The organism is Burkholderia stabilis (assembly GCF_001742165.1).
GTDB lineage: Bacteria > Pseudomonadota > Gammaproteobacteria > Burkholderiales > Burkholderiaceae > Burkholderia > Burkholderia stabilis.
In genome coordinates this window covers 1,487,736-1,603,078 of the sequence record NZ_CP016443.1, presented here as the reverse complement: position 1 = coordinate 1,603,078, position 115,343 = coordinate 1,487,736, and the positions used below count along the sequence as shown (strand labels likewise).

Annotated in this window: 93 protein-coding genes, 1 tRNA gene and 1 pseudogene (2 of these 95 cut by a window edge); 63 read left to right on the top strand and 32 right to left on the bottom strand. The window is 65.8% G+C overall.

Annotated elements, in window-relative coordinates:
- The 5 genes from BBJ41_RS25050 to BBJ41_RS40630 form a co-directional block, all read left to right on the top strand.
- Positions 1-1,235: the 3' portion of a xanthine dehydrogenase family protein molybdopterin-binding subunit gene (locus BBJ41_RS25050; protein WP_069748937.1), read on the top strand. Its footprint begins 1,012 nt before the window's first position; only the last 1,235 of its 2,247 coding nucleotides appear in the window; the start codon falls outside the window, past its left edge; the stop codon is at positions 1,233-1,235.
- Between the two features lie 463 nt (positions 1,236-1,698).
- The gene (locus tag BBJ41_RS25045; protein ID WP_069748936.1) at positions 1,699-3,405 is read left to right on the top strand and encodes a ShlB/FhaC/HecB family hemolysin secretion/activation protein; all 1,707 of its coding nucleotides are present in this window, start codon (positions 1,699-1,701) and stop codon (positions 3,403-3,405) included.
- Positions 3,406-3,484: 79 nt separating this feature from the next.
- A complete protein-coding gene (locus tag BBJ41_RS25040) occupies positions 3,485-4,360 on the top strand; it encodes a hypothetical protein (RefSeq protein ID WP_069748935.1) in 876 nt (291 codons plus the stop codon).
- 66 nt (positions 4,361-4,426) lie between these two features.
- On the top strand, positions 4,427-13,639 hold the full coding sequence (locus BBJ41_RS25035) for a two-partner secretion domain-containing protein (RefSeq protein ID WP_156814865.1): 9,213 nt from the start codon (positions 4,427-4,429) through the stop codon (positions 13,637-13,639).
- On the top strand, positions 13,615-14,004 hold the full coding sequence (locus BBJ41_RS40630; protein WP_167362214.1) for a polymorphic toxin type 22 domain-containing protein: 390 nt from the start codon (positions 13,615-13,617) through the stop codon (positions 14,002-14,004). The genes BBJ41_RS25035 and BBJ41_RS40630 overlap by 25 nt, the downstream gene beginning before the upstream one ends.
- Before the next feature lie 168 nt (positions 14,005-14,172).
- Here BBJ41_RS40630 and BBJ41_RS40625 read toward each other — a convergent pair whose 3' ends face one another.
- On the bottom strand, positions 14,173-14,568 hold the full coding sequence (locus BBJ41_RS40625; RefSeq protein ID WP_156814863.1) for a hypothetical protein: 396 nt from the start codon (positions 14,566-14,568) through the stop codon (positions 14,173-14,175).
- Here BBJ41_RS40625 and BBJ41_RS25030 point away from each other — a divergent pair.
- The 14 genes from BBJ41_RS25030 (at position 14,567) to BBJ41_RS40600 (ending at position 27,900) form a co-directional block, all read left to right on the top strand.
- A complete protein-coding gene (locus BBJ41_RS25030; RefSeq protein WP_069748934.1) occupies positions 14,567-14,824 on the top strand; it encodes a hypothetical protein in 258 nt (85 codons plus the stop codon). The two genes, BBJ41_RS40625 and BBJ41_RS25030, sit on opposite strands and share 2 nt — an antisense overlap.
- Positions 14,825-15,439: 615 nt before the next feature.
- A complete protein-coding gene (locus tag BBJ41_RS25025) occupies positions 15,440-15,736 on the top strand; it encodes a hypothetical protein (protein WP_069748933.1) in 297 nt (98 codons plus the stop codon).
- A 10-nt stretch (positions 15,737-15,746) separates the two neighbouring features.
- Positions 15,747-16,205, top strand: a complete 459-nt coding sequence (locus tag BBJ41_RS40620) for a hypothetical protein (protein ID WP_156814862.1) — start codon at positions 15,747-15,749, stop codon at positions 16,203-16,205.
- A gap of 24 nt (positions 16,206-16,229) precedes the next feature.
- Complete coding sequence (locus BBJ41_RS25020; RefSeq protein ID WP_069748932.1) at positions 16,230-16,958, top strand: hypothetical protein; 729 nt, start codon at positions 16,230-16,232, stop codon at positions 16,956-16,958.
- A gap of 184 nt (positions 16,959-17,142) precedes the next feature.
- On the top strand, positions 17,143-17,406 hold the full coding sequence (locus BBJ41_RS40615; protein WP_156814861.1) for a hypothetical protein: 264 nt from the start codon (positions 17,143-17,145) through the stop codon (positions 17,404-17,406).
- Between the two features lie 160 nt (positions 17,407-17,566).
- A complete protein-coding gene (locus tag BBJ41_RS25015) occupies positions 17,567-17,734 on the top strand; it encodes a hypothetical protein (protein ID WP_156814860.1) in 168 nt (55 codons plus the stop codon).
- Between the two features lie 324 nt (positions 17,735-18,058).
- Positions 18,059-18,769, top strand: a complete 711-nt coding sequence (gene yfiR, locus BBJ41_RS25010; RefSeq protein ID WP_069748930.1) for a regulatory sequestration protein YfiR — start codon at positions 18,059-18,061, stop codon at positions 18,767-18,769.
- The gene (dgcN, locus tag BBJ41_RS25005; protein WP_069748929.1) at positions 18,766-20,034 is read left to right on the top strand and encodes a diguanylate cyclase DgcN/YfiN; all 1,269 of its coding nucleotides are present in this window, start codon (positions 18,766-18,768) and stop codon (positions 20,032-20,034) included. The genes yfiR and dgcN overlap by 4 nt, the downstream gene beginning before the upstream one ends.
- Positions 20,035-20,118: 84 nt before the next feature.
- On the top strand, positions 20,119-20,628 hold the full coding sequence (gene yfiB, locus BBJ41_RS25000) for an outer membrane lipoprotein YfiB (RefSeq protein WP_069750366.1): 510 nt from the start codon (positions 20,119-20,121) through the stop codon (positions 20,626-20,628).
- A gap of 328 nt (positions 20,629-20,956) precedes the next feature.
- Positions 20,957-22,627, top strand: a complete 1,671-nt coding sequence (locus BBJ41_RS40610) for an NACHT domain-containing protein (protein WP_156814859.1) — start codon at positions 20,957-20,959, stop codon at positions 22,625-22,627.
- Between the two features lie 75 nt (positions 22,628-22,702).
- Positions 22,703-23,695, top strand: a complete 993-nt coding sequence (locus BBJ41_RS24990) for an IS5-like element ISBmu2 family transposase (RefSeq protein ID WP_006412423.1) — start codon at positions 22,703-22,705, stop codon at positions 23,693-23,695.
- Between the two features lie 218 nt (positions 23,696-23,913).
- Positions 23,914-26,526 carry a hypothetical protein gene (locus tag BBJ41_RS40605; protein WP_156814858.1) on the top strand — a complete coding sequence of 871 codons (2,613 nt, stop codon included), beginning with the start codon at positions 23,914-23,916 and terminating at the stop codon, positions 26,524-26,526.
- Positions 26,527-26,716: 190 nt separating this feature from the next.
- Positions 26,717-27,226: a hypothetical protein gene (locus BBJ41_RS39570; RefSeq protein WP_197680903.1), complete on the top strand. Its 510-nt coding sequence runs from the start codon at positions 26,717-26,719 to the stop codon at positions 27,224-27,226.
- A 452-nt stretch (positions 27,227-27,678) separates the two neighbouring features.
- Complete coding sequence (locus BBJ41_RS40600) at positions 27,679-27,900, top strand: SymE family type I addiction module toxin (protein WP_069748925.1); 222 nt, start codon at positions 27,679-27,681, stop codon at positions 27,898-27,900.
- Between the two features lie 85 nt (positions 27,901-27,985).
- Here the strand turns inward: BBJ41_RS40600 and BBJ41_RS39565 are convergent, their stop codons facing one another.
- Positions 27,986-28,606, bottom strand: coding sequence for a hypothetical protein (locus BBJ41_RS39565; protein WP_083281963.1), 621 nt, complete (start codon positions 28,604-28,606; stop codon positions 27,986-27,988).
- An 814-nt stretch (positions 28,607-29,420) separates the two neighbouring features.
- Here BBJ41_RS39565 and BBJ41_RS24970 point away from each other — a divergent pair.
- The 8 genes from BBJ41_RS24970 to BBJ41_RS24935 all read left to right on the top strand — a co-directional run bounded on the left by BBJ41_RS24970 (position 29,421) and on the right by BBJ41_RS24935 (position 36,041).
- Complete coding sequence (locus tag BBJ41_RS24970; RefSeq protein WP_069748924.1) at positions 29,421-30,539, top strand: branched-chain amino acid ABC transporter substrate-binding protein; 1,119 nt, start codon at positions 29,421-29,423, stop codon at positions 30,537-30,539.
- Between the two features lie 183 nt (positions 30,540-30,722).
- Entirely contained in the window at positions 30,723-31,649 is a 927-nt protein-coding gene (livH, locus tag BBJ41_RS24965; protein ID WP_069748923.1) for a high-affinity branched-chain amino acid ABC transporter permease LivH, read from the top strand.
- Between the two features lie 11 nt (positions 31,650-31,660).
- Complete coding sequence (locus BBJ41_RS24960) at positions 31,661-32,932, top strand: high-affinity branched-chain amino acid ABC transporter permease LivM (RefSeq protein ID WP_069748922.1); 1,272 nt, start codon at positions 31,661-31,663, stop codon at positions 32,930-32,932.
- Positions 32,929-33,702, top strand: a complete 774-nt coding sequence (livG, locus tag BBJ41_RS24955) for a high-affinity branched-chain amino acid ABC transporter ATP-binding protein LivG (RefSeq protein WP_069748921.1) — start codon at positions 32,929-32,931, stop codon at positions 33,700-33,702. Before BBJ41_RS24960 ends, livG begins: the two co-directional genes overlap by 4 nt.
- Positions 33,702-34,403, top strand: a complete 702-nt coding sequence (locus BBJ41_RS24950; RefSeq protein WP_069748920.1) for an ABC transporter ATP-binding protein — start codon at positions 33,702-33,704, stop codon at positions 34,401-34,403. Before livG ends, BBJ41_RS24950 begins: the two co-directional genes overlap by 1 nt.
- Before the next feature lie 178 nt (positions 34,404-34,581).
- A complete protein-coding gene (locus BBJ41_RS24945; protein WP_069748919.1) occupies positions 34,582-35,181 on the top strand; it encodes a nucleotidyltransferase domain-containing protein in 600 nt (199 codons plus the stop codon).
- Positions 35,182-35,432: 251 nt separating this feature from the next.
- Complete coding sequence (locus BBJ41_RS41680) at positions 35,433-35,600, top strand: hypothetical protein (protein WP_236872144.1); 168 nt, start codon at positions 35,433-35,435, stop codon at positions 35,598-35,600.
- Between the two features lie 90 nt (positions 35,601-35,690).
- Complete coding sequence (locus BBJ41_RS24935) at positions 35,691-36,041, top strand: VOC family protein (RefSeq protein ID WP_069748918.1); 351 nt, start codon at positions 35,691-35,693, stop codon at positions 36,039-36,041.
- Positions 36,042-36,071: 30 nt separating this feature from the next.
- On the opposite strand, the gene BBJ41_RS24930 is transcribed toward BBJ41_RS24935, so the two are convergent.
- The 3 genes from BBJ41_RS24930 to BBJ41_RS24920 all read right to left on the bottom strand — a co-directional run bounded on the left by BBJ41_RS24930 (position 36,072) and on the right by BBJ41_RS24920 (position 38,432).
- Positions 36,072-36,479, bottom strand: coding sequence for a DUF2000 domain-containing protein (locus BBJ41_RS24930; protein ID WP_069748917.1), 408 nt, complete (start codon positions 36,477-36,479; stop codon positions 36,072-36,074).
- Between the two features lie 44 nt (positions 36,480-36,523).
- Positions 36,524-37,381 (bottom strand): AraC family transcriptional regulator, encoded by an 858-nt coding sequence (locus tag BBJ41_RS24925; RefSeq protein WP_069748916.1) that lies wholly within the window; start codon positions 37,379-37,381, stop codon positions 36,524-36,526.
- A gap of 73 nt (positions 37,382-37,454) precedes the next feature.
- Positions 37,455-38,432 (bottom strand): AraC family transcriptional regulator, encoded by a 978-nt coding sequence (locus BBJ41_RS24920; RefSeq protein WP_069748915.1) that lies wholly within the window; start codon positions 38,430-38,432, stop codon positions 37,455-37,457.
- Between the two features lie 41 nt (positions 38,433-38,473).
- Here BBJ41_RS24920 and BBJ41_RS24915 point away from each other — a divergent pair, with 41 nt between their 5' ends.
- Positions 38,474-39,223, top strand: coding sequence for an SDR family oxidoreductase (locus BBJ41_RS24915; RefSeq protein ID WP_069748914.1), 750 nt, complete (start codon positions 38,474-38,476; stop codon positions 39,221-39,223).
- Between the two features lie 75 nt (positions 39,224-39,298).
- Here BBJ41_RS24915 and BBJ41_RS24910 read toward each other — a convergent pair whose 3' ends face one another.
- Positions 39,299-40,600: an aspartate aminotransferase family protein gene (locus BBJ41_RS24910; RefSeq protein WP_069748913.1), complete on the bottom strand. Its 1,302-nt coding sequence runs from the start codon at positions 40,598-40,600 to the stop codon at positions 39,299-39,301.
- 78 nt (positions 40,601-40,678) lie between these two features.
- Here BBJ41_RS24910 and BBJ41_RS24905 point away from each other — a divergent pair, with 78 nt between their 5' ends.
- Complete coding sequence (locus BBJ41_RS24905; protein ID WP_069748912.1) at positions 40,679-41,560, top strand: LysR family transcriptional regulator; 882 nt, start codon at positions 40,679-40,681, stop codon at positions 41,558-41,560.
- 28 nt (positions 41,561-41,588) lie between these two features.
- Here the strand turns inward: BBJ41_RS24905 and BBJ41_RS24900 are convergent, their stop codons facing one another.
- The 4 genes from BBJ41_RS24900 to BBJ41_RS24885 are packed head-to-tail and all read right to left on the bottom strand — an operon-like array spanning position 41,589 to position 45,737.
- A complete protein-coding gene (locus BBJ41_RS24900) occupies positions 41,589-43,016 on the bottom strand; it encodes an isochorismate synthase (RefSeq protein WP_069748911.1) in 1,428 nt (475 codons plus the stop codon).
- A complete protein-coding gene (locus BBJ41_RS24895) occupies positions 43,013-43,318 on the bottom strand; it encodes an isochorismate lyase (RefSeq protein ID WP_069748910.1) in 306 nt (101 codons plus the stop codon). The genes BBJ41_RS24900 and BBJ41_RS24895 overlap by 4 nt, the downstream gene beginning before the upstream one ends.
- On the bottom strand, positions 43,315-44,088 hold the full coding sequence (locus tag BBJ41_RS24890) for a thioesterase II family protein (RefSeq protein ID WP_069748909.1): 774 nt from the start codon (positions 44,086-44,088) through the stop codon (positions 43,315-43,317). The genes BBJ41_RS24895 and BBJ41_RS24890 overlap by 4 nt, the downstream gene beginning before the upstream one ends.
- Entirely contained in the window at positions 44,085-45,737 is a 1,653-nt protein-coding gene (locus tag BBJ41_RS24885; protein WP_069748908.1) for a (2,3-dihydroxybenzoyl)adenylate synthase, read from the bottom strand. Before BBJ41_RS24885 ends, BBJ41_RS24890 begins: the two co-directional genes overlap by 4 nt.
- Positions 45,738-45,953: 216 nt before the next feature.
- Between BBJ41_RS24885 and BBJ41_RS24880 the strand changes: the two genes are divergently transcribed.
- The 11 genes from BBJ41_RS24880 to BBJ41_RS24830 all read left to right on the top strand — a co-directional run bounded on the left by BBJ41_RS24880 (position 45,954) and on the right by BBJ41_RS24830 (position 68,042).
- Positions 45,954-46,895: a helix-turn-helix transcriptional regulator gene (locus BBJ41_RS24880; RefSeq protein ID WP_069748907.1), complete on the top strand. Its 942-nt coding sequence runs from the start codon at positions 45,954-45,956 to the stop codon at positions 46,893-46,895.
- A 122-nt stretch (positions 46,896-47,017) separates the two neighbouring features.
- Complete coding sequence (locus tag BBJ41_RS24875; RefSeq protein WP_069748906.1) at positions 47,018-51,412, top strand: non-ribosomal peptide synthetase; 4,395 nt, start codon at positions 47,018-47,020, stop codon at positions 51,410-51,412.
- Positions 51,409-56,880 carry a non-ribosomal peptide synthetase gene (locus BBJ41_RS24870; RefSeq protein WP_069748905.1) on the top strand — a complete coding sequence of 1,824 codons (5,472 nt, stop codon included), beginning with the start codon at positions 51,409-51,411 and terminating at the stop codon, positions 56,878-56,880. The genes BBJ41_RS24875 and BBJ41_RS24870 overlap by 4 nt, the downstream gene beginning before the upstream one ends.
- Positions 56,877-57,929, top strand: a complete 1,053-nt coding sequence (locus BBJ41_RS24865) for a Gfo/Idh/MocA family oxidoreductase (RefSeq protein ID WP_069748904.1) — start codon at positions 56,877-56,879, stop codon at positions 57,927-57,929. Before BBJ41_RS24870 ends, BBJ41_RS24865 begins: the two co-directional genes overlap by 4 nt.
- Complete coding sequence (locus BBJ41_RS24860) at positions 57,926-59,650, top strand: ABC transporter ATP-binding protein (protein WP_069748903.1); 1,725 nt, start codon at positions 57,926-57,928, stop codon at positions 59,648-59,650. The genes BBJ41_RS24865 and BBJ41_RS24860 overlap by 4 nt, the downstream gene beginning before the upstream one ends.
- On the top strand, positions 59,647-61,410 hold the full coding sequence (locus tag BBJ41_RS24855; protein ID WP_069748902.1) for an ABC transporter ATP-binding protein: 1,764 nt from the start codon (positions 59,647-59,649) through the stop codon (positions 61,408-61,410). Before BBJ41_RS24860 ends, BBJ41_RS24855 begins: the two co-directional genes overlap by 4 nt.
- A 120-nt stretch (positions 61,411-61,530) precedes the next feature.
- A complete protein-coding gene (locus BBJ41_RS24850) occupies positions 61,531-63,759 on the top strand; it encodes a TonB-dependent siderophore receptor (RefSeq protein WP_069748901.1) in 2,229 nt (742 codons plus the stop codon).
- On the top strand, positions 63,759-64,022 hold the full coding sequence (locus tag BBJ41_RS24845) for a hypothetical protein (RefSeq protein ID WP_069748900.1): 264 nt from the start codon (positions 63,759-63,761) through the stop codon (positions 64,020-64,022). The genes BBJ41_RS24850 and BBJ41_RS24845 overlap by 1 nt, the downstream gene beginning before the upstream one ends.
- Before the next feature lies 1 nt (position 64,023).
- On the top strand, positions 64,024-65,535 hold the full coding sequence (locus BBJ41_RS24840; RefSeq protein WP_069748899.1) for a PepSY-associated TM helix domain-containing protein: 1,512 nt from the start codon (positions 64,024-64,026) through the stop codon (positions 65,533-65,535).
- 22 nt (positions 65,536-65,557) lie between these two features.
- Positions 65,558-66,802 (top strand): RhtX/FptX family siderophore transporter, encoded by a 1,245-nt coding sequence (locus BBJ41_RS24835; protein WP_069750365.1) that lies wholly within the window; start codon positions 65,558-65,560, stop codon positions 66,800-66,802.
- Positions 66,803-66,968: 166 nt separating this feature from the next.
- Positions 66,969-68,042: a helix-turn-helix transcriptional regulator gene (locus tag BBJ41_RS24830; protein WP_069748898.1), complete on the top strand. Its 1,074-nt coding sequence runs from the start codon at positions 66,969-66,971 to the stop codon at positions 68,040-68,042.
- Between the two features lie 15 nt (positions 68,043-68,057).
- On the opposite strand, the gene BBJ41_RS24825 is transcribed toward BBJ41_RS24830, so the two are convergent.
- Positions 68,058-69,242 (bottom strand): alpha/beta hydrolase, encoded by a 1,185-nt coding sequence (locus tag BBJ41_RS24825; protein WP_069748897.1) that lies wholly within the window; start codon positions 69,240-69,242, stop codon positions 68,058-68,060.
- A 350-nt stretch (positions 69,243-69,592) separates the two neighbouring features.
- On the opposite strand from BBJ41_RS24825, the gene BBJ41_RS24820 reads away from it, so the two are divergent.
- From BBJ41_RS24820 to BBJ41_RS24780, 8 genes are all read left to right on the top strand, one after another.
- The gene (locus tag BBJ41_RS24820) at positions 69,593-71,038 is read left to right on the top strand and encodes a serine hydrolase domain-containing protein (protein ID WP_069748896.1); all 1,446 of its coding nucleotides are present in this window, start codon (positions 69,593-69,595) and stop codon (positions 71,036-71,038) included.
- 189 nt (positions 71,039-71,227) lie between these two features.
- On the top strand, positions 71,228-72,703 hold the full coding sequence (locus BBJ41_RS24815; protein WP_069748895.1) for a M81 family metallopeptidase: 1,476 nt from the start codon (positions 71,228-71,230) through the stop codon (positions 72,701-72,703).
- A 143-nt stretch (positions 72,704-72,846) separates the two neighbouring features.
- Entirely contained in the window at positions 72,847-74,169 is a 1,323-nt protein-coding gene (locus BBJ41_RS24810) for an MFS transporter (RefSeq protein WP_156814857.1), read from the top strand.
- Between the two features lie 820 nt (positions 74,170-74,989).
- The gene (locus BBJ41_RS24800; protein ID WP_069748892.1) at positions 74,990-77,311 is read left to right on the top strand and encodes a TonB-dependent receptor; all 2,322 of its coding nucleotides are present in this window, start codon (positions 74,990-74,992) and stop codon (positions 77,309-77,311) included.
- 25 nt (positions 77,312-77,336) lie between these two features.
- Positions 77,337-78,023 (top strand): energy transducer TonB, encoded by a 687-nt coding sequence (locus BBJ41_RS24795; RefSeq protein WP_069748891.1) that lies wholly within the window; start codon positions 77,337-77,339, stop codon positions 78,021-78,023.
- A 69-nt stretch (positions 78,024-78,092) separates the two neighbouring features.
- Positions 78,093-78,992, top strand: a complete 900-nt coding sequence (locus BBJ41_RS24790; protein WP_069748890.1) for a MotA/TolQ/ExbB proton channel family protein — start codon at positions 78,093-78,095, stop codon at positions 78,990-78,992.
- Positions 78,993-79,004: 12 nt separating this feature from the next.
- The gene (locus BBJ41_RS24785) at positions 79,005-79,427 is read left to right on the top strand and encodes an ExbD/TolR family protein (protein WP_069748889.1); all 423 of its coding nucleotides are present in this window, start codon (positions 79,005-79,007) and stop codon (positions 79,425-79,427) included.
- A 9-nt stretch (positions 79,428-79,436) separates the two neighbouring features.
- Complete coding sequence (locus BBJ41_RS24780; protein WP_069748888.1) at positions 79,437-79,862, top strand: ExbD/TolR family protein; 426 nt, start codon at positions 79,437-79,439, stop codon at positions 79,860-79,862.
- Between the two features lie 176 nt (positions 79,863-80,038).
- Here the strand turns inward: BBJ41_RS24780 and BBJ41_RS24775 are convergent, their stop codons facing one another.
- Positions 80,039-81,280: an MFS transporter gene (locus BBJ41_RS24775; RefSeq protein ID WP_069748887.1), complete on the bottom strand. Its 1,242-nt coding sequence runs from the start codon at positions 81,278-81,280 to the stop codon at positions 80,039-80,041.
- Positions 81,281-81,418: 138 nt separating this feature from the next.
- On the opposite strand from BBJ41_RS24775, the pseudogene BBJ41_RS24770 reads away from it, so the two are divergent.
- Positions 81,419-82,308, top strand: a pseudogene (locus BBJ41_RS24770) (LysR family transcriptional regulator).
- Positions 82,309-82,389: 81 nt separating this feature from the next.
- Here BBJ41_RS24770 and BBJ41_RS24765 read toward each other — a convergent pair.
- Positions 82,390-82,474 (bottom strand) — tRNA-Leu (locus BBJ41_RS24765).
- A gap of 145 nt (positions 82,475-82,619) precedes the next feature.
- Here BBJ41_RS24765 and BBJ41_RS24760 point away from each other — a divergent pair.
- A complete protein-coding gene (locus BBJ41_RS24760) occupies positions 82,620-83,945 on the top strand; it encodes a leucine-rich repeat-containing protein kinase family protein (protein ID WP_069748886.1) in 1,326 nt (441 codons plus the stop codon).
- A gap of 38 nt (positions 83,946-83,983) precedes the next feature.
- Here the strand turns inward: BBJ41_RS24760 and BBJ41_RS24755 are convergent, their stop codons facing one another.
- The 8 genes from BBJ41_RS24755 to BBJ41_RS24720 form a co-directional block, all read right to left on the bottom strand.
- Entirely contained in the window at positions 83,984-84,613 is a 630-nt protein-coding gene (locus tag BBJ41_RS24755) for a LysE family translocator (RefSeq protein ID WP_069748885.1), read from the bottom strand.
- A 95-nt stretch (positions 84,614-84,708) separates the two neighbouring features.
- Positions 84,709-84,882: a hypothetical protein gene (locus tag BBJ41_RS41250; RefSeq protein ID WP_163012932.1), complete on the bottom strand. Its 174-nt coding sequence runs from the start codon at positions 84,880-84,882 to the stop codon at positions 84,709-84,711.
- 32 nt (positions 84,883-84,914) lie between these two features.
- Positions 84,915-85,361: a copper chaperone PCu(A)C gene (locus BBJ41_RS24750; protein ID WP_069748884.1), complete on the bottom strand. Its 447-nt coding sequence runs from the start codon at positions 85,359-85,361 to the stop codon at positions 84,915-84,917.
- Between the two features lie 50 nt (positions 85,362-85,411).
- Positions 85,412-85,777, bottom strand: coding sequence for a copper homeostasis periplasmic binding protein CopC (gene copC / locus BBJ41_RS24745; protein ID WP_069748883.1), 366 nt, complete (start codon positions 85,775-85,777; stop codon positions 85,412-85,414).
- 303 nt (positions 85,778-86,080) lie between these two features.
- On the bottom strand, positions 86,081-86,458 hold the full coding sequence (locus tag BBJ41_RS24735; protein ID WP_069748881.1) for a DUF2946 domain-containing protein: 378 nt from the start codon (positions 86,456-86,458) through the stop codon (positions 86,081-86,083).
- A gap of 110 nt (positions 86,459-86,568) precedes the next feature.
- Positions 86,569-87,063, bottom strand: a complete 495-nt coding sequence (locus tag BBJ41_RS24730) for an SRPBCC family protein (protein WP_069748880.1) — start codon at positions 87,061-87,063, stop codon at positions 86,569-86,571.
- 55 nt (positions 87,064-87,118) lie between these two features.
- Positions 87,119-87,421, bottom strand: coding sequence for a 2Fe-2S iron-sulfur cluster-binding protein (locus BBJ41_RS24725; RefSeq protein WP_069748879.1), 303 nt, complete (start codon positions 87,419-87,421; stop codon positions 87,119-87,121).
- 82 nt (positions 87,422-87,503) lie between these two features.
- Positions 87,504-89,408: a sigma-54-dependent Fis family transcriptional regulator gene (locus BBJ41_RS24720; protein WP_069748878.1), complete on the bottom strand. Its 1,905-nt coding sequence runs from the start codon at positions 89,406-89,408 to the stop codon at positions 87,504-87,506.
- Between the two features lie 407 nt (positions 89,409-89,815).
- Between BBJ41_RS24720 and BBJ41_RS24715 the strand changes: the two genes are divergently transcribed.
- The 4 genes from BBJ41_RS24715 to BBJ41_RS40595 all read left to right on the top strand — a co-directional run bounded on the left by BBJ41_RS24715 (position 89,816) and on the right by BBJ41_RS40595 (position 92,879).
- A complete protein-coding gene (locus BBJ41_RS24715; RefSeq protein ID WP_236872148.1) occupies positions 89,816-90,091 on the top strand; it encodes a DUF2964 domain-containing protein in 276 nt (91 codons plus the stop codon).
- 240 nt (positions 90,092-90,331) lie between these two features.
- Complete coding sequence (locus BBJ41_RS24710; RefSeq protein ID WP_048243539.1) at positions 90,332-90,619, top strand: DUF1488 family protein; 288 nt, start codon at positions 90,332-90,334, stop codon at positions 90,617-90,619.
- 204 nt (positions 90,620-90,823) lie between these two features.
- The gene (locus BBJ41_RS24705) at positions 90,824-91,204 is read left to right on the top strand and encodes a YybH family protein (protein WP_069750363.1); all 381 of its coding nucleotides are present in this window, start codon (positions 90,824-90,826) and stop codon (positions 91,202-91,204) included.
- 293 nt (positions 91,205-91,497) lie between these two features.
- Positions 91,498-92,879, top strand: a protein-coding gene (locus tag BBJ41_RS40595) for an IS3 family transposase (protein WP_156814746.1) whose coding sequence is annotated in 2 segments (ribosomal slippage) — positions 91,498-91,978 and positions 91,978-92,879 — 1,383 coding nt in all. Because the reading frame shifts where the segments join, the coding sequence is not laid out codon by codon here.
- 90 nt (positions 92,880-92,969) lie between these two features.
- Here BBJ41_RS40595 and BBJ41_RS24690 read toward each other — a convergent pair.
- Positions 92,970-94,271 carry an NCS2 family permease gene (locus tag BBJ41_RS24690; protein ID WP_069748877.1) on the bottom strand — a complete coding sequence of 434 codons (1,302 nt, stop codon included), beginning with the start codon at positions 94,269-94,271 and terminating at the stop codon, positions 92,970-92,972.
- Positions 94,272-95,034: 763 nt separating this feature from the next.
- Between BBJ41_RS24690 and BBJ41_RS24685 the strand changes: the two genes are divergently transcribed.
- Entirely contained in the window at positions 95,035-95,313 is a 279-nt protein-coding gene (locus tag BBJ41_RS24685) for a hypothetical protein (protein WP_069750362.1), read from the top strand.
- A gap of 168 nt (positions 95,314-95,481) precedes the next feature.
- Here BBJ41_RS24685 and BBJ41_RS24680 read toward each other — a convergent pair whose 3' ends face one another.
- From BBJ41_RS24680 to BBJ41_RS24655, 6 genes are all read right to left on the bottom strand, one after another.
- Positions 95,482-95,856 (bottom strand): DUF2917 domain-containing protein, encoded by a 375-nt coding sequence (locus BBJ41_RS24680; protein ID WP_069750361.1) that lies wholly within the window; start codon positions 95,854-95,856, stop codon positions 95,482-95,484.
- A gap of 326 nt (positions 95,857-96,182) precedes the next feature.
- Complete coding sequence (locus BBJ41_RS24675; protein ID WP_069750360.1) at positions 96,183-96,560, bottom strand: DUF2917 domain-containing protein; 378 nt, start codon at positions 96,558-96,560, stop codon at positions 96,183-96,185.
- Between the two features lie 251 nt (positions 96,561-96,811).
- Positions 96,812-97,099: a hypothetical protein gene (locus BBJ41_RS24670; protein WP_069748876.1), complete on the bottom strand. Its 288-nt coding sequence runs from the start codon at positions 97,097-97,099 to the stop codon at positions 96,812-96,814.
- A gap of 123 nt (positions 97,100-97,222) precedes the next feature.
- Positions 97,223-98,128, bottom strand: a complete 906-nt coding sequence (locus tag BBJ41_RS24665; RefSeq protein WP_069748875.1) for a metal-dependent hydrolase — start codon at positions 98,126-98,128, stop codon at positions 97,223-97,225.
- A 32-nt stretch (positions 98,129-98,160) separates the two neighbouring features.
- The gene (locus BBJ41_RS24660; RefSeq protein ID WP_069748874.1) at positions 98,161-99,948 is read right to left on the bottom strand and encodes an SDR family oxidoreductase; all 1,788 of its coding nucleotides are present in this window, start codon (positions 99,946-99,948) and stop codon (positions 98,161-98,163) included.
- A 45-nt stretch (positions 99,949-99,993) separates the two neighbouring features.
- Entirely contained in the window at positions 99,994-100,890 is an 897-nt protein-coding gene (locus BBJ41_RS24655) for a M24 family metallopeptidase (RefSeq protein ID WP_069748873.1), read from the bottom strand.
- A gap of 533 nt (positions 100,891-101,423) precedes the next feature.
- Between BBJ41_RS24655 and BBJ41_RS24650 the strand changes: the two genes are divergently transcribed.
- A complete protein-coding gene (locus BBJ41_RS24650) occupies positions 101,424-102,701 on the top strand; it encodes an HAD family hydrolase (RefSeq protein ID WP_069748872.1) in 1,278 nt (425 codons plus the stop codon).
- Positions 102,702-102,782: 81 nt separating this feature from the next.
- Here BBJ41_RS24650 and BBJ41_RS24645 read toward each other — a convergent pair whose 3' ends face one another.
- The 3 genes from BBJ41_RS24645 to BBJ41_RS24635 form a co-directional block, all read right to left on the bottom strand.
- Positions 102,783-103,556 (bottom strand): slipin family protein, encoded by a 774-nt coding sequence (locus BBJ41_RS24645; protein ID WP_069748871.1) that lies wholly within the window; start codon positions 103,554-103,556, stop codon positions 102,783-102,785.
- Complete coding sequence (locus tag BBJ41_RS24640) at positions 103,553-105,115, bottom strand: NfeD family protein (RefSeq protein ID WP_069748870.1); 1,563 nt, start codon at positions 105,113-105,115, stop codon at positions 103,553-103,555. The genes BBJ41_RS24645 and BBJ41_RS24640 overlap by 4 nt, the downstream gene beginning before the upstream one ends.
- A 121-nt stretch (positions 105,116-105,236) precedes the next feature.
- On the bottom strand, positions 105,237-106,271 hold the full coding sequence (locus BBJ41_RS24635; protein ID WP_069748869.1) for an AraC family transcriptional regulator: 1,035 nt from the start codon (positions 106,269-106,271) through the stop codon (positions 105,237-105,239).
- A gap of 137 nt (positions 106,272-106,408) precedes the next feature.
- Between BBJ41_RS24635 and BBJ41_RS24630 the strand changes: the two genes are divergently transcribed.
- From BBJ41_RS24630 to BBJ41_RS24605, 6 genes are all read left to right on the top strand, one after another.
- Positions 106,409-107,542: an acyl-CoA dehydrogenase family protein gene (locus BBJ41_RS24630; protein WP_069750359.1), complete on the top strand. Its 1,134-nt coding sequence runs from the start codon at positions 106,409-106,411 to the stop codon at positions 107,540-107,542.
- A 159-nt stretch (positions 107,543-107,701) separates the two neighbouring features.
- A complete protein-coding gene (locus BBJ41_RS24625; RefSeq protein WP_069748868.1) occupies positions 107,702-109,408 on the top strand; it encodes an AMP-binding protein in 1,707 nt (568 codons plus the stop codon).
- 109 nt (positions 109,409-109,517) lie between these two features.
- Positions 109,518-111,047, top strand: a complete 1,530-nt coding sequence (locus BBJ41_RS24620; RefSeq protein WP_069750357.1) for a CoA-acylating methylmalonate-semialdehyde dehydrogenase — start codon at positions 109,518-109,520, stop codon at positions 111,045-111,047.
- Positions 111,044-111,964, top strand: a complete 921-nt coding sequence (mmsB, locus tag BBJ41_RS24615) for a 3-hydroxyisobutyrate dehydrogenase (protein WP_335650644.1) — start codon at positions 111,044-111,046, stop codon at positions 111,962-111,964. Before BBJ41_RS24620 ends, mmsB begins: the two co-directional genes overlap by 4 nt.
- Positions 111,964-112,755 carry an enoyl-CoA hydratase gene (locus tag BBJ41_RS24610; protein WP_069750358.1) on the top strand — a complete coding sequence of 264 codons (792 nt, stop codon included), beginning with the start codon at positions 111,964-111,966 and terminating at the stop codon, positions 112,753-112,755. Before mmsB ends, BBJ41_RS24610 begins: the two co-directional genes overlap by 1 nt.
- On the top strand, positions 112,752-113,891 hold the full coding sequence (locus tag BBJ41_RS24605; RefSeq protein ID WP_069748866.1) for an enoyl-CoA hydratase/isomerase family protein: 1,140 nt from the start codon (positions 112,752-112,754) through the stop codon (positions 113,889-113,891). Before BBJ41_RS24610 ends, BBJ41_RS24605 begins: the two co-directional genes overlap by 4 nt.
- Positions 113,892-113,946: 55 nt before the next feature.
- On the opposite strand, the gene BBJ41_RS24600 is transcribed toward BBJ41_RS24605, so the two are convergent.
- Positions 113,947-114,852 (bottom strand): LysR family transcriptional regulator, encoded by a 906-nt coding sequence (locus BBJ41_RS24600; protein ID WP_069748865.1) that lies wholly within the window; start codon positions 114,850-114,852, stop codon positions 113,947-113,949.
- Between the two features lie 177 nt (positions 114,853-115,029).
- On the opposite strand from BBJ41_RS24600, the gene BBJ41_RS24595 reads away from it, so the two are divergent.
- Positions 115,030-115,343, top strand: partial view of an MFS transporter gene (locus tag BBJ41_RS24595; protein WP_069748864.1) — the 5' end (the start) only. It continues 1,225 nt past the right edge of the window; only the first 314 of its 1,539 coding nucleotides appear in the window; it begins with the start codon at positions 115,030-115,032; the stop codon falls past the right edge of the window.

The following is a 115,343-nucleotide window of genomic DNA, read 5'->3' as shown; positions in this document are numbered from 1 at the left end:
TCGTGCCGACGATTGCCGACGGCGATCCGGCGAAAGCGACAGCAGCGGGGGCGCGCACGATCGAAGCGTCGTATTCGATGCCGCACAAGGCTGCGAACCCGCTGGAGCCGGTCAACGTCACCGTATGGGCGCGCAACGGCGGGATCGAATACTGGGGCGGGCTGCAGGTGCCGTCCACGGCGATGGAAGCGGCCGACGTAATCGGCGGCATTCCCGCGCATCGCGTGACGCTGCACGAACTCGTGTCGGGCGGCAGCTTCGGCGCGCGCGAATCGAAATACTGGCTGTTCGAAGCGACGTGGCTCGCGGTGAAGACGGGCAAGCCGGTGAAGCTGATGAACAGCCGCGAGGACGAGATGCGCGCGCTGTTCTATCACGCGGCGAGTTACCACCGCGCACGCGCCGTGCTCGATGCGCAAGGAAATCTCGCTTCGTTGTGGCTGCGCGGCGTGATGCCCGCGTCGCCGCAGCAGTGGGAGCCCGGTTATCTGGAGCGCACCGACCGGATGGATTTCAGCACGACCGAAGCGATCACGAAGTGGGAGTTCGCGTATGCGGCGCCGCATCGCGACATCGGCTGGATTCGGATGGAGACGGGCGTGCCGACGGGGTGGTATCGCGCGGTCAGCTATATCCCGAACGTGTTCGCGGTCGAATCGGTGATGGACGAGGCCGCGCATGCGGCACGACGCGACCCGGTCGAGTTCCGGCTCGCACACATGCGTGACCGGCCGCGTCATGCGGCCGTGTTGCGCGAAGCTGCGCAGCGCGCGGGGTGGGGGCAGCCGTTGCCGGATGGCGTCGCGCTCGGCATCGCGACGAACCAGGCGTACGACAGCTATGTCGCGGTGGTCGCGCGCGTCGTGCGCAAGGATGGCGCGGTGCGCGTCGAGAAGCTCACGTGCGTGGCGGATTGCGGGATCGCGGTGTCGCCGGGCGGCGTCGAGGAGCAACTGTATGGCGGGCTGATGTGGGGGCTGGGCCACGCAACGTCCGATCGGATCGATTTCAGGCATGGCCGCGTGCAGCAGTCGAACTTCGATACGTATCGCGTGATGCGGATGAGCGACATGCCCGACACCGACATCCATATCGTGCAGGGTGATCCGGCGAAGCCGGGCGGGGTGGGCGAGTTGTCGAGCCCGGCTGTGACGCCGGCGATCGCGAATGCGGTGTTCAGGCTGACGGGGAAACGGTTGAGGGAGACGCCGTTCGATTTGTCGGCGGTGGTGTAGGGCGGCCGCATCGTGCTCGCCTGACGCCGCATCGGATTGCGCAATTCATGCGGCGCAGGCGGGCCTGCGAGGTCCGCGCTTCTGTTGTAAGTGTGCGACACGTGGCGTTCGTACAGGTCTCATTCGTTCCATCGTGAAAATGGACAGAAACGAGACTTCTGAAAGTCAATCCAATGGATTGTTATTTTTCGTTTTAAGTCTTTTTAAAGAAGAGTTTGATCAGTGTTTCGGTGATGGGGAATTTTGAGGGATTTGAAAATAGTCGCGTCAAAAGTTTTCGGAATGTAAAAAATGAGCGATAAGTGCCGAGATTGGAAGGATAATATTCCCGGATAGATATAAGACGTGACCTAGATGACGCGTTAGGACACCGTGGGTCGCGTTTATCAATAAATTCGGCGGGGCTTCGATCGAAGTTTCTTTGAATTACGATGAGGCGGACCAATCATTACGCCGCTAATCCGTGAAGAATCGAAATACTTCGGCAGCGTTGATTTCTGCGCTGGCGAGTATTTCCGCATTCGCGCAAGTCAATCCGTCGCCTGAAATAACCTCCGGCCCGCAAATCCAGCGTTTGCAGCAACAGCAACTCGACGCAACGAAGGCGTTGAATCCGCGCGCGACCGTGCTGACGCCGTCCGGGGAAAAGCCGTCGAAAGCCGGCATCGCAAACCTGCCGACCGATAACCCGTGCTTTCCGGTCAGGCAAATCGCGCTTGAAGGCAACGCATTCGGCTGGCTGCCGCGCTTTCTCCAGCCGATCGTCGGGCAGTGCGTCGGCAAGACCGCGCTCAAGCAGATTCAGGACGCCGCCAACAACGCGCTGATCGAGCGCGGCTACGTGACGGCGCGCATGCTCGTGCCGCATCAATCGCTGCAATCGGGGAGGTTGACGCTGCATGTCGTGCCGGGACGCATCAGCGACGTGCGGGCAGAGCGATCCACGATCGGCTGGTTGCGCGCGGCGTTGCCGACTTCCCGTGGTGCGCTGCTGAACCAGCGCGACATCGATCAGGGGCTGGAGAACCTGCGGCGTCTTCAGTCCCAGTCGGATGCCACGTTCGACATCGCGCCCGGCCTGAATCCGGGCGACTCGGAACTCGTCCTGCATCCCGGCACCGGCAAGCGCTGGCACGCCGTCATCGGCGCGGACAACGCCGGTCTCGATTCGACGGGCAAATACGAACTGTCCGGCTCCGTCACGTTCGATTCGCCGTTTCATCTCTACGATCAGCTGCAAATCGCCGGCACGACGAACGCGAACTTCGGCGCATCCGACAGGGGCAACCAGTCGGTGTCCGCCAACTACAGCGTGCCGATCGGCTATGCGATGTTGACGGCGAACGCGAGCCGCTCGCGCTACAAGCAGACCGTCGCCGGCTTCGGCGAGCCGATCGAATACAGCGGCGTTCAATCGCAGCTTCAAGCGGGGCTGTCCGGCGTGATCTACCGGAGCGCACGCGCGCGTACCGAAATTCACGGCAACCTGTTCCACAAGATCAGCCGCAACGCGATCGATGGCATCGATCTTCCGGTCCAGCATCGCGACGTCATCGGCTACGAACTGGGTCTGGCGCATCGGCACACCATCGGCAGCATCGTGCTCGATGGTGCGCTCGCGTGGCGCGCATCGCTACCGGGCTTGTCCAGCCAATCCGGCACGGTGGTGGGCGCGCCGGACTTCGACGGCAACACGCAGGTCGAACTGGCGAGCTTCGGCGCCCAGGTGCCTTTCAGGATCGGCGGTCAGACGTTCTCGTACCAGCTCGGCTGGAACATGCAGAACGCGCGCACGCCGCTGACCCCTTCCGACTATTTCACGATCGGCACGCGCTACGCCGTGCGCGGCTTCGACCAGCAACTGACGCTGGCCGCCGAGAGCGGCTGGGTGATTTCCAACGAATTCGCGTGGTACGTGCCGACGCCCGTCGGCACGCAGGCGCTGTATGCCGGCGTCGATGCCGGGCGTGTGCGCGGGCCGGCCGCGCAGTACCTGATCGGGGAGGCGCTCGTCGGCGCCGTCGTCGGGATGCGCGGCAATCTCGCGCCGAGAAACGTCCTCGGTGCGGCGCTGAACTACGACGTTTCGCTCGGCTTCCCGCTGTCGAAGCCGGACGGCTTCCAGACGAGCTCGCCGACGCTGTTGTTTCAGGTCAGCACATTTTTCTAAGCGCAGTGGTAGCGAGCCGGGCGACGTGCGGAATCACGTCCCGGTTTTTTTTGATCGTCAATTGAGGGAAAGAAGATCCATGCAATTCATGTACAAGAAGCGCGGCATCCTGCAAGCCGCGACGGCAACGTTTGCGGTGGTGGCCGCGCTCTGCCTGAGCGGCTGTGGCGGCGGTGACGATGGCGGCAGCAGCAGTGCGGCCGCTTCGAACGATGCGTCGGCTGGCGGGGCGTCTTCGATTCGTGTCGAAGGTCAGTCGCAAGCGTTGTCGAGCAGCCGGATGACGGTGACCGTGCTGACTCCGCCGGTGGCGTGGAACGCGGACGGATCGGTCCCGGGCGAGAATCTCACGCTGTCGGTCAACGAAATCTACGCGTCGCAACTCAAGTCGCAAGCGCCGGGCGCCTATACGACGCTGCCGCAAATCGGCAAGGTGCTCAGCCTGTCGACTGGCGTCGTGACCGACATCGCCGGCAATGGCGACTTCGCGATCGGCCGCTGGGCAGCGGGCAGCGATTCCGCTGGCCATGCGTACAACGTCAATCAGGGGCAGACATGGGCGGTCGGTGCGCCGCTGACGGTCAATGCGGACGATCAGCCGGAATTGACGTGCTCGCTGGCCGCCGCCACGCGTCCCACCGCAACCGACGGCAATACCGCGCCCGGATTGCTGCACGACGCGACGGCTGTCGTGACCGTCAAAACGGATTCGTTCGGCAAATTGTTCACGAGCGCTGATTTGACGTTGCAGTACTCGATCGGTGCGGACACGAATCAGACGTTCGTCAGTGACACGCAGGTCGGTTCGATGCATACGTCGGTTAAGACGAAGGCGTCGCTGCTCACCAAGTTCATGGGGCCGAGCGCATCGACGCCGTACCTCGTCGTGTCGTACGGCGTTCTCGCCCCGACGACAGGCGGCATCAACGGCCTGGCCGTGCTGAGCTGCAAGTAACGCGCACGCGTTGCCGGCGGCAACGACGATGCCGCCGGCCCGAGTCTGTTCAAGAAGAAAACGATCATGAATTCCGGAATCTTTCGCTTGGTGTTCAATGCCGTGCGCGGCATGCGGGTGGCCGTCGACGAACATGCGTCGGCGCATGGGGGCGGCGAGCGCGCTCGCGTTCGGCGAACGGTTCGTTCCGCACCGGAGGATTCCGGAATCTCGATCTGGTTCGCGGCGCGCGCGATCGCGTTCGCCGCGCTTTGTACGTTCGGCATGCAGCCGCTCGTCGCCGACGCGCAGGCTACATTGCCGATCACCCCCGACCGTAGCGGCTCGACGCATCCGGTCGTCGGCGTATCGGCGTCGGGCGTACCGCTCGTCAACATCACCGCGCCGAAGAACGGCGTGTCGCTGAACAATTTCACGCAATACAACGTCGGGACGAAAGGCGCCGTGCTGGTCAACAGCGGCCGGAATTCGCAGACGCAGCTCGCCGGCTGGGTGCAGGGCAATCCGTTCCTGGGCAACAACGCCGCGCGCGTGATCGTCAACCAGGTGACGTCGGGGAATCCCAGCCAGCTTCTCGGGCCGACCGAAATCGCCGGCAATCGCGCGAATCTCGTGATCGCCAACCCGGCCGGCATCACGTGTGCGGGCTGCGGGTTTTTGAATGCGCCGCGCGTGACGCTGACGACCGGCGCGCCGGCCTTCAATCCGGACGGAACCCTGGCCGGCTTCAATGTCACGCAAGGGCACATCGGCATCGATGGCGCGGGGCTGGACGCGCATGGCAGCGCGATCGATTTGATTGCGCGGGCGATGACGATCAACGGCCAGGTGTGGGCGGATTCGATCAATGCGGTGGCCGGCGCAAACCGGGTCGACTATGCGAACAACGCCGCGCAGGCCCAGGCTGGTACGGGTACAACGCCGAGCGTTGCGATCGATGTGCAGGCGCTGGGCAGCATGTTCGCCAACAGCGTGCGGATGATCGGGACCGAGGCCGGCGTAGGCGTGCGGGATGCGGGAGCCGTCACATCGTTGACGGGCGATATTCACGTGTCGAACAACGGCGACGTGACGATCGCACCGACCGCGCGTCTGCAATCGGCAGCGAACACGCACATCGACGGCGCCAACATTGCTCAGCACGGCACGATCATCAGTGCACAGGCGACGGATTTGAATGCTTCGGATGCGCTGTCGAACGCCGGAACGATCTCGTCGGTAAACAACACGGCCGTGACTGCGGGGGCCTCGCTCCGTAACAGCGGTCGCATCTATGCGGGTGCCGATACGGCGGGCGATCTGGTCGGTGGCGGTTCCATTACTGCGCGCGCGGCTACCGTGACGAACAGCGGCACGCTGGCGGCAGGCGACAACATCAATCTGTCCGCGCACGACGTCACGCTCGATCACGGGACGGTGAATGCGTTGCGCGCAGTGAACGTTGAGGCGAACGGCACGCTGTCGAATGTTGCTGGTTCGATGAGCGGCCGGAACCTGACGCTGAATGCCGGCCGGCTGGTGAACGATGCCGGCACGATCGCCTCCGACAATCTCGCGAACGTGACGGCGCAATCGGTTTCGAACCGGTCGGGCACGTTGGTCGCGGATGCGCTGTCGCTGAACTCGACAGGAGCGCTCGACAATACCGGCGGGAAAATTGCTGCTCGTACCGTGCAAGTCGCTGCAATCGATATCACGAACGTAATGGGCGAGATTGGTAGCTCGACGGGCGAGACGAGACTGACGTCGGCCGGGCACGTGTCGAACGACGACGGGAAGATCACAGGTGAAAACGGCCTCACGCTGACTGCAAACACGATTTCCAACGCGCATGGGCAGATGGGTTCCGTGGCGGGCGATACGTCGCTCGACGTTAAGCAATCGCTCGACAACGCGAGCGGCAAGATTGCATCCGGCGACGCTCTGATCGTCCACGCGGCGCATGTCGACAACTCGGCCGGATCGATCGGCGCGCACACCGCGCAGATCGACGCCACCGACATCGTGAATGCCGGTGGCCGCATCGGAACCACTGATGCATTGACCGTGATGGCGTCGGGTGCGGTGTCGAATCAAGAGGGTGACATTGTCGGCGGCAATGGCGTGTCGTTGACGGCGGACAGTATCGGCAACGCAGCGGGCACGATCGGATCGGTCGCCGGCGACACGACGCTGCGTGCGACGCAATCACTGAAGAACGCGGGCGGCACGGTGAGTTCGGGCAATGGGCTCACCATTGCGAGCGACAGCATCGACAACGCGAACGGCAGCATTACGGCCGTGCGCAGTGCGCAAATCTTGGTGGGCGATCTCGTCAACGCGGGCGGACAGATTGGTTCGTCGTCGGATGCGTTGTCGCTGACTGCAACCCGCATGGTTTCGAATGTCGGCGGAAAGTTGGTCGGGGCAACCGGTCTGTCGGCAACCGCCGCCGCGCTGAGCAATCGCGCGGGCGAGATCGGCACGTCCGCCGGCGCGATGACGTTGACTGTCTCGCAGGCACTCGACAATACGCTCGGCAAGATCGCTTCTGCCGGCGCGCTGAACGCGCAGGCCGGTGCTTTAGACAATACGCAGGGCACCGTTTCGGCGGATGCCGCGAAGCTCGCTGTAGCAGGCGCATTGACGAACACAGGCGGAACGATCGCAACGACGCGCGACACAACCGTGACCGCACGGGCCGTCTCGAACCACGATGGCACGCTCGGCTCCGTCTCGGGCGCGTTGTCGGTCACGACGTCGGGTACGACCGACAACGCGGGCGGCAAGCTGCTGGCGTTGGGCGATACAACCCTGACCAACACGGGGCTGCTGAACGCAGGCGGCACGATCACGGGGGCGAACGTCAACCTCGTATCCGGACAAGGTTCGATCGACAACCCACTCGGGAACATCGCGGCAAGCCAATCGCTGACGAGCCGCTCGGGCGCGTTCGACAACCGGTCCGGGCGGGTACAGGCTGCGGCGGCGACCGATATCGACACGCACGGCCACGCGTTCGACAACAGCGTATTGGCGGAGCAATCCACGGGCGGTCAAGTTCTTGGCAACGGCGTCTCGCTGACGACGGGCGCTCTGAACAACAGCGGCGGCGCGATTTCATCGAGTGACGCGGCGACGATCGATGCGACATCCGTGACCAATGACGCGGGTTCGGTCGTCGCAAACGGCGCATTGACCGTGCGGAGTGTCGACACGATGTCGAACGTCGCCGGCCAGATCGGCGGCAACGACAACGTAACCGTGTCCGGTACGACCGTCGACAACACGCGCGGGGCCATGCACGCGGGTGGTGTGCTGTCGGTCACGGGCGATACGATCCGCAATGCGCAGACCGGCAATGCGACGCTGCCTACCACGGCAGGCGTGCCCGGCTTGATCGCAGGGATGGAAGGCGCGAGCGTCGCCGTCGTCGCAAGCCAGGCGCTCGACAATACCGGCGGCTCGATTCGCACCGACCAGGATGCGAAACTGACCGCGCCGACAATCGACAACACGTCGGGCAGCATCCAGTCGAAGGGCGCGGCAACGCTGGTTGCGTCGAATACGCTGGTCAATCGTCACGGCGACATCAACGGCGGCCGGCAACTGACAGTCTCGGCGGTCGCACTCGACAACGACGGAAAACTCCAGTCGGCTGGCGACGTCAGCGTGACGACGCAAGGTGATCTGGCCAACAGCGGCCAGATCGTCGCGGGTCACGATCTCACGGCCACGGCTGGCGGTGTGCTCGACAACAGCGGAACGCTGTCGGCGGGCAACGCTGCGAATGTGGCTGCGGTTTCCATCCGGAACCGTGCGACCGGCGAGATTTTCGGCGGCAACGCTGCCGACATTCACGCGGACCAATCGATAACGAACGAGGGTTTGATCGACGGCGGCAAAACGACGGTGACGGCCGGCGATACTGTCACGAACGCAGGCGGCCGCATCTTCGGCGATACCGTAGCAGTGGGCGCCAACACGGTGATCAACGACCGGAACGAGCAAGGCACCGGCGGCGTCATCGCATCGCGCGTCGATCTCGACATCGGCGCGCAGACGCTGACGAACCGGAACGATGCGCTGATCTACGCGGGCAACGATATCCGCATCGGCGGCGCGCTGGATGCGAATCGTCAGGCGACCGCCGCCGCGCAGACCGTGACGAACGATGGCGCGCAGATCGACAGCGGACGCGACATCACGATCGACGCAAACCGGTTCGAGAACCTGAACGCCGACTTCCGGACGTCGACGGTCACGACCGACAGCGGCAAGCAGTTGTGGTATCAGATGCCGGGCTCGACGGAAAAGATCGACCCGTCGACCGTCTACCTGTATCAGAAGAACAGCCACGAGATCCGTCCGGGCACGGAATACCAGTGGGCGCTGGACGACGATCAGAAATTCATTCTGCTGCCGTCGCCGACCTATCCGTTCGACGAGTACGCGCGATTCACGATGAACGGCGTCGCGGGCAAGATCGACGAGACGGCTTATCCGGCCAATCGCTTCAGCTCGGAAACCATCGCATTTCAGACCGGCACATATCGGAACGTACCGGCGGATATCTGGACGCAGTTCGGCGTCGCGCCGCCGCCGGACGCGAACCCGGTGTGGATTGCCCAAGGGCCGTTCATGATGTCGATAGCCGGGTCCATATGGTCCGGCAGGCGGGGCGTCGGCAACGACTGGTTCGCCGTCAAGCCGCCGACCGAAGCCGACATGACCGGAGAAAAGCCGCCGATCTTCGGGCCGAAGAGCCCGTCGTGCATGACCTCGACCCATGCGGCGTGTGCACCGTTCCAGCAGTGGTTCAAGGCGACCGTCACCGCCTACCAGAACCTCAACCAGGCGGTCTCCGCGTATAACGGCGACGTGTCGGGCCGGCTCGTGGAGACCTACACGGTCTATTCGGTCGACGTGAAATCGACCAGGGATGTCGTCGCCGCATCGCGCCCCGGCACGATCACCGCGGGCCGCCATATCACGATCGATACGCGTTCCGGCATCAACGACAAGAGCCAGATCGTCGCCGGCGACGGTAACAAACCAGGCAACGTGCAGAACATCGGTGCGACCGGCACCGAAACGTTCACGGGATCGGGGAAGGCGATATACACATGGGTGCAGTCGGCCGGTGCATTCCACGGCGACGAGCGCAAATCGTCGGCGGCCGACTACTCGCCGGCCATTCCGCCGCAAACGATCGATCTGCCGGTGGTGCTGACCGATCCGGGCACGCCGTCCAGTCCGGTCAAGAGCGTGGCGACCGCCGCTTCTGCCGCGCAAGGCACGACCGGCACGGGGGTGACGCCGGTCGCCGGCAAGGAGATCGGCGATCAGGTGTCGATCGGCGCGGGCATGGCGGGCGTCGGCGGCGAGACCGTGTCGGCGGTGAAGGCGAACGTGGGCGGAGTCGTCGTGCGAACGGTGACGCCGAACACGCGCGTACCGAACAACGCGTTGTATCGGGTGACGACCGACCCGGGCAGCCGCTTCCTGATCGAGACGGACCCGCGCTTTACCGATTACCGGAAATGGCTGTCGAGCGACACGATGCTGGCCGCGCTCAAGGTCGAGCCGAATACGGTCCTTAAGCGAATCGGCGATGGCTTCTACGAGCAGCAGCTGATTCAGCAACAGATCATCCAGGCGGCCGGGCAGCGGTTCATCGGCGACTACACCGACAACCAGCGCGAATACGAAGCGCTGATGGCGAGCGGCGTGAAGGCGTCGCGGCAGTTCGGGCTGAACGTCGGCACGGCGCTGACCGATGCGCAAATGGCCGCGCTGACGAGCGACATCGTCTGGCTCGTGAACCAGACCGTGACGCTGCCGGATGGCAGCCGGCAGACGGTGCTGGCGCCGCAGGTGTATTTGCACACGAATGCCGCGGATGTGACCGGCGAAGGCACGATCCTGTCCGGCAGGAACGTGACGATCGAAGCGGACGGCGCGTACGAGAACTCGGGCACGATCGCGAGCCGCAACGTCACGATCATCCGCACCGATTCGATCGATAACCGCGGCACGGTGTCGGGCGGCGCGGTGATCGCGCGGGCGAACCAGGATCTGAACAATCTTGGCGGGTTGATCCAGGGCAATACGGTGGCGCTGTCGGCCGGGCGCGACATCAACCTGACGAGCACCACAAGCTCGGCGACGGCGAAGAACGGCAGCGCAACGGGTATCGATCGCGTATCGACGATCAATGCCGGCACGCTGCAGGCGGTTGCCGGCCGCGATCTGAACGCCAATGCTGCCGTCGTTGCGGCTGCCGGCCATGCGGTGCTGGCCGCGGACAACGACGTCAATCTGAACGCGGTTCGCCAGAGCAGCCGGGACGCGGTGAAGTGGGACGACCGCAACCATGCGGAGCATTCCGCGTCGATCGATACGGGCACGCAGATCGCATCAGGTGGCAACCTCGCGATCGTGGCCGGCCGCGACGTGAATGCGACGGCCGCTTATGCGAACGCGCAACGCGCGCTCGGCGTGAGTGCCGGACGCGACGTCAACCTGAACGCCGGTGAGCAAAGCGCGAGCGCGAACGACGAGCACTATCGGAAGGAGAGCGGCTTCCTGTCGTCGAAATCGACGCACACGATCGATTCGAGCAGCTACACGCGCGCGGTTGGCACGACGTTGTCGGGTCATACGGTCGATGTGGCGGCCGGCAACGACCTGACGGCGAAGGCGGCGACGATTGCCGCCACCGGAGACGTCAGTCTCGTGGCTGGCCATGATCTGAGAATCACGACCGCAGACACGGCCTCGAGCGAATCTCACTACCAGGACGTGAAGAAGTCCGGCCTCGGCAGCGCGGGCGCCGGGATCTCGTATGGCACGAACCAGACGATCGATACCAGCCGCGATACGGTGAAGGGTTCGCAGGGCAGCCTGATCGGCAGCGTGGATGGCAGTGTTTCGATGCGGGCCGGCAACAAGCTTCATGTGACGGGCTCGGACATCGTCGCGGGCCAGCATGTGACGGGTGTGGCGAAGGAAGTGACGATCGACGCGTCGCAGACGGATCGCCGTCACGAAGAAACCCGCGAAGTGAAGAGTTCGGGTTTCACGCTGGCGGTGAAGTCGCCGACGATCGATGCGATCCAGAACGTGAATCAGCAGGCACAGGGCGCAGGCGGCAGCCAGGACGGACGGGCCGTGGCACTGCATGCGATTGCGGCGGCGGGCGGCATGGCCGATCTGGTCGACGCGACAGGGCGCATGACGAAGGCGCTGAACGATCCGAAGGGCAAGGTCGACGCCAAAGTTGAACTGAGCTTCGGCTCGTCGCATAGCAAGACGACGTTCACCGAACGCAGTACGCAAAACAACGGCAGTAGCGTGAGGGCCGGCGGCACGGCCGCGTTCGTGGCAACGGGTGACAAGAACGACGGCCAGGGCAACGTGACGATCCAGGGATCGAACGTCACGGCAAAGGACGTGCTGCTGAAGGCGACGGACAAGGTCAATCTGGTCAACAGCACGGATACCGACAGCACGCGCAGTACGAACGCGTCGAAGAGCGCGGGCGTGGGCGTGTCATACGGCACGGGCGGGTTTGGCGTGTCGGCGTCGATGTCGCGGGCGCATGGCGATGCGAATTCGGATGCGGCCACGCAGAACAACACGCACGTCAATGCAAGCGACACCGTGAGGATCGTCAGCGGCGGCGATACCCATATCGTCGGCGCGAACGTCAGTGCGAAGAAGGTGCTCGCGGATATCGGCGGCGATCTGAATCTTGCGTCGGTGCAGGATACGAGCACGAGCGCGGCCCATCAAAGCAGCGCGGGCGGCGGGCTCAGCGCGAGCATGGGCGGTGCGAGTGCCAGCGTCAGCATGCAGAACGGTCGCGCGAGCGGCAGCTATGCGGGCGTGAACGAGCAGTCGGGCATTCAGGCCGGAGACGGTGGTTTCGATATCACGGTCAAGGGCAATACGGACCTGAAGGGCGCGTATATCGCGAGCACCGCGACGCCGGACAAAAACCGGCTGACGACCGGGACGCTGACGTTCTCGGATATTCAGAACCATTCCGAATACGACGCGAGCAGCTTCGGGGTCAGTGCGGGCGGTGGGGTCGGCAATGGCGGCAACAACTACGCGACGCATGGGGCGACGAGCGGGAAGAACACGGGCGGCGCGTTGCCGCTTTATGTGAGCGAGAGCGGCAGCAGTGATGCGACGACGAAGAGTGCGATCAGTGCGGGCGGGATCGAGATCACGGATCGGGCGAATCAGAAGCAGGATCTGGCGGCGCTGGAGCGGGATACGTCGAATCTGAATGGTGCGGTGAGCAAGACGCCGGATTTGCAGCAGGTTTTGGGCAGTCAGTCGGATTTGATCAATGCGGCGCAGGCGGCGGCTGAGGCGGTTGCGAAGCAGATTGGCAACTATGCGGATGGCAAGGAGAAGGCGGCGCGTGAGGCGGCGGGCAAGGCGAGTGATCCGGAGCTGAAGGCGCAGTACGAGCTAGAAGCCAATGCGTGGGCGGAAGGTGGTGCGAATCGCGTCGGGTTGCATGCTGCGGGTGGGGCTTTGACGGGTGGGTTGACGGGTGGCGGGTTGGGGGCGTTTGGGGGAGCGGCCGGGGCTGGTCTGTCGGCGAAGCTCGCGCCGGAACTGAATGAGATCGCCAAGTCGATCAAGGATGCCGGGCCGACGGGGAACAAGAATGTCGATGAACTGTTGGGGAATTTGACCGCAAATGTGTTGGCGGGTGGTGTGGGTGGGTTGGTTGGTGGTGGGGCTGGCGCGTTGGGTGGGGCGGGGGTGGATCGGTTTAATCGGCAACTTCATCCGCAGGAAAAGACAGCCGCACAAAAGATTGTCGACACCGCGAAGGCTCGAGGCATTACGAACCCGGATGGTTCGTCGATTACAGTTAATCAGATTGAAAACGCGATGCGCTCGGCGAACAATAGCCAATATGGTGAATCGATCACAACTGGCATGATTGTGCCGCTGAATGTGAACACATCTGCGAGCGCAGTGTACGACTCGACGGGCATGAAAGTGACCAACGACGGTGCTGGTAAAAGCTATCTGGTCCAAGATCCGTCGATGTTGACGCCTCCGTCGCAGACGGTGATGGATCTGATTCAGCAGAACACCGGTGGGACGAACTCGCCCTACAGCTGGAATGTGCAGTCTCCAGAAGCGGCACAGGCAAACTCGACACCAACACTTCCTGCGGATCCGTTTGCTCCGGGTTGGAACACGGGGATTATTCGGCTGGACTTGGAACGGCAGGCCGTGGGGTGGCGGGAGATTATGCGACCGTAAACGTTGGTTCACTATCTGCGAATGCAACGGGAGCAATTAATCTCTACGATAATTCCTTCTATGTCGGCGGAGGCGTTGTAATGGCTAATCCGTCCTCGGTCACATTCAGGCCTGGAGTGAGTGGTACGGTTGGATATATCATCGGAGCAAATAGCGCGCAAGCAGCGCGTAATTTCTTGGCCGGAGATGGTGCACAAGGATTTGTTTCTATTCCGACGCCATTTGGTTTTAACGCGATTGCTGCGATTACACATGCGTATGGTGGGGCCACGGCAATTGAGTTCGGTGTCGGGCAGCCTGGCTCAATCACCTTCGGAATACTTCCTTGGGGACATACGAAGCAAGTAACTGACAAGACGAAATAGGAGGATATATGGCGGTGGGTGGGGGACCTAGCCCGGAACAATGGGCGAAGATGTCGAGGGCGCAGAAGATCAGCTACTGGATTTGTGTAGCAGCAGCTAGCGCATTTATTGTTGGATTATTGATAAAAAATTGGCTCGGTTGAAACACCGAGCCCGGCTGTTGCCGGTTCATTGTTTATGCTGACTTCGCTCGTTTTTGCCGTCGCGCCTGTCGGCGATGGAGTTGTCTGTTGAGGAAATAGTGATTATTTCATCAGTAGGTTTGTGACTCTTGATTGGTATCCAGCAGATAGCTAGTCCTGACTTTGGTGATTGCTGCGTGTCAGCTGAGATAGATAAAATAACCGAGGAGATGGTCGGAAAATATCCGCTGGCAGTGCCAATAATCAACGAATTTGGCGGCGTAACGAGTAATGGTTCGCAGACACAGCTGGCAAGGGAGTGATTCAAAAGGGATGTACAGGGATTGGTTGGAAGCTCCCAATGATATGAATATAAAATCGTCGTTGATGGAGATGTTTTTGGTTGGGTTGGATTTTTAATTGTTGGATTGGATGTCGTCATGATTTCGGCAGTTGTGATCCGGTTTAATCAGCAGTTGCACGAGGACAGCAAGGCGAAGGGGCAGACGCTGGCGAAGAAGCTGGCATCGGAGAGCCACGAAGAATACATGGTGCAGCAGATTCGAGACCAGATGGCGCAAATGAAGCTGGTGATGAGCGATGGAGAGGGCAATGTGCGAGTAGTGTCAGGGCAGATGCCGCAGGGCGGGACGGAGTGGATGCGGTATGGCATGAACAAGGCAGGTCAGACGGTGTGAACGCAATCGTTGGGTCCGAGCGTTCCTGATTTGCAGGCGTATATTGTGAAGGGAGCGCAGAGTATCAGAATGAGGGAAACTTCGACAAAGAAAGTTATTATTTTTGTCTTGTGGATAGTGTTGGCGGTCTGGGTGATTTCAAGAAATCCGACTGGTTCCACCGCGAGGGAGAAGTTAGATGTTGCGATTAAAGATCTGGATTATTTGTTAAATAATTAAAAAATTATATATCGGCGTGAGAATGCAAAACCGGGAGCTGCCCTTGCTCTTTATGATGTGGACGAGTCAAATTTTGATGACGAAAAAATTAGAATTTTTAAGAATTATCTTGAAGAAAAGGGATGGGTATTCGTGAGTGAAGATGATCGCGCATACGTGATGTGCAAGAGCGGGATGAAGTTTTCTATTTCTAAAGTGTCTGGCAAGTTTGCTCTGAACGAATCGGAAAGGTGCTCTTTTTCGGTAAGCATGGAGTTCAATGCGGGAACTGAGGATTTTTGCCGTCGGAGAATGCGCTGACCGGCTTAATCTGTAGTTACATCAGGAAGAGAAAACGCCTGCTAAGAAAGTGGCTGAGGCGGACGTAAGTATACACAGGCTCAAATCGAAAATCAGATGCGGTTGATGGAGATGTCGGTGAACGTGAAGTATGAGTCGAGTGCGCCGACTACGTTGGTAGGTGAAATGCTGAAAGATTCTCGGGCGAAGTGGATTCCAGGAGGTATAACGGCGGACGGAAACCCGATCTGGACGCAGCAGTCTGTGCAGGCGAATCCGGAGTTACAGCAGTACATCATTGCGAATGCGAACTTGGTGACGAATTCGCAGGTGCCAAGCCAGTTCACCTACGATCGACCTGGAAGTAATGGGCAGGGATTCAAGGCGACGGGGCCGCTTACAAAGGTTGATTGAGAATTTTAAAATGAAGAATAAGGTGGCTAGATTTTGGAGGGCTATGGGTTGGATTTTTGTGGTGATTTTTGGAGTCGTGGCGGGATTGATGGTAATAACTAAGAATCCATCAAAATCAGATTCACAAAAGCATTTGACGGTGATGATCGAGGATATGGACTCTATTTTAAAAATGGGTGAAAGTGTCGACTCTGAATATTCTAATGCAAAAATTGGTGGCGCATTATTGATAAAAAATATTAAATCTGAATCATGGAGTATTGATTTGGCAAAAGCCTATCGACTCGATTTGATGAGTCGTGGGTGGCTTGAAAAATCGACAAATGAGAATTTCATCCGTCTTTGTAAGGACGGCATGCTTGCAAAGATCAATCTTTTTCCGGAAAAGGATGGTTCTCTAGGATTTCCGCATAATATTTATGGATTTTCAATGGTTTATGATGTGAAGACTATAAGAGAATGTCATTAAAGTGCTGATCGGTTAAAACAGCAGTTGCACGAGGACACCAAGGCGAAGGAGCAGACGCTGTCGAAGAAGCTGGCATCGGAGAGCGACGGGAAATACACGGTGCTGCAGATTAAAGACCAGATGGCGCAAATGGATCTGGTGATGAGTGATGGAGGGGTGTTGCCAGGCAATGTGCGAGTAGTGTCAGGGGAGATGCCGCAGGACGGGACGGAGTGGACGCGGTATGGCGTGAACAAGGCGGGTCAGACGGTGTGGGCGCAATCGTTGGATCCGAGCGATCCTGATTTGCAGGCGTATATTCTGAAGGGAGCGCAGGGTAGCGGGTTCTCGTATCGGGCGACGACGACGGGCAAGAATCCAGGGATGATCCGTGCACCGGACTTTGTGAACTTCCAGATTGATTATTTCGTGGGCAGTGTGTGGGGAACGTTTACGCGGGATGGAAATGCGTTCTTCGGAACTGGTGTCAATATGGCGCTTCCCAATCCAGTTCGGGCATCAGCAAGTATTACTGCCGGCTGGCTCAATCGAATGAGGGTCGCTCCCGGCCAGACAAATAACTTTGCTGGAGGCTATGCCGGTGGCATGACCGGTGCTTACGGCATATTTGGCACAGGCATCATGAATTCGCCGGGTAATGGAACTGCGACCATTATTGGTGTTGGTGGGGTTAGCGCCGGGAAGAACACTAACGTTGGTGGTGTCGGTGGCGGGTACAGTAATGATCAAGGTAAGACAGGGATTAGGTGGTAAATATGGTTGGAATTCCAGGCTCGGCTCCTAAAACACGTGGGCAAAAGATAGTTGGGGTTATTGTCTTCACCGTGCTGATGGGCTTCATCGTGTATGTGGTGTTGAAGAACATCTTCTTTAGCTAAAAACCGAGCCCGGCTGTTGCCGGGCTCGGTTTTTATACAGAATTCGCGTGTAGTCGCTGTTGCCGTCGCGCCTGTCGTTCAGCGGCGAATTGTTCGTCGTGGTGGATGCGATCCTGAATCTCCTGTTCGGTCATGTCGCGATTGGCGATGCGGTAGTGGTGATCCGGTTCAACCGGCAGTTGCATCAAGAAGAAAAAAACTGGCGAAGCAGATCGCGGATGGGAGCGGGCAATAAATTCGTTGAAGCAGATCGAAGATCAGATGCACATCGTAGGCGCAGGGATGGACGAAAGGTGCGATTCGAGCGCGTTGACTACACTTGATGCTCAAGCGCCAACGGATCAAAGTGCCGGTGGACCAGCGTAAAGGCAAATGTTTTCCAAAAAGAACCCAGAATTCCGCCGTCCGACTGTCGGACCTCGTCGGTCAACGTGGCCCTATCGCTTCTTGGAACTGTTCTTCGGAACGCTAGCGAAAGCGACGATGGCTGTCGTCTTCCTGGCGCTCGTCGCTCTCGAGGTTCTCAGCGGAGGAGCGGGCGCAACTGATCTTCCAAGCACCCGCAAGGGCTGGCGAAATCTGCTTCTCGTGATCTTGCTGATGTTCGTGGTCGTCGCAGCAGGCATTTATCTATTCAGCCCCCGAAGCTGACTCAGCATGGCAGGCGCAAAAGTTCGGAGCACGGTCCGGCATCGGTGAAGAACGTATGAAGTTTGAAGCGCCCGCCCACCCAATCCGCAGATCAATTCCCAAGCGCGAAGACTGACAAAGCGACGCGAAAGAAGGTCGTCGGCATAGTCACGCACCCCCGCCAATTCCCCTTACAAATCAACATCCTTCACGGGTGTTTCCCACTGGTTCCCCACGCGGCTTTGTACCTAAGATGAAGGAATCATGCGCGTGATACGGTGCCTGCACGCGCATGGCTGGTGATAGCAGGCAGCGCCGGAACCGACGCCAGCGGATGTTTCCATCATGGTTGCGAAAGTGTGCGCGTCGGCTGCCAGTCTTGCGACTGCAACGACGCCGACTGGCGCGGCGGCAATCGCCGCGCGGACGATGTCCGGCCGACCTGGCCGCGGCATGTCACTGCGCCACGCTCTTCTGGCAATCGTTTGCGCGCTGGGCGCGGTGCCCGCCGTGCTCGCCGGCGCCCCCGCCAACACGGACGATCCGATCGACGCAGTCCGCATCGTCAGCCCCGCAAGCAGCACCCCCAGCAGCACCGACCCCTCCATTTCTTCACACGACACCGCCGTGCGTCAGGTCGTGCTGGGCATCATCAGCTTCACGCGCTGGCCGACGACGCCCGTCCGTCTGCATCTCTGCGTCACGGGCCGAGCCGACTACGCGCGCGGCCTGACCGACACGCTGCAGGCCGGCTCGACGCTGCTCGACGTGCAGCGCGTCCGCTTCGACGATCCGTCGCTCGGCATGGCCTGCGACGTCGTCTATCTCGGCACCCTGAGCGACGACGAGCGATCGCGGGTGCGAGCCGCGGTAGCCGGCCATCCGGTCCTGACGATCGCGGAACACGATCCGTCTTGCACCGCGGGCGGTATGTTCTGCCTCAATGTCGACGGCGAACGCGTGTCGTTCGACATCAATCTCGACGCCGTGGCGCGCAGCGGCGTGCGAGTGCACCCGAACGTGCTCAATCTTGCGCGGCGGCCGGGGGCGTCATGACACGGTTCGCGCCTCACGTTTCCCCTTCGCGCGTGGCGCGCCCGACGCTGCAAAGCGTGTTGCGCCGCGCGCACCTGCGGCTCGCGTTCGTCGCCGTGACGATGGCCGCCGTGTCGTTGATCGTCGTCGCCGTGATCGCGTTGCGCGCGTATGCCGGCAACAACCTGAACCTGCTGGCCCGCTCGCTCGGTTATACCGTCGAGGCGGCGCTCGTGTTCGGCGATCGCGTCGCGGCGAACGAGGCGATCGGGTTGATCGCCAGCGAGGAGGACGTCGCGCAGGTGGTGGTCACGGATAGCAAGGGCCAGCCGTTCGCGACGTGGCAGTTGCCCGCCGGCGGCGGGATCGCCCGGCTCGAGCGCGCCGTCGCCGACCTTGCGCTGCCCGGGCCCGTGACCGTCCCGGTGATGCACGACGGCATCATCGTCGGCAACGTCGTCGTGCGCGGCCGCGGGCACCAGTTCTTCGGCTTCCTGCTCGGCGGCGTCAGCGGCATTCTCGGCTGCCTGGCCGTCAGCGTGTTCGGCGCGTATGTCAGCTCGAAGCGTCTGCTGCGCAACATCGTTTCGCCGCTGCGCGCGCTGGCCGGCGTGGCCCACGCGGTGCGTCGCGAGCGGGCGTTCGCGCAACGGGTGGAGCCCGTCGCGATCGCCGAACTGAACGAGCTCGGCGACGACTTCAATGCGTTGCTCGACGAATTCGAAGACTGGCAGAACACGCTGCGCGACGAAAACGCGTCGCTCGAACACAAGGCGACGCACGATGCGCTCACGGGCCTGCCCAATCGCGTGCAGTTCGAGGCGCGCCTCGCGCTCGCGCTCTGCGACGCCGGGGTGACGGGCCAGCGGGTCGGCATTCTGTATCTGGACTGCGACCGCTTCAAGGAGATCAACGATTGTCTCGGCCACGACGCCGGCGATGCGGTGCTGATCGGCATCGCGGCGCGGCTGCGCACGCAGGTGCGCGAGGCCGATCTGGTCGCTCGCCTCGGCGGCGACGAATTCGCGGTGATGCTGGCGGGGGTGCGCGAAGCGGGCACCGTCTGCCGTGTCGCCGACGAGATTTTGTCCGGCATGGCGCTGTCGATCGAGTTGTCCGACGGCCGCATGGTGGCCACCATAATGAGTGCCGGCGTTGCGCTGTATCCCGATCACGCGTCGGACGCGAGCGGCCTGCTGCGCGCGGCGGATGCCGCGATGTACCGCGCCAAGCGAGCGCGGCCGGGTTCCTGGCAGTTGGCTGAAGGCGTTGCAGGATCGGCTTGATGGCTATCGTTTCGCGCTGCGGGCGAGGCCGCGGCAGACGATAACAATGCGCTCGCGACACGGGCGCACTCGAAGGGGTACATGATGGAAAACTCGTTTCCTGTGAGCATTGGGCGGATGTGCATCGGCAGCGCGCTGCTGCTGTGCATGCTGCTTGGCGGCTGCAAGACGCCGCCGCTTCACCGTGGGTTGACGCAGACGCAGGTCACGGCGCTCAAGTCGGCCGGGTTCCAGGAGACTGGAGCGGGGTTCGAGTTCGGGTCGACCGGGCCGATTCTGTTCGACTTCGATCGGTATAACCTCAAGCCGGATGTGCGGCGGATCGTCGAAAGGATCGGGCGCACGCTCAAGTCGGCGGGGATTAACGGGGTGCGGGTTTATGGTTATTCGGACGGAGAAGGTGTGGATGACTATGACTTCGAGTTGTCCAGAAGGCGGGCCGAGGTGGTGGCGATCGAGCTGGTGGATATCGGGCTGGATGCGAAGCGGATTACGGTTCTCGGGAAGGGGAAGAGTGATCCGGTAGGGGATAACAAGACGCCGGGGGGGAGGGCGCAGAATCGGAGGGCGGCGATTGTGGTTTCGCCGAGGTAAATCGACGTGAAGATTGGGGAGCGCAAAAAACCATGCATGTGTGGACAGTGATTACACGTGGTCGTTCGCTATCACGTAACCCCGTCCGTTCTGTGCTGCACGGATACTGGCGTTTGCCTAGAGGGGGAAGTGCCGCAGGTGCTCAATGTAGTAACCGGATCGCTGATTGACATTCTGAGATGTGGCTCGAAGTGGGTATTGGAAAATAAGAATTTAAGTAATACTTTGCAGTTTCCAAGATGTGATGGCGCACTATGAGCTTGAGCGTTCAACGATGAAGGGTTGAATCAGTATAGTATTGATCAATCCTTTGCTGCCCATGCCATATATGATGACAATCAAATCGTTGGACGAGTCCGAGCGTAGTGTTCAGCGAACGTTCGGAGATCTTTCCCAGGACGAATCTGCGGATATCGAACGTGTGTTGATGCTGGCCCGCACGGGCTGGTCAGGAGCCTATGGTTGGGAAAAACTACTCAAATCGCAACGAATTTTGATTGTCTCTGAAGCTGGTGCGGGAAAGACACATGAATGCCGTAGTCAGCAAAGGAGGTTGTGGAAGCAGGGGGAGCCTGCGTTCTACCTGGATTTGGCGCAGCTCTCGACTAATAACTTGCGTGATCTGTTGTCGATGGAGGAAGAGAGCAGGCTCGATGCATGGGTCGCTGCGCAGTCGGATGTCGCTACGTTCTTTCTCGATTCGATTGATGAGCTTAAGCTCTCCCAAGGCTCATTCGAGACAGCATTAAAGCGGCTCAGTAAGGCCGTTTCCGGCCAACTTGGCCGTATACGGATCGTCATTACGACGCGGCCGATTTCAGTGGATTCGCAGCTTATCCGGGAATATCTGCCAGTACCGGATCCGGTAGAGTTCGTTGCGAGCGGTGATGCGTTTGCCGATATCGCGACGGGACACATAAAACAGCATTCTCGTCAAACGAAAGAAGACATTACACCGGTTTGGCGTACCGTCGCACTGATGCCGCTTTCAGATGAGCAAATCCGGGAGATGGCGGCAGCCGAAGGTATCGAGGATGCGGACGCTTTGCTCACTGATATCCGGGTGCGTAATGCAGAGGATTTTGCGCGCCGTCCACAAGATCTCATCGAGTTGTGTGCGGACTGGCGTGAACATCGCCGCATCCGGACGCACCGCGAGCAAGTGGACCAGAACATTCGCGTCAAGCTCAAACCCGCTGTTGACCGTCGAGAACCGGCGCAACTGTCACCCGACAAGGCACTGGAAGGAGCGAGTCGGCTCGCCCTCGCGGCGCTACTGACTCGAAAACTGACAATCAGACTGAGTGTTGACGCTGATCGTGGAGGAGAAACCGGTAGCGCGCTAGATCCAGACATCGTGCTGCATGATTGGCTTCCAGAGGAGCGTGAAACGCTGCTGGAAAGAGCGTTGTTTGGGTTTGCAAGCTATGGGCGGGTACGCTTTCATCACCGCTCCGTGGTTGAATTTTTAGCGGCGCACCGTCTCGCGAATCGCTTGAATCACGGCATGCCGATTAAGGCAGTCAAGCGTCTACTGCTTACGGAAACATCTCACGGCATAAAGGTGGTCCGACCAAATATGCGTCCAGTAGCAGCGTGGCTTGCTGCGTCTAATCAAAGTGTCTTCTCTGAGGTTCGCGACCGCGAGCCTGGGGTGCTATTGGCTTATGGCGATCCAGAGTCATTAAGCCTCCAGCAGCGCGTCGATGCATTGAGCCGCTTCGTATGCGTCTACGGACAAGGGGGCTGGCGCGGCCTGAACACTCCCCATGTACAAGTACGTCGATTTGCGTCTGCTGATTTGGCTGATGCGGTCAGGGACCTATGGGGTACGGGAATCGAGAATGCTGAAGTGCGCGAGTTGCTACTTGATCTAATTGGCGCAGGATTAATGGCGAAGTGTGCTGATATTGCTCACAATGTTGTAATTGATGAGTTGGCTACGAACGGCGAGCGTCTCGGTGCGATTGATGCGTTGGTCAGCCTAGGGAAACGCTGATTTATTCGGCTCGGCGGTCATCGCAGACGTAGCCGAGGACGTTTAGAAGACAGCTCACGGAACGGACCCACGACGATGAAGAGGCAGATCGGCTTCGCGGAAGCGGAAATTGCAGGCAAGAAGCGAGTGACGAGGCGCCAACGCTTCCTGGAAGAGATGGAGAAGGTCGTTCCGTGGCAGCGCTTGCTGTCGGCCATCGAACCGCACTATCCGAAGGGCACGCGAGGTCGCCCGCCGATTGGCCTTGAGCGGATGCTGCGAATCTACTTCGTGCAACAGTGGTACGGACTGTCGGACGAAGGACTGGAAGACGCGCTGTATGACAGCATCACGCTGCGAGCCTTCGCCGGCATCGATCTGGCGATCGAGAACGTGCCTGATGCAACCACGCTGTTGAAGTTCCGGCGCCTGCTGATCGAACACGAACTGACACGGAAGTTGTTCGACGAGATTGGCATCTCGCTGTGCGAGCGTGGGCTGATGATGAAGGAAGGCACGCTGGTTGACGCGACGATCATTGAAGCGCCGCCGTCGACCAAGAATGCCGGGAAGAGCCGTGACCCGGAAATGCATCAAACGAAGAAGGGCAACGAATGGCACTTTGGCATGAAAGCCCACATTGGCGTCGACGCCGACTCGGGCCTGATTCACAGTGTGGTTGGCACGGCGGCCAACGTGTCGGATGTATCGCAAGCTCATGCCCTGCTGCACGGGCATGAAGAGCAGGTGTTCGCCGACGCGGGCTACATTGGCGTCGACAAGCGCGAGGAAATGGCGGGCAAGGCCGTGAAGTGGCACGTCGCTGCCAGGCGGGGAAAGATCAAGGCGATGCAAGAAGGAGCGCTGAAGGACCTGGTGATCGCGCTCGAGCGAACCAAGGCGCAGATCCGTTCGCGGGTTGAGCATCCGTTTCATATCGTCAAGAATCTGTTTCAGCATCGCAAGACCCGATACAAGGGCTTGGCCAAGAACACCGCGCAACTGTTCAGCCTGTTCGCTCTGGCGAATCTGGTGATTGCGCGAAATCTGTTGCGATCGGTCCATGGGAGCAGTCCGTCATGCGTATGAAAAATGCGAGCAGGGGAGGCTCGCTTACGCGCCAAATTCACTGAATTGAGCGCCGATTCGCTTCGTCATCCAGAAAATTTGAAGCCATCTCGCCTGCAACTTCGGAAGTTGGTCCATTGATCAGCGTTTCCCTAGGCGATTCGCGTCTTGAGACACTTGCGCAGTCGCTAATTGGTACTTCGACACGATGGCCCGATGAGCTTGTGCGCGGAGCAGTCATGCGATTGTTCCCGCATCACATCACGCCAGGTCAACTATGTGAGGTATTAAAGTGCAACCAGAAGTCTGGAGAGGAGATTGACGAAATTGAATGGATTCTTCCGATAAGTGAAAAGAAAACTACCCCTGATTACTTGGAGGCCATACTACCTGGAATTACAGATCTCATTGTTGATAATCTAAATTGGAGAAAAGAATGGCCGCATCTTATTAGTGGGCGAGCTCATCTCGTCCCTCTTCTCGCTGAAGTATGTCTTCAGTTGATCCACTTCGGTAAGACGAGCGACGAAATTCTGCGCTCCTCTGTCATTTCGCTACGTCTTAACAACGACGAATATTCTTATAACAATCCATCGAAAAGCTTGCGTGAAGCGCTCGCGGAGTTGCATCCGCCACTGCGCGAGAAGGTTTTTTGGGCCGACGATTCCTTTATGGCGGGTCTGCGAGAGGAAGCAGATCCGTGGTTGAGGTTGGTTCGTGCTTTGCATGAAGGTCCACTCAGCCTTAGTTTTAGGCAGGATGGTAGTTGGGTGCGACGTATACTGGCTGATTCGAATCGCTCACTATTAGAGCGAACGATGATGCTTGAGATATCAATGCGCGGTATCTCGGATGGTATAGGTGCCCCACACGAGCAAATTGAACATCTCAGACAGTATGTCGTCGACAGACCAGAGCTGACGATACTCATCGATCGCCGTCTTGCTCCTCGCAATATCGATCCTGAGGAGGCTAGACTTGAAGCTAGGATCAAGCGACAGAGTCAAGTCGCGGAAGCTCGGAAGGCCAAGGGGCATGCATCATGGGTGGCGTTTTGGCGTATGGTCGCCGATGATCCGCAGACCGCCTTCAGTCCTGATCGAGCAGGTAATACTGCATGGAATCTATGGCAGGCAATGCGCCGATCTGGGGGCGAAAGTCGTGCGTCTGGTTGGAGTCGGCGCTTCATTGAGCAGTATTTTGGTAAGGAGGTGGCTGATCGCTTGCGTATTAGTATGCAAACGATTTGGCGTAATGACCGTCCGACGCTTCCGTATGAAAGACCTGTCGACGAACGGAACACAATCCTTATTCGGTGGCAACTCGGCTTGGCGGCGATCGCTGCGGAGTCTGAGGATATTGGCTGGGTGCGCAAGCTGACTGTCGAAGAAGCGGAGTTGGCGACCCGATACGCGCCAATAGAATTGAACGGCTTTCCCGTATGGCTTGAGGCGCTCGCAAGCGAGCATCCGGTTGCCGTGGAACGAACGTTGGGGCCTGAACTAGCGGCCGAACTCGAAAGGATTGCAGGGCAACATACCTTCGACGTTATTCTTCAGGCCGTGAGTCATGCGCCGGCCGTCGTCATGCAACTGTTCCTACCGCGCCTGCGAGTTTGGCTTGATTCCTATTCCAGCAAGCTTCGTGACGGCGAAGACGAGGTTGCGGCACAGAGGCGACTCGGACGGGTGCTTGAAATCCTGCTCAAGCATAGTGATAACAAATCGCTGGGGCATATTCGAGCCATAGCCGAGAGGCAATTGGAAGTGGCTGACGATCGCCCGCTAAATCAGATGTGGCTGGCAACCATGATGCAGATTGATCCACCGGCTGGAACCGATATTCTCGAACGGCTCTTATCGACACTGGAGCCGGTTGCTACCGGTGCTGCTATCAACTTTATAGGCGTCATGTTTGGCGACCGAAACGGTGGTTTGCAAGTTGACTTGAAGAACTCAAGATTTACGCCGGCTTTGCTCTTGCGTCTAGTCCGACTTGCCTATCAGTACGTGCCGCCATCTGACGATATTTTTCACAAGGGAGCCTATTCTCCGGGACCTCGTGATGACGCACAGACAGGGCGAAGTGCATTGCTTGGTGCAATTCTCGACGCGAAAGGCTCTGACGCATGGGTGGCGAAATTGGAGATGTCGGCAGACCCACTTTTCGCTCATTTCAGCGATCGGGTCGAGGCGTTAGCTCGCGAAAAGGCAGCAGAAGAGGCGGACGATGCCATATTTACCGAGTTGGGTGTAGCCGGATTAAATTTACATGGGGAGGCGTCACCGACGACGCGTGATGACATGTTTTCGCTGCTCCTCGATCGATTGGATGATCTTGACGATCTGCTTCTCCAGGACGTTTCACCACGGGCGGGGTGGGCGCAGATCCAAGAAGAAAAGGTGATGCGTCAACTGATCGCACACGAGTTACAAAACATGTCGAACAGCGTTTATACGGTTGATCAAGAGGCAGTCACGGCGGATGAGAAGGAAACCGATATTCGGCTTCGAGCGGCTTCGTCAGGGCAGCAAAGCACAATCGAACTTAAGATTGGTGAGAAATGGTCTGGTCGTGAGCTGCGTGATACGATAAAAAATCAACTCGTTATCAAATATATGGCTGCGGAAAATAGTCGTTCCGGTTGTCTCCTCGTGACTGTGTCCGGTGAAAGAAAATGGGAGCATCCGGAAACTGGAACGTTGATAGGAGTCGATGAGCTACAAGCGATGCTTGATGAGGAGGCTACTAGAATAATCCACGATATGGGTGGGTGCTTGCGAGTCACTGCTAAGGTGCTTGATCTCCGGCCACGTCTTGCTACGGAAGCGAAGACTGTGCCGCGAGTGTGATGTATTTGCTATCGTGTTTGATGAACTTAAGGCAACCCTCTGTAGCATTGGGTGTGATCGCCTACGCGCGATAAGGGGGCTGATTCAAGTCTGGCTGGCGCTGAATCAATATTGAAGCTTTGTTTGAAGAGATTTCATCTCGCGACGTGAATTAATTAAATCGTTTGGCGTATTATAAGAATTTATAGAGGTGAAGATGGTGGTGAGCAGTCGCAGAAGACTTACCGAGATACACATTGAGCGAGCTCGGTCGCATGCGCTACGTTTAGTTGCATTCACTGGAGCCGTTTTCCCGGGAGAATGGAGCGGCAATTGGGGCGAAGTTGTCGTGCCGGATTTGCTTGAATTCGGATTTCACGCAAGGAAGGTGAATGAATTCTGTGATATTACGAATGAAAAATTTCCTTCAATAAATAACAAAATCATAAACATATCGGAAGGCGATCCTGGGAACTGGGAGGAAAGCTATCGTCATGCGTTGAATGCACTGATGCACATGAGGTCTTTCGTGTTGGGGTATGCAAGTGCGGACCATCGAAAGATATTTATTCAAGCCGAATCTAATTTGATCGTAACTTATATAAAAGTTGAAACGGACAAATTCCCGGAGACAACAATTAGTATATTTGGACTTGTGGAGTGTTTTTTGAGTCATGTCATACCGAAGGTTCGGGAGAGAGCTCCGGACTTGGTGTTCTAATTAAAGGTGGTGGGCGAGATTTTGTGGTTGATGTGTCGAATTCTTTGGGCTAATGCTGGCATGGTTGAATTGATTTATTTGAATTGTTTCGAATCGTCAAATTTAGGTTTCGGCTCGTTGCGACAGGGCGATGGTTGTGCTGATTATTTTTTGCTGCGTGATCAATGCTTTAAGTTGCTATGAGAGTTGAATCGATTGTGTGTCTATAACTAACGGCTAACGTGTATCCAAGCAACAAATGCGGTCTAATGGACACTGTCCAGCCAGTAATAATCGCGCGCGTGAACGGATACGCGGCAGGTCACGGTTTACGCACCGCAGCCGTGGCTTCACCGAACAACCAACAAAGGAGGAATCCGAGAAATCAAAACACCGCGGTAAACGAGCGCGGGCCGCAAGTGCTAGGAACACTCACGACCCGCTAACCACAGCCAACTACGAGAGAGTTGCCCATGGCTAAGCCGAATGATAAAGCACGTCCCCCGATCACGGAACGCTTCGTGACGATCCAGGAATCCTGGGGTGTGCCGAAACGCATGTATGACAGACCGGATACGTTTTATCCGTATATGAAGATCGGCGGAATGTGGCTGATCAACGATGCGTGTTTCGAACCGGGCCGAAAGGTGCAGATCACGATTGAGCCTGGCAGGCTGATCATCACGCAGCTGTAACGGGCAACGCCGCACGATGCGGCCGCGCTGCGCGACGTCGCGCAGCGCGCCGGGTAGGGCAGCCGCTATCAGCCGCCCCCGCGCATCACCAAGCGATATTGCAAGACGACCGCGACGTCCCTGCGCCACCTGTAGCGGTGCAATGCGTCCCCGCGCCGTTGTCGAAGAACGTCCGAGTCTCCGGTTGCGGCACCGACGGATCAAACGGATTCGGCGTACCGTGCGGGCCACGCGCGGCATCGAACGGCCGCGTCGGCGCATACGAGCCACCGCCGCCGCCAGCCGTCCGCGTGCCATTGGCTCGCAGGTATTCATTCCAGTTCTGCGCGCGCTGTTCATATCCGGGCAACGCACGACCAAGACTGTCGCGGCCACCCGCGCCGAGCGCGACGCGGTTCTCTGGCAACACAAAATCAGCTTCATGTTCAGACGGAGATTGCGCTTCGAGCGTGTCCCCCGACACACGCAACGGCCGCGTATCAGGCGTATCGAATGGGCTGCGTTCAGCGGGCGCGACGTACTTCGCGCGTCGATCGACACGCGCCGCATGCCCATCATCACGAGCCACAGCACCACGTTCCGCACGAAACACATTGGCACCCACAGAACGATCGGCCAGCGTATCGCGGCTCGCCGCATCGACAGCAGAAACAGAAAACGCACACGCAAGCGCGGCAGCGGAAGAAAGACGGAAGGGATGATTCATCAGCGATCCAAATCAGGTGATGTGCATTGAGGAAAACGGCAGATCACTGGCTGGCGAGACTGAGCGACGGACGGGCGTCTAAGCGGCCCTGAAGCGACGGCGAAGTGCGGCGGGCGCGGTTCGCGGGAAGGCTGGCTGGATTGCAGAGGCGAATTCGTATTATTTCATATAAATAACAAGAAGCTTTCCAAGTGTTTAGATTTGTCGGTAAACAGCAGGATTGACCGACCGGATCGAGCGCTCCGCCTTGGTGCGTATCACCACAATCATCAGTCGATTGACTTCCGACGATCAGACCCTTGGCAACCCAAAACAACGCCGTCCACCAACACCGATCTCCAAACGCCATACACAGCAAGGCACCCCACCAATCAACGCCCCGCCATAGCAACCCGATTGCACTCCCGGCAAACGTTCTCGCCCCCGCCCGGTTGCGCCGCAATAGCTACCGCAGCGCAACACAGGTTCTCCGTGTTTTCCCTTGGTCGACCGGCATTTTTGACAGACGATTTAAAAACGCCCATATAATTTCGACTGCCTTGCCAACGGCTGTCGGACCATCCCTCCGATCAAGCGGTTTGGCAAGCGGGGCAGGCGAAACGCTTGCGCAATGCAAGACGCATCACGATGTCTTTCCGAACCAGACGTCCCCTTCGGGGACTGCAAGAGCCGGGCCCCGCTACGCAACATTCCGCCGGAGTTCCGTCTTCTATGTGTCTCGGGCGTGTTCCATGTCCTCGCCCCGGGTGCTGTTCGATTGCGCAAGTCATGCCGCCTTTGCCCGTATGACTAAACAACATCGAGGAGCTCCCAGATGACGCTGTCCCGTCTTACGTCCATTTCCGTCGCCGCCGTGCTGTTCGCCGCCGGCGCCGCCACCGCGCAAGCGGAAACCGTGAAGATCGCCATCGCTGGTCCGATGAGCGGCTCGGTCGCCCAGTACGGCGACATGGTGAAGGCCGGCGCGCTGACCGCGATCGAGCAGATCAATGCGGCCGGCGGTGCGGGCGGCAACAAGTTCGAAGTCGTGCTGATGGACGACGCGTGCGAGCCGAAGCAGGCCGTCGCCGTCGCCAACAAGATCGTCAGCCAGAAGATCAAGTACGTGATCGGCCACGTGTGCTCGGGTTCGACGATCCCCGCATCGGACATCTACGAGAACGAAGGCATCGTGATGGTCACGCCGTCGGCCACCGCGCCGCAGCTGACCGAAGGCAAGAAGCGTCACTTCATCTTCCGCACGATCGGCCGTGACGACCAGCAAGGCCCGGCCGCCGCGCACTACATCATCAACAACGTGAAGCCGAAGAAGGTTGCCGTCCTGCACGACAAGCAGTCGTACGGCCAGGGCATCGCGTCGTCGGTGAAGAAGGACCTCGAAGCCGCGAAGATCCCGGTCGTCCTGTTCGAAGGCATCAACGCCGGCGATTCGGATTACTCGGCGATCATCACGAAGCTGAAGTCGCAAGGCGTCGATTTCGTCCACTTCGGCGGCTACCACCCGGAAATGGGCCTGCTGATGCGCCAGGCGCGCGAGCAGGGCGTGAAGGCCACGTTCATGGGGCCTGAAGGCGTGGGCAACAAGGACGTGACGGCGATCGCCGGCCCGGCTTCGGAAGGCATGCTCGTCACGCTGCCGGCCGACTTCTCGGCCGATCCGGCCAACGCGGCGCTCGTGAAGGCGTTCGCGGACAAGAAGCGCGACCCGAACGGCCCGTTCCAGATGCCGTCGTACGCAGCGGTGAAGATCATCGCCGACTCGATCGCAGGAGCGAAGTCGACCGATCCGACCAAGGTCGCCGCGTACATGCACAAGACGACGTTCGACACGCCGATCGGCAAGGTCGCGTATGACGCCCAGGGCGACCTGAAGGCGTTCAAGTTCGTCGTGTACACGTGGCACAAGGACGCGACGAAGACCGCCGCCAAGTAATACGGAGTACCCGCCCGCGCGCCCGCCCTGTCCGAGACCCGGACGGGGCGCGTGCGCATTTGGCCGCGCATTCCCCGTGAGCGGCCAAAGAGGGCGGATCGAGACGACACCGTGCATCGCGCGCGGCCGCAACCGTGATCCGGCTGCGGCGCGCGGCGCGACGCCACCGGGAGCTTCCCGCACATGACTGACTTCTTTCCGCAATTCGCCCAGCAGCTGGTCAACGGCCTGACGCTGGGTGCGATCTATGCGCTGATCGCCATCGGCTATTCGATGGTCTACGGCATCATCGGCATGATCAACTTCGCCCACGGCGAGATCTACATGATCGGCGCGTACGTGGGCCTCGTGACCCTGACCGCCATCGGCATCTCCGCCGGTTATCCGCTGCCGCTCGTGCTCGGCGCCGCACTGATCGTGTCGGTGATCGTCACCGGGCTGTACGGCTTCGCGGTCGAGCGCGTCGCGTACCGGCCGCTGCGCGGCGGCCCGCGCCTCGTGCCGCTGATCTCCGCGATCGGCATGTCGATCTTCCTGCAGAACTACGTGCAGATCGGCCAGGGCGCGCGCGACGTGTCCGTGCCCGTGCTGATCTCCGGCGCGTTCGACATTCATCTCGGCGGCGATTTCGACGTGACCATTCCGTACTCGCGCCTGATGATCGTCTGCGTGACGGTCGTGCTGATGATCGCGCTCACGCTGTTCATCGGGCACTCGCGGATGGGCCGTGCGTGCCGCGCGTGCGCCGAGGACATGAAGATGGCGAACCTGCTCGGCATCGACACGAACCGCGTGATCTCGTTCACGTTCGTGCTCGGCGCGATGCTGGCCGCCGTCGGCGGCGTGCTGATCGGGCTGACGATCGGCAAGCTGAATCCGTACATCGGCTTCGTCGCGGGCATCAAGGCGTTCACCGCCGCGGTGCTGGGCGGGATCGGCAGCATCCCGGGCGCGATGCTCGGCGGCGTGCTGCTCGGCCTCGCTGAAACCTTCGCCGCAGGCTACATGCCGGCCGAGTACAAGGACGTCGTCGCGTTCGGCCTGCTCGTGCTGATCCTGCTCTTCCGCCCGACTGGCCTGCTCGGCAAGTCGGACATCGAAAAGGTTTGAGGGAGACGCAGATGAGTACAGTCATTTCCGTTCGCCGCCCGGCCGCCGACGCTTCGTTCGGCCAGGCGCTGAAAAATGCCGTGGCCGCCGCGCTCCTGACGGCGATCCTCACGATCCCGGTGCTCGGCCTGCAGTTGAAGCTCGACGGCTACCAGGTCGTGCTCACGCCGCACTGGCGGCCGGTGTGGATCGCGGTCGCGGCCGTGTTCCTGTTCCAGTTGTTCAAGCCGTGGCTCGTGCGCGCGAAATCGGCGGTGAAGCTGCCGGCGATGCCCGCGATGGGCGCGCAGCAGCAGCGCGTGGTCGTGTGGGTGCTGCTCGCGGTCGGGCTCGTGTGGCCGTTCTTCGGTTCGCGCGGTGCGGTCGACGTGGCGACGCTCGCGCTGATCTACGTGATCCTCGGTCTCGGGCTGAACATCGTCGTCGGTTTCGCGGGGCTGCTCGATCTCGGGTATGTCGGGTTCTACGCGGTCGGCGGTTATACGTACGCGATGCTGAACCAGTATTTCGGGCTGTCGTTCTGGGAGTGCCTGCCGCTCGCCGCGATCGCGGCGGCGACGTTCGGTTTCCTGCTCGGCTTCCCGGTGCTGCGCCTGCGCGGCGACTATCTCGCGATCGTCACGCTCGGCTTCGGCGAAATCATCCGCCTGCTCGCGAACAACCTGACGAGCCTCACCGGCGGCCCGGACGGCATCTCGGGCATCTCGAAGCCGACGGTGTTCGGCTTCGAGATGGCGCGCTCGGCGAGCGTCGAAGGCGCGAAGACTTTCCATGAACTGATCGGGCTGGAATACAGCGGCGAGCACATGGTGATCTTCCTGTACCTGATCGCGCTGCTCTTGGTCGGCTTTACGCTGTTCGTGACGAGCCGTCTGATCCGCATGCCGATGGGCCGCGCGTGGGAAGCGCTGCGCGACGACGAGATCGCCTGCCGTTCGCTCGGGCTGAACCCGACGCGCATCAAGCTGTCGGCGTTCACGCTCGGCGCGTCGTTCGCGGGCCTCGGCGGCGCGTTCTTCGCGGCGCGCCAGGGCCTCGTGAATCCTGAATCGTTCACCTTCATCGAGTCGGCGCTGATCCTCGCGATCGTCGTGCTCGGCGGGATGGGCTCGCAGCTCGGCGTGATTCTCGCGGCGATCCTGCTGACCGTGCTGCCGGAAGTCGCGCGCGGCTTCGCCGAGTACCGGATGCTGATCTTCGGTCTCGTGATGGTGTTGATGATGATGTGGCGTCCGCAGGGCCTGTTGCCCGCGAGCCGTCCCCACGTGGAGCTGCCGCAATGAGCGCGAATGCAGAACTGTTGAAGGTCGCCGGGCTGCAGATGCGCTTCGGCGGGTTGCTCGCGGTGGACGGCATCGATTTCGACGTGCGCCGCGATGAGGTGTTCGCGATCATCGGGCCGAACGGCGCGGGCAAGACCACGGTGTTCAACTGCGTCGGCGGCTTTTACAAGCCGACTTCCGGCGCGGTCGAACTCGACGGTCACCAGATCGCCGGGCTGCCGAGCCACAAGATCGCGCTGAAGGGGTTGGTGCGCACGTTCCAGAACATTCGCCTGTTCAAGTCGCTGACCGTCGTCGAGAACCTGCTCGTCGCGCAGCATCGCAAGGTGAAGGCGGGGCTGCTGCCCGGCCTGTTCTCGACGCCCGCGTATCGCCGCGCGGAGAAGGAAGCGCTCGAACGCGCGGCCGTGTGGCTCGACCGGATGGGGCTGAAGTCGGTCGCCAACCGGCCGGCGGGCACGCTGTCGTACGGGCATCAGCGGCGTCTGGAAATCGCGCGCTGCATGATTACCGAGCCGCGTCTGTTGATGCTCGACGAGCCGGCGGCCGGCCTCAACCCGCAGGAAAAGATCGAGCTGCAGCACCTGATCGACAAGCTGCGCCGCGAGTTCGGCGTGTCGGTGCTGTTGATCGAACACGACATGAGCCTCGTGATGGGCGTGTCGGACCGCATCCTCGTGATGGAGCACGGCCGGCCGATCGTGATCGGCACGCCGGAAGCGGTCCGCAACGACCCGCGCGTGATCAAGGCGTATCTGGGGGAAGAGTGATGCTGAAGCTGGAACAGGTCCATACGCACTACGGCGCGGTCGAGGCGCTCGCGGGCGTGTCGATCGAGGTGAACAAGGGCGAGATCGTCACGCTGATCGGCAGCAACGGCGCCGGCAAGACGACGCTGATGATGACCGTGTGCGGCACGCCGCGCGCATCGTCGGGCCGCGTGACGTTCGAGGGCAAGGACATCACCGGGATGTCGACGCACCAGATCATGCGGCAGGGGATGGCGATTTCGCCGGAAGGGCGGCGCGTGTTCCCGAGTCTGACGGTGCTCGAAAACCTGAAGATGGGCGGCTTCTTCGCGAGCCGTCACGAGATCGACGACGGGATCGAGCACGTGTTCAAGCTGTTTCCGCGCTTGAAGGAACGCGCGGCGCAGCGGGCCGGCACGATGTCGGGCGGCGAGCAGCAGATGCTGGCGATCGGCCGTGCGCTGATGAGCAAGCCGCGCTTGCTGCTGCTCGATGAGCCGACGCTCGGCCTTGCGCCGCTCGTGATCGCGCAGATCTTCGACATCATCCGGACGATTCGCGACGAAGGCGTCACGGTGTTCCTCGTCGAGCAGAACGCGAACAAGGCGCTCGGTGTGGCCGATCGCGGGTACGTGCTCGAAACGGGGCGCGTCGTGCTCGCCGATACGGGCGCGAACCTGCTCGCGAACGATCGGATCAAGCAGGCGTATCTCGGCGGGTGACGTCGAACGCCGCCGATCCGGGCGGGATCGGCGGCGTATCCGGCATGTTGCAAAATCTGTAGCCGTTTCAGCTTCGATCGTAGCTAAAACGGCTACATTCAGTTTACCGGTCCGGATCGATATGAGGGTTCGGCGGCACTATGCCTTGTAGCCAATTCGGCTACAATCGTAGCCAATCATGCTACGATCCCTCGCCTCGACCCTATTTAGTGACTACCGGCGCCGCGTGCTGGGCCTGCTGTTGTTGCGGCCCGACCAGGCGTTGCACGTCCGCGAAATCGCCCGTTTGACGGGCACCACACCGGGCACCTTGCACAAGGAACTGAGCAAGCTGGCCGAAGCCGGCATCCTGAGCCGGGACCGGCAGGGCAATCAGGTGGTCTATCGCGCCGATCGAAGCTGCCCGATCTACGAGGAGCTGGCCTCGATCATGCGAAAGACCTCGGGCATGGCCGACGTGCTGTCTGAAGCGCTGCTCCCTTGCGCCGGGCAAATTGCCGTTGCGTTCGTGTTCGGTTCGGTCGCACGTGGTCAGGAGACGGCGGGCAGCGATGTCGACGTGATGGTGATCGGTTCGGTCGGTTTCGCAACGGTGGTCCAGGTGCTTTACGACGCCCAGGCAACGTTGGGGCGGGATATCAATCCCCAGGTACTGTCGCCCGACGAGTTTCGTGAGGGTGTCGGCAGGCAAGACGCGTTCTTGCGGGACGTGCTTGGAAAACCCAAGATTTTCTTGATCGGTAGCGACCATGACCTTGCAGAACTTGCTGGGCCTTAGCCTCGATACGGTTCAGCCGGACCGGGAACAAGCGATGCGGCTGCTGGCTGCCGCGGAGCGAAATCTCGCCGATGCGCAACTCGCAGGATTGAGCAACGAAAATCGCTTTGACGCGGCCTACAAGGCAGTCATGCAACTTGCGATGCTGGCGTTGCATGCGAACCGGTTTTCGGACGATGACGAGCCGGCCCGGACACCACCAGACAGCGATCCAGACGCTTCCTCAGACGATCGGTTTGCCGACTCCTCGCATGATCGTGCTCGACGCGCTGCGCAAGCAGCGCAATCTGTCCGATTACTCCGGAGACGTGGTTCAAGCGTCCGCGGTCAATGAGTGTTTTGCCAGTGCGACTGCGCTCATGGCCGACGTGAAGGCGTGGTTGGCGGCGAACAAACCCGAGTTGCTGGAAGCGCAATAGCCGCGGCGGTTCTGACGAGCCGTCGTACCAGGACTTCGACGGCGATCTCGGGCAATGCTCGTCACACGACACGATTTGCAGAGGAAACCGATGAAGGTCAAACGGATCGTCGCCAACGTCGATACTCATTCGGTCGACGACGCGAAACGCTTCTACCAACGGATCTTCGATCTCGACCTGCTGATGGACCACGGCTGGATCGCGACCTACGGCAATGCCGAGCAAATGGATGTGCAGATCAGCTTCGCATCGCAGGGCGGATCGGGCACGCCGACGCCGGATCTGTCGATCGAGGTCGACGATCTCGACGAAGCGCTTGCGCGGGTTCATGCGGCCGGCATTCCCGTCGAATACGGCCCGGCCGACGAGCCGTGGGGCGTCCGGCGGTTTTACGTGCGCGATCCGTTCGGCAAACTGGTCAACGTGCTCGCGCATCTTTGACGCGCAGTGGCGGCATGCGCGGCCCCGGCTTCACGCATGCAACGCCAGCCCCTTCACGGCCTTGTCCACGGCCTTTTTCGGCCCGTGCAACGCAAGGCCGACCCAATCAGGATTCGCCGCATCTTCGGCGCGAAACGCTTCGCGGTTGGCCGCGTCGTGCCCGGTCGAGAACATCGCGCGCACGTAAGGCACGATCGTGAGTTCGCGCGACAGCGCCTGCCGGTGCGCGGCCTGCAAGCCGTTCAAGTCGGCCGCGAACACCAGCATCGGCTGGCCCAACATCCTGCCGTAGCGATTTCCGGCCGCATCCTCGTAAGGCTCGCCGAGCGCCTCGGGCGCGCCGGCCGCGACGCCCGTCGCGAGAAACGCGACGACATTGAGTTTCTGCCACGCTGCGAGATCGTCGCGCACGATCAGCGCCACCTTGGTATCGAACATGATTGCTCCTCGTTGAAGCACGCATGATCGGATGCCGCGCGCGATCAGTCTGGAACGTTTGTGCACAGTTGCCGGTACGCGGCCGGCGTGATCCGGTACGCGCGGCGGAACCAGCGGCCCAAGTGGCTCTGGTCGGCGAAACCGACGTCCGCGGCGGCCTGCGCGGGCGTGCGGCCGGCCGCCAGCAATCGGCGCGCGGCGCGCAGCCGCAAGCGCACCAGGTATGCATGCGGCGACGTGCCGAACGCGCGCTGGAACATCCGCGTGAGCCGGAACCGGTCGATTCCGGCGACGCTGGCCAGCTCGTCGAGCCCGAGGTTGCCGTCCATCTGCGCGTGAAGCAGGTCGCGCACGCGCACGATCGCGGGCGGCACGACGCCGCTTTCCAGCACGAGCGGGCCGCGCAGTTCGCCGCCGAGGCGCGTCAGCAGGCGGTCGAGCGTCTGGTCGCGCGCGAGCCTGCCTTCGTTGCCGTGAATCGCGAAAAACGCATGCCGGATCGCATCGACAAGGCCGCGATCGTCGACGAGCGTGTGGCCGAACGCGGCTTCGACGCCGCCGAGGCCCGGCAGGTCGAGCCGGCGCGCGGCGCGCTCGACCCACGCTTGCGGCAGGTACAGCATCCCGTAGGTGAAGCCGCCGGCTTCGGGTGCATGGCCGTCGTGCAGCGCACCCGGCTCGATCAGGATCGCGCGACCCGGCACGCTCGTATGCAGCGACCGGTGACACTGGAATTGCTGCACGCCCTGTTCGGTGAAGCCGACCAGCATGTCGTCGTGATCGTGCGCATCGTATGCATGGCCATTGAAATGCGCATGCAGGCTTTCGATGCCGGTTTCCTGATCGCGCCGCGCGACGAGCCAGTGGTCGTTCGTGGCGATGTCCCTGGCCGTGGTCGTCATCGCGTGCCTCGAGCGTCGTCGATGCGTGACCGGCCGTGCAGGCAGGCCGCGCGATGCCGGTTGCGTGCGCGGTTCATGCTTCGCTCACCGCCGCGCGTTCGTCCCGCGCATACTGCGCCGGCGGCCGCCCGACGTGCCGCGTGAACGCGACGCTGAATGTGCTCGCGGAGCTGTAGCCGACGCGCCCGGCAATCTCGGCGATGCGACCTTCGTTGCGGCGGAGCAGGTCCTTCGCGAGCGCCATGCGCCACGTGAGCAGGTATTCCATCGGCGCGACGCCGACCGCGCGGCTGAAGCGTTCGAAGAAAGTCGAGCGCGACAGCGCCGCTTCCTTCGCCAGTTCGACGATCGTCCACGGATGCGCGGGGCGTTCGTGCATCCGGCGGATCGCGGCCGCGAGCCGGATATCGGCGAGCCCGCGCACGAGGCCGGGCGATGCGTTCGTCTCGGTCGTGAACCGCAGCGCCTCGATCAGCAGCACTTCCAGCAGCCGCGCCAGCACGATCTCGCGCGCGGGCCGCTGCGCGCGTGATTCGTCGCGCACCAGTTGCACGAGCGTGGTGAGCCGCGGTTCGCCGCGCACGTGCACGAATTGGGGCAGTAGCGACACCAGCAGCGCGGCGTCGGGCGAACCGAAGCTGCAGTTGCCGACCATCATCCGCGTATCGACCGGGTTGCCCGGCTCGCCGACCCGGAATTCGCCGGTGTCGAGCACGACCGGCGGCCCCGTTTCGACGCCCGGCGGCTGCGGTTCGAAGCTCGACATCGCGACGCCGTAGGCCGCCGGAATCAGCATGAAATCGCCGGACCGCAGCTCGATCGGCGCGTGCCCGTCGATCGCGATCCGGCACCCGCCGTCGAGGATCGCGCAATAGAACGGCTCGCCGGCGACCGTGCGGTTGACGGACCAGGGGCTCGCGCCTTGAACGGTCTTGGAGTGCCGCGCGCCCGGTTGCAGCAGCGTCACGACTTCGGTCAGCGGGTCGGTCATCGCCGGACGCTCGCAAAAGAAAATCGGATTTTCGATTGTAGCGAATACGGAGCCGGCCATCTATCGTACGGACACATGCCCAACACACCCCAGGAGTTCGCATGAAAACCGTATTGATTACCGGCTGTTCCTCCGGCTTCGGCCTCGAGATCGCGCGCCATTTTCTGGCGCGCGACTGGCAGGTCGTCGCGACGATGCGCACGCCGCGCGAAGACGTGTTGCCGCCGTCGGAGCGCCTGCGCGTGCTGGCGCTCGACGTGACGAACGAGGACAGCATCCGCGCTGCGATCGACGCGGCCGGCCCGATCGACGTGCTCGTCAACAACGCGGGTTTCGGCGCGGCCGCGCCGGCCGAGCTCACGCCGCTCGATACGGTGCGCGCGCTGTTCGAAACCAACACGATCGGTACGATCGCCGTCACGCAAGCCGTGCTGCCGCAGTTTCGCCGGCGCGGGGCCGGCGTGGTCGTGAACGTCACGTCGAGCGTCACGCTGAAGGTGTTGCCGCTGGTCAGCGCGTACCGGGCCAGCAAGGCGGCCGCCAATGCATTCACCGAATCGATGGCGGTCGAACTCGAACCGTTCGGCGTGCGCGTGCATCTGGTGCTGCCGGGTCGCGCGCCCGACACGCGTTTCGGCGACAACGCGCGTGCGCACATGTACGGCTTCGAACACGAGGCGTATGCGGAATTCGCCGGGAAGGCCGTCGCACGCATGCTCGACGGGGCGGGGCCGGTCACCCATGCGCAGGATGTCGCCGAAGCGGTGTGGCGCGCGGCGACCGATCCGTCGAGCCCGATGCGTATCCCGGCCGGCGCCGATGCCGAAGCGTGGGCGGCCGAAGCGCGCTGATCGCTCCGGGTTCCTGATGCGTCGCGCCGGTTGGCTGAACCGGCGCGACGGGTCACGTGAAGTTGCGAAGGCCCGTTACAGCGCGCGTGCGATCGCCTGTTCCAGCAGCGACAGGCCGAGATCGATTTCCGCTTCGCTGACCGTCAGCGGCGGCGCGATCCGGAACACGCCGCCCATGCCGGGCAACTGCACGATGTTCATGCTGAGCCCGAGGTTCATGCACTCGCGCGTGATCTTCGCGCCGAGCCCGTCCGCCGGTTCTTTCGTCCGACGATCCTTCACGATCTCGACGCCCAGCAGCAATCCGCGTCCGCGCACGTCGCCGATGCAGTCGAACTTCTCCATCAGGTCGAGCAGGCCGCGCCTGAGCCGGTCGCCCATCACGTTCGCGCGTGCGACGAGCCCGTCGCGCTGCACGACGTCCAGCACGCGCAGGCCGACGGCCGCGGGCAGCGGATCGGACACGTGCGTCGTGTAGAACAGATAGCCCAGCTCGTGCGCACGTTCCTCGATCGCGGCGGACGTCACGATCGCCGCGAGCGGTAGCCCGGCGCCGAGCGTTTTCGACAGCGTCAGGATGTCGGGCGTCACGCCGTCGCGCTGGCACGCGAACATCGTGCCGGTGCGCCCGACGCCGGTTTGCGCCTCGTCGAGGATCAGCAGCATCCCGCGTTCCTCGCACTTGCGCTTGAGCGCGGCCATGTAGCCTTCCGGCAGCTCGATGATCCCGCCCGAACTGAGGATCGGCTCCGCGATGAACGCCGCGAGGTTGCCGCTCGACTGGCGGTCGATCAGGTCGAACGCGTAGTCGAGTTCGGCGAGAGTGTCGTAGGCGCCGTTGCGCTCGAAGCGCGGCCGGTACGTGAACGGCGCCGGAATCGCGAACGAGCCGACGGCGGCCGGGCCGACGCCCTTGCGCCCGGCGCTGTACGTGGCCGATGCGGCCGCGCCCGTCATCCCGTGCCACGACTGCGCGAACCCGACGATCTCGTACTTGCCGGTGACGAGCTTCGCCATCCGGATCGCCGCTTCGTTCGATTCCGCGCCGGTGCTGAGCAGCAGCGCGCGATCGAGCCCGTCGGGCGTGATGTCGGCGAGGCGCGTCGCGAGGTCGACCACCGGCCGCGACAGCATCCCGCTGAACAGGTGATCGAGCTTGCCCGCGTATTCGGTGATGACGGAGACGATCTCCGGATGGCTGTGGCCGAGCACCGCGCTCATCTGTCCCGATGTGAAATCGAGGATCGCGCGGCCGTCGGCGTCGTAGACGAAGCTGCCTTGCGCGCGCTCGATGATCATCGGCTCGAACGTGCCGCCATAGCGGACCAGGTGCTGCCTGGCGTTGCGCCAGAAGGTTGCGTCGTCGTTCAGGGACATCGGGCGTCTCCGGGCAAAGGGGCAGGGATCGCTTGCAGTCTAGGCGCGCGTCTGGTTTGATGGAAACGAATAGTTCTTATGCAAGCTAGAAAAGGGGCTAATACCTTGGGTCTGTCGCTCGAAATCGACCTGCTGCGTTCGTTCGTCGTGATCGCCGAGATGCGCGCGTTGAGCCGCGCGGCCGCGCGCGTCGGCCGCACGCAATCCGCGCTCAGCCAGCAGATGAAGCGGCTCGAGGAAGTCGTCGACCAGCCGCTGTTCCAGCGCACCGGGCGCGGCGTGGTGCTGACCCATCCGGGCGAGCGGCTGCTCGTGCATGCGCAGCGCATCCTGCGGCTGCATGACGAGGCGATGGCCGACCTGTGCGGTACGGGTTTGTCGGGGACCATCCGGTTCGGCTGCCCGGACGATTACGCCGAGGTGTTTTTGCCGTCGCTGTTGCGGCAGTTTTCGAGCCAGCATCCGCAGGCGATCGTCGAAGTCGTGTGCGGGCCGACGCCGCGGCTGCTCGAACAGCTCGACAAGCGCGCGGTCGATCTCGCGATGATTTCGCTGCCGGACGGTTCGAGCGACGACATCATTCGGCGTGAGCAACTGGTGTGGATCGGTTATCCGGGGCTGGAGCCCGCGCATTTCGATCCGCTGCCGCTCGCGCTTTCCGATCGCGACACGCTCGATCACATCGCCGCCTGCGATGCGCTGGATCGTGCCGGCCGCGATTACCGCGTCGCGTATGCGAGCAGCAGCCTCGCGGGGCTGATCGCGCTGGTGCGTTCGGGGCAGGCGTTTGCCGTGATGACGCAGACGGCGGTGCCGTCCGATCTGGCGATCGTCAACGGCGATCCGAGGTTGCCGCCGTTGCCGGCGGTGGGCATTACGCTGAAGTTCGACCGGAAACGGCCGTCGCATCTGACGGCGGCGTTCGCCGAGCATATCCGGCTCACGCTGCCGTTGCTGTGATGGGTATGGCCGCCACGGCGGCGTCGCATCAGTCGGCCATCGTCGAGGCCGACACTTTCGCATGCGCATCCGCTGCCGCATCGCGCACCCGGATCGCCGCCTGCATGCCCGACAGCTTCAGTTCGGTTTCCTGATATTCGTTGACCGGCTCCGAATCGGCGACGATGCCGCAGCCCGCGAACAGCCTGCAAGCGCCGCCTGCGACCAGCGCGGAGCGCAGCGCGACGACGAAGTCGCCGTTACCGTGCGCGTCGATCCAGCCGATGGGCGCCGCATACCAGCCGCGATCGAAGCCTTCATGCGCGCGGATGTGGGCGAGCGCGGCACTGCGCGGATGGCCGGCCACCGCCGGCGTCGGATGCAGCGCGGCGACGACCTGCAGCAGCGTTGCGTCCGCATTCAGCGTCGCGCGGATCGGCGTGCTCAGGTGTTGAAGCTTCGGCAGCCGGTGCAGCGACGGCTGAGCAGGCACGTCGAGCGCGCGCGACAGCGGCGCGAGCGCGGCGCGGATCGCGTCGACGACGAGCGCGTGTTCGAGCCGTTCCTTCGACGACGCCATCAGCGCCTCGCCGAGTGCGCGGTCGTCGTCGGGCGTCGCGCCGCGCCGGATCGTGCCGGCCAGTGCATGCGTACGGACGTCGCCGGCCGCAACGCGCGCGAGCCGTTCCGGCGTCGCGCCGACGAAGCAGGCGCCCGCGCGGCTCACGGCGAACAGGTGCGCATGCGCGTCGCGCCGCCGAAGCCGGCGCAGCAGCGGCGCGATCGCGATGGGCCGCGCGTATTGTTCGAGCACGTCGCGCGCGAGCACGACCTTGCCGAATGCGCCGCCATGAATCGCATCCACCGCGCGCTTGACTTCGTGCTGCCATTCGCTCGCCTGAAGTGCTTGCGTATGCAACAGATGCGGCGCTTCGTCGTCGGTTGCCGGCGCGAGTGCGCCGAGCGATTCGATGCGTGCGAGACACGCATGCGCGAGCGCGGCCGGATCGTCATGCGCGGCGACGACGTGCTGACAGACGGCCCAGTGCGCATCGCCTTCGCGCACGATCAGCAGCCTGGCGAGCGTCATGCTCGCGTCGGGAAACGGCGCCCAGTGCGCGCTGCGCGAGCCGCCCGAATCGAACCGGAAGCCGCCGACGAGGCGCGGCGGCTGCGGGCCGGCCGTGACGGCGTGGCGGGTGAGCGTGCGCCAGCGCGCGTCGATCTGCGCGAAGCGCGTGTCGCCGGTCGCGGTCAGTTCGAGCGCGCAGTCCCAGCCGAACAGCGCGACGGAGGCATCGCCCGCTTCGTGGAAGAACCACGGCGTGACGTCGTCGTCCCACGCGGCGATCAGGTCGAAAAAGTCCAGCGGCCTCAGCGGCACCGACACCGACGCGAGCGTCGGCTCGCCGGTGTCGGCGGCGCGGCGGGCCGCACGCGCGAACGTATCGTGCAGCAGCGGCAGGCCGGCGTTCATGCGAGCCCCCGTTGACGTCGCCAGTACTGCGTTTGCTGCGCGATGTACCACGCGATCAGGTTTGCGAACAGCGTCTCGACGTAGTCGGCATCGAGGCCGGCCTGTTCGGCCCAGCGGCGCCGGTCAGGCAGCATCGCGGCCACGCGTTCCGGCGCGGCGATGCTCGCTTCGTCGGGCTTGAAGCGCGAGGCGGCCTTCACGTACTGCATGCGCAGGCCGAGTGTTTCGACGAGGTCGGCGTCCAGGCGATCGATGGCTTCGCGAATGTCGGCGAGCCCCGTGCAGGCGTCCGGTGTCTTCATGTGAACTCCTTTCCGTAACGGAGGGAATGGTCGATCCGTTCGACCAGATGGGCGATCAGCGCCGGGTACTGGTGCCGCAGGTAGAAGTGGTCGCCGTCGAACGTCGCGATGCGGATCGGGCGCGACGCGACGTCCTGCCACGCATGCGCCTCGTCGTTGTCGAGTTCGGAATCGGCGAGCGGCAGCATCACGCCGAGCGGCGTGTCGAGCCGCGGCGGCCGGTCGCGGCGATACGTCTCGATCGCGCGATAGTCGTGGCGGATCATCGGCAGGTAGATCGCGCGCATTTCCGGATCGGCGAGCAGCGCGGCGTGCTCGCCGGACAGCCGCGCGACGTCGCCGAGCAGTGCGTCGTCGGGTTGCAGGTGCAGGTCCGACAAACGCTGGCGATGCGGCGGCGGCAGTGCGGAGACGGCCACGTAAATCGGCGCGTTGCCGCGCGCTTCGAGCCGCAACGCGACCTCGTACGCGAGCGCCGCGCCGAGGCTGTGCCCGAACAGCACGAGCGGGGCGTGCGCGTAGCGTTGCAGCGCGTCGGCGGCGGGGCCGGCGAGCGCGTCGATCGACGACAGGCACGGCTCGCCGAACCGCTCGTCACGGCCCGGATACTGAAGCGCGAGCAGATCGATGTCCCACGGCAGCGCGCGGCTCCAGCCGCGAAAGAAGTTCGCGGTGCCGCCGGCGTGCGGGAAGCACACGAGTTGCGCGCGCGGGCAGGGCGACAGGCGCAGTTCCCGGACCCAGTTCGACTCGGAAGTACGCGCGTTCATGCGGCGGCCGCCTGCAACTGGCGGCGCAGCAGGTCGCGCAGCGATTTCTTGCTGGTCTTGCCGATGCCGGTTTCCGGAAAGCGCGGCATGAACTCGATGCGATCAGGAATCTTGAAGGCGGCGAGCCCGCGGTCGCGCAGGTACCGCTTCAGCACCAGCCGCGTCGGCGCGGGCGTGCGTGCGACGACGAACGCGCACGTGCGCTCGCCGAGCAGCGCGTCGGGCATCGCGACCACCGCCGCGTCGTGCACCTGCGGATGCGCAAGCAACAGGTTTTCCACTTCCTCGGCCGACACCTTCTCGCCGCCGCGGTTGATCTGGTCCTTGTCGCGTCCTTCGACGACGAGGTCGCCGTCCGCGGTGCGCCGCACGCGGTCGCCGCTGCGGTAGAAGCCGTCGGCCGTGAAAGCCGTCGCGTCGTGTTCGGCGAGCCGGTAGTAGCCGCGTATCGTGTACGGGCCGCGCACCTGCAACTCGCCGATCTCGCCGGGCGCGACCGGTTCGCCGGCGTCGTCGACGATCCGCACTTCGTCTGCGTCCGACACCGGGCGGCCCTGCGTATGCGCGATGCGCTCCGGCGAATCGTCGAGCCGCGTGCAGCAGATGAGCCCTTCGGCCATGCCGAACACCTGCTGCAACCGGCAGCCGAGCACGGGCGTCACGCGCGCCGCTGCGTGATCCATCAATCGCGCACCGCCGACCTGCAGCACGCGCAGGCTCGACAGGTCGGCCTGCCGCTGCGGTTGCTCGTCGAGCCACAGCAGCGCGAGCGGCGGCACGAGCGCGGTATGCGTGACGCGTTCCTGTGCGATCAGCGCGAAGCTCTGTTCGGGCTCGGGCCGCATCGTCGTGACGACGCGGCCGCCCGCGAGCAGCGCGCCGATCGTGCCGGGGCAGCACAGCGTGAAGTTGTGCGCCATCGGCAGCGCGGCGAGATACACGGTGTCGGCGTCGAAGCCGCTTGCGGCGCTGCACGCGCGCACGTTGTACAGGTATTCGCGATGGCGGCGCGGAATCAGTTTCGGTGTGCCGGTCGTGCCGCCCGACAGCTGGAAGCACGCGATGTCGTCGGCGCGCGCCGCGCATTCGTGCAGGGGCGGCGCGTCGTACAGCGCGTCGAACGGTGTGAACGCGTGATCGTCGCCGGCCATCACGACGTGTTCGAGCGCCGGGCAGTCGGCCTGCAACGCGGCCGCGAGCGGCCGGCAGTCGAAATCGCCGAGCGTGGACGCGCACAGGTACGCCCGCGCATCGGCGAAGCGGCAGAACGCGCCGATCTCGTAGTGACGGTGCGCGGGCAGCGCGAGCACCGGCCGCACGCCGAGCTGGAACAGCGCGAAGCACGTCTCGATGAAGCGCGCGCCGTTCGGCAAATGGACGACGACCGCGTCGCCGCGCGCGAGGCCGAGGCGCGCGAGGCCGCCCGCGAGCCGCCGGACGCGCGCCAGCAGGTCGCGATAGCTCAGGCGGCATGCGCCGTCGACGATCGCAATCGCATCGGGATCACGCTGCGCGCACGCATCGAGCGCGTCGAAGAACGTCGTGTCCTGCCAGTAGCCGGCGTCGCGATAGCGGCGCGCGAAGTCGTCGGGCCAGTCGGGCGCGTCGGCCGGCATGGCCGGCGCCGGGGAAAAAAGGGTGGAAGTCATGCGCTGACCTTGGGTTCCGGCAAGTTGTCAGAAAATGTAAATGAGAGGTATTATCATTTGGAAAGTGCGCCGCGATGGCGCCGTTTCTTTTGATATCGCGGCAATTTCATTCGATCGGGCGCCTGTCGCGGGGCGCTCGCCCGGCCCGGCCCGACAATCGGCCGGCTGCCGCCGGCGCGCGCCGGTCCGCGCGTGCCGCCAACCAACGGACCTCCGATGAGATCGACTTCCTTCGCTTCGTCACGACGTCACCCGCCGGTGCTCGTGCCCGGCAACCATCCGGGCGTGGTGCACATCGACGCGGGCATGAAACTCATGAGCGGCACGCTGTGCTCGGACAGCCGCGACTGGTACGAGGAGCCGCTCGAAAAAGGGCTGAAGCTCGTCCTCGTGCAGAGCGGGCAGTTGCGCTGCCGCGTGCCGGGCCAGCCCGAGCAATGCATCAAGGGGCCGGGCCTGTGCGTGATCGCCAACGACGGCGAATTCACGACGCACCAGATCTACGACCGCGACGTGCCGCTGCGCTACACGATCGTGCAACTCGGCCTCGACGCGCTCGACCGCAACCTGAACCTGCTGCCGGAGAAGATGCTCGCGCCGACGGGCGGCGATCCGCGGATCGTCAGTTGCCCGGCGTCGAAAGCGTTGCAGGCGCTCGCCGTGCAGATCGCGACGTGCCCGTTCGAAGGCGCGGTGCGCGAGTACTACCTGAAGGCGAAGGCATTCGAGTTGACCGCGCTGAGCGCGCAGTTGCTGGCGACGCAGCGGCAGGCAACGCCTGCCGACGTGCGCGTGACGTCGTCGGATGTCGAGCGCGTGTACGCGGCGAGCGACATCCTGACGCGCGAGCTTCAGCAGCCGCCGACGCTCGACGCACTCGCGGGCCGCGTCGGGATGAATTCGCGCAAGCTGACGGCCGGTTTTCGCAAGGTGTTCGGCACGAGCGTGTACGCGTATCTGCAGGAATACCGGCTGCGGACCGCGCACGCGATGCTGTGCGCGGAGGACGCGAACGTGTCGACCGTCGCGTATCGCGTCGGCTACAGCCCCGCGCATTTCTCGATCGCATTCCGCAAGCGCTACGGCATTTCGCCGAGCGATATCCGTGCGTCGTCGAATGCGATCGACGACGAAGAGATGGCGAGCGCGGCGATCTAAAACAACTGACCGGCAGCCTAAAGCAATCGACCGGGCTCATGGGAGTTAATGAGATAGATTCTCATTAACCGGTGGCCGCCGCCGCGCGGACCGCCATTGAACGACCCATACAAGGCGTGCCCATGAGCCAGACCGTTGTCGATGCCCGTGTCGACCATTCCGATCCTTCCCGTTCTTCCCCCATTGTTTTTCGCTCGCAGCTCGTCGCGCTGATTGCGGAGCTGCTCGACGAATCCGTCGACGAGATCGCGTCGCTCGACGATGACGAGGACCTGCTGAGTTGTGGGCTCGATTCGATCCGGCTGATGTATCTGCAGACGCGCGTGAACCGGCTCGGATACGCGCTGACGTTCGATGCGTTCGCGCGCACGCCCACGCTCGACGCCTGGGTCACGCTGCTCGCGAATGCGCCGCGCGTTGCGTACGCGACGCCTGATGCCGGGGTGACCGCCGACGTCGACGTGCATGCGCCGTTCGATTTGTCCGCGGTGCAGCAGGCGTACTGGCTCGGCCGCGGCGATGGCGAAGTGCTCGGCAATGTGAGCTGTCACGCGTTCCTGGAATTCCGCAGCCGCGCGATCGATCCCGTTCGCCTCGATGCGGCCTGCCGACGTGTGCGCGAGCGTCATCCGATGCTGCGTGCGCGCTTCACCGGCGGCCGGCAGCAGATCGTCGAAGCGCCGGACGCGCCGGTGTTTTCGCATGCGGACTGGCGCGACCGGAGCGCCGCCGATGCCGAAGCGGAATGGGCGTCGATGCGCGCGTTCCGGTCGCATGAATGTCTCGACGTCGAGCACGCGCAAGTGTTCATGATGGGGCTCGTGCAGATGCCCGGCGGCGAAGATCGCGTGTGGCTGAGCGTCGACCTGCTCGCGGCCGACGTGGACAGCTTGCGGCTGCTGATGAAGGAGATCGGCGTTGCTTATGCGGAACCGTCGGCGCTGCCCGATGCGCCGTCTACGTGGTTCCCGGCCTGGCTCGCGCGTCGCGCGGCCGATACGCGCGACGCGCGGGCCGCGGCGCGCGATGCGTGGCATGCGCGTCTTGCCGATCTGCCGGCAGGGCCGGCGCTGCCGCTGGCCTGCGCGCCGGAAACGATCCGCGCGCCGCGCTTCAGCCGCATTTCACACACGTTGAGCACGGCCGAACTCGCGCGCCTGCATGCGCAGGCCGCGCGGCACGGCGTCACGCTGTCGTCGGTGTTCGGCGCCGCGTTCGCGGCGGTGCTCGCGCGCTGGAGCGGCCGGCAGGCGTTCCTGCTCAACGTGCCGCTGTTCGACCGGCATGGCGATGCGCCCGATCTCGCCGACGTGATCGCCGATTTCACGACGCTGCTGCTCGTCGAATGCGACGTGCGCGCCGATGCGAGCGCGGCCGACACGGTGCGCGCATTCCAGCAGCGTTTGCACGGCGCGATCGCGCAGGCCGCGTACCCGGCGCTCGACGTGCTGCGCGACGCGCGCCGGCAAGGCTCGCCGCGCGCGGCGCCGGTGGTGTTCTCGTGCAATCTCGGCGACGCGCCGTTCATTCCCGATGCGTTTGCGCGCGCGTTCGGCGATCTGCACGACATGATTTCGCAGACGCCTCAGGTGTGGCTCGACCATCAGCTCTATCGCGTGCCGGACGGCGCGCTGCTCGCGTGGGACAGCGTCGACGGGCTGTTTCCGGACGGGATACTCGACGCGATGTTCGGCGCGTATGTCGCGCTCGTGCAGGCGTTGTGCGACCGCGACTGGCGGCTGCCGATCGCGGTCGAGCTGCCGTCCGCGCAGCGCCGCGTGCGCGACGCGCTCAATGCGCTGCCCGCATCCGGCCGGCCGCGCGTGCTGCACGACGATTTCTTCGCATTGGCTGCGCGCGAGCCGGACGCTGTCGCGCTGCGATGCGGCGAGCATCGGGTGACGCGCGGCGAACTCGCTGCGCAGGCGCTCGCGATCGCGGGTGGTTTGCGCTCGGCCGGCATCGGGCACGGCGATGCCGTCGAGATCAGCCTGCCGCGCGGGCCGGCGCAGGTTGCCGCGGTGTTCGGCGTACTCGCCGCCGGCGCGTGCTACGTGCCGATCGACATCGCGCAGCCGGTCGCGCGCAAGATGCTGATCGAGCGCGCGGCGGGCGTGAAGGCCGTGATCGGCGACGCGGCGCTCGCCGATGCGCCGCTGCCGCATTTCGGCGTCGCGGCGCTCATGCGGCATGCACCGCTGGCCGCGCCGCTCGCGGTTGCACCGCAGGCCACTGCTTACGTGATCTACACGTCCGGTTCGACGGGCGTGCCGAAGGGCGTCGAGATGACGCATGCAGCGGCGATCAACACGATCGATGCGGTCGACGCGCTGCTTGGCGTGAATGCGCAAGACCGGCTGCTCGCGGTTTCCGCGCTCGATTTCGATCTGTCGGTGTACGACCTGTTCGGCGTGCTCGGCGCAGGGGCCGAACTCGTGTTGCCGACCCAGGACGATGCGCGCGACGCGGCGCGCTGGATCGAGCTGATCGCGCAGCATCGCGTGACGCTGTGGAATTCCGCGCCTGCACTGCTCGAAATGGCGCTCGCCGTGCCGGCCGCGCGCGACACGTGCCGCAGCGTGCGTGCGGCGCTGCTGTCCGGCGACTGGATCGCGCTCGACCTGCCGGCGCGCCTGCGCGAACGATGCGGTGATGCGTGCGCGTTCCATGCGCTTGGCGGCGCGACCGAGGCCGGCATCTGGTCGAACGTGCAGACGGTGCGCGATGTGCCGCCGCACTGGCGTTCGATTCCGTATGGCCGGCCGTTGGCGGGGCAGGCGTATCGCGTCGTCGATGCCGATGGCCGCGACGTGCCCGATTACGTGCCGGGCGAACTGCTGATCGGCGGCGACAGTCTCGCGCGCGGCTACCGGAACGATCCCGAGTTGACCGCGCAGCGTTTCGTGCAGCACGCGTCGGGCCGCTGGTATCGCACCGGAGATCGCGGCCGCTACTGGCCCGACGGGACGCTCGAATTTCTCGGACGCGAGGACCGGCAGGTGAAGGTGCGCGGGCATCGGATCGAGCTTGGCGAGATTGAGGCGGCGCTGGCCGCGCATCCCCGGATAGACGGCGCGTGCGCGAGCGTCGTGAGCGGCGAAGCGGCGCGCATCGTCGCGGCGTTCGTGCCGGCTGATCCGGCATCGAGCGAAACGCCGCCGCCACGCGCGCTTGCACAGGCGAATCTCGTCGATACGGCGCAGGCGGAAGCGGCAGTTGCGCGTGCGATCGCCGACCGGCTGCTCGACCGCGATGCGGGTATCTCGCAATCGTTGCGCACGCATCTTGATGCAAGGCATGCACCGGCGGGCACGTCGATCCCGATCGATCGCGCGCTCGACCTGCTCGACTGGGATGCCACCGATCTCGACGATCTGACGGCATCGTTGGGCGCGCTCGCCGTCGATCCGGACACTGCCGCACAACGCGTACAGCTCGATTCGCGCGTGGCGCCGCTCGCGTTCGCGACGCGCTTGCCGGATGGTGCACGCGCGCTGCGCCAGTTCGGTGACGCGCTGCAAACACTGGCCGCAGCACATATGGGCGCATTGCGGGTCGCGGTGCTCGACGCGCGGGCCGGGCAATGGTTCGACGCGGGGCTCGGCGTGCTCGACGATCCGCGTTTCGACGTGACGCTGTTCGACGTGTCGCCGGGCCTGCTGCGTAGCGCGCAGGCGCGCTTCACGCATACGACGCCTGCATTGCAGACGATGCAGGAAGGCTTGCTTCCCGCACGCCATCTCGACCGGTTCGACTGCGTGATCAGCTTCGCGGCGGCGCACCTGCGCGATGATCCGCGCGACACGTTCAGGATCGCTGCGGCGTTGCTCGAGCATGACGGCCGCTTGCTGCTCGCAGACGTGCTGCGCGATTCGCCGTTGCGTGAACTCGTCGCGGGGCTGACCGGTGATGCGTCGCTGCCGCGCCCGTTCGAGGACGATGCACTCGCGGCGGCTGCGCAAGCGTGCGGCTTTTCGCTCGATGCCCGGAGCTGGCGTTCGGCCGCATTCGCGTGCATCGACGCGCGTCGTATCGACGAACCGGCCGCGCAAACGACGCTGGCCGACTGGCTGCGCGACCGGCTGCCCGACGCAATGCGTCCCGACGCGCTGTGGTTCATGCCGCGCTGGCCGCTCAACGGCAACGGCAAGATCGACCGCCGTGCGGTGGGCGACGCGCTCGCGCGTGCGCTCGGTGACGCCCCGGCCGCACACGACGCATTCGTGCCTGCCGACGAGCGACAGGCGACGTTGCTTGCCTGCTGGGAGCAAGCGCTCGGCCATGCGGCGAACGCGCGCGACGCGACGTTCTTCGCACTCGGTGGCGACAGCCTGCTCGCGACGCGCCTGCTCGCGCAACTGCGTGAACGGCTCGGCGTGCGGATCGGGATGGCCGCGTTCTACCGTCAGCCGACGCTGGCCGGTCTCGCAGCGCAGCTCGATGAGGCGGAAGCCGTGCCCGCAGCACCAGCCGACGGCGACGCCAAAGTCGCGACGATCGAGGAGGGCGTGCTGTGAGCTTCGACGACGTACTCGACCTCTGCCGCGAACGACAAATCGAACTGTGGTGCGACGACGGCGGCCAGTTGCGCTATCGCGCGCCGGCCGGCGCGCTCGACGCGGATCTGGCCGCACGCATCAAGGCCGAACGCGACGCGTTCGTCCGCTTCCTGCAGGAAGGCACGTGGCGCAGCGATCCGGTGCGCCAGCATGAACGCTTCGCGTTGACGCCGGTGCAGGCCGCTTATGTGCTCGGCCGGCACGAATCGTTCGAGTTCGGCGGCAATGCCTGCCATCTGTACGTCGAATACGGCGAGCCTGCCGATCTCGACTGCGTGCGTTTCGAGGCTGCATGGAACGCGTGCGTCGCGCGGCATCCGATGCTGCGCGCGATCGTCGAGGACAACGCATGGCAACGCGTGCTGCCCGACGTGCCGTGGCAGCCGCTCGCGGTGCACGATTTGCGCGATGCCGACGCAACCGCATTCGACGCACATATCAGCCGCGTACGCGAGCGCCTCGATCATGCGGTGCATGCGCTCGACCACTGGCCGGTGCTGCAGCCGGAAGTGAGCCTCGGGCCGGACGGTGCGGTACTGCACCTGTCCGTCGATTTCACGCTGATCGACTACGCGAGCCTGCAATTGCTGCTCGCCGAGTGGCGGCGTCGTTATGACGATCCGCAATGGCGTCCCGCGCCGCTCGACGCGACGTTTCGCGACTACGTCGTCCATGAAGCGCATGCCTGCGAGCGCGCCGATCATGCGCGCGACAAGGCGTGGTGGCTCGCGCGCATCGACGATCTGCCCGCGCGTCCCGATCTGCCGGTGCTGCCTGCACCGGGCGGCGATGCGCAGCCGCGCTTCACGCATCGGCACGCGCGGCTCGATCGCGCGCAATGGGCCGCGCTGTGCGCCAGCGCGAGCCGCTTCGGGTTGAGCGCGGCGAGCGTCGCGCTGGCCGCGTTCGCTGAAATCGTCGGCCGGTGGAGCCAGTCGCCGGCGTTCTGCGTGAACCTGACGGTACTGAACCGTCCGCCCGTGCATCCGCGCATCGACGCGGTGCTCGGCGATTTCACCGCACTGAGCCTGCTCGCCGTCGATGCGACGCAAGGGCGCGATTTCGTCGAGCGCGCGCGCACGATCGGCGCGCGGATGTTCGACGATCTCGACCACCGCGCGTTTACCGGCGTCGACGTGATGCGCGAACTCGCGCGGCGGCGCGGCAAGGATGCGGCGCTGATGCCCGTCGTGTTCACGAGCGGCATCGGCAGCGTCGGCCGCCTGCTCGGCGAGCAAACGACGCGCGCGGAACCGCCGCGCTACATGATCAGCCAGACGCCGCAGGTCTGGCTCGACTGCCAGGTGACCGACCAGTTCGGCGGGCTGGAAATCGGCTGGGACGTTCGCGACGACTTGTTTCCTGACGGCATGCCCGCGGCGATGTTCGACGCATACGTCGCGCTGCTGGGCCGTCTCGCCGACGATGCCGAATGCTGGTCGCGCGCGGGCGACATCGTGCTGCCGTCGGCTGTGCCGGTCGCGCTCGCGCATCCGGATGCGGATACGCATATCGCAGCCGGTTTCGCCGTGCAGGCGTTGCGTACGCCCGATGCGCCGGTCGTGATCGACGCGCAGGGCGCGCGCACGTATCGCCACGTCGCGCAACACGCGGCGGCGCTGCGCACCGTGCTCGAACAGCAAGGCGTGACCGAGGGCGACACGGTCGCGGTGCTGATGCCGAAATGCGCGCACCAACTCGCGGCCGTGCTCGCGATCGTCCAGGCGGGTGCTGCCTACGTGCCGGTCGACAGCCGCCAGCCCGCGCTGCGGCAACAGGCGATCCTGCGCAATGCGCGCGTGCGCGCAGTCGTGACGCTGCAAGGCATCGACATCGAACATGATGGTTGCGCACGCATCGATATCGATACGTTGCCGATCGATCCGCAATGGCCGCCAAGCGTCGCGCGCGACATCGCGCCCGATGCGCTCGCGTACGTGATCTACACATCGGGTTCCACCGGCGAACCGAAGGGCGTGATGCTGAGTCACGCAGCGGTATGCAACACGCTTGCCGACATCAGCGCGCGCCACGAAGTCGGCACGGGCGACGTTGTGCTCGGGCTGGCTGAACTGAGCTTCGACCTGTCCGTCTACGACTTCTTCGGCGCGACCGCGCGCGGCGCGTGCATCGTGCTGCCCGATCCGGCGCGCGGCAACGATCCGTCGCACTGGGCCGAGCTGATGGCGCGCCACCACGTGACGCTGTGGAATTCGGTGCCCGCGCAAGGTCAGATGCTGATCGACTACCTCGAAGGCGAGCCCGCGCTCGCCGTACCGGGCCCGCGCCGCGTGCTGTGGTCCGGCGACTGGATTCCGGTGACGCTGCCGGCCCGCTGGTGGCGGCGCTGGCCCGACAGCGCGCTGTTCAGCCTCGGCGGCGCGACCGAGGCGTCGATCTGGTCGATCGAGCATCCGATCCGCCCGGAAGACACGCAGCTCGCGAGCATTCCGTACGGCCGCGCGCTGACCGGGCAGACGATGGAAGTGCTCGACGCGCTCGGCCGCGCGTGCCCGCCCGGCGTGCGCGGCGAGATTCATATCGGCGGCGTCGGGCTCGCGAGCGGCTACGCGAACGATCCCGTGCGAACGGCCGAGCGCTTCATCCGGCATCGCGACGGGCGGCGGCTCTACCGCACCGGCGATCTCGGCCGCGTGCGGGTGGACGGTTCGCTCGAGTTCCTCGGGCGGCAGGACGACCAGGTGAAGATTCGCGGCTACCGGATCGAGCTGGCCGAGATCGATGCGGCATTGAATGCGCATCCGCTCGTCGGCGCGGCGACGACGATCGTGCTCGGCGAAGGTGCGGAGCGCCGGCTTGCGAGCTTCGTGGCGTTGCACGGCACGGAGTTGGCTTCTCCCGAGCAGGACGACACGCTGCACGAGGTTGCGGCGCACGTGCGCGAAGCGTTCGACGCCGCGCGCTGGCCCGCGCACGCGGACGTGTCGCGATCGGTTGCGCAGCTCGAAGCGGCATGCGTCGCGTCGCTGGCCGGCTGGATCGTGCCGGCGGGCGGTCTGATGGCCGACACGTCGACCGACCTTGCGACGTTATGCGAGCGGTTGCGCGTGCCGACGACACGGCAGCATCTGCTGCGCCACTGGCTCGCGATGCTCTGCGCACACGGTGTGCTGCATGCGGACGACGAAGGCGGGTGGCGCGTGCGCCCCGACGCCGACCACACGGGCCACGCCGACGCGCACGCAAGCTGGAACGCGTTCGCGCACGATGCGCCGCCCGACCTGTGGCCGGCCGTCCTCATCGACTACTTCCGCGACAGCGCCGGATGCCTCGACGCGCAGGTGGACGGCAGCGTGTCGCCCGCCGGCCTGATGTTCCCGGAGGGCGCATCGCATATCGCCGACGCGATGTACAGCAACGGCGAACATGCACGTGCGCTGCATCGCGGGATGGCGCAGGCCGTGCGCGCGATCGTCGCGCGCGAGCCGCAGCGTGCGTGGCGGATTCTCGAAATCGGCGCGGGCACGGCCGCGGCGACGCGTGCGATCGTCGACGCGCTTGCGCCGCTCGTCGAAGCGGGCACGCGAATCGACTACCTGTTCAGCGACGTGTCGAGCTACTTCCTCGCGGCTGCGCGCGAGCGTTTCGCCGCGTATCCGTGGATGCGGTTCGTGCGATTCGACATGAACGCGCCGCTCGACGCGCAGGGCATCGCGCCGCATTCGGTCGACCTGACGATCAGCTCCGGCGCGCTGAACAACGCGCGCGATACGGTCGCGCTGATCGCGGGGCTGCGCACGCTGTCGGCGCCGGATGCGTGGTGGGTGATCCAGGAACTGACGGCGGAACATCCGGAAATCAGCATCAGCCAGGCGCTGATGATGGAGACGCCGGATGACGCGCGCGCGTCGGCATCGCGGCTGTTCGTGCCGCGCGCGCAGTGGCTCGAATGGCTGCAGGCGAACGACGGCGATCGCGCACTCGGGTGCGTGGCGGCCGAGACGCCGCTCGATGCGCTCGGCTACGACATCCTGCTCGCGCACGTGAAGCGCGGCGCGGCACGCATCGCGCCGGACGCGTTGCTCGCGTTCGTTTCGGAGCGCGTACCGGGCTACATGGTGCCGTCGCAACTGCGCGTGCTCGAACGCCTGCCGGTGACCGCGAACGGCAAGATCGACCGCCGCACGCTGGCCGGCATCGCCGACATTCGCGAACCGGAGCCGGCGGTCGTCCGTCCGGCGGCGGCACAGGCATCCGATCCGCTGCTCGCGCGGCTGGTCGGACTGTGGGAGACGGTGCTCGATACGCGCAACGTCACGCCGGATCAGGACTTCTTTGCCGCGGGCGGCGATTCGTTGCTGATCGCGCAACTCGTGTCGCGGCTGCGCAGCGAGGAACCGCTCGCGCAGGCGCATCCGTTCGACCGGCTGCTGCGCTGGGTGCTCGCACAGCCGACCCCGGCTGCGTTCGCGCAATGCCTGCGCGACGCGGACACCGCGTCGTCCGCTACGCCTGCCGCGCCGCGCACGATGCAAGCATCGACTGTCGTGCATGCGCCCGCGCCGCGTGTGCGCGCCGACGTGCGTCCGATTCCGCTCGCGCCGGGCGACGGCGTGCCGCGCGTGATCGTCCACGAAGGTCTCGGCACCGTGCACGCGTACCGGCCGGTCATGCTGGCGCTCGCGCGGCTCGGCCCCGTACTCGGCTTCGCGGTGCGCGACGCGCAGGATTATCTCGATCTACCCGCACGCCACCTGAACGCAACGCTCGGCCGGCGTTACGCGAATGCGCTGTGGCGCTCCGGCGTGCGCGAGGTCGACGTGCTCGGCTACTGCTCGGGCGGGCTGGTCGCGCTCGAAATGGCGAAATCGCTGGTGCAGCTCGGCGTCGCGGTGCGCACGCTCGACATCGTGTCGAGCTACCGGATTCCGTACCTGATCGAGGACGAGCGGCTCGTGCTGTTCAACTTCGCGGCCACGCTCGGGCTGCCGCTCGACGCGCTCGGTTTTCCGGAAACGTACGTGCTGGCCGACGCGCTCGCCGACGCATTGAAGGCCGACCCGGCGCGGCTCGCGCCGGGCAGCCTGCAGGCGCAGCTCGAGATCTTCGGCGATCGCTGCGAGCCGCTCGATGCGCTGCGCGCTCGCGTGTTGCGCGCAGCGGCCGGTCTGTCGATGCAGGACGCGGTCGCGCATCCGCTGCTCGACGAGCGCGAACGGCTGTACCGGCTCTTCATGCATTCGGTGCAGGCGAGTCATTGGGCCGGCGACGCACCGTATGCCGGCGCGCTGCGGCTGTTCGTGCCCGAGCGCTGCAATCCGCTGATTCCGCAGCAGCGCGCGGCACTCACTGATTACTGGACGCGGCAGGCGCTCGGCGGCATCACGGCCGTCGATATCCCCGGCGGTCATTTCGACTGCCTGAACGCTGCGTTCGTCGACACCCGCCTGAAGGAGGCGCGATGAAGGTTCACCCGTTGCCGGTCGTCGTGGCCGGCTCTCGTTTCGGTCAGTTCTATGCGGCGGGCCTGGCCGCTTCCGGCGCGTATCACGTCGCCGGCATCCTCGGGCAGGGCAGTGCGCGCACGGCCGCGCTCGCTGCGCGTGTCGGCGCGCCCGTGTTCGACCGCCCGGAAGCGCTGCCGGACGACGTGCGCGTCGCGTGCGTCGCGGTCGGCGGTGCGGCGCGCGGCGCGGAAGGGGCCGCGCTCGCGTGCCGGCTGCTCGAACGCGGGATCGACGTCGTGATCGAGCATCCGCTGCTGCCCGACGAATGGGACTCGGTGCTGCGCACAGCGTCGCGTCATGGCCGCCGCTGCCTGCTCAACAGCTTCTATCCGAACCTGCCGGTCGTCGGGCGTTTCATCGCGGTCGCGCGACGGCTGCATGAAACGAGCACCCCCGTGCATGCGGATGTCGTGTGCTCGGTGCAGGCGAGTTTCGCGGCGCTCGACGTGCTCGCAGCCGCGCTGCGCGGCGTGGGCCCGTGGTCGGTCGAGCCGATCGGGCCGGCGCTGTCGTCGATGCGCGAATGCGCGATGGTGCTCGCGGAAACGCCGGTGTCGCTGCGCGTGCACAACGAGATGGCCGCGGCCGACGACGGCCGGATGAGCGTGCTGTTCAGCATCGCGCTGACGACCGACGCCGGTACGTGGACGCTCGCATCGCCGCACGGCCCGCTGTGGTGGGCGCCCGCGCTGCGCGAACCGGCCGCGGACGAGAACGGACTGTTCCCGATCTTCGGCGACCCGGCAGGCGACGACATGCCGAGCATCCAGATTTGCGACGATGCGCAAGACACATGGGGCGAGATTCATGCGCGCTGCTGGCCGCAAGCGGCCGTGCGTGCGGTCGACCGGCTCGTGTCCGGCGAAGGGCTGCATGCGTGCAACCAGCGCAGCATCGACGTGACGCGCGTGTGGCAGCAACTGACCGCGCAGCTCGGTTTTCCGGAACAACCGCCGGGCGACGCGCGCGCGGCGACGCTCGGCATGCTGCTGGAGCGTGCGGCATGAAGCGGCCGTTGTTCACGATGTTGCGGCCGTTCGCGGTGCCGCTCACGACGGCGGTCGCGCTGCAGGCGCTGGCGGGTGTCGCGTCGCTCGTGCCGTGGCTCGCGCTCGGGCGGATCGCCGACGCATGGCGCATGACCGCGCAGCTCGACGCCGCGGCGCGCGGCTGGCTCGTCGCGGCCGTGGCGGCCAGCGTGTTGTGGCTCGGCGGGCAGACGGTCGCGCTGCATCTCACGCACCGTGTCGACGCCGATCTCGGCGACCGTTTGCGCAAGCGTCTCGCCGATCATCTGCAACGCTTGCCGCTCGGCTGGTTCGCGCGTGCGGGCAGCGATCGCGTCGCGCGTCATGTCGACCAGGACGTGCGCGCGCTGCACCAGCTCGTCGCCCATGCGCCGGCCGACGTCACGCAGCTCGTCGTCGTGCCGTGCGCGGCGCTCGCGTGCCTGCTTTACCTGAATCCCGCGCTGCTCGCGTTCGCGCTCGTGCCGCTCGCGGCCGGCGCCGCGCTGTTTCGCTGGATGCGTTCGGCGCGGTTCGCGCCCGCCTTCATGGCGCGCAATGCGGCGCTCGAACGGCTGATGGGCGATTACGCGCAGCTCGCGCAGAATCCGGCGCTCGTGCGGCAGTATCCGGGCGCCGGCATCGAGGCGGCCGCACTGGCGTCGACCCGGGGCTTCGCGCAGGCGTTTTTTGCGTGGGTCGGCCGCGTCGGCGGGCCCGGCGCATGCACGCAGGTGCTGCTCGGCACACCGTTCCTGCTCGCGTGGACGGTGTTCGGTGCGACATGGCTCACGGCCGGGCGGTTGCCGGTCGGTGAACTGTGTACGTTCGCGCTGCTGATCTGGGCGGTCGCGGCGCCGGTGCGCGCGCTCGGCCACGGCGCCGATGCGCTGCTCGAAGCGCGCGCGGCCGCCGCGCGCCTCGATGCGCTGCTCGCGCAGCCGGGCTTGCCGGAGCCTGCCGAGCGCGCGGCGCGGGTGCCGCGCGATGCGTCGGTCGAGCTGTGCGGCGCGAGCGTCGACATCGACGGCGCGCCGATCCTGCGCGACATCGACGCGACGATCGCGGCCGGCACGACCACCGCGATCATCGGGCCGTCGGGCGCGGGCAAGAGCACGCTGCTGATGCTGCTCGCGCGTTTCATGGACCCGGATCGCGGCGCGGTGCGGCTCGGCGGCGCCGATCTGCGCCTGCTCGCATCGTCTACGCGGCGCGAGCAGGTCGCGATGGTGTTCCAGCAGGCGACTGCGCTCGACGTGTCGATCGCCGCGAACATCGCGCTGTACCGGCCCGATGCCAGCCGCGACGAGATTCGTGCGGCTGCGCGCGCGGCCTGTCTCGACGAGCGCATCGACGCGCTGCCGGGCGGCTACGACTGCATATGTGGGCGCGATGTGCGCCTGTCCGGCGGCGAGCTTCAGCGGCTGTCGATCGCGCGTGCATTGCTGTCGCGCGCGCCGTTGCTGCTGCTCGACGAGCCGGCGTCGGCGCTCGATCCGCAAACCGCGCGCGCGTTGCGTAACGCGCTGCGCGGCGAGGTGCGCACGCGCGTGATCGTCAGTCACGATCTCGACGCGATCCGGCATGCGGACCAGATTCTCGTGATGGATCGCGGGTGCATCGTCGAGCGCGGCACGCATGCGGCGCTGCTCGCCGCGCGCGGGCTGTATGCGCGGTTGTGGAGCGAACGCGGCGCGGCACACGAGGAGGCCGCACGATGACGAGCTTGCTCAAACGTTTGCAGTGCCTGCCGAGCGACACGCAGCGCGCACTGTGGCGCGGCGTCGGCTGGGCGAGCGCCGCCGCGCTGCTCGACGGCGCGTGCGGGCTGCTGCTCGTGCCGCTGATCCGCGCGTGGTTTGGCGGCGCGCATGCGGCTGTGCTGCACTGGGCCGTCGCGCTCGGCGTGCTGACGCTGTGTCATGCGCTCGTGCTGTACGTCGCGCAGCTCGGCGGTTATCGCGCGGGCGGTGCGCTGGCCGTCGGGCTCGTCGAGCGCCTCGTGCAGCACCTGCCGCGCGTCGCGTCGTGGCAGACGGTGCGCGACAGCCATCCGGCCGGGCTGCTGCGCGGGCCCGTGATGCAGGCGATGGGGATTCCCGCGCATCTGCTCGGGCCGCTGATCGGTGCGGTCGTCACGCCGCTGGCGGTCGTCGCGGGGCTCGCGTGGATCGACTGGCGCATCGCGCTGTGCCTGGCGGCCGCGGCCGTGCTGTTGTTCGCGCTGCTGGAGCGCGGCGGCGCACGCACGCTCGCGTTCGAACAATCGCGTGCGGCCGGCGATCGCGACATGGCCGTGCAACTCCAGACGTTCGCCGCACATCAGGGGCTGCTGCGCTTCGCGGGCCAGGAAGGTGAAGCGCGCGAAGCGTTGCAGCGCGCGTTCGACGAACAGCATCGCCGCACGCGCGCGCTGATGCGGCGCTCGTTGCCGATCGAACTCGGTTTCGCGGGCGCGGTGCAGGGCGTATTCGTCGCGATGCTGCTCGGCGGCGCATGGGCCGTCGCGTCGGGCCGGCTCGATGCCGCGACGGCCGTCGCGGTGCTCGTGCTGCTCGTGCGCTTCATCGAGCCGCTCGCGCAACTCACGCAGCTCGACCAGGCGTTGCGCGGCGGCTGGCGCGCGCTCGACACGGTGCTCGCGGTGCTGCACGCGGCGCGTTTCGACAGCCCCGAGCGCGGCACGCAGGCGCACGATGCGAGCGTCGACGCGGTGCGCGTCGGCTACCGGTCGGCCGCCGGCGCGACGCTGCTCGACGGCGTCGACCTGCATTGCCCGGCGGGCGGCTTCGTCGCGATCGTCGGCCCCACGGGCGCAGGCAAGAGCACGCTGCTCGGCCTGCTCGCGCGGCTCGACGATCCATGCGCCGGGCGCGTGCTGCTCGGCCGTTCCGACGTGCGGCACCTGAGCGAAGCGACGCTCGCCGCGACGCGCAACCTCGTGTTCCAGGACAACGGGCTGTTTCGCGGCAGCCTGGCGTGGAACGTGCGGATGGGCCGCCCCGACGCGACCGATGCCGAACTGCGTGCCGCGCTGGACGCGGTCGGCCTGCTGTGCGACGCCGAGCGGCTGCCCGACGGGCTCGATACCGACGTGGGGCCGGGCGGCCAGTTGCTGTCGGGCGGGCAGCGCCAGCGCGCATGCCTCGCGCGTGCGCTGCTGGCGCGCGCGCCAGTGCTGATGTTCGACGAACCGACCGCGAGCCTCGACGAATTCAGCGCGCGGCAGGTGCGCGACAGCCTCGTCGCGATGCGCGGGCAGCGCACGCGGATCGTCGTCACGCACCAGCCGGCACTCGCGGCGGCGGCCGACACGATCGTCGTGCTCGACGCGGGCCGCGTGCGGGCGACCGGCACGCACGCGCAGCTCGTCGCGGCGGACGCGTGGTACGCGACGTTCGCCCGGGCGGGGCGCCCGCACGACGGGCCGCCGCCCGCCGAGGCGGAAGCGGAAGCCGGATCGGCCGAATCCGCACACTGACGTGAACAATTCGGGCCGGTGTGCCCGGAATCGATAGGAAAAGGCCCTCGATCGAAAAATCGCCCGTCGGTTCTATTTGATAATGAGAATGATTATCAAATACGAAATGCGGGGGCGTGAATGCGGTACGAGGTGCTGGGACCTGGGAGATCGATGACGAAGGGCGCGCGAGTTGCCCGCTTTGTCCGTTTGAGGGGCGGACGCTGGCGTCCGTCGCTGTATCTCGGCTTGCTGATCGCCGCGCATCCGGCGGCGGCGTTCGCCGATGCGGCGCCGGCGGCCGGCGCGGAAGTCAGGAAGGAAACGGCCGCGGCGCAGCCGGCCGCGGCCGAACTGAAGGCGATTTCGGTGAACGCGTCGCGCGGCGTCGCCGACGATCCGTCGGTCGCGACGGTCGGCAAGATGCCGCTGGCGTTGCGGGAGATTCCGCAGTCGGTCAGCGTGACGACGCGCGAGCGGATCGACCAGCAGAACCTGTTCTCGCTCGACGAGGTGATGCAGCAGTCGGCCGGCGTGACCGTGCAGCCTTACGTGCTGCTCACCACCGCGTATTTCGTGCGCGGCTTCAAGGTCGATTCGTTCGAATTCGACGGCGTGCCGGTCGTGATCGGCGACATGGCGAGCGCGCCGCAGGACATCTCGGTGTACGAACGCGTGGAAATCCTGCGCGGCGCGAACGGCCTGCTGCACGGCTCGGGCAATCCGGCCGCGACCGTCAACCTCGTGCGCAAGCGGCCGCAATACCAGTTCTCCGCGAACGCGAGCGTGAGCGTCGGCAGCTGGGATCGCTATCGCGCGGAGGCCGACATCGGCGGGCCGCTCAACGCGGCCGGCACGGTGCGCAGCCGGCTCGTCGCCGCGTACGAGGATCGCCATTTCTTCTACGACCACGCGAAGCAGGACACGCGTTCGATCTACGGCATCACGGAAGTCGACGTGACGCGCGACACGCTGCTCACGTTCGGCGCGCAGTACCAGACGACGCGATCCGTGCCCGACATGTCCGGCGTGCCGATGGCGCGCGACGGATCGAGCCTCGGCCTGTCGCGCTCGACCTTCCTCGACACCGCGTGGGGCCACTTCGACTGGGATACGACGCGCGCGTTCGGGTCGGTCGAGCAGAAGCTCGGCGGCGGCTGGAAGGCGAAGGTGAGCGGCGAATACCAGAGCGTGCGCTCGGACCTGAAATACGCGGGCTCGTTCGGCGCGATCGATCCGGCGACCGGCGCGGGCGGCAGGCTGACCGGCGCCGCGTACCAGTTCAGCAGCTACAGCCGCAGCATCGACGCGAACGTGCAGGGGCCTGTGCATGCGTTCGGGCTCACGCACGAGCTGCTGCTCGGGATGACCTACGCGAACAGCAGCAGCGGGCAGATGACGGCGCCGCTGCTGGGCAACGTGTCCGGCACGCCGGTGAACGTGTACCGCTGGAACCCGAGCAGCGTGCCGGAACCGGACATCGGCCCGTACCAGCAGTCGCAGCAGAACGACATTTCGCAGAAGGGCGTGTACGGGCTCGGCCGCATCAAGCTCGCGGAACCGCTCACGTTCGTGATCGGCGGCCGGCTGAGCTGGTGGAACCAGGACAGCCTCGGCGCGCACTACAACACCGGCCACCAGTTCACGCCGTACGGTGGGCTGATCTGGGATTTCGCGCGCGACTGGTCGTGGTACGCGAGCTATGCGGAAGTGTTCCAGCCGCAGACCAAGTCGATGTGGGGCGGCGGCATCCTGACGCCGGTGAAGGGGCGCACCTACGAGACGGGCGTGAAGGGCGAACTGGCGGGCGGCAAGCTCAACGTGTCGCTCGCGGCGTTCCGCATCGATCTCGACAACAACCCGCAGGTCGACCTCGCGCATCCGTGCGCGGGGCCGAGCTGCTACTACGTGAACGGCGGCAGCGTGCGCAGCCAGGGCTTCGAGTTCGAGGCGAACGGCCGCATCACGCCGTGGTGGAGCGTGTGGGCGAGCTACACGTACGACACGATGAGCTATGCGGACAACCTCGCGAACGCCGGCTCGTTCGCGCCGCTGCTGAACCCGCGCCACCTGTTCCGGCTGTGGACCAACTACGACCTGCCGTGGCAGGAGCGGCGCTGGAGCGTCGGCGGCGGCGTGCAGGTGCAGAGCAATTACTCGGCGCAGGCGAACGGCGTGACGATGAGCCAGGGCGGTTATGCGCTCGCGAGCCTGCGGCTCGGTTATCGCTATGACAAGCACTGGAGCGCCGCGCTCAACGTCAACAACCTGTTCGACCGCAAGTACTACCTGAGCCTGAGCCAGCCGGGCTGGAACAACCGTTACGGGGAGCCGCGCAACGTGATGCTGACCGTGCGCGGGCAGTTCTGATGGCCGGCGGCTGGGGCGCGCGGGCCGCGATCGCGATCACCGGCGTGCTGCCGGGCGCGGTTGCGCTCGCGCTCACGCTGGCCCGTCATTACCCGGCCGACGGGCTGAACCGGCTCTATGCGGCCGTGCTGCTGACGCTCGTCGCGAGCGTCGCCGCGCTGCTGTGGGTGCTGGTCGCGCCCGGTCGGCGGCAGGCCGCGTGGCGTGCCGCCGGATGGCTCGCGGTGCTCGTGCCGTGCGCGGTGTTCTGGGGAGGGCGCTGACATGGATGCTTCGTTGCGCTCGCGCTGGCGCGCGCTGCATCGCGGCGCGGGCGCGCTGTTCGGCGTGGTGCTGTTCGTCGTGCTGTTCAGCGGCGTGTGGAGTCTCGCCAGCGACTCGATGCAGGGCTGGTGGCGGCCGCCGCCGGTGGCCGTCGCCGCGCCGTCGCTGCCGCTCGATGCGCTCGTCGCGCGTGCGGCGGCGCTCGGCGTGCCGCTGCGCGACGCGCGCATCGTGCTGCCGCAGCCGGACGATCCGGCGATCCGCTTCTGCGATGCGCGGCAGGCGTGCACGCTGGCGCTCGACCCGGCGACGGGCGAGCCGCTGGCCGACAGCGGGCGCGCGGCGTTGCTCGTCACGCTGCACAAGACGCTGTTCGCCGGGTTTCCCGGGCGCATCTTCGTCAGCCTGTGGGGGATCGTGCTGCTCGTGCTCATCGTAGCGGGCCTGATCGTGCATCGTCGGCGCTGGCCCGATGCGGCGCGTATCCGGCGCGGCAGCGGGTTGCGTGCCGCGCTGTTCGACCTGCACGGCTGGATCGGCCTGTGGGGTTCGCCGTGGCTCGTGCTGTTCGCGTTTACCGGCGCGTTGTCGGGGCTCGGCGCGCTCGGCACGGTGTCGCTCGCGGGCGTCGCGTATCCGGGGCAGCCGCAGCGCGCGTTCGCCGAATTGCTCGGCGGGCCGCCGCCCGCCACGGCCGGCGGCCCGTGGCAGCGCGCGCCGGATCTCGACGCGCTGTTGCGGCGCGACGCGGCGCGCAAGCCGGATTTCCGGCGCGAAGCGGTCGTGCTGCACGGCTGGGGCGACGCGAATGCAAGCGTTGAAATTGCCGGCACGACCGCCGGCCTGCCGAGCACGGCGCTGTTCGAGCGTCACCTGTATCGCGCGGCGGACGGGCGCTGGCTGACGGATGTCACGTCGCGCGGCCGCGGCTTCTGGCTGCGCGCGTTCATCGCGGTGCAGCCGCTGCATTTCGCGCAATACGGCTGGGTCGGCGCGATGGGCGGCGTGCTGCGCGTCCTGCATTTCCTGATGGGGCTCGCCGCGTGCGCGCTGTGTGCGACCGGGCTGCATCTGTGGATCGAGCGGCGGCGTGCGCAACGCGACCGCTCGGCGAACGTGCTGGCCGCGCTCGCGGTCGGCATCTGCGGCGGGCTCGTGCTCGCGGGCGGCGTGCTGCTGTTCGCCGGGCGCGTATTGCCGGACGGCGCGCGCGTCGACCATGCGCTCGCGATGCTGTTCTGGGCCGTGTGGGGCGGCGCGCTCGCGCTCGCGGCCGGCGTCGCCGATCGCGCGGCATGGCTGCGCGTGCTGATGCGGGCGGCCGGCGCGGCATACGGGCTGGCGGGCGCCGCGCACTGCGCGATCGCACTGCTCGGCGTGGGCGAGCCCGTCTACTGGCCGATCGACGCGGCGCTCGTCGCTTTCGGCGCGTTGCTGCTGCGTGCGGCGCGACGCCCGCGCCGCGATGCCGTGCGGCCTGCGCGCATGCCGGCCGGCGCCGAACCTTTTTAACCTCATGCAACTGGAGACTTCGATGCGCGATTTGCTCGAACATCGCCGCCTGGTCATCACGATCACGCTGCTTTACCTGTCACAGGGAATCCCGATCGGCATCGCGATGGACGCGATGCCGACACTGCTGCGCCACGACGGCGCGCCGCTTCACGCACTCGCGTTCCTGCCGCTCGTCGGGCTGCCTTGGGTCGTGAAATTCCTGTGGGCGCCCGTCGTCGACAACCGCTGGTCGCCGCGTATCGGCCGGCGGCGCAGCTGGATGCTGCCGATGCAGACGCTCGTCGTGCTGTGTCTCGCGAGCCTCGCGCAGATCGGCATGAGCGTCGCGACGGCGGGCTGGGCGGTCGGCCTGCTGGCCGTCGCGTCGCTCGCGAGCGCGACGCAGGACATCGCGAACGACGGGATGGCCGCCGAGCATTTCAGCGGCGACACGCTCGCGAAGATCAATGCGATCCAGATCGCGGGCGTGATGATCGGCTTTTTCGGCGGCGGCGCCGGCACGTTGACGCTGATCGGCCTGTTCGGCCAGCAGGCCGCGTTTCTCGCGCTGGCCGTCGTGCCGCTCGCGAGCCTGATCTGCGTGCTGTGGGTGCTGCCGCGCGATGCGGACCGCGCGCGTGCGAAGCCGCTGCACGACGCAAGCCTCGTGCGTTTTGCGAAGCGGCCGCGCTCGTGGTCGCTGCTGTCGCTCGCGTTGCTGTCGGCGATGACGGCCGTCTCGGGTTTCGGTCTGTCGAAGCTGTTCCTCAACGACGCGGGCTGGACGCTCGACGCGATCGGCAAGCTCGGGATGGCCGGCGGCATCGTGACGGTCGTGCTCGGGTGCGGCGGCGGCGCGTGGCTCGTGAGGCGGCTCGGCCTGTGGCGCGCGTTTACGGCTGGCGTGAGCTGCGCAGGCGCGGCGGCGCTGCTGTGGTTCGCGCAGGCGGGCGGGTGGTTGCCCGCGTCGCCGTCGTGGGCGTGGCTGTGCACGGTGCTCGGCTCGCTGTCGACGGGCATCACGTCCGTGTCGATCATGACGGCCGGCATGCGCTTCGCGGGCGGCAGCGACCAGGCCGGCACCGACGTGACGGCGGTGCAGAGCACGCGCGATCTCGGCGAGCTGATCGCCTCGTCGACGATCCTGTCGCTCACCGCGAAAGTCGGCTATACGGGCGGCTTTCTCGCAGGCGCCGCGCTGGCGGTGCTCGCGGCGCTGATCGCGATGCGGCTGAAGCGGCGCGAGTCGGCGTATGCGGTGAAGGCCGACGACGTGCTGGCGTAGCGTCGCGGGGGCGGGACGACGTCCGGCGCGCGCGTCCGGACGCGGCGGTCAGGGGTAAACACATCTTTTGCGCGGTGTTTCCGGCTTGATATAAAGACGGCTTGTCTCGATCGTGAGAAGCCCGGGCCCCGCGCGGACCCGGGAAGGCCACCGGAGCGCCGCGCCGATGTTGCAGAACCTGTATTCGCCGTACCTCGACTACGACTCGCTGAGCCGCGACCTGGCGGTGCCGCCCGGCGACCTTTCCGTGCCCGACTTCCCGTCCACGACGGTCCGGCAGATCGGCAACGGGCATCACTATCGCGTCGAATACGCGAACGCGTATGCGAGCGGGCAAACCGAATTCCATGCGCAGTCACCGGCCTTCTGGATGACCGATGTGGACGTCAGCTTCGCGGGCGTCGTGCGGCGGCGCACGCGCGGCGAGAACGCGTTGCGCATCCGCATCGGCCGATGCGGGTCGGCGTCGTATTCGGTGGCCGGGCGCGAGGTCAATCTCGACGGCCCGACGATGGTGCTGGTCGCGGAACCCGACGGCATGCCCGCCGGCGACGTGATCGAGCGCGGCCATCATCAGGTGACGAGCCTCTACATGCATCGCAGCGTGCTCGGCGCGCTCTACGCCGGCGCCGAGGATGCGCTGCCGGCGCCGCTGCGGCATTTCGTCGAAGGCACGCTGCGCGAATCGTTCATGTATGCGACGCCGATCCCGCCGGCGCTGGTCGAGTGCCTGCGCGACATCGGCGATTGCCCGCTCGACGGCCGCAGCCGCTCGATCTATCTGCAGGCGCGCAGCCTCGAGATCGTCGCGCGCGCGGTCGATACGGTATCCGAAGGCACGCGCCACGCGGATACCGATGCGCTCAACGGTAGCGTGAGCCGCATGACGCGGCGCGCGGTGTCGAAAGCGCAGGTCGTGTTGCAGGAGCACTTCGTGTCGCCGCCGTCGCTCGACGTGCTGTCGCAGCAGGTCGGCCTGAGCCGCAGCAGCCTGTGCGCGGGTTTCCGCGCGCTGCTCGGCAAGAGCGTGCACGAGTATGCGCACGAACTGCGCATGCAGCAGGCGCTGCGGTTGTTGAGCGAGCCGGGCGTGCCGGTCACGGATGTTGCCTACGCGGTGGGCTACAACCATCCGAGCAGCTTCTCCGTCGCGATCCAGAAACGTTTCGGCATGTCGCCGCGCGCATTGCGCGCGCGTAGCGGCGTGCCCGGAACCGTCCTCGACACGGGCGACGATTGAGCGTTGCGGTGCGTGTCAGTCCGCGTACGTGCGCACGCGCTCGCGCAGCATGCGCGTCACGACCTGAACCACGAACGCAGGCGATTCGTACGGGAAGTTGTGCCCGTCGCCGGCCGGCGCATGGATCAACTCGCTTTGCGACGACGTCGCCAGGTAGCGCTGGCGAAATGCGCCCATCAGCGCGAGGTGGCGCTCGAAGCCGGCTTCGTCCACGCCCATGCGCCGATACAGCTTGCGTGCGTCCGCTTCCGGCGCGGGCCGCATTTCCGACGCATCGCGCGGCGTGACGACGAACACCGGCAGGTCGCCCAGCTCGCCGTCGTGAACCAGCATGTCGAACCCGGCGCGCGCACTGCCTGCGACGCTCAGCTCGGCGAGGCTCGACGCGGAACTGAATCCTGCGCGCGCATGCATCTCGATGCGTTCGACCCCCATCTCGATCGCATCGGCCAGCCGCTTCTGCACGAGATCGAGCAACCGTCTGATCGCGGGCTGCCGGCGCCCCAGCACGCTGACGAGATCGATGTGGATGCCGAACAGATGCAGCAGCCCGACGAGATTGCCGGCGACGATCATCGGGGTGGGGCGCATGCTGCTCGGCGCGTAGTTGAAGAAGTCGGGATGCGTCGCGTCGAGCAGCACGATCCCGCGCACGAGATGCGGATGGCGGCGCGCGAGGTTCGCGACGAGCAGGCCGCCGAACGAATGCCCGACGAACACGAATGGCCCGCGCTCGCCCGCGCGCGTGAGCGCCTCCACGACTTCCTCCACTTCCAGCGCGGTCGAACGCGGATACGGGCCGGCATCGCTCCAGCCGCTTCCGGGCCGGTCGATCAGGATCGAGCGCGTCTCGCCGCGCAGCGCCTGATGCAGGTGATGGAGGACGAGGCCGCCCATATGCGCGCCCGGTATCCAGACGACCGGCGGCAGGTCGCCCGCGTGCCCTTCGGCGAGCACGTGGATGCGATGGCCGTTCACCTCCACGCGTATTCCCGGCGGCGGGCAGGCCGCGCGCACGCGGGCGAGAAACGCGAGGTGGTAGAGCGAGCCGGCCGCGAGCACGACGGCCGCGCCGAGCAGCATGTAGCCCGTCAGATGGCGGCCTGCATGGACGAGGCAGCCACCTGCAAGCGCGATCGAAAGCGCGATGGGCAGGCCCGCCCAGTCTCGGCTCAGGAAGGTCGGAAGCCATTTGCGCATGGGTATTCCCTGGTTCGGTATGTCGAGAAGGGCGGCCGCGCGCGTCGCGTGACAGCCGACGGTGTTGCGTGCCCGTGGACCTCGTACGATAGCGGACGCGGTGCCGGCCTGCTTTCGCTTGCCGCCGCGGGATTGTCGCGCGCGTCCGCGCCGGTTTCCGTGCCGCGGACGGCGACCGCGAACGGCCTGCATGATGGCGTACACGATAACGGCAGACGCGCGCAAAAGCATCCCGGCCGATCGCAAAAGGTTGCCCGGCGAAACGCCACTACATTGACGGCTTGCGTTCATGCGGCCGGTTTCGCTTTCGGCGCGCGGCAACGCCCACTTTCTCATCATGGAGTGCGGTCATGCAAATCCTGAAGGACCAGCTCGGCAACCTGCTGTCGAAGGCGGTGGACGGCCCGGCCACCGCTGGCTACGTCGCCGGCGTCTGGCATCGCGGCGAGCAGATCGAACTGGCGAGCGGCATCGCGAACCTGAACACCGGCGCGCCGATGACCGTCGACACACGCTTCCAGATCGGTTCGATCACCAAGGTGCTGACGACGCACCTGCTGATGCGCCATGTCGAAGCCGGCCGGATCGGTCTCGACGATCCTGTCGTCCGGCATTTGCCGTCGTTTGCGCTGGCCGACGCGGCGCACGCGCAGCGCATTCGCGTGCGCCACCTGCTCAATCACACGAACGGCATCGATGCCGATTCCTTCAGCCCGATGACCGATTCCGGCCCGGATGCGACGCGCGAATACGTGGCGCGCCTGTCCGGTTTCGGCACGCTGTTCTCGCCGGGCGAGACGATTCATTACTCGAACCCGGGTTTCGTCGTGGCCGCACGGCTGATCGAGGTGCTGTCCGGCAAGCCGTACAACCAGGCGCTCGAGGAGGAACTGTTCCGGCCGTGCGGCATGAACGCGTCGTGCACGTCGGCCGAGCAGGCGATCCTGCATCATCACGCGGTCGGCGTGTTCGCGAATGCGACGAGCGGCGCGCTGCAGGCCACGCATGCGTACCTTTTGCCGCCGTCGCTGGCCGGCGCCGGCTCGACGCCCATTTCGACGGTGAAGGACATGCTGGCCTACGGTCGCATGCACCTGGCGGGCGGCGTGGTCGACGGCACGCAGATACTTGCGCCCGAGACGATCGCCGCGATGCAGACGGTGACGTTCGACCTGCAACGGCCCTGCGTTCCGCCGATCTGCCTCGGCTGGTGGAAGGTGCCGGTGAGCGGCGTCACGGTGTTCTGGCACGGCGGCACGACCTACGGCACGACGTCGAGCTTCGCGGTGTGCCCGGAACTCGATCTCGTCGTCGTGACCGGCGGCACCGGGCCGGGCGCCAGCGCGTTGCACGACCAGGTGTTGCTGACGACGCTCGCGCATCTCGGCCACGACCCCGTGATGCCGTTCGAGCGCGCGACGCCGCGCCGGCCACTGTCGCGTTACGCAGGCGGCTACCGGCATTACCCGATGCGCCTCGCGTCGGTCGCGGGGCCGGACCGGATTTCAGTCGAGGCGTACTGGACGGAGATGGACGCCGACAGCCGGCGCGCGATGCTGTGGCCGAGCAGCGGAGAAGAAGTGGGCACCGGCGAGATCCGGTTCGCGTTCGACGGCGCATCGACCTACGTGCTCGACCTCGTGCCGCTGGGCGAGGGGCTGTTCGCGCCGCCGGGCACGTCCGACGCGCAGCTGTGCGGCATCAACGGACGGCTCGCGCTCGTGTCGTTCCGCGGCGACGGCGATCGCCCCGACGGCGTCCACACGCGCCTGCGTTATCTGCGCCGCGAGGATTGAGCGGCACCAGCACGCGTTTTTCGCCGTCATTTTCGTGCCTTGCAGGTTCCGGCTGCATGCCGGTTGTTTCGTCATGCAGATGTTTTCGGAATCTGCCGGGACACGGCCCTGACCGGCTGCGCCTGACGCGCCCGCAAGCGGGCGGTGCAGCCGCGTCTTTCGACTCTTCAATTCCATTCAGGAACGATCATGCGAATTTTCGTCGCCGCGCTTGCGCACGAAACCAATAGTTTTTCACCGATACCGACCAGCCTGCATTCGTTCGAGGAACGTGCACTGTATCGGCCGACGAACGGCGAACCCGACGCGAAGGCGGACGACCTCGTCGGCTACGGCACCTTCGTGCGCGAAGCCCGCGCGCGCGGCCACGAAGTGCGCGCGTCGATCTTCGCGTTCGCCGAACCCGGCGCGCCGTGCGCGCAGCGCGATTACGAGACATTGCGCGACGAGATTCTCGACGATCTGCGTGCCGCGCAGCCGGTCGACATGGTGCTCTATCTGCTGCACGGCGCGCAGATGGCGCAGGGTTATGACGACTGCGAGGGCGACCTGCTCGCGAAGACGCGCGCGCTCGTCGGGCCCGGCGTCGTGATCGGCACCGAGCTGGACCTGCATGCCAACGTCACGACGGCGATGCTCGAGAACTGCGATGTCCTGCTCGCCTGCAAGCACTATCCGCATACCGATTTCGACGAGTGCGCGGTCGACCTGATCGATCTTGCCGAACGCACCGTGCGCGGTGAAATCCGGCCAACGATGCACTTCGAACGCGTGCCCATGCTCGGCATGTTCTTCACGACCGAGCCGCGCATGGCGCAACTCAACCAGGATGCGATGGACCGGGAAGGGCGCAACGGCATTCTGTCGGTGTCGTTGATTCACGGCTTCCCGTGGTCAGACTTTCCGGATACCGGCGCGGGCGTGCTGGTGGTGAGCGACGGCAATCGCGACGCCGCACGTGAACATGCGCGCGAGCTTGCGCGCGGTTTCGTGGCCGTGCGCGACGAGACGATCGAGCTGCGCCAGCCGATCGAGCGCATCCTCGACGAGATCGCGGCGGCGCCGGCCGACGCGGCCGGGCGCCCGTTCGTGATCGCCGACACGGCCGACAACCCCGGCGGCGGGGCCGGCTCCGATTCGACGTTCATCCTCGACGCGATCCTGAAGCGCGGCTTGCGCGGCGTAGTGCTCGGGATGATCTGGGACCCGGTCGCGGCGACGTTCGCGCGCGATGCGGGTGTGGGCGCAACGATCTGCGTGCGCCTGGGCGGCAAGACAGGCACGCGGGCCGGCCGCCCGCTCGACGTGGTCGCCAAGGTGCTGGCCGTCGAAGCCGGGCTCGCGCAGCACGACGACGCGTTCAAGTTTCCGGGGCCCGGCCTCGGGCTGACAGCCCTGCTGGAGATCGACGGCGTGCGCGTGGTCGTCAACTCGGCACGCCAGCAGACCTACAGCCCGAGCTGCTTCACCGACCTCGGCATCGATCTGCCGCGTTGCACCATCGTCGTCGTAAAGTCGACGCAGCATTTTCAGGCGCTGTTCGGCCCGCTCGCGCGCGCGATCTACTACTGCGACACGCCCGGTTCGCTAAGCCTCGATTTCAACGCGGCCGATTACGCGAACCTGACGCGCCCGATGTGGCCGTTCGACGAAATCGCGGTCTGACCCGCGCGCCCGGCGTGCGGATGCGCGGACGATGCCGAAACTTTCCCGGCCGTCCGCGAAAGTCTTGCCGGCGCCCGGCGGCTACCCTCGACAGGCTGGCTGCACCGGCCGGCCACAGAGGTTTTCAATGAAGGAGACGCAGCGTGCGTAGCGGAATAACCGGTCGGTCCCCGTCGTTGTCGCGCGCGTGGTTCGCGCTCGTCGTGCTCGCGCTGGCCGCGATACTCGGCATCACCGACCGTCAGATGCTGACGCTCGCGATCGAGCCGCTCAAGCGCGATCTCCACCTCGACGATACGGGCCTCGGCGTGATCGTCGGCTTCGGCCCGATCCTGTTCAGCGCGCTGGCGTCGCCGCTGCTCGGCTGGCTCGCGGACCGGGTCGACCGGCGCTGGCTGCTCGTCGTCTGCGTGCTGGTATGGAGCGCGGGCACGGCGCTCTGCGGCCTCGTCACGCAGGGCTGGATGCTGTTTCTCTGCACGCTGACGCTCGCGGTGGGCGAAGCGGGCCTCGGGCCGGTCGTGTACAGCCTGCTGCCCGACCTGTTTCCGCCCAGGCTGCGCACGGCCGCGAACACGCTGTTTTTCGCGGTCGCGCTGTTCGGCGCGGGGCTCGGCATCGCGGGCGCCGGCGCGATCTTCCACCTTGCCGCGCCGCTCGCGCGGGCGCTGACGGTCGAGCCGTGGCGGCTGGCGTTCGTGCTCGTCGCGCTGCCGGGCCTGGTCGTCGCGGCGCTGCTCGCGTGCGTCGGCCATCCGCCGCGCGGCGGCACGCAGGCCGGGCACGCGCACGAAGCGTCGCGCGAAACGCTCGCGCACTATTGGCGGCGCTCGGGCGCGATGCTGACGTGCCTGATCCTCGGTTATGCGATGGCCGCGTTCTACGTGGGCGCGATCCTGGGCTGGGCGCCGGTGGCGCTGATCCGCGACTTTCATGTCGATCTCGCGAAGTCGGGGCTCTACAGCGGCATCGCGGTGGGTGGCGGCTCGGCGCTCGGCTTGCTCACGAGCGTGCTCATCGTGCGCGGTTTGAGCGCGCGCAGCGGCGCGGGGCTGCCCGTCGCGGTTGGCTGCGCGATGGCGTTCGTCGCGGCGATCCTGCTGTTCGGGCTGTCGTTCGCGACCAGCGCGACGATGCTGCTGGTCTGCATGACCGGCATCATCGCCGCGTATATCGCGGGCGCGTCGCTGACGCCGACGCTGTTGCAGGACATCGCGCCGCCGCATCTGCGCGGGCGCGTGATCGGTACGTCGTCGCTCGTCACGTATATGTTCCAGGCGGTGTCGGTGCCGGCCGTCGGCGCGATCTCCGACGCGTTGCACGGCACGCCCGGCGCGCTGCTCAAGGGCATCGCGTGGCTCGGCATGCCGGCCGCGATGTTCAGCATGATCCTGCTCGGCGTCGTACTGCGCATGTTTCGCGGGCGTTTCGAGCCGCGCTGCGATGTGAGCGCGCAGGTGCTCTGATTTGTCGATACGTGAGCAGCCTGACTGGCTGCTGTGCCCTCATCGTGCATTGTGCTTCGCGGGCGCTTCGAATCGCGCTGCCGTCGATACGCGTGCAGCCCAATCGGCTGACACGCCTTCATCGCGCATCGCGCTTCGCGGGCGGTTCGAGCTGGGCTGCGATGCGAGCGCGCAGATGGTCTGTTTGTCGAGACGCGCGCAGCCCGATCGGCTGCTGCGCCTTCATCGTGCGCCGTGCATCGCGGGTGCTTCGAATCGCGCCGCGACGTGAGTGCGCAGGTGCTCTGATTTGTCGATACGTGTGCAGCCTGACTGGTTGCTGTGCCTTCATCGCGCATCGTGCTTCGCAGGCGTTTCGGATCGCGCTGCGACGTGAGTGTGCAGGTGCTCTGACTCGTCGATACGCGTGCAGCCCAATCGGCTGACACGCCTCCATCGCGCATCGCGCTTCGCGGGCGCTTCGAATCGCGCTGCGACATGAGTGCGCAGATGCTCTGATTTGCCGATACTCGCGCAGCCTGACCGGTTGCTGCACCTTCATCGCACATCGCGCCAGCCCGCCGTTTCTTCCGCGTTCACATCTTTTCCCGTCCTCGCCGCCTCATGCCGCGACGCGCATCGATGCGCGCGCGGCGCAGTGTTACGCGACCCGCCGGCCGCGATCCAGCACGCAGGACGGCAGCCAATGTTTTTCGGCGTTTCGCAAAAGCGCCGGCCAATTTGGATGCTTACCTTGAGGTCATTCGGACGGACGGTTCGCATGCGGGACCGCTTCAGAAGACGAACACGTCGATCCACGTTCAGACAGGGGGAGTGAAAGATGGGAAGCAACAAGGACGGATTCGCAGCGGCGCCGACGCTGTTCAGACGCACGCTGGTTGCCGTCTCGGTCATGCGGATGTTCGTCGCGGCGGCCGGCGCTCACGCGCAGGACGTGCCCGCGCAAACCGGCACGCAGCCGCCCGCGGCGGTTACCGCGCCCGAAGCGGAGCGCGACAAGGCGGCCAATGCAAAAGGCGCAAAGCGCGGCGCGGCAGTGACGCTCAATTCCGTCGAGGTGACGGCGAACCGACGGCGCGAACCCGCGCGCGAGGTGCCGATGAAGGTCGAGACGCTGTCGAGCGACGCGTTGCAGAAATCGGGCGCCACGAAGCTGAGCGACTACCTGTCGACGCAACCGGGCGTCGGCTTCGACAGCGGTGGCGGCCCCGGCCAGGAAACGATCTCGATGCGCGGCGTGACGGCGGGCAAGGATGTCGGGCCGACCGTTGGCGTGTATGTCGACGACACGCCGATCGGCTCGAACACCATCTCGGGCGGCGGCGCCGCGCTGGCGCTGGACATGGGCCTGCTCGACCTGAATCACATCGAGATCCTGTTCGGGCCGCAGGGAACGCTGTACGGCGCAGGCGCGATGGGCGGCCTGCTGAAATACGTGACCAACCAGCCTGACACCGAGAGCTTTTTCGGCAGCGCAGCCACGACGTTTTCGACGACCTGGCACGGTGGCCTCAACAACACGACCAACGTCGTGCTGAACCTGCCGCTGAAGCAGGACGTCGCCGCGTTGCGCATCGCCGCGTTCAACAATCGCGACGGCGGCTACATCGACGCGAAGGGCGCGGCCGCCGGCACGCGCATCAACGCGAACGACACCACTGGCGTGCGCGCCTCGCTGCTCGTGACGCCGACGCGCAAGCTCACGTTCCGCTTCACCGCCACGCTGCAGAACATCAACAGCGACGGGCAGAACTATGTCGACTACGGGATGAACGGCCAGCCGGCCTACGGCGCGCTGACCAAGCTTCAGGAAGCGCAGGAGCCGTATCACCAGAGCAACCAGTTCTATACCGCCAATGCGGAATACGACTTCGGCTGGGCGCGCCTCAATGCGATTTCCGCGTACCAGTCGCTGCGCACCGCGACGACGCTCGACTTCACGCCGTTCTATGCGCCGATCCTCGCGGCGCGCGGGCTCGACGTCGGCACCTTCACGCCGAGTTCCAACGTCGGCACTAACAAGGTGACGCAGGAGCTGCGGCTGACCTCGCCGGGCAACCGGACGCTGGAGTGGGTCGCCGGCCTTTACTACGATCACGAGCACAGCACTACCGTGCAGAGCTATCGCGCGACCGGCGCGGGTGGCGCGTCGCTCGGCGATCTGGAAAAGCTCGCCTACGCGGGTAGCTACAAGGAGTTCGCCGCGTACGGCGACGTCACGTACAACATCACGCCCCGCATCGCGCTGACGGCCGGCATGCGCATCGCGCACAACAGTCAGGACTACCGGCAGGAAACGTCGGGCCTGCTCGTGCCGACGCCGCTTTCCGCGCCGGGCACGTCGTCGGATACGAGCAAGACGTACATGTTCACGGTCAGCTACAAGCTCACGCCGACCAGCAACGTCTACGCGCGCGCCGCGAGCGGCTATCGCCCGGGCGGCCCGAACAGCATGGCGGTCAGCGCGGTGACGGGGCAGCTCATCGCGGGCAATCCGGTCTACAAGCCCGATACGTTGTGGAACTACGAGATCGGCTACAAGGCGGACCTGCTCGACAACCGCGTGTCGGTGGCGCTGTCCGCGTACGACATCGAATGGCACGGCATCCAGCAATATGGCGCGGTCGACGGTGTGGCGCAGCTCGTCAACGCGGGCAACGCGCGCATCCGGGGCCTCGAAGCGTCGGGCGTGGTGCGGCCGACGTCGGCGCTGTCGTTCAACGCGTCGCTGTCGGCGATCGATGCGTACCTGACCGAAGGCGCGCCGAGCGTCGGCTCGCACGCGGGCGACCGGCTGCCGAACACGGCGAAGTTCGCGGCGTCGCTGGGGGCTGCGTGGCGGTTCCAGCTCGGCCCGTGGCCGGCCGTCGCGAGCGCCAACGAGCGTTTCGTGGGCGAGCGCCATTCGAGTTTCGCGGGCTCGGCGGGGTCGCCGGATTTCGTCCTGCCGGCCTACGCCGTGACCGACCTGCAGTTCGGCGTGGACCTGCGCCGCGCGAACCTGTCGTTCTTCGTCAGGAACCTGTTCAACCGCGAAGGCCTGCTGTCCGCCAACACGAGTTATGTGCCGCTCGGCGGCAACGTGTGGGCGTCGGTGATCCAGCCGCGCACGATCGGCGTGCAGCTGAGCGCGCCGTTCTGACGCGCGGACGATTCGAGGAGCTTCCATGCTTGCCCGCCCGTTACCGGAACACCGACCTGCCGGCCGCCCGCGCGAGTTCCGGCAGACCAGCCACCGTCCCGTGCGCCGCCTCGGCGGCATCGCGGCCGTGCTCGCGCTGCATGCCGTGCTGATTTACGCGTTGCTCAACGGCCTCGCGAATCGGGTGGTGGAGATCATCCAGCATCCCGTCAGCGTGCGGATCATCGAGCCGGTCAAACCGCCGCCGCCACCGCCCGCGCCGCCGAAGCCGATCGTGAAAGCGGCGCCGCCAAAGAGCGCGCCGCCTCCGCCCGTCTTCGTGCCGCCGCCCGAGGTGCGGGTGCAGGCGCCGCCGCAAGCGACGCTGACGCATACGGCGACGCCCGTCGTCTCCGCGCCCGCGGTGCCCGCGCCGCCGGCCCCGACGACGGCCAAGGCGCCGAGTCATGAAGTGGGCGTCGTCTGCCCGAACTCGGACCAGGTGCGCGCGTCGTTGCGCTATCCGCGCGAGGCGCTGGAAAACAACATCACCGGCAACGTGCTGGTGGAATTCGTCGTCGACGCGGACGGCCGCGTGTCGGACGAGCACGTCGCGCGGTCGGCCGACCCGATCCTCGATCGCGCGGCGCTCGCGGCGGTGCGGCGATTCAGTTGCCTGTCGCAGGGGCAGTCGGTGCGCGTGCAGGTGCCGTTCTCGTTCAACCTGAACTGAGCAGCGCGCGTCGCGACATCGTGCAGCCCACGCATTGAACACATATTCAGATCGACCCATGGAGCAGACATGAAGAAGCGTTTCCTCGCCGCGTTCGCGGCCAGCATGATCGTTGCCGCCGGTACGGCAGGCGTGTTCGTCGCGCCAGGCGTTGCGCTGGCGCAGGCGAGCGCCGTGCCGGCATCGGCATCAGCCTCGACCGTCGTTGCATCGCAACCGGCCGTTGCCGCGCATCCTGCGCCGCCGCCCGCGCCGGCCACGTCGGAAACCGTCGAGAATCCTTACGGACTGGGCGCGTTGTGGCACGGCGGCGATTTCGTCGCGCGTTTCGTGCTGATCCTGCTCGTCGTGATGTCGATGGGGAGCTGGTACATCATGGTCACCAAGTTCTTCGAGCAGACCCGCGCGAACCGGCGCGCGAAACGTGCCGACGCACAGCTCTGGAGTGCGCCGTCGCTCGAACAGGGCGCACAGCTGCTCGACGCGTCGTCGCCGTTCCGCTTCATCGCGGAGACGGCGATCGAGGCCGGCGAGCACCACGACGAAGTGCTGCTCGAAGCGGTCGACCGCAATACCTGGATCGACGTGTCGGTCGAGCGGGCCGTGACCAACGTGTCGAACCGCCTGCAGGACGGGCTCGCGTTTCTCGGCACGGTGGGTTCGACCGCGCCGTTCGTGGGCCTGTTCGGCACGGTGTGGGGCATTTATCACGCGCTGACCGCGATCGGCGTGGCCGGCCAGGCGTCGATCGACAAGGTCGCGGGGCCGGTGGGCGAGGCGCTGATCATGACGGCGATCGGTCTTGCCGTGGCGGTGCCCGCCGTGCTCGGCTACAACTTCCTCGTGCGTCGCAACAAGGCCGTGATGGAGCGCGTGCGCGCGTTCGCCGCACAACTGCATACCGTGGTGCTGGCGGGCGGCAAACGTCCCGTGCGCAACGATACGCGTGCCGCGTCGCTCGTCGACTGAACGGAGCGGACCATGGCCATGAGCGTCAGGCAGGACGATGACGACGAAGTCATCGCGCAGATCAATACGACGCCGCTCGTCGACGTAATGTTGGTGCTGCTGATCATTTTCCTGATCACGATTCCGGTGGTGACGCATACGATCCCGCTGGATTTGCCGAAGGAAACCGTGAAGCCGTTGCAGAGCCAGCCGAAAAGCATCGAGATCGCGGTGAACCGCGACGGCGACGTGTTCTGGAACGAGTCGCAGGTGGATGCGGCGGCGTTGCTCGCAAGACTGAAAAGCGTCGCCGTACAGACGCCGCAGCCGGACGTGCACGTGCGCGGCGACGAGAGTACGCGCTACGAATTCATCGGTCGCGTGATGACCGCATGCGAGCGGGCGGGCATCGGGAAGGTGTCGTTCATTACGGAGCCGCCTGCGCGCGGCGGTTAGGAGGCAGTCATGGGGATGAATGTATCGTCGTCCGGAAGCGAGCCGGAGGTGATGGTGGACATCAACACCACGCCGCTCATCGACGTGATGCTGGTGTTGCTGATCATGTTGATCATCACGATTCCGATCCAGATGCATGCGGTCAGGATGAACCTGCCGGTCGGCACGCCGCCGCCGCTGGCCGTGGAGCCCGAGATCGTGCAGATCGACGTCGCCGCGAACGGGCTCACGTCATGGAACGGCGTGCCGGTGCCCGATCGCGCGGCGCTCGAGGCGAAGCTGGCGCGGGTGGCCGCCGAGCCGGTGCAGGCCGAGATCCGGCTCCGGCCGGACCGGCAGGCGCCTTACCGCGATGTCGCTGCGGTATTGGCGTCGGCGCAACGCGTGGGCGCGACGAAGATCGGGCTGACGGGTAACGAGCAGTATGTGCAGTAGGTGGGGCGGGTGCCGCGCGGGCGGCGCTCGCGATGCGGTTGAAGCGGCGCGAGCTGGCGTATGTGATGAAAGGGGGGGATGTGCCGGTGTCCTGATCGATGCGCGACCGGCCCGATGCGTGGCGTACTTGAAGCAGGCCACGGGGGCCGGACCGCGCGCGATCCGCGCCGCATCCGTTACGCGCGGGCCAGCCGGCGTGCGGCCAGCAGCCCGAGCACGAGCAGCACCGCGACATACGCGGCGACGCTCGTCCACGCGCCGTGTTGCCAGAACGTGCCGCCGACCGATCCGAGCACGCTCGACCCGAGATAGTAGGCAAGCAGGTACAGCGATGCCGCGTGCCCTTTCGCGGACCCCGCGAGGTGGCCGACCCAGCCGCTCGCGACCGAGTGGGCAATGAAGAAGCCGATCGTGACGAGCACGATGCCAACGACGATCGCGGCGAGCGAATGCGACAGCGTCAGCGCGAGGCCCGCCGCGAACACGAGCAGGCCGCTGACGAGCACCGGCGCCCGCCCGAGACGATCGGCGAGTGCGCCGGCGCTCGATGACGAAACCATCCCGAACAGGTAGGCGCCGAAGATCAGCCCGCACGCGGTCGAACTCAGGTTGAACGGGGCCGCGGTGAGCCGGAACCCCGCATAGTTGTATATCGTCACGAACGCGCCCATCACGAGGAAGCCGATCGCGAAAACGAACGGCAGCCGCGCGTGACGCAGTTGCGCGCCCCACAACCGGAAATGATGGCGCAGCGTCAGATCGGTGCGCTTCACGAAGCGCCGCGACGGCGGCAGCAGCATCACGAACGCGGCCGCCGCGACGAGATCGACGACGCCGATCGCCAGCATCGCCGTGCGCCACGAGAAGTGCTCTTCCAGCGCGCTCATGCCGATCCGCCCGACCATGCCGCCGAACGCGGTCCCGCCGACGTAGAGCCCCATCGAGAAGCCGAGCCCCTCGGACGCGATTTCCTCGGCGAGATACGCCATCGCGACCGCCGGGACGCCGCCCAGCGCGAACCCTTCCAGCGCACGCCAGATCAGCAGCAGGTTCCAGCTCGGCGACAGCGCGGCGAACACGTTGAACAGTGCGGCGAGCGTCATCGACGCGAACATCAGCCCGCGCCGCCCGGTGCGTTCGGACAGTGCGCCGGCGCACAGAATGGAGACCGCCAGCATCCCGGTCGACAGCGACAGCGAGAGCGAACTCGACGCCGCACCCAGCCCGAATTCCCGCGCGAACGCGGGAAGCAACGGCTGGACGCAGTACAGCAGCGAGAACGTGGAGAAACCGGCAAGGAAGAGCGCCAGCGCGATGCGCTTGTACGCGGCCGAGCGCGGGGAAACGCCGGCGGGCAGCGCATCGGGCGTGGCCTTTTGCGCGCCGGGCATGGATCGGGGAATCGAAGGGGAGGACATGGCTGCACTCGATGTGCGAAGGGATGACTGAATTCTTGCGCACCGTCATGTATATGTCCAATATATGAAAGAAACCGAAGAGATATGTTTAACCACTGGCTGGTGAGCCAATCCGGCACACCGTGAGGTCACATCCGAATGGAACTCCGACATCTCCGATATTTCCTGGCCGTGGCGGCCGCGTCGAATTTCACGAAGGCTGCCGAGGCGCTCGGCATCGGGCAGCCGCCGTTGAGCCAGCAGATCAAGGCGCTCGAGAGCGAACTCGGGGTGGAACTGTTCAAGCGCACCGCGCGCGGCGCCGAGCTGACGCTGGCGGGCGAGGTCTTCGCGCAAGAGGCGCGCCGCGTGCTCGACGGTGCCGAGCGCGCGGTGCGGGCGGCAAGACGGGCCGCGCGCGGGGAAACCGGGCATCTGCGCGTGGGCTTCACCGGGACGGCGGCCTTCAATTCGAAAGTGTCGGACCTGATCCGCCGCTTTCGGGAAGCGTATCCGGAGGCGGAGCTGACGTTGCAGGAGGCGGCCTCGCGCGTGCTGCTGGAGGCGCTGGAAGCCGGGCACCTCGACGTCGCGATCGTGCGGCCTGAGCGCCGCGCCGCCGCGACGTTGCAGGTATCCGACTGGGACGAAGAGTCGATGTTCGTCGCGCTGCCCGTTGCGCACCGGCTGGCGCAGCGTCGGCGCATCGATCTGGTGGAACTGGCGGACGAGTCGTTCGTGCAAGTGCCGCGCGAGGCCGGCGGCGCGCTGTTCGATCATATCGTCGCCGCATGCAACGCCGCCGGGTTCGAGCCGCGGATGGCGCAACCGGCGCCGCAAATGGCGTCCGCGGTGACGCTGGTTGCGGCCGGGCTCGGCGTGTCCGTCGTGCCGAAGGCGATTACGCAGGTGCAGGTTGCCGGGGTCGTCTATCGGCCGCTCGCGGGAGTGCGCTGCGTGCAAGGCTCGCGATTGCGTCGCGATGCGACGAGCCGTCGGCGGTGGTTCGCAATTTTCTTCTGCTGGCGCGGCAGGGCGGGCCGGCGTGATCGAGGCGAAAACAAAAAAACCGCGAAGCCATGCGCTGTCGCGGTTTTTTGAACATGCTCGAAACACGGTAATACCGTATCTGGTGCCGACGGCGAGACTCGAACTCGCACAGCTTTCGCCACTACCCCCTCAAGATAGCGTGTCTACCAATTTCACCACGTCGGCACTGCACTGCAAGGGGCGCAATTCTAGCGTCACATTGCGCGTTTGTGAAGGGGGTGTGACACGACGAACGGGGACGCGAAAGCGATCCCGGTAAAATCCGGGCGATCGTTCCGATGACCCTCGCAACTGCGACCCGCTTTCCACCGTGACATCTACCCTCGAACAACTGCAGGCCGGACACCTGTCGGGCGCACGACAACTCAAGCTCGCCTGCGGGCTGACCGAGTTTCCGCGCGAGATTTTCGATCTTGCCGACACGCTCGAAGTGCTCGACCTGACCGGCAATGCGCTCACCGCGCTCCCGGACGATCTGCCGCGGCTGCATCGCCTGCGCATCCTGTTCGCATCCGGCAACCGCTTCACCGAATTCCCCGACGTGCTCGGCGCGTGCACGCAACTCGACATGATCGGTTTCAAGGCGAACCGGATTCGCACCGTGCCGCGCCGGTCGCTGCCGCGCGCATTGCGCTGGCTGATCCTCACCGACAACGAAATCGACGCGCTGCCCGCCGAAATCGGCGCTTGTTCGCGCTTGCAGAAGCTGATGCTCGCCGGCAACCGGCTGCGCGCGCTGCCGGCCGAGATGGCCGCGTGCCGTGCGCTCGAACTGGTGCGCCTGTCGGCGAACCGTCTGGACGACCTGCCGGACTGGCTGCTGCGCCTGCCGCGGCTCGCGTGGCTCGCCGCCGCCGGCAATCCGTTCGGCGCGGCGCCGGAAGCCGCGGCGTCGGCCGGGCCGGATATCGTGGACGTCGAGTGGGCATCGCTCGCGTGCGAACAGAAGCTCGGCGAGGGCGCATCGGGCGTGATTTACCGCGCGCAATGGACGGCGGAAGGCCGTGCACCGCGCGCGGTCGCGGTCAAGCTGTTCAAGGGCGCGGTGACGAGCGACGGCCTGCCCGATTGCGAAATGGCGGCGTGCCTGCATGCCGGGCAACACCCGAACGTGATTCCGGTGATCGGCAAGGTGCGCGGGCATCCGGACGGCACGCACGGCCTCGTGATGGAACTGGTCGATCCCGCGCTCACGAACCTCGCCGGGCCGCCGAGCTTCGCGACCTGCACGCGCGACGTATATGCAGCCGATGCGGGATTCGAGCCGGCGGCAGCGGTGCGGATCGCGCACGGCATCGCGTCGGTCGCGGGCCATCTGCACGAACGCGGCATCATGCACGGCGACCTGTACGCGCACAACATCCTGCACGACGGCGAAGGCGGCGCGCTGCTCGGGGATTTCGGCGCGGCGTCGCTCTACGACGTGAACGACCGCATGCGCGGAGCCGGGTTCGAACGGCTCGAAGTGCGTGCGTTCGGCTATCTGCTCGGCGAGTTGCTCGAGCGATGCGAGCCGCGCGCGTGGGCCGGCAGGCATGCGCTCGACGCACTCGCGGCAGCCTGTTTGAACGAGGATGTCGACGCGCGGCCGTCGTTTGCGGAGATTACCGCCGCGCTGGCCGTGAACGAGATCTGACGGGATCGCGCGGCGGCACCGCTATCGAGGATGCGTGCTTACGCCTGCCGCGCAGTCAGTAGCTTGATCCCGAGCCCGACGAACAGCAGCCCGCTCGCGCGCTTGAGCGCACGCACTGCACGGCTCATGCCGAAACCGCGATGGAACCGGCGCACGCCGGCCGAATAGACGCTGTGAACGACCACGACGGTGCACGCGATCGTCGCGTACATCACGACGAACTGCAGCGCGAGCGGACGATCGTGCACGATGAACTGCGGCATGAACGCCGACAGGAAGATCATCGTCTTCGGATTGCTGCCGGACACGAACAGCGCTTCGCGAAACAGCTTCCTGCGATCGGGAACGGCGGGCTCCGTGGTGCGGTTCGACGTGGCGGCCTTCCGGTCGCCGCGCAGTTGCCGGACCCCGAGCAACATCAGGTACGCAGCGCCCACGACCTTCATCGCGACGAACAGCGGCGGCATCGCGGCCAGCACCGCGCCGACGCCGAGCGCGACGAGCAGTACGACCACGCCCTGCGCGACGAGATTGCCCGCGATCGTCGCAGCCGTGCCGTGCGTGCCGTAGCGCACCGTGTTGCGGATGACGAGCAGCACGTTGGGCCCCGGCGACAGCGTCGTGGCGAGATAGGCTGCGGCGAAGAGAAGCCAGGTCTGAACGGACATGCGTGCTCCGGAGGGTGCGGTGGCGGCGGTCGACACGACGCGATGATGCTACGCCAAAATCGCCCGGACAACCGCCGCAGCCGCACCGGTGAACGTCAGCTTGCGTCGCGCATGCAGTACGCGGGGATCGACGGCGGCGTATCGATCGCGGCAGGACGCGTCATCCACGCGATCCACGCGGCCCACAACCCGCAGACGATCAGCACGGCGACGTTCAACGGCGTCCGGTAACGGACGATCAGGTCGGCCAGCGGCAGGCGGTTTTTCATGTTCGTCTCCTTGGGTCGTTGCGGACGCAACGTTACTGGCCGGTGTACGACGGCGCCTTGGCGTCGCAGGTCACCGACACCGTCGAACCGTCGGCGAAATGCAGCCGGAACGGAATCTTCGCACCGGGCGCGACGGCCTGACGCGGCTGTTCGAGCATCACGTGATAGCTCTTCGGCTTGAAAGCGACCATGCCGTGCGCGGGCACCTCGACCGATTCGACGTGCACCATCTTCGCGGTGCTGCCGCTCGTTTGCGTTTCGTGCAGCATCGCCATCCCGAATGCGGGCGTATCGATGCCCGTGAGCGTGACGGGTGCGTCGCCGTCGTTCTTCAGCGTGAAGTACCCCGACGACGGCACCGTCGCCGGCATCGCGCGGATCCAGCAGGCGTCGGCCTGCACGGCAGGCGCGGCGAACGTGGCGGGTGCATGCAGCGCCAGCAGCGAGAAGAACAGGGCGGTCGGAATCGAGCGTTTCATCTTTTGTTTTCCTTGTGATGTGGAGTGCGGTGCGGAAGGCGTCGCGCGCATCATTTCAGCGTGAACGTGTAGTGGCCTTGCGTGCGATGGCCGTCGCTGGCCACCGCGATCCACGCGACCGTGTACGCGCCGGGAGTCAGGTTCGACAGCGCGACGCGCATGCGCTTGCGGTTGCCGGTGTCGACGGCCGATTTTCCGTCGGCGACCGACTGCCCGTGGCTGTCGGTAACGGCGATCGAGCTGAAGGCCGGCTCCAGCGCCTCGCTGAAATCGATCGTGACCGCGTGCGGCGCGCTCGAGAGCGTGGCGTTGGCGGCCGGTTCCTGCGTCTTCGGCAGTGCGTGGGCATGGGCGGCCTGGATGACGACGAAGCCGAGTGCGGCGAGTGCGCCGCGAACGAAAGTAGCGGTTTTCATGGCTGAATCTGCAAGTAGCGAATCGGATCGGGAAAGACGGATTCGACGGACGGATGCGGGAGCGGGATCGCAACGGGATCGATGCAGGCTGCCGTCGGCGCGCACGTGCGCAGCCGGACGTTCGCTTGCAGGCGAATGTCGGCGCGGCGATACGAACCGGAAGCGGCCGCCGGCACGCACGGCATGACGCCGCGCGCAACACGTTGACGCATGGATCGTCCTTCGAAACGTGACACGTTACGCACGCCGGTAGCGTGCGCTGACTGCGCGATGCGCTAACGCATCACGCGTGGTGACGACGGTTCAGGACGCGAACGGAGGGGCGCGCGGTTGCGCGGCCGTGAGCGGTAGCGCGCGGCGCAGGCTTTCGAAGCGGGTGGCTTCGCGGTGCTGGATGCTGCGCACGTGGGCCGCGAACGTCAGCTCGGGCGCGGGCAGGGCGGGGGTGTGGGCAAGCAGGCTGCAGTAGCCGCATGCCTGCAGATGGGCCTGCAGGCTTTTCGACGATGGATCGGCCGCGTGGCCGGCGGCAGCCGGTGCGGCCGTGCAGTAGCCGGCCAGCAGCGCGTCGACGCGGCCTTGCGTCGTCAGCGCCTGCGAGATCGTCGGCGCGAGCGCCGTCATCAGGATGGCGAGCATCCCGATCAGACTGCCGATCTTCCGGAGACGACGACTCAGCATGCGATGCGCGGCGGCGGGTGGACGACGATGGAGCGGATTATGCCACGCACGTTGCAACGCGGGCATGCGGGCATCCGCATGCCAGGCATGAGGCGCGGCGTTGCAGCACGCTATGCGTGCTTCGCCAGGTATTTCGTGATCAGCGTCATTTGCGCGGCCCAGCCCTGATCGTTCATTTCGCGCGCCTTCGCGCGGCGCGCTTCGATCAGCTGGTCGAAACCCGTTTCGGTGACCGTCAGCAGCGTGCCGCCGGCCTGCGCGGCGAGCGTGAACGTGACGAGCGTCATCGGCTCGGACGTGTAGTCGAAATTCGGATCGATCGCGAACGGATGCCAGCGAAACGAGAACAGTTGCTTCGGCTCGACGCGATCGACGACGATTTCGAACACAGTGCCCGCATAGGGCTCCTGCGCCTTCGCGACGTCGTCGTCGACGCGCGTCGGCGTGATGCGGCCGAACAGCGGCTGGTCGGGCACGAACGGCCCGTCGAACGTGACGCCGAACCAAGTGCCGAATTCCCCCGAATTGCTGACGGCTTCCCACACGCGGTCCGGCGCCGCCGCGAGCAGGGTCTGTTTTTCGATGCGATCGGTTTGCTGGGTCATGACGTTCTCCAGGCGGGATCAACCGTTGCGGGATGGCGCGCGGCCGCGCGCCAGGTTAGTCGAGCATGACTGCGTCGGGCACGTCGAGCACGATGTCCGACGTTGCGACGGCCACGCACGGCAGCGTATAGCCGTCGGCTTTTTCCTCGCGGCTCAGCCCCGGCCATTCGATCGTGTAGCGTACGCTGCCGCTGACGATCCGGCAAAGGCAGCTTCGGCACGTGCCGTTGCGGCACGAGCGCGGCAGCGACACGCGCGCGAACGCGGCGGCTTCGAGCAGCGTCAGCGAGTCGGGCGCATCGAAGGTCGCGCCGAGCGGCTCGATGCGAACGAGTGGAGGGTGTTCCGGGGCGGTCATGGCTGAAGCGGGCGGCGGAGCGGCGGCAATCCGCCAAGCATAACCGAACCCGCAGGCGGCCGGCGCTTGCCGGCCGCGTGTGTCAATGCCGGCGCAGGTACCGGTAGACGGTATTGCGTGCGAGACCGAGCTCGCGCGCGGCCGCCGATACGTTGCCGCCATGCCGCGCGAGCACGGCGTCGATCACCGCGGCCTGGTGGCTTTGCAGCGTCGTGCCTTCGCGCGTGCCGGCCGGTGCGGCCGGCGTGGCTGCAGAGGGCGCGGCAGGCGCGTCGTCGCAGTCGAGCCAGAAATCGTCGGGCAAATGCGCGAGCGCGATTTCGGTCTCGTCTTCGGCGAGCATGCCGGCCGTGCGCAGCACGTTGGTCATCTGCCGCAGGTTGCCGGGCCAGCGATGGCGCGTGAACGCGTCGAGCACGTCGGACGAGATGCGGCGCGGCATCGGTTCGCTGCGGGCGAGCCGCGCGAGAATCCGCTCGACGAGCGCGGGCAGGTCGGTGCGCTCGGCGAGCGCCGGCAGCGTGACCGCGAGCCCGTTGATCCGGTAGAACAGGTCTTCGCGGAACGTGCCTTCCGCGATCATCGTGCGCAGGTCGCGATGGGTCGCGCAGACCACGCGCACGTCGACCGGCACCGCGCGCGCGCCGCCGAGCGGCATCACCGCGCGTTCCTGCAGCACGCGCATCAGCCTGACCTGTTGCGCGAGCGGCATGTCGCCGATTTCGTCGAGAAACAGCGTGCCGCCGTCGGCCTGCGCGATCTTGCCGGGGCTGCCGCGCTTGCGCGCGCCCGTGAACGCGCCGTCTTCATAACCGAACAGTTCGGCCTCGATCAGCGAATCGGGCAGCGCCGCGCAGTTGACCGCGACGAACGGGCCGTCCGCGCGCGGCGACGCCTGGTGCAGCGCGCGGGCGAGCCATTCCTTGCCGGTGCCGGTCTGGCCGAGGATCAGCAGCGGCAGGTCGCGCCCGCGAATCTTCGCGACGCGTTCGAGTACCGCGGCCATCCGCGCGTCGCCCGTGTCGAGCGTCGCGAACGTGATCGCGTCGGGGTCCGGCGCGCGCACGCGTGCGGCCGGCGCGGGCGGCGTGACCGCGACGGCCGTGCGCTGTGCTTCCGCGAATTCGCAGCGCGCGAGCACGCGCACGCCGGTCGGCAGCGTGAGGCGGAACGTTGCGCCGGGCGCGCGGACAGCCTGCTGCGCGAGCTGGCCGAAGCGCATGCCGAACAGCGCGTCGCTGCCTTGATGCTGCAGTGCATCGAACGGCGCGCCGAGCTGGAATTGCGCGCTGCGGTTCGCGGCGATCAGCCCGCCGTCGGGGCCGAACGCGACGAGCCCCGCGAACAGCGAGTCGACGCATTCCTCGTGCGCGTGAAAGCGCAGCCGCAATGCTTCCGCGCACTGGTTCGCGAACAGGTGGTTCTCGATCAGTTGCGCGGACATCCGCACGAGCGCGAGCGTATGCGGGCTGGAGCCGCGCGGGTCGCCGCTGACGTCGAGCGTGCCGAGCGTGCGGCCGAACGGATCGAAGATCGGCGCGCACGAGCACGTGAGGATGTGGTTGGCGCGCAGGAAGTGTTCGGCGCCGTGCACCGCGACGGCCTGGCCCGACGCGAGCGCGGTGCCGATCGCGTTGGTGCCGCGCGCGCCTTCGGCCCACGACACGCCGGTGCAGAGTGCGACGCGGTTGGCTTTCTCGATGAAGTCGGCGTCGCCGATGCTGTGCAGGATCACGCCGGCGGCGTCGGTCAGCAGCACGAGGCTTTGCGTATCGGCGATTTGCGCGTGGAGGTTCTCCATGACCGGGCGCGCGTGCGAGAACAGTGCGTGATTCGTGTCGAGCAGTTCGCGCAGCGCGAGGCGCGACAGCGGCGAGAAATCGGGGCGCTCGTGTGCGCGCAGGCCGACCGCGGTCGAGCGCGCATGTGCCTGTGCGAGCAGGTCGGTGCGGCCCGTGGTGGCGGGCAGCACGAAGGATTGCGGCATGACTTGTCTCCTGTCGACCGCAGTTAGCGCTTCAGCGCCTTACTGCGGTCCCATGCTTCGCGGTCGGTTGCAGCTAGCGATTCAGTGCCTCACTGCGGCCCCATGCTTCGCGGTCGGTTGCAGCTAGCGCTTCAGCGCTTACTGCGGTCCCATGCTTTGCGGTCTGTTGCAGCTAGCGCTTTAGCCCTTACTGCGGCCCCATGTTTCCCGATCGATCCGATATACCGCTCTGGCGCCTGCCGGAACCCGTCGCATCACGATCGATCCGTTCAGCGAATTCCACCCTCCACCTGCAGCGCACCATCTGAGCACGACGACCGACCGTACGGGTACGCATCATCATACAAGCGCCATGCGCAATGTGCGACCGCGAACAAAATCCCCTTGCTTTTAAGCGCCCACCTGCAATGATGGAAATGGAGCACGCACGCGCCGTGTTCCGCATTGCAACATGCATGCGACGCGACATGCATCCGTTCGGGAGACGCATCATGGTTCGGACGGAACTGAGAGTCGTGCTGGCGGCCATCGCCACCTTCATCATGCTGGGCGGCATCGCCGTGGCGATCCACGGGTTGCTGTTCGATCTGAACGACGCGGTGCGATACGGGGCGGCCGCGATTGCGGTGGGCGTCACGACAGCCGCGATCGCGCTCAACGTCTGGCCCACCGATCCGCACTGACGCCGGTTTCCGAAACGGTGCCGGATGCCGCGCTGATCAGACGAAACGCGCGTCGGAACGACGCATGCCGGAAAATTTGTCTCCTGCGCGAAACCGTCTAAAGTGGAAAGCAACCGGCATGCATTGTCCGCGCGATACCCCGCGGATCGTGCCTCTGCAGGCGAGCCCGCGTACATTTCGTCCGGCCGGTAGCGGACGACGGACGCGGTCATTCGTTTTCTACCGGTCGAGGCGGCTCCCATGCAAATCCATTTCACGAACGAGAAGCCTGAGTATTCGGGGCGCGACCTGATGCTTGCTTTTACGGCAATGGTCAATGGCGAGCGCGTTCAATGTCAGATCACCGCCGAGGCGCTGGAAGACCACTTCGGCGCGGCATCGCCGCGCTTCGAGGACATGGTCGGCGCATTCGACCAGCACCGTGATCGTATCGAGGCGGCTGCACGGCGCCTGCTGTCGGAGACGCGCGCGCAATGCGTGACGCTGCGCAGCGGTTACGTACGCTTCTACGAGGCCAACTGGCGCTGACGAAAAGACGCTCGTCTTGCGGCGCGCGTCGCCGACGATGCGCGCACGGGGACGTTGCTTTCAATGCAATGCCGTTCGGTGGAACCGGGCGGCATTTTCGTATGCGGGCCGCGCCGGAACCGGCCGCTGGAGCACGCGGGGTTCGAGGGCGTGTCCCGTCGGCCATCGGGAGGGTTCGTCGTGGCCGGCAACTCGGGAATGTTCATGAACGATTCGACGAAGCGGGCGGCAGCCTGTGATCCGCAGGATCTGGAGCGGTTGCTGGTGGCGAGAGAAAACGCAGGGGACGTCAGTGGCATGACCGCACTGTTTGCGCAGGACGCGGTGATCCAGCTCGATGACGGACGAGAGGTACGAGGCAGGGAGGCCATTCACGCATTTTTTGCGGCGCTTCAGGTCACCGGGTTCGGGCCGGAAAAACGCAAGTTCCAGCTCGGCGAACAGCGGCCGGCACTCATCTGCGGGGATCTGGCGCTGACGTCGGTTCGCAGCCGCGACGGCAACGTGACCAGCGAGGTTGCGCGGCGCCAGGAGGACGGGACATGGCTCTGGGTGATCGACCGGTATTCCGTCAACTGGCGTTAGCCCGTTCTCGGGGCCATCAGTCGATGCTCGCGCGAAACCCGAAACCCGAAACCCGAAACCCGAAACCCGAAACCCGAAACCCGAAACCCGAAACCCGAAACCCGAAACCCGAAACCCGAAACCCGAAACCCGAAACCCGAAACCCGAAACCCGTGTTGCGACGATGCGGAGCAACCGGCCCGATACGGCCGCACGGATTCCCTCGCACGCGCAACACCGCCCAACAAAAACGCCACCCGAATGAACTGCACCCCAAAAGTTGGACATCGATCCAACCTTTGGGGTGTTTTTTCATGACGAAGTACAACGAGCAGTTCAAGCGGCAAATCGTAGACGAGTACCTTGCCGGCAACGCTGGAGTGAAGGCGTTGGGCAAGCGATACGGCCTGAGCTATACGCTAGTGCACCGGTGGGTCGCCCGGTATCGTGAGCACGGCGTTGCCGGACTGAGTAAGAAATACAGCCACTATGATGAGCAGTTCAAGCTTTCGGTTTTACAGCGTATGTGGCGCGATGAGCTTTCGTATCGCGAGGTCGCGACACTATTCAACATTCGTGGTGACCGAACCGTGGCAACTTGGGTGCGCTTGTATCATGACGGCGGTATAGATGCTCTGAAGCCTCGCCGACGAGGACGCCCGCCCAGCATGAAGCCTGAACCAGACATGAAACCGGAGTTCCCGCTGCAGCCCGATGAGGCACGCACGCCGGACACGCTCTCACGCGACGACCTGCTCAAAGAGAACGAATATCTGCGTGCGGAGGTGGCGTACCTAAAAAAGCTCGATGCGCTGCTGCGATCAAAGGAGCAAGCAGCGCCAAAGAAAAAGCGCAAATAGTGCGCGAGCTCAGGCAATGCCATCCGATAGCAGCCCTTCTGAAAGCAGCAGATCTGGCGCGCAGCACGTTCTACTATCAGTTGAAGGTGCTGGATGCCGGTGATCGACATGCCGATCTCAAAGCCAGGATCCGGACCGTGTACGAGCATCACCAAGGTCGTTACGGCTATCGGCGAATCACCGCCACAATCCGGCAGGCAGGACACGCGATCAACCATAAGACCGTGCAACGACTGATGGGACAATTGCGACTGAAGTCCTTGGTGCGCCCAAAGAAATACCGCTCCTGGCGAGGCGAAGTTGGTCGTGTCGCGCCTAATCTGCTGCAGCGCAAGTTCGATGTCGAGCGCCCGAATCAGAAATGGGTAACCGACGTGACTGAGTTCAACGTCGGTGGCCAGAAGCTGTACCTGTCGCCAGTGATGGATCTGTACAACGGGGAGATCGTCGCCTATCAGATGGATCGACGGCCAAGCTTCGAGATGGTCAGCCGTATGCTGAAGAAGGCGCTGACCAAGCTTGGACGCAAGGATCGACCGCTGCTGCATTCGGATCAGGGCTGGCAGTATCAGATGCCAGCGTATCGTCGGCTGCTTGGCCAGCACGCGTTGACGCAGAGCATGTCACGCAAAGGCAACTGCTTGGACAACGCCGCGATGGAGAGCTTCTTCGGTACGCTCAAGTCAGAGTGCTACAGGCTGCAACGCTTTGCTAGCGTCGAACAGTTACGCGATGCGTTGGATCGCTACATCCATTACTACAACCACGATCGCATCAAGCTCAAACTAAAAGGGCTGAGTCCCGTTCAATACAGAACTCAGCCCTTGGGCGCCTAGCCTTCTTAAACTGTCCAACTTTGTGGGGTCAGTTCAGAAGGTGGCGTTTTTTCGTCGTTGTGCATCGCGCATCGCAGCGATGCGTCTCCGTCACTCGCTGCCGAGATAGAAGAAGCGGAACAGGAACACGGCCGCGATGACCCACACGATCGGCTTGACCGTGCGGGCCTGGCCCGTCAGCAGCTTGAGGCCGCCGTACGCGATGAAGCCGAACGCGACGCCGTTCGCGATCGAGTACGTGAACGGCATCAACAGCGCGGTCAGCGCGGCCGGCACGGCTTCGGTCGCATCGTCCCACGGCACGTCGACCATCTCGCGCAGCATCAGGCACGACACGTACAGCAGCGCGGGCGCCGTGGCGTAGGCCGGTACGACGCCGGCGAGCGGCGCGATGAACAGGCACGCGAGGAACAGCACCGCGACGGTGATCGCCGTCACGCCCGTACGGCCGCCGGCCTGCACGCCCGATGCGCTCTCGATATACGCGGTGGTCGACGACGTGCCGAGCACCGAGCCCGCGACGATCGCCGTGCTGTCGGCGAGCAGCGCCTTGTTCAGGCGGTTCATCTTGCCTTCGACGAGCAGGCCCGCGCGGTTCGCGACGCCCATCAGCGTGCCCGTCGCATCGAACAGCTCGACCAGGAAGAACACGAGGATCACGTTGATGATGCCGGTCGACAGCGCGGCGCCGATGTCGAGCTTGAACAGCGTCGCGTCGATCGACGGCGGCGCGGAGAACACGCCGTGGAACTGGTTGTCGCCGAAGAAGAACGACAGGATCGTGACGCCGATGATGCCGATCAGGATCGCGCCGCGCACGCGCAGGTGGTCGAGCGTGACGATCGTGAAGAAGCCGACGATCGCGAGGATCGTGTCGTGCTTGTGCAGGTCGCCGAGCGTGACGAGCGTGGCCGGGTTGCCGACGATCACGCCGGACGTCTTCAGCGAGATGATGCCGAGGAACAGGCCGATGCCGGCGGTGATCGAGATCCGCAGCGATTTCGGAATGCCGTTGACGATCGCCTCTCGCACGCGGAACAGCGTGACGAGCAGGAACAGGCAACCGGAGATGAACACCGCGCCGAGCGCGGCCTGCCACGTGAAGCCCATCCCCTTGACGACCGTGTACGCGAAATACGCATTCAGGCCCATGCCGGGCGCGCACGCGATCGGGTAGTTCGCGTAGAGGCCCATGATGATCGACGCCAGCGCCGCGACGAGGCAGGTCGCGACGAACACGGATTCCTTCGGCATGCCGGCGTCGCCGAGGATCGCGGGGTTGACGAAGATGATGTAGGCCATCGTCAGGAACGTGGTGACGCCCGCGAGTATTTCGGTGCGGAAGTCGGTGCCGGCTTCAGCGAAGCCGAAATACCGCTTGATGGATTCCATGAGGGCGTTTCTCCGGTCGGGTTGTCGTGTTGCTTGTTGTGCCGAATTGTTGTAAAGGCAGCGCGCGGCCGGGCTTACTGTAACCAGCCACTATTGCCCGGCTATCGGCGGATTGTAATAGCGCGGATAGCTCGGACGATATAGTTGGAGGGCACGATCGGTTGCCTGCGCGCGAACGGTCTGGCAGCCCGGCCGCGCGACGAAGGCGCGCATTCTACCGGTTCGGGTGGACCGGGCCGGCAGAAATGGCGGAAAGGGGCGCGTGGAGAGCGGGCGAGGTCGGCCGATGCGCGTGCAACGGTGCGGCGGCCGTATGGCGTATCGCGCGTGCGCGATGACATTCGACTGAAACGGAACGCCCGCATGCTGCACGAAGGTGGTGCAGGCATCGAATGCGCGCGAACGCGCGTGCATGGCCGATACGGATGCGCAGCGGCGAGCAGCGGCCATTCGTCAGTCCAGGCGGTTCCAGATATCGGGCTATCCTGCGCCGAAGCCGTCCCGCCCGCAACTGTCATTTCGCGATGCGGGGGCGACTGTGGTTTCTGTGTAAAAGATTGCAAGACCCCATCGCGTTAACCGGCAAGTCTTTCTAGGATAGATACACCGCGCATGCACACGCCGGCCGGTAATTGCCGACGCGGGGGAGTCGCAGTCCGTGCAGGCCAGGCGGTGAATGGCGGTCAAGGCCGATGCGCGTTCGGGCAGGCACGGCCGATTGCGATTGCCCGATGCGGGTTCGTCCGTAATCACGGAGGTCAGCATGTTGAACTGGATCAGCCGTTGGGCGATGCGACACGCCCCCACGCCGGAAAAAACCGCTGCGTCGATGCTCGTGACGGCGCGCATGGAACTGTTCTCAGCCGAACAGCGCGTCATCGATGCGAAATTACAGGCGGATTACTGGCGCACACGGGTGTCATTCCTCGAGGAGGTGCAGAAGCAGGGCATCGATCCGTGGGTGACCTCGCAGGCTGCGCAAAGACCTGAGCTCGATTCCACTCCCCGAAGCACGGGCCCGCGTCTCGCCGCCAGCACCTGATGCACCTGCTGCAACCGGTGGCTGCGCACGGCGCGCGATCGCTCGCGGCACGCTGTTGCGTGCCGCGTCATTCGATGCGCACCTGCGGCGCGTGGCGCCGCGGGTGCGTCCGTTTTCGGTCGCGGTCGTTCCGCGTGTCGCACGCGTGACGTCACGCCCGCGCGTCAATCATCCACTCCTTCTCCATACTCCGCCGAGCAAACGTTGCACTTGCGCGAGCGTGCGCCTGACGCGTTCGCCGCGCCGCACGTAGGCGGTCGTGATCGACGCTTCGGCCGGCCGGTCGGCATCGGTGCCGAGCCAGATGCGCTCGCCGCGCGCGATGTGCAGCACGTCGCCGGGCCGCACCCAGTAGTCGTCGACGCTCGGCGGACGCGTGATCCACAGCGCCGCGCCGTGTGCGCGAATCTCCGCGTCGTGCGGCGCGCGCCAGGTCATCGTCGTGCGTGGCGCGACCGCGAAGCGGATCACGACAGTCGGTAACGCGATCGAGCCGGCAGAGCGCCGATCGGGACGATCAAACAGTTGGCTTGCGTGGTCCATCGTCTTCTCCATTCAGTGAGCCGGACGGATGACGCGCACCAGAACAAAAAGGCCTCATCCGTTTCCGGTGAGGCCTTGTGTGACATGCGGTACTGCTCGATTGCTAACGCACAAGCGCCTCCCGTGATCCATTCTTTCGAATGTTCACCGGGCATTGAATCGCGATGGCGATGAGCTTGAACGTAGGCATGCGAACGAGTTTGTCTGCGTGATGCGATGTTGTCAACGACAATTTTCGAGATATGTGCGGAAGGTGAGTCGCCGCGCGCGTGGCCGGTTTTCATGACGTCGCCCGCATACGTATCGCATGCGCGGCGACGGGTTCGTCATGTGCGACTTCGCCTTCTCACGCGTAGCATGCCGCGCATCTGCGCGAGCGCACGCTGAAACCATGCGTCGTGCTTCATCGTGTACGCCGTCGTGATCGATGCTTCGACAGGCCGGTCGTCGTCGGTGCTCATCCAGATGCGATCGCCGCACTGCACGCGCAGCACGTCGCCGGCGCGTATCCAGTAATCGTCGACGCTTCCGGCGCGCGTGATCCACAGCGTCGCGTCGTGTACGCGGATCTCGGCGTCGCGCCGCGCGCGCCACGTCAGCGTCTTGCGCGGCGCGACCGTGAAATGCATCACGACTCTAGGCAATGCGATCGTGTCGGTGCGGCACCGATCGGGGCAAACAACCAGCCGGCTTGCTTGGTCCATCGTCATCTCCATCCGTTGAGCCGGGCGGGATGACGCGCACCAAAACAAAAAGGCCTCATCCGTTTCCGGCGAGGCCTTGTGACATGCGTAACTGAATCGCGATGCTAATGCACAAGCGCCTCCGGTGATCGCCCCGTATGGGCGTTCACTGGTTTCGTATTCGCGATGGCGATTGGCTTGAGCATAGGCATGCGAACGAGTGTGTCGTGGCAGCGCAGCAATGTCAACGGAATTTTCGAGATACGTAGCGGTTACGCGTCGCGTTGCGCGAGCCCGTTCACGAGCAGCTCGGACAGCAGGCCCGTCATCCCTTCCGGATGCGTGGCGGCGCGCGCCTTCAGCTGTTCGACGAGCTCGGCGTTGAGCTTGCACGCGAACGGCACGAGCCCCTGTTCCTGGTCGAGCTTGCGCTGCGCGCGGCGATCGAGCTTCGCCGCATCGTCGGCAGCCTTGCCGAAGCGCGCGGCGCCGGACTGCTTCATGGCTTGCGTCAGCTTGAGCGCCTTGTTCTTTTCGAGATCGGTTTTCTTCATGGCCATCGCGGCACCTCCGGGAAATGAAGCCGCGATTGTACGCATTTCGGCGGGCGCCGCCCGCCGAACCGGCAGAAACCCGCTGAAAACCCGCCACGCGCTCCGTTAAGCGCCCCGTTAAGCACCTCGTTACGCGCCCTTCGCCGTGCCCCAGTTGCCGCCATGCGCGGCCGCCTGTGCCGCCGGCGAGCGCGCAAGGTAGGCGAGCGCCTGCTCGGTCGAGCCTTCGTGGTGCGGCGTATAGCTCGGCTTGAAATAACGCAACGCCGCGCCGATCACCTTCCAGAACGACGGCAGGTGCCCGCGCCGCGAGCCCTGCCACCACGCGAGCGCGAAGCCCGGATAGCGGCCGGCCGCCGGGTCGCGCTTGTACATGAACTTCGCGCCGGTGGTGATGTAGTAGAGCAGCAGCACGATCACGAACGCCATGTGCACGCAGCGCTCCGGATAGGTGCCGCCCAGGTGCCGGTAGATGTCGAACGCGACGGTGCGGTGCTCGACTTCCTCGGCGCCGTGCCAGCGCAGCAGGTCGACCATCGTCGGGTCGGCTTTTCCTTCGTCGAGCCCGTGTGCATTGAGCACCCAGTTGCCCAGATAGCCGAAGAAATGTTCGAGCGACGCGATCACCGCGAGCTGTTGCCGCAGCCAGAAACGCGTATGGCCGATCTTCAGCCCGAGCGGCTGTTCGCCGAGCACGCGCGTGAACAGCCGGTTGAGCTTCTGCGTGAACGGCTTCGTGTCGATCCCGTGCCGGTCGTAGTAGTGCTTGAGCACGCCGCCGTGCGAACGCGAATGTACCGCTTCCTGCCGCAGGAACCCTTCGGCTTCGTCGCGCAGGCGCGCATCGGTGATGAGCGGCAGCGCCTTGTTGTACACGCGGCAGAACCACAGCTCGCCTTCCGGGAACAGCAGGTTCAGCGTGTTGATGATGTGCGTGCTGCCCGGGTCGTTCGGCACCCAGGTGATCGGCGTGTCGCTGAAGTCGAACTTCACGTGCCGGGCCTTGATCTTGTGATAGTCGGCGGTATCGGTCATTTGTGTCTCCCTCGGTGCGGCGGCGTGCGCCGTCAATGCGATGCCATGCTGACGCGGGCGATCATCCGGCCGAGCCACGGCATGAAACGGCCGACGAAACGCATCGCGTGCGCTTCGCCGCCGACCGCGACGACGGGGCGGTTGCGCAGCACGCCGTCGACCATCGCCTGCGCGACGGTTTCGGGTTTCAGGCCGCGCATCTGGTACAGCTTCGTCGCGCGCTTGCGCAGCCGCGCTTCGTCCTGTGCGTTGGCGCCCGCGTATTGCGTCGACGCCATGATTCCGGTTTCCGCGAAACCCGGGCACACGGCCGTCACACCGATCCCTTTCTCCGCGAGTTCCGCGCGCATGCATTCGCTGAGCATCAGCACCGCGGCCTTCGTCGTCGCATACGCGGGCAGGTCGCGCGACGGCCCGAACGCGGCGGCCGACGCGGTGTTGACGATGTGGCCGCCGGTGCCGCGCGCGGCCATCTGCTGCGCGAACAACCGCGAGCCGTGTATCACGCCCCACAGGTTCACGTGCAGGATGCGCTCCCAGTGCCGCGTGCTCGTGTCGAGGATGCCGCCGGCCATGCCGATGCCCGCGTTGTTGATCACGACGTCCGCGCCGCCGAGTTCGCTGCCGACCCACGTCGCGAGCGCTTCCATTTCGTCGGCGGACCCGACGTCGACGCGTTTCGCATGCGCCTGCGCGCCGGTCAGCCCGATCAGCAGCGCGGTGCGCTCGGCGCTCGCGAGATCGATGTCGCACGCGACGATCGTCGCGCCTTCGTGTGCGAACGCGAGGGCCGCGCAGCGGCCGATGCCGCTGCCCGCGCCGGTGACGACCGCGACCTTGCCGCTGAAGCGGCCGGTTTTCGCGCTGCGCCGGGCCTTCGCGAGCGCGGGCGGCTCGTCGCCCGATTCGACCGCGTCGATCAGTTGCCCGGCGAGATCCGCGAAGCGTGCGGGATCGGCGAGCGGCAGCCAGTGGCCGGCCGCGACTTCGCGGCGGTAGTACTGCGGCACCCAGCGCGACAGGTTCTCGGACAGCGCCGGGCTCACGTATTTGTCGCCGAGCGGCACGATCGTCTGCACGGGCGCATGCGCGTAGCGTTCGCGCGGCGTGAACAGGCAGCGGATGAAGTTCGCGCGATAGAGGCGCACGCCGCGCGCGCCGTCGTCGGCTTGCGTCGGGCGCGGCGCGACGGGCGTTTTCTCGAGCCGGCGCAGCAGGCGCGGCCATGCGCGGCCGAGCCACAGCCGCCAGCCGAGCTCGGGGATGAACGGCAGGTGGAACAGGTACACGTACCACGAGCGCACGAGCTGGCCGCCGAGTTTGCCGAGCGACGCGGGCGTCGGGCGCAGCACGCGTTCGCGCAGCCAGAAGCCGACATGGTCGAGGCACGGCCCCGAGCACGACGTGTACGACGCGATGCGGCCGGCCAGGCGCGGATCGGTGACGAATTCCCAGCCCTGGATCGAGCCCCAGTCGTGCGCGATCAGGTGCACCGTGCGGCCGGGGCAGAGCGCGTCGATCACCGCGACGAAGTCGTCGGTCAGCTTCGCGAGGTGATAGTCGGCCGTGCGCTTCGGCACGCCGGACAGGCCCGCGCCGCGCACGTCGTACGCGATCACGTAGTGCTTGCGCGCGAGCAGCGGCGCGACGTGCTGCCAGACGCTGCTGTCGTCGGGATAGCCGTGCACGAGCACGACCGGCGAGCGGGCCGGGTCGCCCCAGGTCCTGACCGCGAGCGTCAGGTCGCCGGAGGCGACAGCTGTCTCGCTGTGAACCGATTCGAACAGGGCCAGCGGCGCTTCGTCGGAAAGAGGCTGCATCGTGAGTCCGTCGTTCAGGGATTCGGGAGGAAGGGCGCGGGCGCGTCAGGCGGTGGCCGGCACGGTCGCGACGGCCTGCGTGCGTTCGGCCTGGCGGCGCTGCCAGCGGCGCACGTGCGGCAGGTCGTCGTCGAGCCAGTACGCGTCGTCGTCGGTAATCACGAGCAGCTCTTCGAATTTCGCGCCGACGCCGGCGAAGCCGAGATGCGGCTCGACGGCCCACAGGCCCGGCACGGGCGCATGCTCGGAGCGGCGGTCGATCGACCACAGCGGCGACCAGCCTTGCTGTTTCGCCGCGCGGCCCTGGTCGAGCAGCAGGTTGCGCGTCGCATTCAGCCCGAAGCGCGCGACGAAGCGCGGCTTCGACAGCTTGTGGATCTTCGCGACGCGATGCGCGAGCACCTTGAACGGATACGCCTTGTGGCGCGGCTCGACGCCCTGGCGGCGGCACAGCGCGTCGACTTCCTGCGCGACCTCGGCCATCGGCCGGCGCGCCTTCACGAGCCGCACGATCATGTCGCGATGGTCCATCAGGTCGTCCTGCAACTGTTCGAGGATCGGGTTCTCGCCGAGGCAGTGCGCGTAGCCGACGTCGGCGACGATGCCGTCGAGCACGGGCGCGACGTCGAGGATCACCGGCATGTCGGTTTCGAGCTGCCGGTTGCTCGGGAAGAACGCGAGATTGAAGCCGCCCATGTGCTTGAGGCCCGAGAAGCCCTCGAACGCGGTGCGGTCGCCGAACCACGCGAACGGCTTGTGCAGCCAGTCGTGCACGCCGTTGTCCTGCAGCCATTCGGTCAGGAGGCGCGCGGCCTCCTTCTCGGTGATGCCGGGGTAGAGCATCGCGCCGACGGTTTCGACGCAGCGGTACGCAAGCTGCTGGACCGCGCGGAATTGCGGCAACTCGTCGAGGTGGACTTCCGGCAGCGGGTGATCGGCCATGATGCGTCTCCATTTGTCGACCGGAGCTGGCGCGTCGGCGCTGACTCGGGTTCTATGCAAAGCAGGGCGCTGATCCGGAATGCATCCGCGAATGTCTCTGTCGCGAATTATTCAGTCAGCATTTAATGTGCCATTGAATGATGTAAAGATAATAGCCGGTTCGGCGGGGCGCGGCAGCCCTTGGAGATGAGGATTTCTCCTAATGGAAGGGGGAAATGGAGGGGAGGCTCTAGGTTTCCGGAGGCGGGGCCGGATGGCGGTCGGCGCACACGCGTACGGATCGGGCGCGCCGGCCAGGGGCGCGCGAGCGGCCCCGGCGCTGCCCGGATGGCCGCATGTGCGACGGCCCGGCATGTCGCGCCGGATCAACTCGTCGTCGCGTCGCGGCGTGACGCTGTCAAATTGCTGCCATATTTTCGCCAGATCATTCGCCGCCGTTGCGGAGCCATCCGGGCTTCGCGCCGCCGATGAGCCGCCGGTGCGCCGCGCACCGGGACGGCCGGACCGATTCGACAATTCCACGGGGAGAGACCATGCAACGCCGCCACTTCATGAACACCCTTGCCGCGGCGACCGCCGCGACGTCGCTGATGCTCAAGACCGGCACGGCCGGCGCGAAGAGCGCAGCCGCACCCGATGCGCTGGACCCGGGCCGCTGGTCGCCGTTCAACGCCGCGCGCCTGCAGGCGGTACTCGACCAGCACGGCGTCGCGAGCGCGCGCTACGACGGCAAGCGCCGCCCGTACGCCGTGTTCGATTGGGACAACACGTGCATCATGAACGACTGCGAAGAGGCGTTGCTGATGTACCAGATCAACCATCTGCAGTACAAGCTGACGCCGGACGAATTCGTCGAGGTGATGTGGAAGGACGTGCCGAAGGGCGCCTTCATGAAGGACTACACGACGATCGACGGCAAGCCCGTGACGATGGAAAACCTCGCCGCCGACGTCGAATCCGACTATCGCTGGCTGTACGCGAACTACACGGGTTTCGGCGGTAGCAAGAGCCTGGACGAGATTCGCGAAACCGATCAGTTCAAGGTTTTCCGCGCGAAGCTGTACTTCATGTACGACGCGATCTGCGACACGCACCCGCTCGAGATCGGCTACAAGTGGATCATCTACTTCTACCGGAACATGACGACCGCCGAGCTGCAGGCGATGGCGGAAGCGTCGGACAACTACGGTATCGGCGACGCGCTGCGCAAGGTCCGCTACGAAAGCCCGAAGACGCTGCCGGGCAAGGCCGGCGTGGTGGCCGACACGCATTTCCACGGCATTCGCATTCATGAGGAAATCCGCGCGGTGATGCACACGCTGCGCGCGAACGGCATCGACGTGTACGTGAGCACGGCGTCGCTCGACGATGTCGTGCGCGTATTCGCCGGCAATCCGAACTACGGCTACGGCGTGCCGCCCGAGAACGTGATCGGCCTGCGCCTCGACATGCGGGACGGCAAGTACACGAGCACCTATCCGGCCGGCTGGCATTTCAACTGGGGGCCCGGCAAGACGGTGGGCATCCGCAACGTCCTCGAATCGAAGAAAGGCTATGGCCCGCTGCTGGTGTTCGGCGACAGCGACGGCGACGCGTGGATGCTGCGCGACTTCAAGGACACCGCGGCCGGCGTGATCGTCAACCGGATGAAGAAGGGCGAGATCGGCGCGGACAGCAAGCTCGCGGCCGAGCAGGTCGGCAAGCCGGACGCGCGCTTCCTGCTGCAGGGCCGCGACGAGCATACGGGCCTGATGATTCCGGACGAGAAGTCGATCAAGTACGGCAAGACCGAACGCAAGCTGCTGGCTTGACGCGGGCCGCGCGCCGGGCCGTCGGGGCCCGGCGTCGCCCGGGATCGACGGGTGCGTCGTGCGGGCCGGCGCCCGGGCGTCTCAGCGCTCGCGCGGCGGGCCCAACCGGTCCAGCAACGCCCCCAGCAAATCGATCGGCAGCGGAAACACGATGGTCGAATTCTTGTCCGCCGCGATCGTCGTCAGCGTCTGCAGATAGCGCAACTGCATCGCCTGCGGCTCCTGCGCGAGCCGCTGCGCGGCCTGCAGCAGCTTCTCGGACGCCTGCAATTCCCCTTCCGCATGGATCACCTTCGCGCGCCGCTCGCGCTCGGCCTCGGCCTGCCGCGCGATCGCGCGGATCATCGTCTCGTTCAGGTCGACGTGCTTGATCTCGACGTTCGATACCTTGATCCCCCACGCGTCGGTCTGCGCATCGAGCGTTTTCTGGATGTCGGCGTTCAACTGTTCGCGCTCGGCCAGCAGCGCGTCGAGTTCGTGCTTGCCGAGCACCGAGCGCAGCGTCGTCTGCGACAGCTGGCTCGTCGCGTCGAAGAAGCGCGCGACCTGGATCACGGCCTTCTCCGGATCGACGACACGGAAATACACGACCGCATTGACCTTCACCGACACGTTGTCGCGCGTGATCACGTCCTGCGGCGGCACGTCGAACACGATGGTGCGCAGGTCGATCCGCACGACCTGCTGGACGATCGGGATGATCAGCACGAGCCCCGGCCCCTTCACTTTCCAGAAACGGCCGAGCATGAACACGACGCCGCGCTCGTACTCGCGGAAGATGCGGATCGACGACGCGACGAGCACCACGACGAAGACGATCAGGACGCTGCTGAGGCCGAACGTGTAGCCCATCATGTTGGTTCTCCCTGGTGTTGTTGTTCCTGCTCCGGCAGGTCGTAGAGCGGGGCGACGGTGAGCAGCAGGCCGTGACGGCCCGTGACGCGCACGCGGCAGCCGGCGGCGAGCGGCACGCTGCTCGCGACGCGCCAGCGCTCGCCGTGCACGCGCGCCCAGCCCGCGGCCGACGGCGCGGGGCCGGCCGCGCCTGGCGGCTGGTCGGCGCGCAGGCCGTCGTCGAGCACTTCGCCGATGCTGCCGAGCATCGCCTCGGCGCCCGTCACGACCGGGCGGCGCCGCGCGCGCAGCGCGACGCTCGACACGCCCGCGACCAGCAGCCCGCCGCCGAGCGCCAGGCTCGCGATCACGGGCCACGGAATCCCGTAGCCGGGCACGTCGGTGTCGATCAGCATCAGCGCGCCGATCGTGAACGACACGATCCCGCCGAAACCGAGCACGCCGAAGGTCGGCAGGAATGCCTCGGCCACCAGGCAGCCGAGGCCGAGCAGCACGAGGCCGAGGCCCGCGTAGCTGACCGGCAGCAACTGCATCGCGAACAGCCCGATCAGCAGGCAGATCGTGCCGACGACGCCCGGCAGCACGAAGCCGGGGTTCGCGAACTCGAAGAAGAGGCCGTAGATGCCGATCGTCAGCAGGATCAGCGCGACGTTCGGATCGGTGATGATCGACAGGAAGCGGCTGCGCCAGTCGGGTTCGACCACGACGAGCGGCGCATGCGCGGTCGCGAGCCGCACCGTGCCGGCGGTGGTCGTCACGCTGTGGCCGTCGAGCTGGCGCGCGAGATCGGCCGGGTCCTGCGCGATCAGGTCGACGACGTGCTGCGCGCGCGCTTCATTCGCCGACAGGCTGACGGCTTCGCGTACCGCGCGCTCGCCCCATTCGGCATTGCGCCCGCGCAATTGCGCGAGGCCGCGGATGTACGCGGCGGCGTCCTGCATCGCCTTGCGGATCTCGGTCGATTGCGTGTCGGTCGGCAGCGCGGCCGGTGTCGCGGATGCATCCGACGCGCCCGACGCGCCGGCCGCCGGCGCCCGCGGCGCGGCAGGGTTCGCGCCCGGCGGCGTGGCGCCGCCGATGCCGAGCTGCACCGGCGACGCCGCGCCGAGATTGGTGCCGGGCGCCATCGCCGCGAAGTGGCTCGCATAAACGATGTAGGTGCCCGCGCTCGCAGCCCGCGCACCGCCCGGCGCGACGAACGCGGCGACCGGCACGGGCGAGCCGAGGATGGCCTTGATGATCTGCCGCATCGACGTGTCGAGGCCGCCGGGCGTGTCGAGCTGCAGGATCGCGAGCGGCGCGCGCTCGCGTGCGGCCCGTTCGAGCGAGCGAACGATGAAATCGGCGCTGGCCGGCCCGATCGCGCCGTTGACGGGGATCACGATGACCGGCGGCGCGGCGGCGGGGGCAGCGGCGGGCGGCGGCGCGGCGACGGCCGCGCACACGACGAGCAGCGCCGCGAACAGTGCGGCGCGTGCGACCCGCGTGGACAGCGGGTGATGGGGACGGCCGCCGGACGCGGCAAGCGCCGGCGGCGGCCCGTGACGGTGAAAGCGCATCGGGGCGTCCGGGCGGCGCGCGGCCGCGCGCCGCCTGGCTCGCGGAAAGGGCGTTGGCCCGATGCTTAAAGATTAGGCGGTTTCGGCGCAAAGCGCGAAACCCGGGCCGCTGCGGGAGGCTTCAGACCGCGCCGCCGCCCCGCGCGAGCACTTCGTCGCGATAGTCGGCCGGACTGCGCCCGCTCCATTTACGGAACGCGCGGTAGAACGCGCTCGGCTCCGCGAAACCGGTTGCCGCCGCGACGTCGGCGATCGTGCGCGCCGGATCGGCCAGCGCCTCGAACGCGAGATCGCGCCGCAGCGTGTCCTTGATCGACTGGTAGGCGTGGCCTTCCTGGTGCAGCTTGCGGCGCAGCGTCGCCTCGGCCACGTGCAGCCGCGCGGCCATCCCGCCCGCGCCCGGCCACGCGGCGGGCGGCATCCCGCGCAGCACCGTGCGCACGCGCTGCGCGAGCGCGTTCGGGTTGCGGTACTTGACGATGAAGCTCGCCGGCGCGTTGCGCAGGAACGTCTTCAGCGTCTTCGCGTTCTGCACGACCGGCAGCGTCGCGAATTCTGGATCGAAATCCACATACGAATCGGGCTCGTTGAAGCGCATGTCGTCGCAGAACATCGACGGGTATTCGTGGTCGGCGGGCGGTGTGTCGCAGCGGAAGCTCGCGTGCAGCAGCGGGATGCGCCGCCCGATCAGCCAGCAGGTGAGGCCGTAGACGATGATGAAATAGGTCGCGTACGTGAACATCGCGGGCGTCGCGCCGTTGTTGCGGTGCACGAAGCGCAGCCGCACGCGCTGCGGATTGGCGTCGAGTTCCGCGTGCAGATCGTCGAGCACGCAGTGCATGAAATTCACCGCGCGTGCCATCGCATGCAGCCCGTCCTTCGCGGACAGCGCGGCCTGGCTCATCGCGATGAAGCTGCCGCTGCGCATCGGGTGGCGATCCTGCCCGAAAAACTCGTCGTCGAGCGCGCGCGCGATCGCGTTCCACAGCGCGCCGTATTGCTGCGCGGACACGCGCGCGCGCGGCTGCCCGAGCAGCGCGGGCGCGATGCCGGCCTGCGCGAGCAGCGGCTCGGCCTCGACGCCGCGCCGGGTCGCGAGCGCGACGCTGTAAGCGACGAGGCTGATCGCGATGGTTCCCTTGTCTTCCTGCTTCATCGGTGTCGCCGGTGTGGCAAAAACGCTCAGTGTAAATGAGCGACGCGAGCATCGAACAGTCGCGCGCGCTTGCCTACACTTGTTGCATCGAAACGCAAGGACGGTCGCGTCAGGCGGCCGCGGGAGACAGCAGCGCCATGGACGAGCTTTACACCGAAGACCAGCGGATGATCCGCGATGCCGCGCGCGCTTTTGCCACCGAGATGCTGGCGCCGAACGCCGCGCAATGGGACCACGACGCGCATCTGCCCGACGCCATCGTCGCGCAGCTCGGCGAACTCGGCCTGCTCGGGATGATCGTGCCGCAGGAGCTGGGCGGCGCGTACACGGATTACGTCGCGTATGCGCTGGCGATGGAGGAAATCGCTGCCGGCGACGCCGCGTGCGCGACGATCATGAGCGTGCACAACTCGGTCGGCTGCGGGCCGATCCTCGGCTTCGGCACGCCTGCACAGAAGGATCGCTGGCTGGCCGACATGGCGGCCGGCCGCGTGATCGGCGCGTTCTGCCTGACCGAGCCGCAAGCCGGCTCCGAGGCGAACAACCTGCGCACGCGCGCGGAGCTGCGCGACGGTAAATGGGTGCTGAACGGCGCGAAGCAGTTCGTGACCAACGGCCAGCGCGCGGGTGTGGCGATCGTTTTTGCCATGACCGACCCGGAAGCCGGCAAGCGCGGGATTTCCGCGTTCCTGGTGCCGACCGACACGCCGGGCTTCATCGTCGGCAAACCCGAGAAGAAGATGGGCATCCGCGCGTCGGATACGTGCCCGATCACGTTCGAGAACTGCGCGATCCCGGAAGAGAACCTGCTCGGCAATCGCGGCGAGGGCCTCAAGATCGCGCTGTCGAATCTCGAAGGCGGCCGGATCGGCATCGCCGCGCAGGCGCTCGGCATCGCGCGCGCCGCGTTCGACAAGGCGCGCCGTTATGCGGGCGAGCGCGTGCAGTTCGGCAAGCCGATTGCCGAGCATCAGGCGATCCAGCAGAAGCTCGCCGACATGGCCACGCAGATCAACGCCGCGCGCCTGCTCGTGCATCACGCGGCGAAGCTGCGCACGGCCGGGCTGCCGTGCCTGTCGGAAGCATCGCAGGCGAAGCTGTTCGCCTCCGAGATGGCCGAGCGCGTGTGCTCGGACGCGATCCAGATTCACGGCGGCTACGGCTACCTGGTCGATTACGAAGTCGAGCGTCACTATCGCGACGCGCGCATCACGCAGATTTACGAAGGCACCAGCGAAGTGCAACGGATGGTGATCGCGCGGCAGCTTTGAGCCGCGACGGCACCCAGGCGACAGCATCACGAAGGGCACGAGGGCAGCGCGGCGAACGCGGCACGCAACGACGTGACCGTGCGCCGCGCAAAAGCGAATCGGACGTGCGTTGCCGCGCAGGCGCCGGTTGACCGCGAGACATGGAGACTGGAGGACACGATGACGGTACAGGCATTCCTGGACGCACGCGACTTTCTGCTGCGCCATCGCACCGACTACGAAACCGCCTACCGCGATTTCGAATGGCCGGTGCTCGATGCGTTCAACTGGGCGCTCGACTACTTCGACCCGATGGCGCGCGGCAACGACCAGCCCGCGCTGTGGATCGTCGACGCGGCGACCGGTACGGGCGATCCGTATTCGTTCGCGCAGATGTCCGAGCGCTCGTCGCGGATCGCGAACTGGCTGCGCTCGATCGGCGTCGGGCGCGGCGACCGCATCCTGCTGATGCTGCCGAACCGTGTCGAGCTGTGGGACGCGATGCTCGCCGCGATGAAGCTCGGCGCGATCGTGCTGCCCGCGACCACGCAACTGTCGCCCGACGATGTGCGCGACCGCGTGCAGATCGGCGGCGCGAAATACGCGATCGTCGACGAGAACGAAACCGAAAAATTCGAGCAACCCGACCTCGGCCTCGCGCAAAAGATCGTCGCCGGTGCGCCGCGCGCGGGCTGGCTCGCGATGAACGACGGCCACGCCGCGAGCGCCGCGTTCGAGCCGGACGCCGTCACGCATGCGAACGATCCGATGCTGCTGTACTTCACGTCGGGCACGACGTCGAAGCCGAAGCTCGTCGAGCATACGCACCGCACCTATCCGGTCGGCCATCTGTCGACGATGTACTGGGTCGGCCTGCAGCCGGGCGACATCCACTGGAACATCAGCTCGCCGGGCTGGGCGAAGCACGCATGGAGCTGCTTCTTCGCGCCGTGGAATGCGCAGGCGTGCGTGTTCGCGTTCAACTACGCGCGCTTCGAGCCGAAGGTCGTGCTCGACGCGATCGTCAAATACCAGGTGACGACGCTGTGCGCGCCGCCGACGGTGTGGCGGATGCTCGTGCAGCAGCCGCTCGCGTCGTTCGACGTGAAGCTGCGCGAGATCGTCGGCGCGGGCGAGCCGCTGAATCCAGAGATCATCGAGCGCGTGAAGAAGGCATGGGGCATCACGATCCGCGACGGCTACGGCCAGACCGAGACGACCTGCCTGATCGGCAACTCGCCGGGCCAGCCGGTCGTCGCGGGCTCGATGGGCCGGCCGCTGCCCGGCTACCGGATCGCACTGCTCGATCCGGACGGCGTGCCCGTGACCGAAGGCGAAGTCGCGCTGCCGATCGGCCCGGATGCGACGCGCCCGGTCGGGCTGATGAACGGCTACGCGAACAACCCCGATGCAACGGCCTACGCGATGCGCGACGGCCATTACCGCACGTCGGACATCGCGATGCGCGGCGACGACGGCTACTACGTGTACATCGGCCGCGCGGACGACGTGTTCAAGTCGTCCGATTACCGGCTGAGCCCGTTCGAACTCGAGAGCGTGCTGATCGAGCATCCGGCGATCGCCGAGGCGGCCGTCGTGCCGAGCCCCGACCCCGTGCGGCTGTCGGTGCCGAAGACCTTCATCACGCTGCGCCAGGGCTACGAGGAAAGCCCCGCGCTCGCGCTGGAGATCTTCCGTTTCTCGCGCGAGAAGCTCGCGCCGTACAAGCGCATCCGCCGCCTGCAGTTCGCGGACTTGCCGAAGACGATTTCCGGGAAGATCCGCCGCGTCGAGCTGCGCCGCCGCGAGATCGAGCGCGGCGACGACGCGACCGCGCGGATGCCCGGCGAATACTGGGAAGAAGATTTCGCCGCCGAACTGAAATGACCGGGCGCGGGCCGTGCGCGCCGCATGGCGCGGCCGCCGCCCACCGCCGAACCGAACCGGCCGCCGCGCGGGATTCCGCTTCGCGGCCTTCTGCAAGGAGAAACGATCGATGAACGCGAATCCGACGCCCCGCACGGGGCAAGACGTGCCGACGGTCAAGCTGCTGATCGACGGCGCCTTCGTCGAGTCCGCCACGAGCGAGTGGCGCGACATCGTCAACCCGGCGACGCAGCAGGTGCTCGCGCGCGTGCCGTTCGCGACCGTCGCGGAAGTCGACGCGGCCGTGCAGGCCGCGCACACCGCGTTTGCGACGTGGAAGAACACGCCGATCGCCGCGCGCATGCGGATCATGCTGAAGTTCCAGGATCTCGTGCGCACGAACCAGCAGCGCATCGCGAAGACGCTGACGGCCGAGCAGGGCAAGACGATTCCCGACGCCGAAGGCGACATCTTCCGCGGCCTCGAAGTGGTCGAGCACGCGTGCTCGATCGGTTCGCTGCAGCTCGGCGAATTCGCGGAGAACGTCGCGGGCGGCGTCGACACCTACACGCTGCGCCAGCCGCTCGGCGTGTGCGCGGGCATCACGCCGTTCAATTTCCCCGCGATGATCCCGCTGTGGATGTTCCCGATGGCGATCGTGTGCGGCAACACGTTCGTGCTGAAGCCGTCCGAGCAGGACCCGCTGTCGACGATGGAGCTCGTCGAACTCGCGATCGAGGCCGGCGTGCCGAAGGGCGTGCTGAACGTCGTGCACGGCGGCAAGGAAGTGGTCGACGCGATCTGCACGGATCCGCTCGTGAAGGCGATCTCGTTCGTCGGCTCGACGGCGGTCGGCACGCACGTGTACAAGCTCGGCAGCGAGCACGGCAAGCGCGTGCAGTCGATGATGGGCGCGAAGAATCACGCGGTCGTGCTGCCCGATGCGAACCGCGAGCAGACGATCAATGCGCTGGTCGGCGCGGGCTTCGGCGCGGCCGGGCAGCGCTGCATGGCGACGTCGGTCGCGGTGCTGGTCGGCGAGGCGCGCGACTGGCTGCCTGACCTCGTCGCGAAGGCGAAGCTGCTGAAAGTCAACGCGGGCGCGGAAGCCGGCACCGACGTCGGCCCGGTCGTGTCGCGCGGCGCGAAGGCGCGCATCCTGTCGCTGATCGAAGCCGGCGTGAAGGAAGGCGCGAAGCTCGAGCTCGACGGCCGCGACGTGAAGGTGCCCGGCTACGAAAGCGGCAACTTCATCGGCCCGACGATCTTCTCGGGCGTGAATACCGGCATGTCGATCTACACGCACGAAATCTTCGGGCCGGTGCTCGTCGTGCTCGAAGCCGACACGCTCGACGACGCGATCGCGCTCGTCAACGCGAACCCGTTCGGCAACGGCGTGGGCCTGTTCACGCAGAGTGGCGCGGCCGCGCGCAAGTTCCAGAGCGAAATCGACATCGGCCAGGTCGGCATCAACATCCCGATTCCGGTGCCCGTGCCGTTCTTCAGCTTCACCGGTTCGCGCGGCTCGAAGCTCGGCGATCTCGGCCCGTACGGCAAGCAGGTCGTGCAGTTCTACACGCAGACGAAAACCGTCACCGCGCGCTGGTTCGACGACGACACGACGGCCGCTCCGGTGAACATGACGATCCGGCTGCATTGAGCACAGAGGACACGAACATGAAAATCGGCTTTATCGGCCTCGGCCACATGGGCGCCCCGATGGCGCTGAACCTGCTGAAAGCGGGCCACGAAGTGCACGCGTTCGACCTCAGTGCCGACGCATTGCGCGCATTGCAGGACGCCGGCGCGCAGGTGGCGGCGTCGCCGCGCGACGCGGCATCGGGCGCGACGTTCGTGATCACGATGCTGCCGGCCGCACCGCACGTGCGCTCGGTGCTGTCGGGCGAGAACGGCGTGCTGGCCGGCCTCGGCGCGGGCGCGACCGTGATCGATTCGAGCACGATCGACCCGGCGAGCGCGCAGGCGTTCGGTGCGCTCGTGCGCGAGCACGGCGGCGCGTTCGTCGATGCGCCGGTGTCCGGCGGCACCGGCGGCGCGGCGGCCGGCACGCTGACCTTCATGGTCGGCGGCAGCGATGCGGATTTCGAGCGCGTGAAGCCCGTGCTCGCGGGCATGGGCAAGAACATCGTCCATTGCGGCGCGACGGGCATGGGGCAGGTCGCGAAGGTCTGCAACAACCTCGTGCTCGGCATCTCGATGGCGGCCGTGTCGGAAGCGATGTCGCTCGGCGTCGCGCTCGGCATCGACCCGAAGGTGCTGGCCGGCATCGTCAACACGTCGACGGGCCGCTGCTGGAGCTCGGATACCTACAACCCGTACCCGGGCGTGATCGAGACGGCGCCGTCTTCGCGCGGCTACTCGGGCGGCTTCGGCACCGACCTGATGCTGAAGGATCTCGGCCTCGCGAACGACGCCGCGAAGCAGGCGCGCCAGCCCGTCTATCTCGGCGCGCTCGCGCAGCAGCTGTACCAGACGATGAGCAGCCGCGGCGACGGGCAGCTCGATTTCTCGGCGGTGATCCGCCTGTACCAACCGGCACCGAAGAAGGACGCATGATGATCGAACTGGACTACGTCGACGACGGCGCGATCGCGTGCGCGACGCTCAAGCGTCCGCCCGCGAACGCCTTTACCGCCGAGGGGCTGCAGCAACTGCAGGAAACCGTCGCCGAACTGAACGCGAACCCGCGCGTGCGCGCACTGGTGATCACGGGCGACGGCCCGAAGTTCTTCAGCGCGGGCGCCGACCTCAACACGTTCGCCGACGGCGACCGCGCCGTTGCGCGCGCGATGGCGGCGCGCTTCGGCGCGGCGTTCGAGGCGCTGCACGACGCGCGCGTCGTGACGATCGCGGCGATCAATGGTTATGCGATGGGCGGCGGCCTCGAATGCGCGCTCGCGTGCGACCTGCGGATTGCCGAAACGCATGCGCAGATGGCGCTGCCCGAGCCGTCGGTCGGCCTGCTGCCGTGCGGGCTCGGCACGCAGACGCTGCCCTGGCTCGTCGGCGAGGGCTGGGCGAAGAAGATCATCCTGACCGGCGCACGCGTCGACGCGGCGACCGCGCTCCGGATCGGCCTCGTCGAAGACGTGGTCGAGAGCGGCGCGGCACGCGATGCGGCGCTGGCGCTGGCGCACAACGTCGCGCGGCAAGCCCCGCACGCGGTTGCCTACAGCAAGGAGCTGATCGGCCTCGCGCGCCGCGGCGTGCCGCGCAGCGCGGCGCTCGCGGTCGAGCGCGAACGCTTCGTCGACCTGTTCGACACGAACGATCCGCGCGAAGGCGTGGCCGCGTTTCTCGGCAAGCGCGCGCCGCAATGGCGCACCGATGGAGAGCCGCAACGATGAGCACGCCGGTGACGACTCACGACGCCTTCGCGAAACACGCGCCCGAAGTGCTGTTCCGCGTGGTGAACCGCGTGGCGCTGATCACGCTGAACCGGCCGGCCGCGCTCAACGCGCTGTCGTACGCGATGATCGGCGAGCTCGCCGCGCTGCTGGAACGCTGCCGCACCGACGACCAGATCGTCGCGGTCGTATTGCGCGGCGCGGGCGAGAAAGGTTTCTGCGCGGGCGGCGACGTGCGCGCGCTGCATCGGATGGTGGCGCAGCGCGAAACGTGGCTGCCGTTCTTCGTCGACGAATACCGGCTCGACCATGCGATCCACACGTTCCCGAAGCCGGTGGTCGCGCTGATGGACGGCGTGACGATGGGCGGCGGCATGGGGCTCGCGCAGGGCGCGGCGCTGCGCGTCGCGACCGAACGCAGCAAGATCGCGATGCCCGAGACGCGCATCGGCCTCGTGCCCGACGTCGGCGCGACGCATTTCCTGTCGCGTATGCCGGTCGAGCTCGAACTGTACGTGGGGCTGACGGGGGCGATGTTGTCGGGCGCCGACGCGCTGAGCGCGAAGCTCGCGGATCTGTGCGTGCCGTCCGCATGGCTCGACACGTTCGAGACGCGCATCGAATCCGTGAAGTGGGACGGCGACGTGTTGCCGGCGCTGCGCAAGGTGTTCGAACCGCCGTGCAACGTCGTGCCGCATGCGGCGCTCGACAGCCAGATGCCGTGGATCGTGCGTCACTTCGACAAGCGCTCGACCGTTGAGCGGATCGTCGCGACGCTGACGCAGGATCTCGCGCGTGAGGAGTTGACGCGCGAACATCGTCAATGGCTGCAGGCGACGCTCGACGCGCTGTCCGGCCATTCGCCGACGATGCTGTGCGTGACGCGCGAGGCGCTGCTGCGCGGCCGGCAGATGACGCTCGCCGAATCGTTCCGGATGGAGCTCGGCATCGTCGCGCGTGCGATCGAGGAAGGCGATTTCTGCGAAGGCGTGCGCGCGCATCTCGTCGACAAGGATCGCAAGCCGCGCTGGGCGCCCGCGTCGCTCGTCGAGCTGCGCGCCGAACGCGTGCGGCATTTCCTGACGTCGCCGTGGAAGCTGTTCGCGCATCCGCTCGCTGATCTCGGCGCGGCGTAAGCACCCGACGCGCCGGGCGGCGCGTCGGTTTCGTCCCGTCTCACTTCATTTCATTTCACCGCTCGATCATCGGCGGCACGGCTTGCGCGAGCGCGTCGATCACGCAGCGCGTCTTGCGCGGCAGGTAGCGCGTCTTCGGCCAGATCGCGTGGATATCGCCTTCGCATACGAAGCAGCGGTCGAGCACGACCGCCATCTCGCCGCGCTTCACGTAGTGATCGAGCAGCCAGCTCGGCAGCCACGCGATCCCGAACCCGGACGCGCCGGCCGCCGCGATCGCCTGCACGTCGTCGAAACTGAGCTGGTGCTGCACGTCGACGCGCACCGTCGAGCCGTCGGGCGCGCGCAGGTCCCACGGCTGCGGTACGCCCGAGCGTGAATACGCGATCGTCCGGTGGTTCTTCAGATCGTCGAGCGACGTCGGCATCCCGTAGCGCGCGAGATAGGACGGCGCCGCGCCGAGGCTGCCGTATTGCGTGCCGAGCCGCCGCACCGCGAGGCTGGTGCTGTCCGCGAGCGTGCCGATCCGCACCGCGAGGTCGATCCCTTCCTCGACGAGATCGACGAAACGGTCGGTGATCGACACGTCGATCCGCAGGTGCGGATAGGTGCGCGCGAGGTCGAGCACGATGGGCGTCACGCAGTGGTGCCCGAACGCGAGCGGCACGCTCAGCCGCAGCTTGCCGCGCGCCTCGTTGCGGCCGCAATCGAGATCGGCTTCCGCCGCTTCCAGTTCCGCGAGCGCGCGCACGCAGCGGTCGTAGTACGCCTGGCCGTCGTCGGTCAGGCTCTGGCTGCGCGTCGTGCGCTGCAGCAGCCGCGCGCCGAGCCGCTTCTCGAGCCGCGCGACCGCCTTGCCGACGGCCGAGCGCGTCATGTCGAGCCGCTCCGCGGCCAGCGCGAAGCTGCCCGATTCCACCACCTGGACGAAGGTCGTCACGCCGTCGAGTCGGTCGGTCATAGCGGGTCGGTCAATTGAGTCCTGTGATTCCCCAGTTCGTGGAAGTACGTGCGTCAATGGGGAGTGAAATTCTCACTATAGTACCGATTCCCGTCCAGCGTGCGTCGCCGGCCGCACGCGGCGAACCTTTCTCACCTGGAGGCGCGCGGCCTGTCGCCGGGCCGCGGCGCAATACGCATGACGCTATCCGACTCCCGCAGGAATGCGGTCGCGCTCGCGGCCGTCTGTCTCACGTCGCTGATGTTCGGCCTCGAAATCTCGAGCGTGCCGGTGATCCTGCCGACGCTCGAACACGTGCTGCACGGCGATTTCAACGGCATGCAGTGGATCATGAACGCTTACACGATCGCGTGTACGACGGTGCTGATGGCGGCCGGCACGCTCGCGGACCGGTTCGGCCGCAAGCGCGTGTACGTGATCGGCACCGTGCTGTTCGGCGCGACGTCGCTGCTGTGCGGGCTCGCGCCGAACGTGCCGGTGCTCGTCGCGGG

What these genes read in the sequence shown, in the direction of transcription:
- BBJ41_RS24640 (WP_069748870.1), bottom strand. Translation starts at nt 105,115, where the DNA reads ATGCGCTTTCACCGTCACGGGCCGCCGCCGGCGCTTGCCGCGTCCGGC.
- BBJ41_RS24815 (WP_069748895.1), top strand. Translation starts at nt 71,228, where the DNA reads ATGCGAATTTTCGTCGCCGCGCTTGCGCACGAAACCAATAGTTTTTCA.
- BBJ41_RS24820 (WP_069748896.1), top strand. Translation starts at nt 69,593, where the DNA reads ATGCAAATCCTGAAGGACCAGCTCGGCAACCTGCTGTCGAAGGCGGTG.
- BBJ41_RS24880 (WP_069748907.1), top strand. Translation starts at nt 45,954, where the DNA reads ATGAGATCGACTTCCTTCGCTTCGTCACGACGTCACCCGCCGGTGCTC.
- BBJ41_RS24845 (WP_069748900.1), top strand. Translation starts at nt 63,759, where the DNA reads ATGGCCGGCGGCTGGGGCGCGCGGGCCGCGATCGCGATCACCGGCGTG.
- BBJ41_RS24835 (WP_069750365.1), top strand. Translation starts at nt 65,558, where the DNA reads ATGCGCGATTTGCTCGAACATCGCCGCCTGGTCATCACGATCACGCTG.
- BBJ41_RS24620 (WP_069750357.1), top strand. Translation starts at nt 109,518, where the DNA reads ATGAACGCGAATCCGACGCCCCGCACGGGGCAAGACGTGCCGACGGTC.
- BBJ41_RS24655 (WP_069748873.1), bottom strand. Translation starts at nt 100,890, where the DNA reads ATGGCCGATCACCCGCTGCCGGAAGTCCACCTCGACGAGTTGCCGCAA.
- BBJ41_RS24960 (WP_069748922.1), top strand. Translation starts at nt 31,661, where the DNA reads ATGAGTACAGTCATTTCCGTTCGCCGCCCGGCCGCCGACGCTTCGTTC.
- BBJ41_RS24840 (WP_069748899.1), top strand. Translation starts at nt 64,024, where the DNA reads ATGGATGCTTCGTTGCGCTCGCGCTGGCGCGCGCTGCATCGCGGCGCG.
- BBJ41_RS24970 (WP_069748924.1), top strand. Translation starts at nt 29,421, where the DNA reads ATGACGCTGTCCCGTCTTACGTCCATTTCCGTCGCCGCCGTGCTGTTC.
- BBJ41_RS24670 (WP_069748876.1), bottom strand. Translation starts at nt 97,099, where the DNA reads ATGGCCATGAAGAAAACCGATCTCGAAAAGAACAAGGCGCTCAAGCTG.
- BBJ41_RS24945 (WP_069748919.1), top strand. Translation starts at nt 34,582, where the DNA reads ATGCTACGATCCCTCGCCTCGACCCTATTTAGTGACTACCGGCGCCGC.
- BBJ41_RS24780 (WP_069748888.1), top strand. Translation starts at nt 79,437, where the DNA reads ATGGGGATGAATGTATCGTCGTCCGGAAGCGAGCCGGAGGTGATGGTG.
- BBJ41_RS24750 (WP_069748884.1), bottom strand. Translation starts at nt 85,361, where the DNA reads ATGAAACGCTCGATTCCGACCGCCCTGTTCTTCTCGCTGCTGGCGCTG.
- BBJ41_RS24885 (WP_069748908.1), bottom strand. Translation starts at nt 45,737, where the DNA reads ATGACTTCCACCCTTTTTTCCCCGGCGCCGGCCATGCCGGCCGACGCG.
- BBJ41_RS25030 (WP_069748934.1), top strand. Translation starts at nt 14,567, where the DNA reads ATGATTTCGGCAGTTGTGATCCGGTTTAATCAGCAGTTGCACGAGGAC.
- BBJ41_RS24725 (WP_069748879.1), bottom strand. Translation starts at nt 87,421, where the DNA reads ATGACCGCCCCGGAACACCCTCCACTCGTTCGCATCGAGCCGCTCGGC.
- BBJ41_RS40625 (WP_156814863.1), bottom strand. Translation starts at nt 14,568, where the DNA reads ATGACGACATCCAATCCAACAATTAAAAATCCAACCCAACCAAAAACA.
- BBJ41_RS25015 (WP_156814860.1), top strand. Translation starts at nt 17,567, where the DNA reads ATGGCTGTCGTCTTCCTGGCGCTCGTCGCTCTCGAGGTTCTCAGCGGA.
- BBJ41_RS24915 (WP_069748914.1), top strand. Translation starts at nt 38,474, where the DNA reads ATGAAAACCGTATTGATTACCGGCTGTTCCTCCGGCTTCGGCCTCGAG.
- BBJ41_RS24825 (WP_069748897.1), bottom strand. Translation starts at nt 69,242, where the DNA reads ATGCGCAAATGGCTTCCGACCTTCCTGAGCCGAGACTGGGCGGGCCTG.
- BBJ41_RS40600 (WP_069748925.1), top strand. Translation starts at nt 27,679, where the DNA reads ATGGCTAAGCCGAATGATAAAGCACGTCCCCCGATCACGGAACGCTTC.
- BBJ41_RS24800 (WP_069748892.1), top strand. Translation starts at nt 74,990, where the DNA reads ATGGGAAGCAACAAGGACGGATTCGCAGCGGCGCCGACGCTGTTCAGA.
- BBJ41_RS40620 (WP_156814862.1), top strand. Translation starts at nt 15,747, where the DNA reads ATGAAGAATAAGGTGGCTAGATTTTGGAGGGCTATGGGTTGGATTTTT.
- BBJ41_RS24790 (WP_069748890.1), top strand. Translation starts at nt 78,093, where the DNA reads ATGAAGAAGCGTTTCCTCGCCGCGTTCGCGGCCAGCATGATCGTTGCC.
- BBJ41_RS24875 (WP_069748906.1), top strand. Translation starts at nt 47,018, where the DNA reads ATGAGCCAGACCGTTGTCGATGCCCGTGTCGACCATTCCGATCCTTCC.
- BBJ41_RS24685 (WP_069750362.1), top strand. Translation starts at nt 95,035, where the DNA reads ATGTTGAACTGGATCAGCCGTTGGGCGATGCGACACGCCCCCACGCCG.
- BBJ41_RS24690 (WP_069748877.1), bottom strand. Translation starts at nt 94,271, where the DNA reads ATGGAATCCATCAAGCGGTATTTCGGCTTCGCTGAAGCCGGCACCGAC.
- BBJ41_RS24855 (WP_069748902.1), top strand. Translation starts at nt 59,647, where the DNA reads ATGACGAGCTTGCTCAAACGTTTGCAGTGCCTGCCGAGCGACACGCAG.
- BBJ41_RS24895 (WP_069748910.1), bottom strand. Translation starts at nt 43,318, where the DNA reads ATGAAGACACCGGACGCCTGCACGGGGCTCGCCGACATTCGCGAAGCC.
- BBJ41_RS25025 (WP_069748933.1), top strand. Translation starts at nt 15,440, where the DNA reads ATGCGGTTGATGGAGATGTCGGTGAACGTGAAGTATGAGTCGAGTGCG.
- BBJ41_RS24610 (WP_069750358.1), top strand. Translation starts at nt 111,964, where the DNA reads ATGATCGAACTGGACTACGTCGACGACGGCGCGATCGCGTGCGCGACG.
- BBJ41_RS24775 (WP_069748887.1), bottom strand. Translation starts at nt 81,280, where the DNA reads ATGTCCTCCCCTTCGATTCCCCGATCCATGCCCGGCGCGCAAAAGGCC.
- BBJ41_RS24925 (WP_069748916.1), bottom strand. Translation starts at nt 37,381, where the DNA reads ATGACGACCACGGCCAGGGACATCGCCACGAACGACCACTGGCTCGTC.
- BBJ41_RS24830 (WP_069748898.1), top strand. Translation starts at nt 66,969, where the DNA reads ATGTTGCAGAACCTGTATTCGCCGTACCTCGACTACGACTCGCTGAGC.
- BBJ41_RS24710 (WP_048243539.1), top strand. Translation starts at nt 90,332, where the DNA reads ATGCAAATCCATTTCACGAACGAGAAGCCTGAGTATTCGGGGCGCGAC.
- BBJ41_RS24755 (WP_069748885.1), bottom strand. Translation starts at nt 84,613, where the DNA reads ATGTCCGTTCAGACCTGGCTTCTCTTCGCCGCAGCCTATCTCGCCACG.
- BBJ41_RS24730 (WP_069748880.1), bottom strand. Translation starts at nt 87,063, where the DNA reads ATGACCCAGCAAACCGATCGCATCGAAAAACAGACCCTGCTCGCGGCG.
- livH (WP_069748923.1), top strand. Translation starts at nt 30,723, where the DNA reads ATGACTGACTTCTTTCCGCAATTCGCCCAGCAGCTGGTCAACGGCCTG.
- BBJ41_RS24625 (WP_069748868.1), top strand. Translation starts at nt 107,702, where the DNA reads ATGACGGTACAGGCATTCCTGGACGCACGCGACTTTCTGCTGCGCCAT.
- BBJ41_RS24645 (WP_069748871.1), bottom strand. Translation starts at nt 103,556, where the DNA reads ATGATGGGCTACACGTTCGGCCTCAGCAGCGTCCTGATCGTCTTCGTC.
- dgcN (WP_069748929.1), top strand. Translation starts at nt 18,766, where the DNA reads ATGACACGGTTCGCGCCTCACGTTTCCCCTTCGCGCGTGGCGCGCCCG.
- BBJ41_RS24650 (WP_069748872.1), top strand. Translation starts at nt 101,424, where the DNA reads ATGCAACGCCGCCACTTCATGAACACCCTTGCCGCGGCGACCGCCGCG.
- BBJ41_RS24935 (WP_069748918.1), top strand. Translation starts at nt 35,691, where the DNA reads ATGAAGGTCAAACGGATCGTCGCCAACGTCGATACTCATTCGGTCGAC.
- yfiB (WP_069750366.1), top strand. Translation starts at nt 20,119, where the DNA reads ATGGAAAACTCGTTTCCTGTGAGCATTGGGCGGATGTGCATCGGCAGC.
- BBJ41_RS41250 (WP_163012932.1), bottom strand. Translation starts at nt 84,882, where the DNA reads ATGAAAAACCGCCTGCCGCTGGCCGACCTGATCGTCCGTTACCGGACG.
- BBJ41_RS24715 (WP_236872148.1), top strand. Translation starts at nt 89,816, where the DNA reads ATGATGGAAATGGAGCACGCACGCGCCGTGTTCCGCATTGCAACATGC.
- BBJ41_RS24665 (WP_069748875.1), bottom strand. Translation starts at nt 98,128, where the DNA reads ATGACCGATACCGCCGACTATCACAAGATCAAGGCCCGGCACGTGAAG.
- BBJ41_RS24720 (WP_069748878.1), bottom strand. Translation starts at nt 89,408, where the DNA reads ATGCCGCAATCCTTCGTGCTGCCCGCCACCACGGGCCGCACCGACCTG.
- BBJ41_RS24735 (WP_069748881.1), bottom strand. Translation starts at nt 86,458, where the DNA reads ATGCTGAGTCGTCGTCTCCGGAAGATCGGCAGTCTGATCGGGATGCTC.
- BBJ41_RS39565 (WP_083281963.1), bottom strand. Translation starts at nt 28,606, where the DNA reads ATGAATCATCCCTTCCGTCTTTCTTCCGCTGCCGCGCTTGCGTGTGCG.
- BBJ41_RS24890 (WP_069748909.1), bottom strand. Translation starts at nt 44,088, where the DNA reads ATGAACGCGCGTACTTCCGAGTCGAACTGGGTCCGGGAACTGCGCCTG.
- BBJ41_RS24705 (WP_069750363.1), top strand. Translation starts at nt 90,824, where the DNA reads ATGAACGATTCGACGAAGCGGGCGGCAGCCTGTGATCCGCAGGATCTG.
- BBJ41_RS24930 (WP_069748917.1), bottom strand. Translation starts at nt 36,479, where the DNA reads ATGTTCGATACCAAGGTGGCGCTGATCGTGCGCGACGATCTCGCAGCG.
- BBJ41_RS24900 (WP_069748911.1), bottom strand. Translation starts at nt 43,016, where the DNA reads ATGAACGCCGGCCTGCCGCTGCTGCACGATACGTTCGCGCGTGCGGCC.
- BBJ41_RS24675 (WP_069750360.1), bottom strand. Translation starts at nt 96,560, where the DNA reads ATGGACCAAGCAAGCCGGCTGGTTGTTTGCCCCGATCGGTGCCGCACC.
- BBJ41_RS24990 (WP_006412423.1), top strand. Translation starts at nt 22,703, where the DNA reads ATGAAGAGGCAGATCGGCTTCGCGGAAGCGGAAATTGCAGGCAAGAAG.
- BBJ41_RS24905 (WP_069748912.1), top strand. Translation starts at nt 40,679, where the DNA reads ATGCAAGCTAGAAAAGGGGCTAATACCTTGGGTCTGTCGCTCGAAATC.
- BBJ41_RS24910 (WP_069748913.1), bottom strand. Translation starts at nt 40,600, where the DNA reads ATGTCCCTGAACGACGACGCAACCTTCTGGCGCAACGCCAGGCAGCAC.
- BBJ41_RS24850 (WP_069748901.1), top strand. Translation starts at nt 61,531, where the DNA reads ATGCGGTACGAGGTGCTGGGACCTGGGAGATCGATGACGAAGGGCGCG.
- copC (WP_069748883.1), bottom strand. Translation starts at nt 85,777, where the DNA reads ATGAAAACCGCTACTTTCGTTCGCGGCGCACTCGCCGCACTCGGCTTC.
- BBJ41_RS24600 (WP_069748865.1), bottom strand. Translation starts at nt 114,852, where the DNA reads ATGACCGACCGACTCGACGGCGTGACGACCTTCGTCCAGGTGGTGGAA.
- BBJ41_RS24860 (WP_069748903.1), top strand. Translation starts at nt 57,926, where the DNA reads ATGAAGCGGCCGTTGTTCACGATGTTGCGGCCGTTCGCGGTGCCGCTC.
- yfiR (WP_069748930.1), top strand. Translation starts at nt 18,059, where the DNA reads ATGGTTGCGAAAGTGTGCGCGTCGGCTGCCAGTCTTGCGACTGCAACG.
- BBJ41_RS24865 (WP_069748904.1), top strand. Translation starts at nt 56,877, where the DNA reads ATGAAGGTTCACCCGTTGCCGGTCGTCGTGGCCGGCTCTCGTTTCGGT.
- BBJ41_RS24920 (WP_069748915.1), bottom strand. Translation starts at nt 38,432, where the DNA reads ATGGCCGGCTCCGTATTCGCTACAATCGAAAATCCGATTTTCTTTTGC.
- BBJ41_RS24785 (WP_069748889.1), top strand. Translation starts at nt 79,005, where the DNA reads ATGGCCATGAGCGTCAGGCAGGACGATGACGACGAAGTCATCGCGCAG.
- BBJ41_RS25040 (WP_069748935.1), top strand. Translation starts at nt 3,485, where the DNA reads ATGCAATTCATGTACAAGAAGCGCGGCATCCTGCAAGCCGCGACGGCA.
- BBJ41_RS40610 (WP_156814859.1), top strand. Translation starts at nt 20,957, where the DNA reads ATGATGACAATCAAATCGTTGGACGAGTCCGAGCGTAGTGTTCAGCGA.
- BBJ41_RS24605 (WP_069748866.1), top strand. Translation starts at nt 112,752, where the DNA reads ATGAGCACGCCGGTGACGACTCACGACGCCTTCGCGAAACACGCGCCC.
- BBJ41_RS24660 (WP_069748874.1), bottom strand. Translation starts at nt 99,948, where the DNA reads ATGCAGCCTCTTTCCGACGAAGCGCCGCTGGCCCTGTTCGAATCGGTT.
- BBJ41_RS25035 (WP_156814865.1), top strand. Translation starts at nt 4,427, where the DNA reads ATGAATTCCGGAATCTTTCGCTTGGTGTTCAATGCCGTGCGCGGCATG.
- BBJ41_RS24630 (WP_069750359.1), top strand. Translation starts at nt 106,409, where the DNA reads ATGGACGAGCTTTACACCGAAGACCAGCGGATGATCCGCGATGCCGCG.
- BBJ41_RS24795 (WP_069748891.1), top strand. Translation starts at nt 77,337, where the DNA reads ATGCTTGCCCGCCCGTTACCGGAACACCGACCTGCCGGCCGCCCGCGC.
- livG (WP_069748921.1), top strand. Translation starts at nt 32,929, where the DNA reads ATGAGCGCGAATGCAGAACTGTTGAAGGTCGCCGGGCTGCAGATGCGC.
- BBJ41_RS24680 (WP_069750361.1), bottom strand. Translation starts at nt 95,856, where the DNA reads ATGGACCACGCAAGCCAACTGTTTGATCGTCCCGATCGGCGCTCTGCC.
- BBJ41_RS24635 (WP_069748869.1), bottom strand. Translation starts at nt 106,271, where the DNA reads ATGAAGCAGGAAGACAAGGGAACCATCGCGATCAGCCTCGTCGCTTAC.
- BBJ41_RS41680 (WP_236872144.1), top strand. Translation starts at nt 35,433, where the DNA reads ATGATCGTGCTCGACGCGCTGCGCAAGCAGCGCAATCTGTCCGATTAC.
- BBJ41_RS40605 (WP_156814858.1), top strand. Translation starts at nt 23,914, where the DNA reads ATGCGATTGTTCCCGCATCACATCACGCCAGGTCAACTATGTGAGGTA.
- BBJ41_RS24950 (WP_069748920.1), top strand. Translation starts at nt 33,702, where the DNA reads ATGCTGAAGCTGGAACAGGTCCATACGCACTACGGCGCGGTCGAGGCG.